We start from the raw sequence: 115,343 nt of genomic DNA, 5'->3' as shown, positions 1-115,343 counted from the left end.
TCTCTTTAGCTTCAAGATGAAACGAAAAAATAAATAATAAAGTTGCTGCTAAAGATCCTAGGCTCATAAAAATATTTGGCTGTTTGAAATCGAGAAGATGCTATCGATTTTATGGAGGTTTGACCAATGATAATAGCAATTATATTTATTATTGCTGGTTATTAATTTGAGAATTTTTATGTAAAAAATTGCTCAATAATTGGCTGCATAAAGCATAGGCAATTGTTAGAAGTGGCCGGATAATGTCTCAAGGGGAGATGTCATGAAAAAAACCGCCACTTTTTTGCTCTTATGCATGAGCGTATTTTTTGGTTGTCAGAAAAAATCAGACCTGGGCGTAGGTGAAATAACTCAGACGGTTAATGATCGGACCATGAGAATGCCTAGGATGATGCAAGAAGAATCAGAAGATCAAGATAGCGATCTGTCTGAAAGAGCAGGGCAAGAACAAGATTATCAAGATGACGCTGATGTATCCTGCGATCCTAATTCACAAGCTGAACAGTGTACCTTAATACCTTTGTATCCAGAAACCTGTTTGGGATGTGCTAATGGAGAGGGGCATCGCGCCGTTAATAAAACAGCTGCTAGAAGAATAATGAGCCCATTAAAAGATAAATGTATGGCTAAAATGCGTGGTTTTAAGGGCCCACAACAGGGAGGGGCCTCTGATGAAAGCTGTAAGTTTAACTCTGCTACATGTAGCTCCGAAGGTAGATGCGTTGGTGTTACTCTCAGCCAAGAAGAACTAAAGCGTCGTCATCCAGAAAGATTTCAAGGCCAAGGCGGCCAAGGTATGGGGAGTCAGCAAGGTCAAGGATTTATGGGCGGCCAAGGTATGGGACGTCAGCAAGGTCAAGGATTTATGGGCCAAGAATCTATGATGGGAAGAGGAATGCAAAGTCCTTTTTAAGCGCGATTTAAGCTTCTATTTTAGTCTTTGGCTTTGTTTAAGCTCATGTGAAAGCAAGGTCGAAGACTTATACGCTATTTATATAAAAGTTGCGCTGACAAAACTAATGCGCAAAAAAATGCTTTATAGCTTGGGTGTCTTCGAGCTTATTGAGGCGAACATCAAACTGCTCAACAATATGTCCGTTACGCATAAAGTAGACATAATCGAGTAAATTTCTGGCAAAGCTCATGTCATGGGTAGAGAGTGCTATGGTTACACCTTCTTGATTGAGTTTTTTAAGTATAGTTACTAACATTTTTGAGCTTTCGGGATCCAAAGCCGATGTTGGCTCATCCATCAGCAAAAGCCGTGAATCCATGCATAAAGCGCGCGCAATGCTTACTCGTTGTTTTTGTCCGCCAGAAAGTTCCCTGGGAAAGCGGGTGAAAAAATCACCAAGCCCTAAATTTTCTAACTTTTCTTTGGCAATTTGCAGAGCTTCATCTCGGTTACGCTTTAGAACGTGTACTTGAGGATGGACACAATTTTCGAGCACTGTCATGTGAGGGAAAAGGTCAAAACTTTGTGCCACAAATCCAATATGTGTAGCGCGATTTTTTGGGCTCATAGACTTGATGGCTTGATTTTTATAAGTCAAAACCCCGGCAAAGTTACCGTTCAGATTAGCAATACATTTGAGGAGCGTAGTTTTTCCCGAACCACTTTTACCTAAAAAGAGAGTGATGCGTTTTTCTTGAACGGTAAAGGAAACATTATCTAAAGCTTTTTCTTTTCTGTTGGCGTATTGAAGTGTCAAATTTTGAGCGTTGATTAAATTCATTTCGCTTTTCCTTCAAAAAATTTGGCTAAAAATGCCACAGCATAGGTCATAATCAAGTAAAACACCGCCGTTAATAAATAAATTTCCATGGGCTTAAGATTGTGGGCAACAATATCACGGCTATTTTTTACCAGTTCAGGAACTCCGATAACCATGAGAATACTGCTTTCTTTTATCAAAGTGGCAAATTCATTGGTAATGGCAGGAATAACGTTCTTAAAGGCTTGAGGCATGATAATGTAGCGAAATGTATTAAACTTTGAATAGCCTAAGATGTAGCTTGCATCCCATTGACCGCTATCAACAGCGTTGATTCCAGCACGGATTATCTCAGCAAGATATGCCGTAGAATTTAATCCAAGAGTGATGATACCAGCGCTGATGGGAGATAATTCAATACCCAAAGCATCGGGCAAGGCAAAATAAATTATTAAAAGTTGGACAAAGAGCGGAGTGCCACGAAAAATTGTTACATAGATGCGAAAGAATGGCGCCAAAAAAGGGGTTCTGAGTTTATTACAATCAAGGATACCGAATATAGAGCCAACAAAAGATCCAGAAAAAATACCAATAGCAGATACCCAAACAGTAATACTTGCTCCCTTTAAGAGAAGAGGGAAGGCTGATTTATAAAGCTCAATGAGGCCAAGGTCCATTATTGTTCACCCTTATTAATCCATTTTTGTTCAAGCATATTGATGGTGCCATTTTTTTTGAGTTTCAAAACTGCCTCACTGATGGACTCGATCAAATCAATCCTACTTTTGCTTATACCAATACCATTGCCTAAATCCCATTTATCTCTCGGTAAGGTCAATGTGACAACCTTTAGGTTTCCATGTTTTTCGATCAAACTTCTTGCATTGGTGCTATCCAAGGCGGCTGCTAGAGATTTTCCATATTTGATATCAAGAATTTGTTCAGGTGGGCCTGCTAAAGCCTTAACATTAAAGCCAGAGCCTTTTAGGAAATCTTCTAAAAAGTGTCCTGTTTGTACACTGATAGATAAGTTTCGATTCTGTGCCAAAGCTTTTAGGTCGTCAAAATTATTGATTTTGGCAGGTATATTTTCCCAAAATAAAAAAGAAATTTCAGTAAGAGCTTTTCCCTGATATGGCACCATAGCGATTTCTTTTTGGCGTGATTCGGTGATAGACATTCCAGCAAGAATTATGTCGATCTGTCCTTTTTTCAAAGCTAAAATAAGCGCATCAAAATCGAACTCTTTAAATTCAGCAACTTGCCCAAGTTCTTTCGCGAGTGCGCGGCCTATATCGATATCAAAACCTACAAGATCACCTTTTTCATTTCTGCTTTCAAAAGGCGGATAACCAGGATTAGTGCCGATTCTTAAGAATTTTTTTTCTTCGTTGTTGTCTTTAGAACATGATTTTGTGCATGCCGATGCGATAAGCAAAGGGAAAGCGAGTAAGACAAATACAAACACATTCTTCATGGCGATAGCCTCTGGTGAAAAGATTATAACTATGGTGCGGAGTATATATAGTTCAAGCTACACGCCTAATGGCGGTAATGAAACGCGTGTATCCGGTCTAAATGTCTCGGTGGGAAGAAAGACATCTTATTTTAAGCCCAAAAAAAATTAATACTCCGCCCTGTAGCAACTGAACACAGAGTTGTCAAGTTTGTATTTCATATGAAAATGAAAATTTTAGCGGCACACAAAGTTTCTAAATAATAGATAGAAATGTTGTTTATTTGATTTGTTATAGTGTAGTGGAATTTCGTGTATTATGAGAGTGATTTTTTTTGTTTTTTGTGGTCTGTTAGCAGGCGTTATTAATGGTGTTAATGGGAATTTATTTATACCTTTTAATGTAGCAATAGCTCAACTAAAAGCTGAGAGATTTGTTTTTCCCCATGACAGTAAGCAAATTTTTATCAATCATGTAAACGATGCGTGGACTTTTTTATTAGGAAAAATAAAAAAGAATGGTAGTGATTGGAATAGGCTTTTGAATGCAAACCTAGACCTAGACGATCTACAAGAAGATCGTCGGAAACTGGCAAAAAAGGATTATATCAATGGAGTTTTCTCCACCAAGGCTGGTACTTTAGTTTTCCTCTTGAAAAATTATCCAAACATGTTGGTAAAAATGGATAATCGGCCAGAGAATTCTTTGTTTAAAGGAGAAAGAAGTTATTTTGCTGCTTTTGATAGTATGCAAAATGTGCAGCGGGATTTTATGTTGCGCTACCTTTACTTGCCTATGGAGGTTGAAGCACAAAATTCCGATGGCAGCCTTAAAGCTCTTTTCTCAGAAAAAATTCCTTTCTTTTCATCATCGGAACTGGACAATCGTATACTTTTAAACCTGATGGTTGATCAAGCGGGTCAAGATGAGGCACTAAAAGTTGCATTGGGAAAATCTTATAAGCAAATGTTGCTTTATATTTGCAAAGCTAATTTTGACGATATCAACTATACCAATTTACCTTTTGCAGTAGATGGTCGCCTTGCGCCCTTTGATGGAGATTCGCAAACAGCAAAGACAGGTGTTTTAAACTTTTTACGGAAATTTTTTGGCTATAAAATTCTAAGTTCACAAGAGGTCAAAACTATTGTGAGCGAGCAATGTAGCGAACCAAATTCTCCATCAAATGCAGATATAGAGGATCTCTACAATAATCACGCTGATGAGGATACTTTTTTTGAGAATAATAAACAGTTTATTGCCAGCGTATCCGCATTTTTGCTTAAAAAGGAAAAAAACTTCTTTGACAGATTGAGAGCTTTTTCTGCTGTTATTAATGGAGACAACAATAAGTACGCCAAGATTATCGATGACATAGTAGAGGAAGAGAGAAAAAATAACTCAAGCAGTAATATGACAGCTTTTGGAAAAAGCTGCTCACATATTACTGATTTTACTTTTAAAACGGCACAGAGAATTAACCAAAAATATAGCAGGATAGCAATAAATATCGCTGAAAATATAGTAAGAGAAATTCTTAACACAATTCAAAATAATGGTTATCAATTTGTTTTTAGTATGCAGCCCATAGACTACAAGCTGGGAAGTTTAAGAGATTTAAGAAGTTTCATTTGTTATTAAAAGAAAAGAATTGCTGTTAATTTTAGCAAACAGCAATTCTTAAATACAGCTGAGACTAAGAGATGATGCGCAAAAATTTCTAATTCAAAAAAGACCAACGCATTTTTTGTTTAAAGAAATTCTCTAGATTGCCAAGATTCGATGATGAAACTGATTTTTTAGCGGCTTCATATAAATTTTGCGCTCTTGCTTGTCTATCAGTTTTGCTCGGAGTAGTTGGCTGTTGTTTTAGATTTTGAAATAAGCGAGCCAAAAAACTAACGCCTCCATATTCATCGCTGAGATATATCAATAAACCCGACATCAAATCATTGATACTTTGTCGGTTGCCCGTATTTTTTGTCCACGGAAGAATAAAGTATGACCAGGTATTATCAAAATTCCACTGAGAGTTATTGAGATAGGTGTTGAGGTCATTGATTCGATCGCGCCTAAATTCTTCGACTCCCTGGCCAGCATAATCAAGATCTAAGCCCAAAAATTCTGGTGCAATTACCGTCATCGCTCCGTTAAAACCAAGCGTCCAATATCCATATTCACTTGGGTTTTGCATTTGCCAATCTAAAATATTATCCAATTTTAGATCGTATAATGAACGGCCCAAGTCGTACAGATAAACTTGGGGCATGGTGGGACGATAGTCCTCAATAGGGTAGTGTTGCAAAAAATCCTGATTTTGTGAATGGGCTCCATTTTTACTAATATTGAGGGATGAGAAAACACACTTCATCAGATTTTAAATGGCGGCATTATCAAGGCGAAGCAATCCTTCTTTGCGTACGTTGGTACCTTCGTTACAGGGTCAGTTATCGTGACCTAGAAGAGATGATGAAAGAGCGTGGTCTAAATGCCGATCATACAACAATCTACCGATGGGTTCAGCACTATGCTCCAGAGATACAAAAGCGCGCCAGCTACTTTTTGAAATCACCAAATGATTCTTGGAAGCTTGATGAAACCTACGTCAAAGTAAAGGGAAAGTGGCTCTATCTCTATAGGGCTATCGATTCATGGGGACAGACTATTGATTTTTATCTTAGCAAAACCCGAAATCAAAAAGCTGCCAAGCTATTTTTAGGCAAGTTATCAAGGCTACGCAGGAGCGCTGAACCACGGACTTTAACTGTTGATCGCCACCCATCATATCCGGCTGCCTTATCTCAACTTCAAAGTGAAGGTAAGTATCTCAATGTGGAACTTAGGCAAAGCAAATATTTAAATAATATTATAGAGCAGGATCACAGGAGGATAAAATGGAAAACACGGCATAGCATGGGCTATTTCTCTTACAAGACAGCCTTCAACACAATTCGCGGAATTGAAACAATGCATATGCTATTCAAAGGTCAGCTCTACCACTTAATAGATAAAAGTTCACTATCAATTAAAAAGTTCATCAACAGACAATTTGGACTGAGTGACCCAATTCTTGAAATGTAAGTTAACCTATTGGAGGGGCCTCTTTGTACTCTGTCATTGTTTGCAACACTACCCAAAAAGTAGCTGGCGCGCTTTTGTATCTCTGGAGCATAGTGCTGAACCCATCGGTAGATTGTTGTATGATCGGCATTTAGACCACGCTCTTTCATCATCTCTTCTAGGTCACGATAACTGACCCTGTAACGGAGATACCAACGTACGCAAAGAAGGATTGCTTCGCCTTGATAATGCCGCCATTTAAAATCTGATGAAGTGTGTTTTCTCATCCCTCAATATTAGTAAAAATGGAGCCCATTCACAAAATCAGGATTTTTTGCAACACTACCAGTAATGTTGCTGCATGAGGGGCTCCTTTTTGGCTCTCAATTCCAAAATAGAGTCCCTTCTTATTTATCGCAAAAATCCCACATCTGTTTGAACCTGGTTACTACCGTTTAGAGGATAACTCTCACACCTACAGCACCGAAAGAAAAGCCTAGATAGTTCTGTGGCAAGAAATGGATCCTAGCACATAAATCTAATGCTACCCAATCGTTGAAGGCAATCAATGTGCCAATAGCTGGAACTATTGATGGAATAGGTGGAATTTCAACTCCCGTGGTAAATCCTATCCGTAAATCTATATAAGGAACAAAAACGCTCATAGCAGATAATGCCCCTGTCACGCTTATTCCGGGGGATATAAGAAAAGAAGTCTTACTGCTATCAGTTGATATTACCTTATCAAAAGTAAAACCGTAGTTATCTACTCCTTGTCGAACTAAGCCTAAATCGGCACCTAATGCAAAATGCTTATTGAACCAATATTCTGCACCGGCACGTATATTTATTTTTACCAAGGTAATCGAGTATTGTAAGCGAGTACCAACATTTAGAAGTGCAAAACTACCGGTTAAAGCAAATGCTTTTTCGTTTTTTAAGGCCGAAAAAGAAGATGATGCAAAAAAAGAAACAGCTATGAAAACTGCTAATAGTTTTTTCATAATTTTACCAGTTAATGCCTGACTTAATTTACATCAAAGAATAACACGCACACTCAAACCAAAAGCAAGTACCCTCCACGATTATGATCCTCTCTTTTGATCTGCAGCCTTTATACTGGGGTTTGAAGCCCAATGGAACGAAAAGTTGCGCTAAGGGATCTGTTGTTCGAGGTCATGTGTGTTTAGTGGCCGTAATACTATATTCGGTTGATATCTGGGTTAACTAACATCCCTTAAGTGACTTGGTTGTTCCATTACTCCCCAAACCCCCATACCTACATTGCTAAATTTGGACCAGTTTTAAAGTAGGAAACATTTTTGGCGACGATGGTTTTGGGGATTACCTGCACCATGTACTCCAAAGGGCATGTAATATTTTCGATAAACCACTGATTCCATTGCGCTTGATCCTCACCAAGATATTTTGACAGATGGCGTTGTAAGCGTTCTTTGTCCACTTTACCTAATCGGGTCTCTCCACGAATGCCAACGTGTTTTAAGACTCCTCTATCAAGGTCGAAGTCCACAACTCCAACTGCACAACGATGTCCCTTTTTAAGCTGTCTAATAAAACTGTCTTGTGCTGTGCCGACGATCCACAAACAACCTTCTTCCCATAAAAACCACACAGGGGAATCCCGGGGTTCACCATTTTCGACAGTCAATAAATGAGCCATAAGTGGCTTTTTGAGAACTTCTTCTGGCTCAAAATCTTTTTGTACAATCACATTCATATCAGTGGGTCTCTATGCTGCTCTTTTCATTGGCCTAGTCAAAGCTCTGCCCACATCTTTTACCCCAAAGCCTAAATAGACAAGGGCCCGTATCAAAAGATCAACAGACACCGAACTATCACCAGCTTCCATTTTGGCTACACGAGATTGGCTAGAATGCATCATTTTAGCCAATTCAGCCTGGGAGACACCGGCCTTGGCGCGATTTCTTATCAAAGCTTCGGTGAGAGCTACTTTTACTTCTAAATATGCAGCTTCTTCCTCATTAAGCTCAAGAAAATCTTTAGCATCACCGACAGCAAAGCCAGCTTGTTGAAGTTTCTTTTTTACTGAGGGCATCATTGCCTCTACGCAGCCTTTTTAAGCTCTACCTGCCATATATGCTTTTGGCTAAGCTGATCAACTATGTCTTGTAGGGCTAACCGAATGAATTGTTGCTCAGAATGCTTTAGAATCCTGGCAAACTCTTTTGCCCGAAGCGGACTAACGTGTTTTCTGCCTTTCTCTATGTCACAGACATGGGATTTAGAAATACCAAGCATTTGAGCAAATTCTTCCTGTGTCATCTCTTCACCAAGGCGAATCGAGTACAAAAGCGAGGATAGGGTTAGAGGGCCACCAGTAATCTCCTCCATAAATTTTCTTGCAGCTGACTTTTTATTGTCTTTAGTAGTCATGCTTGTTCACCTCTTCAACTTGAGCAAATTCAACTTCGCCCTTTTTGATAACGTATATCGCTCTATAGGCACGTGTTAGACGGATTGAGCGCTGGCCTTTGCGCTTACCCTTTAACGGCTCGTCATGATAACCTGGCGTTTTTCGCACCTCTTCTAAACCACGATGTTCCACATCATCGATCCAGTTGAAAAATAAGACTCGGACATGCATGGGCAACTTGCTGATGTCCTTTTTAGCTTTGCTAATATCAACCGAATATATCATCACCCTAATATACACCTGAGAGGTGTATTACGCAAGTATGATCCCTTTAGAGGCTGTAAAAAAGGTAGTGTTGCAAACAATGACAGAGTACAAAGAGGCCCCTCCAATAGGTTAACTTACATTTCAAGAATTGGGTCACTCAGTCCAAATTGTCTGTTGATGAACTTTTTAATTGATAGTGAACTTTTATCTATTAAGTGGTAGAGCTGACCTTTGAATAGCATATGCATTGTTTCAATTCCGCGAATTGTGTTGAAGGCTGTCTTGTAAGAGAAATAGCCCATGCTATGCCGTGTTTTCCATTTTATCCTCCTGTGATCCTGCTCTATAATATTATTTAAATATTTGCTTTGCCTAAGTTCCACATTGAGATACTTACCTTCACTTTGAAGTTGAGATAAGGCAGCCGGATATGATGGGTGGCGATCAACAGTTAAAGTCCGTGGTTCAGCGCTCCTGCGTAGCCTTGATAACTTGCCTAAAAATAGCTTGGCAGCTTTTTGATTTCGGGTTTTGCTAAGATAAAAATCAATAGTCTGTCCCCATGAATCGATAGCCCTATAGAGATAGAGCCACTTTCCCTTTACTTTGACGTAGGTTTCATCAAGCTTCCAAGAATCATTTGGTGATTTCAAAAAGTAGCTGGCGCGCTTTTGTATCTCTGGAGCATAGTGCTGAACCCATCGGTAGATTGTTGTATGATCGGCATTTAGACCACGCTCTTTCATCATCTCTTCTAGGTCACGATAACTGACCCTGTAACGAAGGTACCAACGTACGCAAAGAAGGATTGCTTCGCCTTGATAATGCCGCCATTTAAAATCTGATGAAGTGTGTTTTCTCATCCCTCAATATTAGTAAAAATGGAGCCCATTCACAAAATCAGGATTTTTTGCAACACTACCACTTTTTGAAATCACCAAATGATTCTTGGAAGCTTGATGAAACCTACGTCAAAGTAAAGGGAAAGTGGCTCTATCTCTATAGGGCTATCGATTCACGGGGACAGACTATTGATTTTTATCTTAGCAAAACCCGAAATCAAAAAGCTGCCAAGCTATTTTTAGGCAAGTTATCAAGGCTACGCAGAAGCGCTGAGCCACGGACTTTAACTGTTGATCGCCACCCATCATATCCGGCTGCCTTATCTCAACTTCAAAGTGAAGGTAAGTATCTCAATGTGGAACTTAGGCAAAGCAAATATTTAAATAATATTATAGAGCAGGATCACAGGAGGATAAAATGGAAAGCACGGCATAGCATGGGCTATTTCTCTTACAAGACAGCCTTCAATACAATTCGTGGAATTGAAACAATGCATATGCTATTCAAAGGTCAGCTCTACCACTTAATGGATAAAAGTTCACTATCAATTAAAAAGTTCATCAACAGACAATTTGGACTGAGTGACCCATTCTTGAAATGTAAGTTAACCTATTGGAGGGGCCTCTTTGTACTCTGTCATTGTTTGCAACACTACCGGTTTTCTGTTCCATTGCTACCAAACCCCCAATTTCAGGTTTTGTTTCCCATCAAGGCCACGATTCCAAAAAGCCCGGCCGTCCAAATTTTGCCCAATTGATGGCCAGGGTGTTTGACATAGACGTACTGTTTTGCCATCGATGTATTCGATTGTTTATGAAAACGATGGCATAAATCTTGTGGATGACATATCCCAGATTGAATTTGTAGATTAAGCCTTTTATACTTCAATCGTAGTGCTGTATAGGATAGGCTTAGCGAGCGATAGCCTTATTCAAATGCCGCCAATCAAGATATTTTTTGGCTTTGCACCTGGTTTTTGAGCAGGCCCAAGAACTCATAAAAGAAATTATGAAAACTCTTAAGATTAGTGAGGCTGTTTTGGCTCCAAATTCCTGGGTTTCGTTAGATGGGTGTTTTCAAAAAAAGCGGTTTATACTACTTATAAGCTCCCCACCAGGCCTGCATCCTTGGCAATGTCTAAAAATAAGTGTTGACCTAGCATAGCCCGGATGGGCCTGCATAAAAGTAATAACCCCTTGTATGAACGACTTAACAACAACCGATCATGCAAGAGGTTTTTTCATGACAAAGAGAAGTAACAAGAAATATCCAAAATCTCAACCCTCATCTGCTTTTAGGCTAACACCCATGAATCCATGTGTTGCTGGCATAGACATTGGCTCTAGGTCTGTATTTATTTGTATTGGTTTTGCCGACGGTCACCAAGAGATACGCGAATATCTGACTTTCACAGAAGATCTCAAAAATATGCTGAGGTGGATCCAACAAAATGGTATCCAGAGCGTAGCGATGGAGTCCACAGGTGTGTACTGGATCCCGGTTTATGATATTTTGGCCCAAGCTGGCATAGACGTCATGCTAGTAAATGCATACTACCTCAAAACGGTGCCAGGTAGAAAAACAGACGTGAAGGATTGCCAATGGATTCAACAGTTACACGCCTATGGGTTACTGCGAGGTTCGTTTCGCCCTGATGACGAAGGGGTGATATTCCGTGGGTATGTAAGACAGAGAAGCCGTTTATTTGAGTTGGCATCGCAGCAAGTACAATTGATGCATAAAGCTCTGGTGCAAATGAATCTTCAACTCAACCACGTGGTAACAGACATTACCGGTGTTACAGGGATGAGCATCATTCGGGCGATAGTCTCTGGCGGGTAGTGTTGCAAAAAATCCTGATTTTGTGAATGGGCTCCATTTTTACTAATATTGAGGGATGAGAAAACACACTTCATCAGATTTTAAATGGCGGCATTATCAAGGCGAAGCAATCCTTCTTTGCGTACGTTGGTACCTTCGTTACAGGGTCAGTTATCGTGACCTAGAAGAGATGATGAAAGAGCGTGGTCTAAATGCCGATCATACAACAATCTACCGATGGGTTCAGCACTATGCTCCAGAGATACAAAAGCGCGCCAGCTACTTTTTGAAATCACCAAATGATTCTTGGAAGCTTGATGAAACCTACGTCAAAGTAAAGGGAAAGTGGCTCTATCTCTATAGGGCTATCGATTCACGGGGACAGACTATTGATTTTTATCTTAGCAAAACCCGAAATCAAAAAGCTGCCAAGCTATTTTTAGGCAAGTTATCAATGCTACGCAGGAGCGCTGAGCCACGGACTTTAACTGTTGATCGCCACCCATCATATCCGGCTGCCTTATCTCAACTTCAAAGTGAAGGTAAGTATCTCAATGTGGAACTTAGGCAAAGCAAATATTTAAATAATATTATAGAGCAGGATCACAGGAGGATAAAATGGAAAACACGGCATAGCATGGGCTATTTCTCTTACAAGACAGCCTTCAACACAATTCGTGGAATTGAAACAATGCATATGCTATTCAAAGGTCAGCTCTACCACTTAATGGATAAAAGTTCACTATCAATTAAAAAGTTCATCAACAGACAATTTGGACTGAGTGACCCAATTCTTGAAATGTAAGTTAACCTATTGGAGGGGCATCTTTGTACTCTGTCATTGTTTGCAACACTACCTTTTCATCTTTAGGCGGATTTCGCTCTAGAATAAGAACAGCATTTATATCTAAAGATAATGCATATTTTTTATCTACACAGTTTGATCTTTTTAATGTAATTTGTTTTGCTTTAATATCTACTATCGTATTGCGGGCATCTCTTTTAACAAGCCTTTTATTATTAGCCCCGCCGGATTTTTTATTTCTTCTAGAAAGATGTATTTCTTTAGAAAACAATCTGCTTTCTTCTGCAAATTCCTCGCGTAAATGCTTGCCGTTTACAAGGGCGCGGTCATAGCAGCCCCTAACAATAAATCGATGTTCTTTGTTCGATAAATCAGCAAGCAAAGCATAACTATCTGTTTCACTATCGCATACGTGGATTGCATTTTTAGCGCTTTCGCTGAGTTTAGAAATGCTATCGATTGCGTCATTCCATCTTTGTTTTTCCGATGGCAGGCGACGAGACTGAGTCTGTGTAAGAATCCCTTTTTTTCTGAGTGCATAAGGACTGATTTTTTCACCGCGCTTAAAACAATGCAACCCCAATGTACCTAATGGTTCTCTATCTGACGCAGAAATAGCTAAACTGAAATGACCAAAGAAGCTTGCACTTTTACCTAGTGAGGTTGTTCCAAGGTCTCGTCTCTTTCCTGAAAATACAAACTCACTCGAATCATGCGCAATAATAATATCATTATTCTTATTGCACATACGCTTTAAAGTAGCTTGTTTGTGCGGTTCTAAAATGTCTTTTATTTCTATGTAAGGATTTTCCACAAACCGATAGAACCCCTCTAATTCTGCCGAACTCCTAAATGCCTCAGGAAAAGATTTCTCTGGACTTTCAATAACCGAGCTAACAATTGATAAAAGGCGCTTAGTTAAGCGCTTATCACCAAGATTTGATTCTATAAATTCTGTTCTTATATGATTCATTGAAAAACTTGATCACATCAAATTAAACTTGAAAATGCTTAAACGACTTTGTCAACAAAAAGATGTGATCAATCATGAGATGATGATTGATATGACGACCCACTTATGTCCCCATAGCAAAGTTGTAACTGTATGAGATGAGCGTGCAGCATCACGATGCTTTGCCTTGCCAAAAACATTTTTGCCGTTATGCAGGCATGTTGTGTCATCGACAACAAAAACGAGTGCTTGCCCATCTGCAACAAAAGTCTTTTGAATCAACTGTATAAGAACAAATGACAATGCCCAAAGCGAGATTCGATAGCGTGAAAATAGGTGATGCCAAGGACTGTTGTAGGGATCGAAGCCGAATACCCTTGATAAGTTCGTGACTGTAGTTTTTCCGATGGTGATAATTCTTGCCGCAAGAAGTTCAGTCAGCCGACTCAGGCTAGGAGAACTAACGCATTCGGCAAAATTGTTCATGAAGTCTTTTATAAAATGTGCTATTTGCATTTCTCGGCAGCTCTTGAGGGTAGATCAGGTTATTCCAATCTTCTGTTCTCTTGAAGCTGCCAATTCGTTTCAATTTCGGCCAAAGTCGAGCTAACACCTTCATAAATTTAATTTTTTTATATACTTAATCCGGTGTCAAGTGTTTTTAATTATATTAAACTAATTGTTAAGGAAAACGCGCCTATTATTCCCTGCATAAATGAAGTGGCTTTGAGGCGCTGGATGGTAAATCTTGAACTTTTCACTGTGAATCTCCTTCATTTATTTAAACGAGAAAATTCTACTTTTAAAGCATATTAATTTTTGGGTGGATTACCCTGTTTACAAGTATTAAAAAAGTATTATAGTGTTTTAATATAATTTATTTAATATAATGGAGTTTTTATGAGATTATTCTACAAACTAATTTATTGTTTATTTGTTTTCATGCTTAGCAGTACTGCGGCTCTTTCGATGGAAGATCAAAAAGTTGAGGTAGAGCTTAGCAATTTTTTGGCTAAAAAAGATAATTTTTCCAATGCAAATCCTAAGAATTTAGGAGATGAGCAAAAAAATGAAATCATCGACCATTTGTCATCGGTACAAAATGGCGATGGGCAAGAAATTCTCCAAAGCTTTCTGAACAAGTTGGAAACGAGCTATTACTTTAACGAACTGGTGAAAATTCTACGCGCACGCAAGGAAAGAGCCGAGGAAACTCCCGCGCTGGTATTTAACAACCTTGTCAATATCCTTTTGCGGCCAAAACAAATCTCTGAAGATGTATTTATTTCGTTTCTTGATGACGAAAGCGTTTTCCAAAGGGACGATAGTCAATTTGGTTATCATGGTTCGCGCGCCATCATGGATATTCTTCGATCAGGGCAACTCAAAGCTGAAACTGCGAGATGCAAAAGGTTTGGCATATTTTTCGGTCGATCCTGCAATGTTGCCCGAGACTATTTCACAGACCACTCGAGTAATATTCATAAGACATGGAACGGTGACATCGTAAGAGGTATCCTGGTCCTAAGAAAAGATGGTAAAGCTTGTTTCGAATATAGCAACGCCAGCTTCGGCTCCGTCGAAGAATACATTGTTAGACAAGATTCTTACGACCTTAAAAACCTCGAGGCGATTTTGTTTGCTTCGCAAATTGACGCTGAAAAATTCGCAAAGAGTCTGCAAGAAGCTCCTAACGAACTAGGTCGCTATCGTAATGTTCCGCTCTTTGTGCTCGACTACAAGCCTCTAGAAGAGCCTCAAATAAAAGATGACTTCATAAGCACAGTAAAAAGCAATTGGCTCACGCTCATGAGCGATGGAGTTTTTGCGGCGCATCTCGCCGAAAAATTTCCATCCACCTTCTTTCGTGATCAAAATGCCGCCAAAACGCTCCTGCAGGGATTTGCTCAACTGCCAGAAAAAAGCCGCTTTGCTCTCCTGTGCGCAGCAGCAAAATCTTTGAAGGGTAATGACGTCATCTACTCACTTTTTTCATTGGTAGAGTCGGAAGATCTTTTGCGCTTGCCAAATAAATGCATTGATTCAGCGTTTTGTACAGCGATTTTGGCAAAAAATCTCAATGGCATAAAGGCAGTTTTGGCTTCCATTGGAAATGATGAAGAACTTAAGAAGGAAGCCGCGAAAACAGTAGGAAACTACAATATCAAAAAACTTTTCCGTAACGCCGATGGCGCAAAGGAGAGTCTTGATGAATTGACAAAAGCTTTTTCGAGCTTTCCAAAAGCCATGCGTACAATTGCATATGGCTATCTCTATCTTGGAGAGAATGATTCGTTTGCTCAAGCGTTTGAAATTGCAATACCAGCATTTGAAAAGGAAAATGGAGCATGTGAAACGTTACTGGTTGAGGCTGCAAAAAGGAAAAATTTTGTTGTCATGGATATGGTGGCAAAGCGCTTTCCCGTATGGTTGCTGTTTGAATCTTCTGAGATCAATGAGACAGCGCTATATGTGCTCGCAGCTGATAGCAAACAATTCGATCGATTTAGCAACTACGTTGATTTACTTGACTCAGAGCTAGAAACAATAGAAGATGAATACGGCGATTTACCTGACTCAGCGCTAAAAATAATAAAAGATAAATACGGCGACGTAACCATCGCCCATGAAGCTGCAAAGCATAACAATACGCCACTCATCAAGATGATAGCGGAGCGCGCGCAAAGTCTGTTTTTTATGCAGGACCATGATAAGTCGACGCCATTGAACAAAGCCGCAAGTAATAGCTGCAGTCTTGAGGTTGTCAAACTGATTATGGAGCATGCGCCCAACAGCATTCAACTATGCAATCGTTGGCAAAGGACACCTGTTACCACTGCGGCTAACCATAATAACGCAGGCGCCTTGCGTGTGTTTTGTGAGCAGGCTCCAAAAACTGTTGAAAAAGAATGGGAGAAAATAATGAAGCAAATCAACATTCACAACTATGAAGAATGTCGCAAGGTGCTCCAAGAGTTTTTTCCCGAACGATTTTAGCTCGACTTTGGCCGAAATTGAAACGAATCGGCAGCTTCAAGAGAACAGAAGATTGGAATAGATCTACCCTCAACTCGACTTTGGCCGAAATTTGAATAATGCTTTTTTTATCATCTACGTCATGCGGCCTGGCAAAGCGCTTGAAGAATAAGATTGTCATTCTCATTGCTATTATTCAACATCCGCATGGTGCCTGGGCCGTTTTGAAATAGGTGATGCTTCCAAAGATAAAATCTTATGCTCAAGAGCATGTTTGAGAAGGTGGTATTTGCTTTCTTTGGCCACCACATAGTTCTGCAATCAGAAAGCTGCTCGTTGTTTTTGTGATAAAGAAGAACTATTAGGCTGTATGAACCAAAAATCAGTGGCACGAGAGTGAGTACTGAGTTCTTGCACCAAACTCGGGTTTTTTCTAGTTGCAAATGCTCTTTGCATTCTTGAAAAGTCACTTCGATAGCCCATCTACTTGTGTAGATTGACACGATCTGTTCTGGCGTGAGACTCATATTTGTGGAATAGAGATACTCATCTCGATGGGTGCCTGATTTATCTCGAACGTAGACCCAGCGTACTTTGACAAGTCCATTTCCCTGGCGAAACCAAAACCCAAAACCGCTTACCAGGTCTACAACTCTTGAGCCACCACCGTACCAAGAAACATTGGTTATGATTGGTTTACTTTCAAAAAACGACATCCTTGGGCTTCTTGAGTTTCAAAGCTTTTACACGTGGTCTACCAATTTGTCCTGGGCATTTTGCAGGATGAGCCTCATGACGATGACAAAAAATTTTCGATGGTCGATTTGGCCATGGTTCATGAATATGGTTCTCGCGACCAAAACATACCGTCCAGGTCATTCATAAGATCAACCTGTGACAGAAAGCATAAAGACCACATCAGGCTTTTGCGACAATTACAAGACAAAGTCGTTTTAGGCCGTTTAAGCAAGAAGCAAGCGCTCATCCAATTTGGTGAAGTGGTTAAAAGCGACATGGTGCAGAGCATCAATAATGGCATTGAGCCTGCATTAAAACCCGAAACCATCAAACGAAAGGGTAGCTCCAAGCCGCTTATCGATCATGGAATTTTAAAGGGAAAAATTACTCATGAAATAAGAGGTGGCACATGAAGCAATGGCCAGGCCTGCAAATAACTTTGGAGCATGTTTTTCGCTCAGCTGTGGGTATTCCTTTTGTGTGGGATGATGAGCCCCGCAAAATGATGCGAAAGCCATTTGGCATATTGTCCTTGGGTCAGTGTATTAGCGTAGGCAGAGATGCCGGTTATTACCGTTTTAGAGACGGTGGTGCCAATATTGATTTAGTTGGGCACCGCGAGCTCACCATCAATGTCCAGGTGTTTTCGCGGCATGCTCATGGGGAAAGTTCTGCACGATTTTTGATCGAAAAAGCTCGATTGAGTTTTGCTAATCCGGTTTATCGTGATGAGCTGCGCAGCGCTGGGCTGATATTTGTTGAAAACCATCCGGTGACATCTTTAAATTTTAGTTTTCAAAATCGAGCAGAGAATAGAGCTGCCTTTGATGTGGTGTTTCGTTTGATCATGCAGGAAAGTGCACCGATCAACACTGCCTATTTCGATTCGCTTGAATTAGAGAATCGCTTATGAGCATCGATAGCATCGTTAAAATTTCCATTGAAACGCAAAGTTTATCCATGGCCCAAAAGGGCTTTGGTGTGCCGCTGATACTAGGTTTTAAGGAAGCAGAGAAGGCAAGCGTGGAGATGTATCGTAATGCTGGCGAATTACCTGATGGCTCTCATGCATCATATAAAATGGCTAAGGCTGTTTTTTCTCAAAATCCTACGGTACCACTCTTAAAGATAGCTTTTGCCAAAAATGGTTTTTCTCTCAGTGAGGCTTTGAAATCCATATTGGATATAGAAAGTGATTTCTATGGTGTGTTACTGAGCCAGACACCAAGCGCAAAGGAATTGAAAGAAGCTGGTGCTTTGCTTGAATCAGGTCGCCTCATTCTAGGTTTTGATGTTGATGCCACCAGCAAGGATATTATCAAAAACCTTAAGAGCGACCGCATTTTTTGCATGCACAATCCAAGTTCAGAAGAATGTTTAAGTGCAGCCTGGATGGGAAAAATGTTGCCAGAAGCTCCAGGCTCATCCTCTTGGTCCTATCAGGATCTTAAACCTGTAGCGCCATATAGCCTCAGCGCGAGCATTGCTGACGAGCTCGATAAAGCACATATCAATCGTTACATCGGCATCAAAGGTGTTGGCGTGACCCTTGATGGAAAAATGCTCAGTGGCCGATTTATCGATATTACCCGCGGCATAGATTGGCTGCATGTACGCATCCAAGAGCGTTTATTTCGCTTACTCATGATCAATAAAAAAATTCCCTACACCTTAAAAGGCATTGATTTGGTGCGCTCTGAGATTTTGGCCCAGCTCAAGGAAGCAATTTATCAGGGTGTGTTAGCCGAAGACCCAGAGCCGATGGTGAGCGTGCCCACCATAGAAGAAGTAAGTGAACAAGTAAGAGGGGACCGCGTGTTGCCTAAAGTTCGCTTTAGTGGGCGATTAGCCGGTGCCATTCATAAGATTGAAATCCAGGGAACCGTTACCGTCTAGAGGAGCGCAAAAAATATGCACGCATTTGAGCAATACGATCCAGAAAATTACTCGGTGATATTTAATGGCATTCCCATCGAGGGCTTTGCTGAAGATGATTTTATCGACATTGAGTTCGATTCTGAAGGTTATCAAGACCAGATTGGCGCTGATGGCCATGTGGTGCGTTATAAAACCTGTGACCAGCGAGCAACCATCACCTTTACATTGATGTCCACGTCACCCAGCAACAAATTGCTCTCGGTCATGTACAACGCTGATATCAAATCCCCCAATGGCATAGGCGTGGGCCCTCTGCTTATTAGAAACACCCAAGGTGCCACTGTGTTTATGGGTACCCAAGCCTGGATCCAAAAGATGCCCAAAACAACGCTGGGCAAAAATATCGGTGACAAAGAGTGGGTGATACGGGTGGCTAAACTTGAAGCATTCATATCTCAATAGGAGCAACACCAACTATGATCAAAACCAAAGAGACCAGTATTGACGGCAAAAACTTTAAAGTGACACAGCTTGGCTATGCTGATGGTATCGAGTTATTGACCAGGATTTTAGCCTTAGCAGGATCCGCTTTTGAGAAAAATGAAGGTAAGGATTCTTTTTCGTTGGCACGATTGGCTGAGAGGCTCACTGCTAATGATTTAAAAATGGTCATCGAAAAGCTCGCTCACCGCACCGTGATCGAACGAGAGCCTGGCTCAGATAAATGGCCCAGGCTTGAGCCCGAAGCGGATTTGGCTGGAGATTATGCTTTGCTGTTTAAGTGGCTTAAATTTGCCTTGGAGGTAAATTATGGTGGTTTTTTTTACGCCGCGGGCGACTTGCTAAAAGGCGCTACCCTAAAAGATCCAGCTCAGGCCAATGCGGTATAAACCCACCGAACATCCCATGGGCTGTGTTTCGCATAGCCATGTCGAATTATTTTCACGTGTCGCCCATAGAAATTGAAGAGCGTTGGTCGGTAGATGATGTGGACTATGCCCATGAGGCACTGGACTACATGGATTATTTGGAATGGGTGCAGACACGCTCTGTTAAAAAATAAAATTAAGCAGCTTTTTTAGTGAACCGAATTTCAAGATGTTTTCCTAGAGCTAGTGCTATTTTTTCAAGAACATCTATCCTAGGCCAATAGTGCCCATTTTCCAGCCTAGCGATAGACGGTTGTTTGGTTCCTATGATTTCGGCTAGCTCTGTTTGGGTTAGGTTTTGTTGCTCTCGTAATTGTTTAACTCTTCGAGCGAGTTTTAGCTTCTCTTGTTCCATATCGAAGCTTTGAGCAAATTCATTGTCTTTGTATTTTTGCTTGATATGTTCATCAATGCTACTTCCCAAATAAGCATTTTTTGTTTTTTTAGGCATAATGACCTCCAATGACAAGCTTCATTCGCTTTTTTGCAACAGAAATTTCCTTTTTAGGCGCCTTTTGACCCTGCTTTTTGTATGCATGCAGCAAAACCATTGTCGGCCCATCAATAACGACGTAAAAAACTCTCTGTGCGTCGATTTTAATTTCCCAAAGTTTTCCTTCAATCTGCCTGCAGGTGACCAATGCTTTATCTAGACCATGTTCTTTAATATCTTTTATGGCTGCCAATACGTAAGCTGCCACTTCACTAGGAAGCTTATCAATATACTGTCTTACTGGCTCTTTGCCTGTTGCTTGTCTAAAATAAACCACATCCATAGCTAAATTACATAACATAAGTGTTATATAAATGCAAGTATTAATTTTTTAACAACCCCCAGATTTTAGGCATCCCATTTGCTCGTCTCGCATTAAAATAGGCGGATCGATTGGGGTCTTTAAAAATGGAAGTACGCAGCCTAGAAGCGGTGTTTGGATTTAAATTCGATGCTAAAAAATTAAAAGAAGCCATCAAATCCATCGATGGTTTTTCAGACAACGTAAATAGCACATTAAATGGCTTAGCTAAGAAGATGCCTCTAGAAGTGGGTGTAAAGCTTAATAAGCACAATCTTAACCACGCTCAAAATCAGATAGAGGATTTTTCATCTAAAGCCCAAAAGGCGCTCAGCGTGCTTGCGGGTTATTTCGCAGTTCAAGGCGTAACATCATTTTTTAGCAGCACGGTTGAAGGCATGGCCAATGTTGCTCGGATTTCGGGTTACCTGGGAATTTCTACCAACGCTTTAGAAGAGATGCGCTATGCAGCCCAAAAGAGTGGGGTAAGCATCGATACCTTGGACGATAGCCTTAAAGAATTGCAGATACGTGCAGTTGATGCCAAATCGGGCAGCGGTGAAGCTGCTGAAGCCTTTAAATATATCGGCATCTCTAGCACTGATGCTAGTGGTCGCATCCGAGAACCGTTAGAACTTTTGGGTGAAGTAGCTGATCGGTTAAAAACTCTTCCTACGCAAAGTGAGCGCATTTGGGTTCTCGATTCCATGCTCGGCGATCAGGGGGCTGAGATGCTCAAGATGTTGGAGAGAGGCTCTGATGGTTTAAAAGCTATGCGCCTTGAGGCTAAAGCGATGGGTATTGCTTTGGATAAGGATGCCGCAGCCCAGGCCAAAGATTTTAGTGAAACCATGGTGAAGCTAAAGTCAGGCCTTGAAGCATTCATCCGCCCTTTGGTGTTATCGCTGCTGCCCACTCTTAAAGGATTTGCCTATATTTCATCTTCAGTAGGAGAGGCCCTTTCAAAGTTTTTTTCCCATACAACGATTCTTCAAACAGCGCTCGCTTCTTTAGGGGTGGTTTTGGGTGTGATTGCCATCAAATCCGCAATCGCTTTTTTGCCTTTCTCTCTTATTGGCGGGGCGATCGCGGCTGTAATCCTGATAGTTGACGACCTTTGGAACGCCTTTAGCGGGGGCGAATCGGTTTTTTCAAATCTATATCAAAGGGCTTTAGATTTTTTCAAGCCCATTGAAAAATGGTTGTTAGCATTGCCTAAAAAAATGTGGGATGGATTGGTAAATGGCATAAGTTCTGCGTTTGATTGGCTTATCGATAAAATAAAGTCCATCGAAAACCTTGTTCCTGATTTCCTAAAAAAAGGTTTTTTCAATGCTACCGCAGAGGTGACTGGCAAGCCTAGCCAATCAAGCAATCAGCGTCATTTAGCGCCACAGATGGCACCTGCATCCAATTCTATCCAAAATCACAGTAATCAAAGTGTCAGTGTAGCGGTCAACGTGAAGACCGGTGCCAACGCTCATGAAATAGGAGGAGAGGTGGCCAAAGCCGTAAAAAGAGAAATGGAGAAAGAGCGTCAAAATGCATTCATGGGGGTAAATCGTTATGCCAGCTAAATATGTTGTCTTTTCTTTTTTGATAGTGGCCTCAAGTGCCTGTCAGCATCTGAGTGAATTTTTCAAACCACTCACACAAACTGTTTTCAAAGCCATTGTTCATGGTGCCATCAAGGGCACAGCTGTTCATTGCGAAAAATCTATCGAGGTGGTGAGCGATAGATGGCAGGTCATGTGCAAGATCGATGATGTGACCGATATTAAATATCGCACCATCAAGCTCAATGACGATGAAAGCAAGTTTGAGATATTGATCGATAAACAAAAAGGCGAAGAGCGAAAAACCATTGCTGCGCCAACTTTCTTTGTAAGCCGCAAACAACCTGCTGAATTGATTGCAGAAAGCCAAAAGTCCCGCCTGGAATTTCGTGTGGAGCGCATAAGGTGAGTGAAGTGCTAGAAAAGATATCGCTCTTTTATTGGGGCAAAAAGCAATCCATCGCTCACATAGAAATCGATGCTGTGATTAAAGAAAGCCATGAACTTAAGGCGAAAATAAGCGAGCATCCAACTGAGATCGGGGAGAGTTTTTGTGATCACGTGCAAAATTTGCCTTTAGAGCTGAGCATGAATGGAATTATCACTAACACTCCCAATAACTTTCTGCTTTTTCCCTTGGTTAAATCTTTGGATAATTTTATATCTGGTGAATCTAATAATTTTGCCTTCATAGCTTATCAGAAACTAGAGAATATATTTTTAAAACGTGAACCCATCAGCATTTCCACATCGCTTAAAGATTATGACAATATGGTTCTCGAATCTTTAAGCATTGAACGTGGGGCGGGAACGACAGAATCTCTTCATTTTCGTCTTTCAGCTAAGCAAATACGCCAGATTAATCAAAAACTGATAGATTTACCCGCGCCAAAAGTAGAAAGAGCTAAACCAAAACAAAGAATGGCTAAGCAAGAAACTAAGACCGCATCTGAACAATCACAAAAATCACTCGATGATTTGAAAAATAAAGTCAGCGACAAAAAATCATCTTTTCTCAAAACTCTCTTTGGTTTTACAAATTAATATGGTTGTTTTAGAAATTCCTCTTTCATCAACGGATCCTCATTTTGAGCAAAAGAACGAAATCTTTGGCCAGAGTTTTATTTTTGAATTTGAGTGGATCGAAAAAGAAAATACCTGGTTGCTGCATATTTTTGATGACACAAATTATCCTCTAGTTTTGGGATTAAAGCTTCAGCCACAATGGCCTCTTTATACATATGGAATGGGGATTAATCGCATTTTGCTCATGCTGATACCGACTAAACCGGGGGCAACTTTAAGTCGTCATAGCTTAAAGACAGATTTTTTACTGGTGGCCCGTGAAACTCTTTGACCGCGTAATAGAACTTAGTGTTGGTAATACCGATATATCAGGCCTTGATATCGTTTTCGAGATTGAAAAAGATTTAAATCCTGAACCAAATCCGTGTCATATTGAGATCTACAATCTCAGTGCCAAAAATCGACAAGTTCTATCAAAAGCAGGCAAAGCGCCAGTCATATTGAAGGCAGGTTATAAAGACAAAGTAGGCGTAATTTTTCATGGCGATATGACCAGCTTGAGACATGAAAAAGATGGACCAACGTGGAAAACTTTTCTAGCCACCGGTGACGGCGCCTTAGCTATACAGACGGCTCGCATTAATAAGAGCTTTACCAAAGGAACTCGGGTAAAAGACGTTATCAAGGAAATTGCAAAACAATTAAAGCTGCCCTGTGATAGCGCTTTAAAGCAGCTGGAAGGTATCGGTGAGACCCTTGCGAGAGGATTTTCCCTTAGCGGCTGTGCCATGGACGAGCTAATCCGCATGCTAGGGCAACACGGTCTTAGCGCTTCAATTCAAAACCAAGCCCTACAGATTATAAAGCATGAGGGTTTTCTTTTGGGCAAGGCTATCAGTTTGACCGCAAACTCTGGCTTAAAGGCAAGCCCAGGAATTGGCAGCGATAAAACTCTTTGTATCAGAGCTGTATTGATGCCTGAGCTTTTACCGGGAACTCAAGTTCATGTAGAATCGCAGACCTTCACCGGTTTTGCCACCATTCAAAAAGTGCGTTTTTCTGGTTCTAATTTTGGTGAAGAGTGGGAAACAGAAATTTTCGGAAAAACGAATTAAGTTTTCTTTTTCTCTAATTCAGAATCAGATTTGAAGAACACCATTAACGAAGCATCTTTTTCAGCCCGTTTCTTTTGTTTCTCTTCTTCTTTGGCTTTTTTGATCTTGTCGCGATGAGCTCGATATTTTTCCTTGCGAGCCTCTTTCATCTTTTCTTTGAGAGCTTGAAACTGTGGATCAGCATCCCGCTTGGCTTTGGCCTTCTGGTAAGCTTCTTTTCGTTTTTGGCGTAGCTCTTCTTTGGTTAACATGGCAACAAAATTATCTTGAATTTTCTTGGGTGCAACCCCCACTTTTTTAGCATCCCTCTTGGGTGCCGCGCTTTATAATGGCGTCCATGAATCAAATACCCACAACAGCACAGCTTATAAAGCAAGCTATAGAAAACCGATTATTGGATGTTCATACAGCTATTATCGGCCGCATTGAGCGTTATGATCATCAAAAGCAGCTCGCTGATATTCAGCCGGTGTTGAAAAACAAAGAACAAGCTTTACCATTGCTGCTTGATGTGCCGGTGCTTTTTCCACGGGCAGGTGGTTTTTTTATTTCTTTACCTATTCAAGCGGGGGATTTTGGGTAGTGTTGCAAACAATGACAGAGTACAAAGAGGCCCCTCCAATAGGTTAACTTACATTTCAAGAATTGGGTCACTCAGTCCAAATTGTCTGTTGATGAACTTTTTAATTGATAGTGAACTTTTATCTATTAAGTGGTAGAGCTGACCTTTGAATAGCATATGCATTGTTTCAATTCCGCGAATTGTGTTGAAGGCTGTCTTGTAAGAGAAATAGCCCATGCTATGCCGTGTTTTCCATTTTATCCTCCTGTGATCCTGCTCTATAATATTATTTAAATATTTGCTTTGCCTAAGTTCCACATTGAGATACTTACCTTCACTTTGAAGTTGAGATAAGGCAGCCGGATATGATGGGTGGCGATCAACAGTTAAAGTCCGTGGTTCAGCGCTCCTGCGTAGCCTTGATAACTTGCCTAAAAATAGCTTGGCAGCTTTTTGATTTCGGGTTTTGCTAAGATAAAAATCAATAGTCTGTCCCCATGAATCGATAGCCCTATAGAGATAGAGCCACTTTCCCTTTACTTTGACGTAGGTTTCATCAAGCTTCCAAGAATCATTTGGTGATTTCAAAAAGTAGCTGGCGCGCTTTTGTATCTCTGGAGCATAGTGCTGAACCCATCGGTAGATTGTTGTATGATCGGCATTTAGACCACGCTCTTTCATCATCTCTTCTAGGTCACGATAACTGACCCTGTAACGAAGGTACCAACGTACGCAAAGAAGGATTGCTTCGCCTTGATAATGCCGCCATTTAAAATCTGATGAAGTGTGTTTTCTCATCCCTCAATATTAGTAAAAATGGAGCCCATTCACAAAATCAGGATTTTTTGCAACACTACCAATTTTCTTTTGCAATTTTCAAACCAATCCTCTATTACACCCCAGAGGCTTATATTAAAACTAAATATGCTCTACAAGGACGGTTTACGTGAGTAAAAATTTGAAAACAAAAACCAATACTTTTAAGTATTTGTTGAGCGCGAGTCAAATCGAAACATTTTCCTCAATAGTATTGTAGAGTTTTTTAAAATCTACTTTGGCAATAGCATTCCAAGAAGTCCCGTTGTAGCTAGCACCGCTATAGCCTGAGCAAAGGTTGTCAGGGGTATCTATGATCCATTTGCGTGTTATGCCATCGCCACCAGTAAATTCTTCTCTTAGGTTAGTGGTTGGATCGTAGTCCATTATGTTACGTCCGAGATTGATATATTTTTGCAGTGTATTAATGGACTTAAATATTTTTTTAAAACTTAAAGACGATATATCGTTGTTATCTTGCCAAAAAATACAAGTTTCTGTGTTACAAAATGCGACCACTTTTTTTCGCGCCCAACAATGGCCGTTTCCGTCTTCAGTAAATATTGTTTGGTAAGTTCTTTGAACTACATAATTTTGTCCATTGGCAGCATGGTGTGAATAAAGGATATCATCCTGTAGTTCAGAAAAAAGCGAAAAACAAAAAAGAAGCGGAATGCAGAAAAAAAAGTATCTTTTTTTTGACATAATTTCTCCAGTATTATGATGTGATTATAGGAGGGTGTTGAGTTGGAAAATAATTTATTGCTTTTTATGGGGAAATTAGAAGGGCTAATCGTTGAGATATATTGCCTGATTTATTTCCTTTTCCAGCTGCTCGCGCTGTTGTGGAATTATTTGAAAAAACACCCAAAAAACCTATGTTATAACTCTCAAAAATTATTTATTGGCCAAAGCTCTAATGATGGAGTCGCTGGTAATAGCTCCTATCATTTTTCCTGATTTATCCTGAATGATCATCGGTCTTTTAGTACGCCCCATAGCACTGATGAGTTCTTTAATGCTTAAATATTCGTGACCTAAAATAATATCATTTTCACTAAAGGTGCCACACTGGAAAAGGGTCCAGGGAATAATTCGCCCCTCAATATCACCACAGATTGAGCGTCGAGGTCGTCCCTGATTATCCAGTAGACAACGAAATGTACCGCCATCATCAAGAAATACAGCACTATGATCGCTATTTGTTTGAAGTTCATTCATGTTGGTCATGATCGTGTGGGCGCGCAGAAGTTGGGTGTGATCTGCATGCTGTAAAAATTCTCGGACATATTTATTTTTGGGATGGGATAATAGTTCTTGTGGGCGATCCACTTGAATCATTTTCCCCTCATGCATAATGGCAATGCGTGAAGCAATTTTAAAAGCTTCGCTTAGATCATTGGTGACAAAAATAATAGTTTTTTTGAGATATTTTTTCATGTGCAACAGCTCTTGTTGCAACTGGCATTTTAACAGTGGCTCCAAACTAAAAAATGGTTCATCCATCAATAGTATAGGAGCGTTGGTTGCAAGGGCTCGAGCTAGATTGACCCGTTGTTGCATGCTGCTCGATAAATCTTTGGGGTAGTGGAGATAGTAATCACTCAAGCCAAGTAATTTGAGTGTTTCGTAAGCCCTTTGTTCTCGTTCAGATTTTTTAACACCAGCAATTTCCAAACCCAAACTGACATTTTCTAAAATGTTTTTCCACTGAAAAAGAGCCGATTTTTGTAACACCATAGAAATATATTGAGTTCGGATGAGGCGCAACAACTTGGGTTCAGCGCCAGCTATTGAAAAATGCTTTGGCTGTGGATTATGAACACAAATATTAACAGCGCCTCTGGTGAGAGAAATTAATCCGTTTATTGCTCGCAAAAGTGTTGATTTGCCCGCTTCAGACTCCCCCATGATGACAAAAATCTCACCTTGATCGACGAATAAATTTACACCCTGTAATGCGATGGTATTGGATGTTTGGTTTTTTATTTGTTTGCGATCAACACCTTGATCCATGAGGGCGAGGGCCTGAGGCGGTGATGGTCCAAATACAATATCAAGGTTAGCTATGGTAATGGTGTGCATGATAGGTCTCAATCCTTTCCGTTAAAGGATTTCGGCAGCATATAAACAATGTTACTTGTAAAAACTGAAGCATGCTTAAAGTGTGTATCTAAACAGAGCAATTTTTCATAAATAGAACTGATTTTGTGCGCAGAGGCTCATGTTTGGCCAATATACTACGCTCTTTTACCCCCCAAAAAAAATTACTCCAGGCAAAATTGCTTGATACTATCAATAAGGCTGTTATGAAGGGGCAAAAAGGAGTGTTGGATAATTTATTAAGCCCTGGTGGTGCTGGGTGGAATGCCCTAGAGGCAATAGATGATTAACCCCCACAGCGCCTAACATAAAAATGAACTATTTTGAAGACTGTTTGTTTAGCTCAATAGCTGGGCAACTCTTTGCTCATCGACGTAATGCTGCCTTACATCGCCTAATGCGTGAGGAAGAATAAATTTTAATCCTTGATGATCTCGTTTTTTATCGTGGGACATTGCCAAGATAAGCTCCCCTTTATCGATATTTTTAGGAAGCGCTGATGGCAAGTGATATTTTTCTAAGAGCGTGAGCAACTCTGGACGGAAGTCACTTTTTAGAAAACCTAAATTGTATGAAAGTTGAGTTGCTAAAACGAGTCCTATTGCTACTGCCTGGCCATGCTTTAGCCGATAGTCGGTGATTTTTTCAAGAGCATGGGCAAAGGTGTGACCTAAGTTTAAGCAAGCGCGAATATTTTGTTCGGTGGGATCGGCAAATACAATTTCAGTTTTAACGCGCACTGCTCTTTCAATAAGCAAGCTTGACTCTATTGGGGCAGCAGCCAAATCTTCAAATAGTTGAGCATCACCAATAATGGCGTGTTTAATTATTTCAGCCATACCGCATGAATATTCTTCGCTAGGCAAAGTCTTAAGGATAGTACTATCAATGATAACTGCATGAGGATTGTGAAAAGCACCCACCAGGTTTTTACCGAACTTGGTATCAATACCAGTTTTACCGCCTACTGATGAATCGACCATAGCTAATAATGTAGAGGGTATTTGAATGATGGGAATTCCTCGCATAAAAGTAGCCGCAGCAAAGCCTGCTACATCACCAACATTACCTCCACCCACGGCTAAAATTATTGTTGAGCGATTGCATTTTTGCTTGAACATTTGCTCATGAATATGGTGGATACTTGTAAAATTTTTATTTTCTTCACCGTCTCTAATAGTGATGATGGCGGCATCATCATTTTTATTTATCTGGTCGATAGAGCTTTTTAATGTGATGGCAAGATTATCGCTGCTAACAATAATTTTTTTGTAATTTCTAAAACCCAAAGCCATTATTATTTCGTTGATTTTTTCTATTGATTTTTCTCTGATAAAAATCGGGTAATTTCTCTGCGTGCTTTGAACTTTGATAGTTTTTAGGTGAGAAATTTTTTTTAACGAGTCGTATCGATCGATAATTTCTAAACAAGTCTGTTCCTTGTCTTCATGATTCACGTCAATCGTGTGAGAAAAGTTCATATACAGCGGGCGTCTGAATGTATAAAGATTTTTAAGGCGCAGGTTTTCTTCTTGAGAGTTGTGCATTCCTAAGGGCCGCTTGGTTGATTTTTTCAGCCTTTTTGAAATCAGCGCAAAAGATGCATCAAGAAAGAATAATTCGCCTAAAGCTTGTAAGATAGTAAGGCTTTCAAAAAAAGTTGGGGTGCCGCCGCCACACACGATAATAGAATTTTTTAAGTTGGCGAGTTTTTTAAGCATTTGAAGTTCTAAAGAACGAAAATAAAGCTCGCCTTTTCGGGCGAAAATTTCTTTGATGCTTTGCTGCTGTTCCTGCTCTATCAAGCTATCGAGATCATAGAGCGCTAAGCCAAGCTTTTGTGCCAACATAGCGCCAACGCGCGATTTGCCACAGGCCATAAAACCACAAAGTATTATGTTATTAGCTATCATAATTAAACCGCCAAGGATTTTTTTTCATAGTGAGCTCGCCAAGCTTGGCCTGATGCGTATGCTCAAAGGCTTTTAACATAGCTAAGCGATGATCACCGCCAATTTTGTCCATCAGGGCATTGAGTAAAACCACACTCATCACAGCTTCACCAATGACAGCTGCTCTTTGTACGGCGCAAAAATCACTGCGCTCATAAACAGTGAACGCAGATTGATTGCGGTTTAGATCAACACTTTTGCGTGGAGTAAGTGTGGTGCTGATAGGTTTCATGTAGGTGCGCACTACCAGAGGCATGCCATTGGTCATGCCACCTTCAAGCCCTCCGGCTCTGTTAGAAGTGCGCTTAATTTTTTGTTCATCAATACTAAACTCATCATGAACCTGAGTGCCCATGAGCTGAGCATTTTTAATGCCTTGGCCAATTTCAACAGCTTTCATAGCTGGAATACTCATCATGGCTGCTGCAATAATTCCGTCAAGTTTACGATCGTAGTGAACATAGGATCCTAAACCAGGAATCAAGCCCAAAGCTACAGTTTCAAAAATACCTCCGAGGGTATCTTTGTTTTTCATTACTTGATTTATATGAGTTTTAATTTCATCGATGCGGCCACGATCGCTAAAGGCAAATTCATTGGCGAGAGAGTTTTGATAGGCCAATAGATAATCTTCATCGTTAAGGAAATGATCAGTTGCAGCATTTATTGGGCCAACACTTGTGACATAGGCCATGACTTTAATACCGAAATGAGAAAGTATTTGTTTGCAAAGACTTCCAGCAGCTGTTCGTATGGCGGTTTCTCGTGCTGATGCGCGCTCTAAGGATAATCGTAAGTCATCGTGATGGTATTTCATGGCAGCAGCAAAATCAGCATGGCCAGGGCGAGGAGCCACCATCGGCTCAATGGCCTTATCTTGCCAGTTTTTATAATCGAGATTGATAATCTCTAATGCTACGGGAGCGCCTGTGGTTTTATTTTCAACAATACCAGCGCTTATATGGACTTCATCCTTTTCGATCTTCATGCGACCGCCACGGCCAAAACCTTGTTGTCTTCGCATTAAGTCTTCATTGATTAAATTTTTATCAATGACAAAGCCTGCAGGGAGTCCCTCAATAATGCACGTTAATTTAGGCCCATGACTTTCGCCCGCAGTGAGAAATCTAAGTGTAGCCACATTAACCTCTTTTTTTATGTTTAATTATTTAGTTAAATGAGCCAGTTAAAAGTATTTTAAGTAGCTTTGATTGAATAGTTAATATTTGTGTTTTAATTTGTTTTTCATGCTTTTCTTCGGGTAGTACCATGTCACGACTATGTCTGTATATGATAATTGCTTGGTTGTCATCTTGTGGTGGAAACAAGGGAAGGTATGAAGAGGAACTTGATCAACTTAGGTTAATGGTCAACAGCGTCAACGCACAGATGAGTACATTAGGCTTTCCTGTAAATACTGATACAGTTAGTTTAGCCGTTGAAAATGCCAGCGCTATGTCATCTTGGTTCAATGATATTAGAGATGAGTCCAGACAGGAAAATAAAAATTATGTAGCTAGTGCTCCTCCTAGGCGTGATGATAAAGATTCGAGATTAGCTTTTTATGATCCCAACACTAAAACCTTGGTCTTTCGAGATGATGTTCTAGACAAAATTTCAAATGCTTACTTGGCTCATGAACTGGCGCATATTTATCAGGATCAGCGGTGGGGTCTAAAAAATATTTGGCGCAGCTATCAGGATGCTCCATCCCCAGAACTATTTAACATTACTCAATATATGATTGAAGGTTATGCGGAACTTGTGAGAAAAGCCTATGAACAAAAATATAGCGATAATAGCAAAGAGGCCGCTCACTTAAGTTTTGGTTTAGAAAAATTATTTAGAAATGAATGTGTTGTGTGTAGGCAAGGGCAGTCAGCTCAAAATTTACCCTATACCTTGGGTCTAAAATTTTTACTACATCAGTACCAAGAAGGTGGTTGGCCCTTGGTAGAACACTTTTTAAAAACACTTCCAGCATCGACTGAGCAGATTTTACATCCAAGCAAGCTCAAGAAAGATAGCCCAAAGCAGGTTAGTTTTCCCTTGTGGAAAGAAAATGGCAGAAATGCAGAATTAATTTTAGATGCTCCCATGGGAGAAGCGTCTTTGCTGAGTAAACTTTTATCGTTGGGAGTACCGAATTTCAAAGCTTTTAGAAGTGCCAGCGGTTGGGATGGAGATCAAGCTCAAATTTATCTCACCAATAAAGGAGAGAAGGCAATGCTGTGGCGCATTGTGTTTGATAGAGAAATGGATGCCAAACAATTGGCTGATACACTTGAACATAATAAAGATGCAGGCCATGTTGAGCGCGTTGGTAGAGTTGTTGATTGGGTAAGCTCAAGTAGTCCAGGTTTAATCGCCAAACTAAAAATATTTTTAAGCAAACATCCTCAAGAGTTTGGCGAAAATTATCATGATAGCGCATCAACTGAAATGGTAGAACTCAAAGCCGTTGAAAGTGGAGTGCAATTTTTTAATTATCCAAATAGAGCGAGGATTGTCATTGGTCCTAAGAAACATTAGAAGAGAATTCGTTAAATATTTTTAAAAAGCCTCTAAAAATTTTCATCTGAAAATTCAAGGGAATTATGTCAACCATCAAAATATATCCACAAAAAAATATAACCGGCTCCACAAAAATACCCGGAGATAAATCCATTAGCCATCGAGCACTCATGTTTGCTGCGTTGGCAAAGGGTACAAGCGAAATAGAAAATTTATTAGAGGGACATGATTGTATGGCCACGCTGCAAGTTATGCGTGCTTTGGGCGTGCATATTGAGCTTAAGCAAGAAAGTTGGTTGGTGCATGCTCGTGGAGTTCAGGCTTTACTTGAACCTACATCGGTGCTTGATTGTAAAAATTCTGGAACGACTATTCGTTTGATGGCGGGCCTTTTATCAGCTATGCCCTTCATGTCTATATTAGACGGAACAGACCAGATAAAATCCCGCCCCATGGATAGAGTAATTGAGCCGCTTAGAGAAATGGGGGCTCAAATTTTTGGTCGAGCTCAAAATCGTCTTGCTCCATTAGCAATTGTTCCTGGACAATTAAAAGGTACTTGTTACGAACTCAAAGTAAAAAGTGCTCAAGTAAAAAGTGCATTGATACTTGCTGGACTTTTTGCATCTGGCGAAACAGTGATCAATGGAACACGATCTACCAGAGACCACAGTGAGAGACTGCTGTCTTTTATGGGCGCAGATATTCATGTGAATGATGACAGTCTTAGGATTGCTCCGCTAAAAAATGATTTGCACGCTTTTAAAATGAAAATTCCTGGAGATATTTCTTCTGCTGCATTCTTGTTAGCGGCAGGTGCTCTTCTTGCTGAGTCGGGGATAGTGCTCAAAGAGGTGGGAGTTAATCCTACTCGTACGGGGATTGTTGATGCGCTACGCATGATGGGTGCTTCAATCGATTTACGTTGTCCAAAAGAAAGTGCTCATGAGCCAATAGCTGATATTCATATTAAAAAAAGTAAACTTCATGGAACTCAATTTTTTGGGGAGCATGTGGTGCGCATGATTGATGAAATTCCTCTGCTTGCTTTGATTGCTACCCAGGCTCATGGCGCAACTATCATCAAAGATGCTCAAGAGCTTAAAGTGAAAGAATCAAATCGCATCACAAAAACTGTGGAACTTTTATCGTCCTTGGGAGCAGATATTAAGGAAAGCGATGATGGCATGAAAATTATTGGGCCAACTCCACTTAAGGGGGGAAAAGTTTCAAGTTTTGGTGATCATCGTTTAGCAATGATGATGAGCATTGCAGGGTTGATAGCCCAAGAGCCAGTGGTGATTAAACAGGCCCACGTGAGCGACGATAGTTTTCCCGGATTTTACGATTGCATAAGTAAACTTGGAGGAAAAGCTGAGGTCTTAGATGATTAAATCATTGGTGGGATTGATAGGTTGGCCGCTTTCTCACAGCCTGAGTCCGGCTATGCATAACGCAGCATTTAGATATTTAGGTCTTGAAAAATGGATGTATGTACCTTTGCCGGTGTCAAACTCAGACCAAATAAAAGAAGCATTGTATGGGCTAAGAGCGCTAGGATTTTTTGGGGCTAATGTCACTGTGCCTTACAAAGAAACAGTGCTGCCATACATGAATAGACTCAGTCCGAGCGCCAAAGCAATTGGAGCCCTAAATACCATCTCGATAGATTCTCAAGGCGATCTTGTAGGATACAACACCGATGGAGATGGTTTTATCTGTGATCTTCATGAGCAGGGTATTGATGTAAGTTCAATGAATGTTTTGTTATTGGGGGCGGGGGGGGCAGCTCGTGCAGTCGCTCATGCTTTGCTCGCCAATGGCTGTACACGATTAAGTATTGTCAATAGAACTTATTCACAGGCAGATTCTCTTGCTCAATTTTTAGTTTCTAAGTTTCCTCAATCTCATCTTGCGGCGGGAGAATTTACTAAGCTCACAATTGAAAGAATGCTTCCTGCAGATTTGGTGATTAATGCCACGAGTGTTGGACTTGATTCTCTGTCTGGAGCGATGCCGTGGGACAAAAGTATAAAATTTAGCAAAAATCAAATAGTTTACGACTTAATTTATAATCCATCGCAAACAGAATTTTTGAATAAAGCTCAAAGGGATGGAGCGCAGGTTATCAATGGATTAGGAATGCTTGTCCAGCAAGGAGCGTTGGCGTTTAAAATTTGGACAGGGCGCGATGCACCTTTGCAAATAATGAGAGATGCTGCTTTGGGGGCTTTATCGATAAAAAAATAAATTGACCGCACAACAAATTGTCCAAAGTGCCGATGACAATAATAAAACTCCATTATTAGTCGGAGGGCAAAAAGTGAATAAAATGTTGCGGGCTATTTTGTTGTTCTCAATTGGATTTTTTTGTTTTCAAGCCATGACACAGAGCTTCTTTGAAGACGAGTTTAAACGTATCAACCGCATTATTATCAATACCTTTTCTCCTAAAGTTGCTAAAAAAAATGCAGAAATTGAGCTGAAAGAAATTTATGAAGGCTATGGGGGAGCATTTAAGGTTGATTCAGTGCGTAAGCCCTTAGGAGAAAATCGTTACATTGTGACTCTCACTGGAGAAGGAGCAGAAAATGCTAATACTCTTGCTATTCGTGCTCTTTTTGCATGTCATGAAATGGGCCATATACTTGGTGGTGCTCCATTTCAATCAAAGAGACTTGCTGATTGGTCATCGGTTGAAGGGCAAGCTGATTATTGGGGAGCGAGTGAATGTATGTGGCTTTATATCAACAATGAGCAGTCTCGGGTTGTTATTCATTCATACGAAGAAGAGCAAATTAAAGCGTGCAAAGAACATTATGAATCAGAAAAAGATCAATTGGGGTGTTTACGAATTTTGTCAAGCATCGATGCCTTGGTTGCTCACTGGAATTTAAATCGTGAAGAAGATAAAAAGCTGAGTTTATTTGATACAGATCCAACTGTGGTAACGAAAACTTTGGAAAAACATCCGCCAAAAGCCTGCAGAATACAAACCATGGTTAATGGTGCTCTGGGAATGGAGCGTCCAACGTGCTGGTTTAAATCATAAAGCAAGCTTGGCGAACAGAAATTACTTGTTTATACAACGCTCCACCTTGAGCGTTTTTTTGTGAGAAATTTTTTTATGTATAGATTAAAAATATTATTTTTATCGCCCTTCGCTGTATTACTTATGGTTGCCTCTTTAAATGCGTCTAGTGAAGCAGAAGAGTTTTCACAAGTATATAAAAGCAGAGAAATAGAAAATATTAGCAAGTTAAAACAAGCAAGCGATAGGCGATACTGCACTATTGCCAAAGTTGTTCATAAAAGTTTCTTTGATTTTTATAGTATGGAAGTTGAGGGAGATTTTTCTTGTATAGAAGATTATGAAATCGTGAAAATAGAATTTAGGGCAAAAAAATCTCAACAGGAAATAAATAATAAGAGTTTAGAGTTACACCCAAGCATGAAAGATATTATCGCTCCTGAAAAAGATTTTATAATCGAGTTTGTTAACGATCTGATGGAGCAATTTGTTTCTCCTGAACAAAGGCTTAGGATTAAATCACGTGTTTCCTATGAAGACTCGAGCCACATAGGTGAGCTGTTAGGCCCCCTAGAGCCGGATTATCATCGTGTATACCTGGCCTGGCATTCTTGGTGTCCGTTTATGTAATGTTTGTAAAAAATAAGAGCTTAGTTCTCAAGCTCATAAACTATGAGCCTTGATGAGAAAGAATTTGTTTTAAAAGATCTTTTCTTTTATCGCCATAAATTCTTTCAAGGGTAGCATCCCGTCCACATGCCTTTCGATAATTTTGATAAGCGCTTGGATTGCTATTGCAATAGTTTTGATGATAATTTTCCGCGGCATAAAAATCTGACTGCACTTTGATTTGTGTAAGGATTTCTAAGTTTGGATAATTTTCTTTTAGCCAATGAGTAGATTTTTCAATTTTTTCTTTTTGAACGTCGTCTTGGTAAAAAATTACGCTTTGATATTGGCTGCCGGTGTCGCAAAATTGTTTATCTTTTACAGTGGGATCGATACTAAGCCAAAAAAATTTTAAGAGCGTATCAAAGCTTATAATCTGTTCGTTGTAATGAACTTCTATGGCTTCAACATGGCCTGTAGTTCCTGTGCAGACTTGTTTATAGCTGGGGTTTTTTATTTGACCTCCCATGTAGCCTGAAACAATTTTTAAAACGCCGGGGATTTTATGGAAATCAGCTTCTACGCACCAAAAACAACCGCCGGCAAAATAGGCGATATTTTCTTGGGTAGTGGAGAAAAGATTTAAGTAATCGCCATAGCCTTCTTTGGCCATATTTTTTTTGGGCACAAAGCGCAATGCCGCTGAATTGATGCAATAGCGTTTGCCACTTGGTTGAGGACCGTCATCGAATACATGGCCTAAGTGCGAGTTAGCATTCTTTGAACGCACTTCAGTTCGAATTCTTAGCAACTTATAATCGGGTTTTTCTATAATATTGCGAGAGTCCAAAGCTTGATAGAATGAGGGCCAACCAGTTTTAGAGTCATATTTATGTAGGGAACAAAAGAGAGCCTCACCCGAAACAATATCAACATAAATACCCTCTTCTTTGTGGTTCCAAAATTCATTGTTAAAAGGAGGTTCTGTGCCATCGCACTGGGTGACTTCATATTGTAAGGGAGTAAGTTTGTCTGATTTATCACTCATAATCGAAGCTCTTAAAAAAGGTTATGTGGCAAAAGAGGACAAGCCTTTCAAAAATATCAGTGTTTGCTAGAATTTTCGATGATGAATTTCAAATAGTATTTCATTGGGCAAAATAAGTGATGTGTCCCATTATAGTTATTTGCAACAGAGCCAACTTTGTGTTCTAAAAATTCGTATCAACATTAAAGAGTGCAATTTCAAAGAATAATAAGTTTTACTGCTAAGGACACATAAATCTTTGCTTGAGCTCCTGTTTAGCATCTACAACAGTTCTTGTTCTATTACCCTTAGGATTAAATTTAGAATCAATTTTAAGCTCAACAGCAATGGGAGCTCCTTTTAGGCGTTCATTCAACAGATGGCACACAGGTGCGTGGTAATTCTGCTTAAAAAATTCATCCTTGAGCAAGGAGAGATTTTCTAATATTTCCACGTAGGAAAAAAAAGGAAAAGTTGCAAACTGATTCATATCTGGAGAAGAGTAGTCTTGATTTGACTCCGCCATAAAGGATCCATAAAAATATATTTAAAACCCTTATGATCTTTCTTGATAAGCAAACTTGTAGCGTGAAAAATCATGCCAACAGAATTTAAAGCCAAAGAAATAGCTAAGTGCTGATCTTTTGAATTTGTTCCTAAGGAAAAATTATAGAGCTCTTCAATATTTTTATTAGCTTGAGGCCAACTAAAGCTATCGTTAATCAAAGTTGCCGCATCAAAAATCTCATCATTTGATAAGTTTTTATTTTAAAAATAAAAAACCCAGCGATAAAGCTGGGCTTTTTTGTTAATCAAAGTTCTTTAATTTTTAATTAGTTGTTTTGGTCTTCTTGCGCTTTGCATGCTTCTTCAAATTTTTTGCTCAGAGCAACAACTGCGAAAATCCAAATAACAATGAAGATTGAAAAGATAACAGTAAGATGAGGAACCACTGCGCTCAGCGGTCCAACTAAGGCAAAAAGAGCGATTTGGATATATCCACCACCGGATTTACCAAAACGATTAGCAACAACGTCTACCGCAGCTTTACCTCGCATCTTGGATTCGTCATCGAGAGGAATGTAAGCCATTTCTTTGGTTGGATCAAACAGAGCATATTTAATACTCTTGCTCAAAACATTTTGCGATAGACCAATCAGCACACCCAAAAAGAGCGGTGAAATACCAAAAGCAAGACCCAAAGGAGAAACAAGTTCAGGTGAAAGTACGCATAGGAAGAACAATACTCCTGTGGCTCCTAGCACAACTGGTGTGGCGAGTGCAGCGAAACGCCATCCTAATTTTCTCACTAAAATGGAGCCAACAAAAATAGCAATGATAGTAGCAATACCGGTAGAAGTAGAGAGATAGCCCATGAAAGCGGTGTATTCATTTCCAGTAGGAAATTGTTTTCCAACCTGTCCTTTCCATGTAACTTCCACAAAGTTGATAGTGATTCCGTAGCAAATCACTAAGAGTGCAATCAATCCAAGGTACTTAGAACGGATAAGGTGTTTAATACCGTCCATGACAGAAAGTTTAAGCTTGGTTTTCTTAGGCTTTTGTTTTCTTTCAAGAGCAACTTTTTCTAAGTACTCATCATTGAAAACATATTTATTTAAGTAGAAATAAATAGCCAAAACCAGGAAACCACAAAAAGTCATTACGGCTGTTAAGTAATTTATGGAGACGCCCCAAGGATCTACCCCTTCTGGTAGTCCCTTACGAACTTGTGAAAGCTGATTAACTACAACACCAGAGAGGGCCGTGAAAACATTTGCCAACAAGTAAAAGTGAGGATAAAAGCGTTTGGCATCGGTGACACGGATTACATCGTTAGCGAATTGCCAAAACATCAATGCAGAAACTGCGGCTCCCCATAACTCTGACATCGTATAAAACAAAGAAAAGGTCCATACTCTATAGACATCCACCAAGCCTCTTAGTCCGCTAGGAAGAAAAGCTTGAAGCTTGTCAGCGCTTTCTGTTGGATGAAGATAGGGGTGAAGAGGGTAGAGTACTGCGGCAAAGAAAACGAAGAATGCCAAAAAACCACCAATGATGGTGTAGAAAAGAGCTCGTTTATTGAGCAAGCTTGAGAGTTTTGCGTAGATAAAGAAGAAAACCAATGCCATTGGTAATACAACAGCACCTTTTAAGTATGGAATGATTTCCGAGGAGCCCGTGGCTGTAATCACCAAGCCATCTTTCATGTTTCGGGCTACGGTGTAGTTGAATAGAATCAAACCAACCATGCTTGCCATCGGCAACCAAATTTTATGTTCGTTCCCATAGATGGGCCAAAGTAAATCACGTGCCTTAGAGGCAAAGGATTTTGATTGTACTGTATCGTTCATGAATTAACCTGTTAATTTATATAATTCGATTTAGTTATCGCTGCTAAAATTTAGAGCCCGTCCTATATAGCATTACTACGGCAGGAAGGCTATGGGCAAATAATATAAACTTAGCGAAAAAAATATAAGAAAAGACTTTTATTTTATTAGGTTTAACTCCCGGAAAAAAAACGAAAATTTATCCTGAAAGAACATAATCCCTTGTTTGGGAAGTAAAAAAAGTTGTTTTAGGAATATCAGCGGTGCAAACCTTATTGATTAACTCAGCGAGATCATTCATTTCTTTCTTTTTCATGATCTTTTTACTAGAAAGAAAGGGCATAAAAATTAATTACTCGATAAAACGAGAGAAAATAAATAATTGAGGGAGCTTTATGGCGCCACGAAAAAAAACATCGACTACTGCTGCGAAAAAAACTACCACAACAGGCAAAAAGGGAGTGAAAAGAAAGCCTGTATCTACTTTGTTGAAATCATTGCCTGAAAGTGTTGAGCATATTCAGATCGTGCAACAGGTCGCAGGGGTGTTGGAAGAACTGCAAACCCGCGTGTGCGATGTTAAGGATGAAGCTAAAAAAGAACTCAACAAGCTTATGAAACTCTATGAAGGAAATTACAAAGGCTTGGAGAAAAAAGTACATCAAGTTACCACTGAGGCTAAAAAGCAAGCTCAGATGAGCATGATTCACCTCTTACAAAAATGGCATGAGCACAAAGAAAAGCTTCCACAACCTTTGACCAAAGAAATAGAAAAAATTATTGAGCAGATTGGGACCGCTGCGCAAAAAAGAGTAGTTCGAAAAAATGCTGCTACTAAGCCCGCTAAAAAGACAACAACTCCCCGAAAGACATCCGCAACAAAACGAACCACTTCTTCTGCTACAAGAAAAAAAACTGCCGCGGTGAAGAAAGTGAAGGCGTCGACTGTTAGAAAAACAAGTACTTCTTCTAATCTTACTCCGGGTAGTGAGTCGTAATTCTTTGAAATCCAACTGTAAAAAAAGAGCCTTCATGGATATCTAGTGAAGGCTCTTTTTGTAGGACTTTTTATGCGCGCATGGCAAATAAATAAAAATTTCGGACTTGATAACTTTCAGCTTGTTGAGCGGACTGATTTGAGGCTTGAACCCCATCAGGTTCGAATAAAGACTAAGGCATGTTCATTAAATTTTCGTGATTTAATGGTGATCAAGGGGGCGTATAATCCAAAGCAGCCATTGCCTCTGGTACCAGTTTCGGATGGAGCTGGTGAAATTGTTGAAGTTGGATCTTTAGTCAAGAATTTTAAGGTTGGTGATAAGGTTTGTGGAACATTTTCCCAAAATTGGGACTATGGCCGTGTTGGTGAATTCGCTCAAAAATTCACACTTGGAAGTCCAATCGATGGAATGCTGAGTGAGTCAGTAGTACTAAGCGAGCAAGGGATTGTTAAGTATCCTTCTTTTTTGAGCTTTCAAGAGGCGGCAACTTTGCCCTGTGCTGCGCTGACGGCTTTTAATGCTATGACTCAAGAGTCGGATTTTAAAGCAGGAGATACCATTCTTATTGAGGGCACTGGTGGGGTATCACTGTTCGCTTTGCAATTTGCTAAGAGACTGGCTATCAACAGCATTGTTATTTCTAGTTCCGATGAAAAACTTGAAAAGGTTCGAGAGCTTGGCGCTAGCCATACGATTAACTACCTCAAAGATAAGGATTGGGACAAACAAGTTCTTTCATTGACTAATGATCAGGGAGTGGATGGTGTTATCGAAGTAGGCGGTGCAAAAACAATCAATAAAGCGCTTGCATGCGTAAAACGAGGCGGCTTTATTGGGGTTATTGGAATTTTGAGTGGTACAAGTCTCGATTTTGATCTCATACCAATTTTAATGCGGCAAATCAGAGTGCATGGGATATTTGTGGGATCAAAATCGATGTTTGTGGCGATGAACAGGGTGATTGAGCATAGCAAACTTCATCCTGTGATCGATAAGGAGTTTAGCTTTTTAGAAGCACCTTTAGCCTTTCACTACATGGAATCGGGCGCCCATTTTGGCAAAATCGTCATCAATATGGAGTAAGTTCTAAGATTCTTTAAAAGAGGTTGTGGTTTTTTGTGGAGCCACTAATACTTTGCTAACAAACTTAAAAAAATTTTAATACTAACCCCAGAAATTAACTAGTCTTTTAATTTCTGAACGCCCGTAGCAAAGCGAGGACTAGGAAGAAATTAAGGGAACCAGTTAATTCCTGGAATTGGTATAAGTTTTATGGTGGCAAGCCGTCATAAATTCAAAGGAGATAGGCTGTGGAACAAACTTTATCTCACGATTTTAGAACCCATAAAGAATCTCTACTGCATTTGCTGCGCAATTTTTCTGTTGAGCATCGTGAAGTTACTTTAGCAAGCGGACAAACAAGTTCTTTTTACTTGGATTGCCGCCAAATTTATTTTCGGGGCGAAGCCCACTTTTTGATCGGTGAAATTTTTTGGCAAAAATTAATTGAGATTGAAAAAAAACATGAATGTTTCATGAGCGCGTGCGGTGGAATGGCTATGGGATGTATTCCTTTATCTTTGGCGTTATCCGCGGCAGCATTTAGGAGAGGGCGAGAATTGCCGGGATTTGCTGTTAGAAAGGAAGCTAAAGAACATGGCATGCAGTCGATTATTGAAGGAAGTAAATGTCTTAAGCCTCACTCTCAGGTAGTGATCGTTGAAGATGTGGTTACAACCGGAGGATCAGCTCTCAAGGCTATCGAACAATTGCGCACTATGGGTATGGTGGTGCATCACATGTTAGCCATAGTTGATCGGAATCAAGGTGGAAAAGAGCGTCTTGCCAAAGAGCATGTTGAACTTGAATCTATATTCAATCTCAATGATATTTTGGAGTAAAGTTGTGTGGGTTTTGATGAATGAGCGTTATCGCCGAGAGAAAGAGCAATTTAATTTGAAAGAAAGTTGTGAGGACTGTCGGCATTTTTTTAAAAATAATTCTGCGTGCGCCATGCTTTATCCTGTAGAATCTCATCGACAAGAAAGTTTTACGATGGCAAAAGACGGCGAGAGAATATATTTTTGCAAGATGTTTGAGGTAGAAGATGCTTAAAAAAATTGAATCGGAACATGCTCCTAAGGCTATAGGCCCATACTCTCAAGCTATTGTTGCTCAAGGCGCAAAGATGGTTTTTGTCTCAGGGCAAATTCCAATGGACCCTCAAAGTGGAAAAGTAGAAGCGCAGGGAATTGCTGAGCAGAGTAAAGTGGTTTTAAAAAATCTGCTCGCTATACTTAAAGAGGCGGGAGTTTGCCAAAACTATGTGGCCAAAACCACAGTTTATCTAAAAAGCATGGATGATTTTGTGCAGATGAATGAAGAATACGAAAAAGTATTTTGCGAGCACAAACCTGCAAGAGTATGTGTTGAGGTTGCCAGGCTTCCAAAAGATGTTTTGGTAGAGATCGATGCAATCGCGGTAATTTAGATTAAGCTTTGAAAAAATAAAATTTTAACTCACTCTCATGTCGGGTGAGTTTTTTTATGTGGCCCAAAAAGTGTTTTATGTGACTGCTCAATGATAGCGTGCTGTTTAACAACTTTGCTCTAGGAGGATTTTTATGTCGATATACCAATTAGTAGCGAGTAAAAAGTTACACAATTTTTTGTCTGTTTTGTTTACAGCGTGTCTTTCTAGAAGTTGAGCAAAAATTGTGTGAGTAATTGTTATTTATTTAAATAATAGCGCCGGTATTGACTGTTAGTAGCTAATCTTAGCTATGTTATTTGATAATTTTCTCCCTTGGCACCTGAGCGACAAAAAGTGATTAGTGAATAAAATTATCAAGCACTGACCCTGATTTTCATCTGGAACAGAGCTCTCCTAACAAAACTCATCGTCCCACTCTTCTAAATAAAAATTGCAGTTTTGTCCTACATAGATGCCTCGTTGGTCCATAAAAAAACCTGTCGCAATAAGGACACCAGCAGCGGAAAGCTTCATATGGAATTGCCGAGGGTTAATTATATTTCGATCGAATTCAAAAATGGCATCCTTTACTTTTTGTTGATCAAAAGTTTTAGCAATCACAAGCTCGTAATCTGAAGGAAGAGAGTAAATAAAAAATCTTCCATCTTGAAAATAAAAAACATGTTCTTTTCTGATGAAATCTACACTTACTCTTTCAACATTCATGTCCTTAAGAGCTCGCGAAAAATCCGCAAATGAAAATTCTTGATTCATCATTTTGTCGCAGAGTTCTTTTATCGATTGAAACATGCTTTTTCCCTGAGATATTAATTTTCAGAGGGCAAAACTAAATTTGGCAGGCAAAATTGGAAATACCCCTAGGAGTATGCTCATAAAATTATTCTGGCGCTACAGAATAATTGTCAGCCCTCATTGGAAGAAAAAATAATTAGTGTTCTTCTAAGTATGTATTTATATGTTGCCAACGCATTTGAGGGATATATCGAACCTTATTGGTTTGCCAGAACGGTGAAAAAGCCTAGCTTGCATAGTGCTAAAGTTAAGCATAAAGCTTAAAGAATAAGCTTTATTACTTTGTTCATTATCATAGGCAATTTGTCCGATACTTAGAGCATGAGCCATTTCTTGGTCGCTTAGAGAAATGGAATTTTTAACTACGCTCCCTGCTTGATCCCAAAATCCAAGACTATTTTCTCCCATGTAAGTGAAGGAAATATCATAGAATGTATCAGGTTCCATGCCTGGTTCAATGTGGTGCCACAGCTTAGTTATTTCAAGAATAGCCATGCTGCCATTTTCATGAACTCCTGAGCAGATTATTAGGGGTGTCTCATGACCGAAAAGAACGCTAGAGCTAAAAACAATGCTCAATACGAAACTTAAATTTACCAAATGCCTTTTCATATAATCCTCCTTCTTTGATTTTTAAATATTTAGGAGGTCTACAATTTGGTGTAGGAGTAGGGGAAAACTGGTCTCTAATTGAGCAACAAATCAAGTTTTCTCATCAATAATGAATCGCCGAAAGAAGTTTTTCTGAGCTCATCAAGAAATTCTTTAACACAGGCATACTTTTGATTTACGTGACGCCAAATAAAATATTCAGGATTTCTCGGCGATGGCGCAAACAAAATTTTTCCAAAATCAAAAAAGTCGCCATTTTTATTTGACATATTCATATCTCCACCCAGTATCCAGTGCAGGGTGACGATCGCTCTTTCTTCTTGGCTTTGGTATGGTTTACCAATCACTAAAGAATAAAAGGAAACACTTTGCATGGTGTTAGCTGGAAGTTTTATGAGAGCAGTGTAAGGCGAGAGCATACCATCATGAGTATGGACGTTAAAGGGGAGCATTTGATCGACTTTAACCTGATAGGAAACATCGAAATCTGACTCAAAAACGCCATAATCAAAATCGGCATAAAGACGATTGCCAACAAATTGTTGGGGAACATCAGGATCTGCCCAAGTATGGGCTTTGAGCAGAGTAATATTTGGAGTTCCATTATCGCTATTGTGGCCAATAAAGTCTCGAAGTTGCACTACCCAATGGATGTCGACTTTGTTTTTGCCCAATAAATTTCTTTCACTCAATTTCTGTTGTATTTTTTGCGGCAGTTGAGCTTCAAAATCAGGACCCAAATTGGCAGCGAGCCAAAAGTCCGCAATGCGACCGGAGTTATAATCTGCCAGCACGCTCGCCTTAGGATAATTGCCGTTATAAATATCAGAGAGCTCCTGATTAACGGTTACAGGGGCAAGAAAAGTTCTATCAGTATTGTTTACAAATTTTGAACGCAAAAATGTATTAATGCCTGAGGTCTTGGGTGCAGTTGGCGGTTTACTATCTATACCAAAAACTTTTTTATAATAGTCGGCGGCGGTTTTTTGTGACGTTAAAAATTCTACGCCATCGTAGTAGCTTGGCTCAAGCTCCACTCTAAAGTGTAAATAACCGACGCTCAGTCCGTGAGTATTTAAAAACAAACCTTTAAAGTTGCTAACCTCTTGGCCGTCAGCATCCTTTAGAGTGCCGCCATTAAACATTTTTTTTGCCATTAAACCTACGGTATACCAAAAACTTTGCAGCCTTTGCTCTTGTCCTTTCTCACCAATTTTTTGAGCATAGGCGTAGATATGGCCCAGAGCGTTATTAATGTGAGCCTTAGGATCACTGCTCAATGGACATGGTGCAATCATTATTTTTTTGCTGCTAGGATGTGCTGCATCTATCCCTTTAAAAGCGACCGTTCCATTATCGAGCTGCTTATGTTCGTAAAGCCTAACGTGCTCTAAGTTTGTACCCACCATGCTTATAAAGTGACCTTCATAAGGAGTATTATCGACGTCATCACTCATTTTAGGTTTACAATGTTTTAAGTAGGGATAAAAAGATTTGTTGCTTGCCTCATATGCTAAATCAGGAGCGACAGTAGCCACCAAATAAAAAGCTTCATGTTTGGTGTTTTTGTCTATAAGCGGAGCTTTTAATTGATAGCCTAAAGCGTCGCTTGGTAAATGAGCAATACTTTTGTTGATAAGGGAGCGAAAATCCCCATGAGTTTTGTCAGCCAATAAATCAATAAATTCCTGGCGGTTAACCACTCGGCTGCCATTTCTAAAGTGAAAAATAATCTTATTATTATCCCTTTTATATTCGGTTGAATATGAGCCAACTCTTACCGGGCTAATATCAATATTTTTAAAAGCTTTTTGCTGTGTAAGACCTTTTTTAGGTTCATGTAGATTTGAGCATGCACAACTTATGAATAAAATGAAAAATAATATAGTTTTTGATTTCATAATAAGCCTTTTATTTTTTGACTCGATTTATTGTAATTAATGGTAAAAATATTGCAATAACTTTTGTATTTTGCAGAGTTTCAAATTTTTGGGCTCAACTATCATTGAAAATCAATGAGATAGACAACAAGCTAAAAACTGTTTTATGAGGATCATAGCTGGTAAAACTATGTTGTTATCAATGTGATTCATACAAGACGAGTATCGAGAGCATATGTGGCGGGCATAAGTAAATTTTAAAACACACTCTGATAAATGAAAACAATGCTGAAATACGAAAAAGATAGAGGCAAAATTATTGCTTCATAGAAATTGAGCGATGGAGGAGTGCGCTCAACAAAAAGAAATTTTACAACAACAATAGTGAAAAGATATAAAATTCCTAACGATATTGGCACAGCAAATATTAATGGCTGCTCACTTAGAACTGTTGAAGCCAAGCTTTGTAAAAATACAAAAAATATTAAAACCGAATAATAAAAAAATTCCATGAGGTTAGTTAAGTAATGTATGAATCCCACTGGCCCACTGCCTTGTTCTTCATCAAAATTATTATTGTAAGTTTTTTTTGCGCGAGTTTTGCTAAGTAAGAAAAATACATAGCATAGAGCGCTCAAGCTAAAGAATAGATGAACGATGTGATTGGTAATAGTTTTCTCGTAGGAAAGGTAAAGAAAAATTATATTTGCACTTATTGTGACGGCTAATATGCCTCTGAGACGAAAATTTTTTACGGTGGCATTTAGTTTTATTGGGTTAGTTCCTAAAATACCGAATAAAAAATGATAAAAAGGCATGGCCATAACAGGAGCTAAGCCAAGCATTATGACAGCCAGGTTTTTTTGATGGGAAAAGCCTTTCTTTAGTAAGATTGCTGAAGCAGATAATAAAATTACAAAACTAAAGAGCGCGATGAAAAAACGTTTAATCGAAGTTATTTTATCGATAATATAGTTTCGTTTCTCAAGAGCAAGCAAAAGCAGAGGGTATAAACCAGCAGATTTGAAATAGCTTGTTTCTCGGTTATATCTTTGCAGTTGGCCAGCAAAAATATCCAATGTCGATATGCTTACGAAAGTAAAGAAAAGTATGCCGATGCTATTCATTTTTTTTCCATGAAAGGATGCCTACTCATAATATCAGCCGGAAAAATTAAAAAAAAGTTGTTGTAATCGCTTCCAATAATTTTTTTACTCTGTTCTGAAAAATTGTTTTATTGCGATAAAAAACTCATGTGAATTGAAAAACATGTTGTAAATCGGTGTGTTGGGTTGGTATTGTGTTAAGTTTTTATGGTGGTATATTCGCTTTATTAATTTAGATTAATGGTGAAAAATATGAGTAAAAAAATCTATAATATAATAATCCTGTTTGCCTTGTTAAATAGTGTTGTTGGTTGCCATATTTTCAAATCAAGCGAAAATAATAAATCAGATAACATCAAAGTAAATATTTTTGATAAACAAGATAAATCACCGCAAGTTGTGGCCACCTTAGGTCCAGCTTCAACATCTATGGAATCACTATCCAAGATGATTGATGCAGGTTTGAATATGGCGCGCATTAATGCAAGCCATGGTGATCATGAATTCCAAACGATTTTAATTAAAAACCTTCGTATTGCAGCCCAAAAAGCTGGACGACAAATAAAAATCTTGATGGATCTGCAAGGGCCAAAAATCCGTGTAGATAAGCTAAAAAATCCACTAGAGCTAAAATCAGGAGAAGAATGGTTGATCGGCGAAAGCCAGGCTGTAGCCAAAAACTCTACAAGTTCTCTGCGTTTTATTCCTACAATTTATAAAGATTTGGTAAAAGATGCTGCTGTTGGGGGAGATATCTTCTTTGACGATGGTTTTCTTCACGCTAAGGCTTTAGAAAAAGTTTCCATTGACGGCGATGAGTTCCTCAAAATTAAAGTAATAGTCGGTGGGCTATTAAAATCTAGTAAAGGTATTAATTTGCCAGGATCAAAAATTTCTGCTCCAAGTTTGACTGAAAAAGATCTAGAGGATCTGAAATTTGCTGTGGAACAACAAGTCGACGCTATTGGACTTAGTTTTGTTCGTACAAGGGACGACGTTAAAAAAACTAAAGACATCATTAAGGAACTTGGAGCACATACTCCGGTTGTAGCAAAAATAGAAACTCCAGAAGCTGTAGCAAACCTTTCTGATATTATTGCGGAGAGCGATGGGGTTATGGTAGCTAGAGGCGATTTGGCTGTGGAAATTGGTTTTGCTAAAGTTCCAACTGTCCAACGTTCTTTGATGGCAATAGCCAAAAAGCTTGGTAAAGAGGTCATCACTGCAACACAGATGCTTGAGTCTATGACAACTTCTACAAGACCCACGAGAGCAGAAGCAGATAATATTGCTCATGCTGTGTGGCAAGGAAGTAGAGCGGTGATGTTGAGTGGTGAAAGTGCGGTGGGAGCTCATCCTGATCGTGCGGTTGCTGTTATGAAAGAAATCGCTTGTGAGGCTCAATCGGCCTTGTAAGGGATATTTAAGCTCTGCTTAAAAGCGCGCTGAGGCCCACTTTGTTGAAGAAAGTGAGACCAAAGCGCGCTTTACTTTAGGGCGCTTAGCAAAAAAATCTAGCTTACATTAATCTTGATCAAACCACTGCATAACTATCACTTCGCATGTACCGTCATGAGCTTTGCGAATTTTTTTGAATCCAGCTTTTTCGTAGCAGCGAATTGCACGCTTATTTTTTGCGCTTGGATCAATAAGAATTTTTTTTGCATTAAATTCGGATAACAATTTTTTCACGAATGAATCGACAATTTTTGTCCCGATTCCTTTTCCTAAATTATTTTCATCTGCAATAAATAGATCCAAGCAATAGGTGCCTTCATCTTCGTGGCAAAAAACACCCTTGGGTTTGGGGCATGTAGTCCTATAAGCATAAAGATCGCAGCATTGCAAAAAACCAAAAGCTTTTTTATCCACCATAATAATAAATGGATAGTCATAACCGTTGCCATCAAGTTTTTTTTCCATGTATTCAGCAGGCTCATAGCCACCGATGAACCAGCTATCTCTTACGTGAGGGACTTGTTGCCACTTTTGCCAAAGCTCAAGGTGAGATTGGTTCATGGGTATAAATTCTATGTTCATTGTTCTGTCACCTAAGAGCTATTTTTTTTGGTGTTTCATTACAAGTAGTTGTTTCCACAGGAAAATATAATTTCAATCGCGATCATTACAAGAGATATAAAATCGTTTTCTGTCGGCTAAGAGCTACAGGGGGGAGTAATCAAAACAAGGATTAAAGTAGGTGTTTTTTAGTTCCTCTATTGCTGTATTTTTTGCATGTTTTAATGTGAATGTATTGGTTGGAAGGTATGTATGAAAAATAAAATTTATTTCTTTTTTTGTTTGATTTTTTCACATTGTTTGTTGGCAATAGATTATTTGGATATAGAAAGTTTTTCTATGGACAACCTGAGCCAAAGACTTATTGAAACAGTCATTGATGGTTCAATCAAGTTGAATCAATTTCCTGATAAGCATGAGACGGCATTAAAAAAGATTACAGATCTTGGAGCGATGCTTCATTACAAGCTCGCTCGTCCCTTTAATTTCTCTATTTGTGAATATGATGTTGATAATTACCTTCTAGCTGTAAGGTTTGGTTGGATACACAGAAAATTTGAAAATAGTATCGATAGGGAAGATAAAGAGATCGTACCGGGTAACGATGGCGAATCACAATTTGAAAAGGGGAAAAATTTCTGGTGGCAAAATTGGATGTCAGAACGTTTTGATATGGCAACAATGTATTTTTTAGCAGACAAAGATTTTAAATCCTTTGAACTTTTATTTCCAATGTACGCGGAAAATATAAGCAACCATGAAGAAGAAATCAGCAAACACAGAATAGAGCCAGTTCAAATACCTGATCTTAGAGTGTTCAGGCAGGATAATGAAATTTATGTTTCATTTTTCCCCATGAACTTTGGCAAAAGTCTTTATAAAGTAAAAGTTATTAATAATGACTACAATCCTCTTAAAAACATCGAATTTAGTGATCCGCTTAAGCATGAGAACTTCTACGAAAATTTTCAGACTGGTCTTTTGGTACCTAACTTATCTCCCATTAGGGTGAACAAAGATGATAGATCAGTATTTTACCTCAATTGGTTTGACCAAGAAAAAGGTATAAAGTTTTGCCTGTTCAATGAAATAAATCAGGATACGAGTGAGCATTACTTAGCCTTTAAAGATAAGAAATTTATTATTTCTGGTGAAGGAAGCACCTTGGAATCGAGTCCCAATATGGGAAAAAATCATGGTAAAATGCCTCTTTTTTCCTTTGGTACGCCTCATGTATCGCTTGGCAATAAACTCCTTGGAGTTGGGCACATTAAAATTCAAAATAATAGGGAAGAATTTACCTATGAGGAAAATTCTAATATTGATCGATTTAGAGCGCACCTCGATGATGTATTCAAAGACTTTAACTATGTAAGATGTGATGCTTTCTATCAATACAGTGGTGTTTCAAAGCGAAAAACGCAGCTGTACTTAATGTATTTTTATGTGATCGATACAGACGAGTTTGGCAAACCTAAGGCTATGACTGTGAGTGACGCTTTTCTACCGCTTCCAAGTGATCCTGGTGCGAAAGACTACATTTTTAGTTTGATTTTTCCCATGGGGGTTAGCAAATCTCTTGATGATGAAAATAAACTTTTAATTTCTGCAGGTTATGGAGATTACGAAAGTTTTTTGATGTCAATTCACCTCGATGATTTTATGAAACTTTGTAGGCATGATTTGCAACAACTGGATTTAAGCCAATATGAGTATAAAATATTGCCGTCTCATTAATGCTGAACGTAGAGTTCCTCAGCGAGCAGTTTTACTAAGGATCTTTACAGGAAAGCCACATGATAAGCGGTATTAACCACATCACGCTTTCTGTAGCTAATTTAGCAAGATCATTTAAATTTTATTGTGAAATTTTGGGCTTTAAGCCATTATGCAAATGGCCTCATGGCGCATATTTGTTGGCCGGTAAGGATTGGTTTTGTCTGAGTTTAAATAATCAAAAAATTGTACGACCGGCTGAAGATTATACCCACTATGCTTTGAGCGTGACTAAAGATGCTTTTGCAGCGCTGGAGCAGAGGGTGGGTTTTTTGTTGTATGTGGCACAATTTTTTCAGCAGGTACTTTGTTTAGTGGGGGAGAGATTTTTTTAGCGGACGCAGTTGAACTTTCGTTTGCTTTTTTTGGCGTTGTGGCAGGCTGAGCTTTGGCTTGAGTTTTTTGCGGCGCTCGAGTTGTGCTCGCAGCTTGCGGAGCTTGCTTTGGGGGTGGGGCGCATTCAACATTGGGCATAGCTTGTACTTTTACACCTGGGGCTGCCACAAAGTGAAAGGTTTTGTCTGCTATGTTTAGGTTGATTTGAAAATTGCTAAAGCGAAAACTATTGGTGCCATTGCTTAAATCAGTCACGATCGATTCAACAACCGTGCCAGTTTTTTGGTCTACTCCCAGCGAAACCGATTTGATGGGAGCATTTTTTTCCTTAGGAATAAGAGTAAGCCATTTGAGTTTTTGGTCATTTACAGCTCCTTGAAATTCTTTGATCTCAAATGAATTTTTTAAATTTCCCTGTCCCCAAAGAAATGAGATTGAAGCTGAAAGGGTGTCTTGTTCAAAGCAGTCATGAGTAAAGGCTTGTTTGTCGTTCACAAGATGATAGGTGAATTTTTTGCCTTCAATATAAAATTCTTTTTTTCGGCTTGCCGGTTCGTTGTAACGCCACAGCATATTGCGGGCTTTAAAAAAAACCTGCCCCTTAGAAGTTTCTGTGATTGGCAGATAGGGGCTTTTGTAATTTTGTTCAAAATCAAAACGTGCTGATTTGGTTTTATTATATTGCTTTTGAATTATATCAGCCAGCTGCATCAGCTGAGCTGTAGTGGGCCTGGAGTTTGGTGTGGGTTTTAAAGCTGAGGCTTGAGTGGCAGTGGGCTTTTTTTGAGGTATAACTTTTTCAACTTTGTTGACTGGCGTTTGAATCTTAGCGGGAACTGTGTTTCTTGTTTGAGGAGCTGGTTTTACTGAGTTCGATACTGATTGAGTTTTTTCTGAAGAATTATGCTTCGCCTCGTTGTTAGCTTGAGCGCTAAGACATTGGTAAGAAGAAAAAAGTATAAAAAATAGATAAATAAATTTCATGATAAATTATTTTCCTTCTTGTTCTTAAGCCATGTCTTAATGTCATTTATAGAGTAACAGTTCAAGACATCTTTGGGCTCTAAACCAGCTTTTCGAGCGATCAATACACCGTATTCAATATCTTTAATGCCATTTATTGAATGAGCATCAGGGTTGATTGCAGTCATCAACCCCATTTCTTTGGCCAGCATCAGATGTTCATATTTGAGATCCAGACGATGAGGATTGGCATTAAGCTCAAGAATGGTTCCGTATTCCTTGGCTGTTGAAAGCATAAGTTTCATATCAAAATTGCTCGGAGGACGATCGAGAATCAGGCGTCCTGTCGGATGACCAATCATGGTGGTGAGAGGATTTTTGATGGCGTTAAGCATGCGGGCGGTTATGGTTTCTCGATCTTGTCTAAGGCGATTGTGGATAGAAGCGATGACTACATCAAGTTGATTGAGCAAAGAGTCAGGGAAATCAAGTGAGCCGTCAGCTAAGATATCACATTCAGTGCCACTTAAGAGCCAACACTTTTTTCCTTGCTCATCTTGATTGAGCACTTCTATTTTTTTTAACTGTTCTTTTAAACGCTGAGGCTCTAAGCCATGAGCATAGGCGGCAGATTGACTGTGATCGTTGATGCTCAAATAAGAAAGTCCAAGTTCAATAGCCTGCGCGCGCATTTCTTCGAGCGTGTTGATTCCATCTGAAGCGGTGGTGTGATTGTGAAATGCTCCTAAGAGATCTTTCAATTCTATAAGTTTTGGTAGACTTTTGCCTTTTTTGGTAAAGACAGCAGTACCGTCTCGTCGTTCTCGTGTAATTGGATAAATGCCCAGCACATCAAAGACATCATTTTCTAAGGGTGTGGCGATGAGTTTTTTTTCTTGATAGAGCCCCGCTTGGGTAAATGAAAAATTTACGCTGTCTGCATAGTGAGCGATTTTTTTCCTGAAATTTTCATCACCGCTCAACCAAATTGTTTCAGCTCCAAAAGAAGCAGAATTTTGTGAAAGATAGATATGGCACGCAATGTCAAGAAAAACGAACTCACAGCGATCTTCAATAAAGTTAAGATAAATGTTTTGAGCTTTAAACATTTTTTTTACGGATTCACGATCGAGCTTGGTGAGCCATAGCATTTCTAAATGTTTTGAGCTTTCACACGCTCTTGAGCACTCGCCCACTGTTTCTATCTTGGAATGTGGATCAATTCCTAAAGCAATTTCTTTTAAAAGTTGCGCAGCATAGAGCAGTTGATCAAGACGAAAATGACCAAGTTTTTTTCGGGCTTCGACCAAAGCTTGGGCGATAGATTGCTGCATCTTTGGGCCCATACCTTTGATGTTTTGTAAGCGATTTTCCTTGATGGCATATTCAAGCTCGCCCAGGTTTTTAATATCAAGCTCGAGCCATAGCATACGTGCCCGCTTTGGTCCAAGCCCGCTAATACGAGTAAGATCGAGAACGCCACTGGGAACGAGGGCACGAAAATTTTCAAGCTCAGGTACGGGCTCATCATTTAAAACATGCTTGATGATCGCTAAGGTACCAGCTCCAATGCCGGAAAGTTTTGCAAGGGAGCCATCCTTCATCGCTACTTTTATATCACCTTCAAATTCTGCGATAATACGCACAGCCTTGATAAAAGCTCTGATCTTGAACGGGTTGAGCTCAAGGATTTCCGCTCGCAGAGCCATTTCTTCTAAAGTTTGTATCACTTTATTTTTTAAGATTTCTGACATTTCTGCTCCCTTTTTTGTCTCTTATGGGGCTCGTTCGCGCATGTAAATGCTTGTTCAATCCGTGTTTTTTACAACTAGTTTGACGTAGGAACACTGTGCGGCATCAAGTGCTCGAGGTTTTTTTATGGTGATTATTATTTCTTGTGTGTCTTTGATTTTATCAATAATTTTTTTTGCTATTAAGTGGGAAATATTTTCTAGCAATTGAGAATGATTCTCTTTGCAAAGTTCTTTGATGATTTTAATTATTAAAGATTTGCTTTGCTTTTTTATGAGCTTTTTTTGAGATTTTATATGTATGAAAATGTCAAAAAATAAATTTTGTGGCTTAATCCTTTCGTGGGAGTATACGCCGATAATGCTCGAGTGTTTAAAGTTGTAACGAAAATAATAATTTCTATAATTTTTGGGGCGATGATTTGAAATCTGTAAGGGAATGGTAGTTTGCATATACTCAACGTTATTGTAGTTCTCGATGTTAAATAGATTTTATAGGGTGGCGTTCATGCACAATGACATTGACTATATCATGCCGGACCATAAAGAAAAGTCTGGGGTGTGGTGGCGTTTGGCTCGACGTTTGGCTTTTTCATTTGATGCAGAGCATATGCACGAAATGGCCATTCATCTTTTAAAGGTGGTTTCTTTTTTTGTAAGCAAAGATCTGGACAAAAACTCATTGGCTCGTGCACCTGTTTTTAAAAAACAATTCATGGGGCTTAATTTCCCTAATCCTATCGGTTTATCTGCAGGTTTTGATGTGGACGCAGAGGCTCTGCCAGCGCTACAAAGTTTGGGTTTTGGTTTTATTGAGGTGGGAGGGATCACCAAAGATGCGCAACCCGGCAATCCCAAACCACGGATTTTTCGTCTGCCACATGATAAGGCCATTATTAACCGGCTTAATTTTTATAATAAGGGAGCGGTTCGGCTTAGAGAGAAGCTTTCTTCTTTGCGAGAAAAAAATAAAATTTTTATACCCATAGGCGTTAATTTAGGGAAATCAAATAATTCTTTAGTCGAAGAAATTCCGGCTGATTATTTAAATACCTTTAAATGCATCCATGACGTTGCAGATTATGTGACCATAAATGTTTCTTGTCCCAATAGTATTGGCTTGCAAAAATATCAAACTGCTCAAAGTTTGGGATGTTTGCTGGATACGGTATGTAATTTTAACGAAGGCTTGTCTAAAAAAGTTCCTCTCATGTTGAAGCTAGGGCCGGATCTTAGCAACGAAGAAGCAATGGCGTGTGCAGAGATAGCTCTTGATTACGGTTTGAGTGGATTAGTTATTACCAATACCACCATTAAGCGAGATGGTTTGACACATGCAAACGACTATGGGCCCGGAGGGCTTTCAGGGCAGCCGCTTTTTGAAAGAAGCACGCAATTGTTGCGATGTGTAGCCAAAGATTATCGACACAAATTAGTAATCATAGGTTCAGGTGGCATTATGGATGGTGCTAAGGCAATGGTTAAACTCAATGCAGGTGCCGATTTATTGCAGGTTTATACTGGCTTTGTTTATGGGGGACCGCTCTTTGTGGATCAGTTGTTAAAATATTTGGCCAAGTATTACTTTGAAAGGGAAGAGCATGGTTAAGTTGTGAGGAATTATAAAAACTAAAGTGGCGCGCTGAGCTTTAGATAATTTCAATTCTTATTCTGAAATAGATTTTAATTAAGCTCTAAGTGCTTGATAAAATCTAATCCTGTGACAAGTTTGGGGAGTTAGAAAATGGATATTTACGTTTTTATAAATGGCCAAATAATAGTTAACTAGAAAAGAATGTGAAAAGTGTGCAAGCTACTTTTGGGTAAAATGTCGATGGTTCGTGGGCAACAAATTGGTTCATATTTAAAAAATTTGGGGCAGCGTGTGTTTAAAAAATTTACGGGCAGATTTAATGTCGGTCTTGCGATTGATCTTGGAACCGCAAACACATTAGTGCATGTGCAAGGTGAAGGGGTTGTTCTTAATGAGCCGAGTGTGGTTGCTATCATCAAAGATGGTGGTCAAAACAAAATCCTTGCGGTTGGGCGCGATGCCAAAGAAATGTTGGGAAAAACTCCAGGAAATATTGTAGCTATTAGGCCAATGAGAGACGGAGTTATCGCTGATTTTGATGTTACCCAAGAGATGATCAAGCGCTTTATCATCAAAGCGACTAATCGAAATATACTATTTCGTTCGCGTTTGCTTATATCTGTTCCTGCTGAGATTACCTCGATCGAACAAAAAGCGGTTCGAGAAGCTGCCTTAGGTGCAGGAATGCGCGAAGTTCATCTCATAGAACAGCCAATGGCAGCTGCGGTTGGGGCGGGCCTTCCTGTGCGTGATGCACGTGGATCGATGATTATCGATATCGGTGGAGGAACAACTGATGTTGCGGTGATCTCTTTAAGTGGTCTGGTTGCATCTCAGACTTTACGTATTGCGGGCGATAAAATCGATGAATCGATCGTAAATTTTGTGCGCAAACGGCACAATATTTTGATCGGTGAGAGAACAGCTGAACTTATAAAAATGAAGATCGGATCCGCTTACTCTTTGGAAGAAGAATTACAAATTGACGTAAAGGGTCGTGATCTTATCACCGGCGTGCCTCGTTCTATAACAGTAACAAGCATTGAAATCCGCGAAGCTCTGCAAGATAATATCCGCCAATTTGTATCCACGGTAAAATTTGTGCTTGAGCATACTCCACCCGAACTTTCGGCCGATATCATCGAGAGGGGAATTATTGTTTGTGGCGGTGGTGCTCAGATCAAAGGCATCGATAAACTTTTGTCGGAAAAATGCGGCATACCTGTATACATTGCTAAAAATCCTCTTCATGCAGTGGTGGATGGAGTAGGAACCGTGTTGGATAATATTGAGGCGTACAGCGGAATTTTACTATAGATTTTAAGGGGCTTGGTTGTGCCAACAAGATGGATAGGGCTGTTATTTATTTTTTTGCTTGTTTCTTGTCGGCCAAAATTTTTAGAAATTACTAACGCTAGAAGCCTAGAAAATTATCTTGCTGTCATTGAACAATCAAATGCCAAAGTTCACCAAATAAAAGCTCAAGCTGATATTCGAGGAAACGGTCTTTTAGGACATTTTTTTCATGAACGGGCCGACATTGTTGCCCAAGCGCCGCACTATTTTTTATGGTCGCTGCGTTCTTTTTTTGAAAGTCCTGCCTCAATTATTGCGAGCAACGGAAAGTTCATCAGTGTCTATGATATCTCCAACAATGCACAGCCTTTTCACCGCATTCCTCTGAGTGAAAACAGTGTCGTAGAATTGATGGATTTTCCTTTTCAACCTAAAATTTTGCTCAATCTTTTGCTCAATAAAATTGATTTAAGGGGCGCTAAAAATCTCAAGTTATTGACCAATAAAAATATTTGGCTTGTAAAGGCAGATCTCGACGGTGATTGGCATGTTCATGCCTCTTTTAATGAGGATGAAAGATATTTTAGAGAAATAGCCTTTGAGCAAAAAAAGCATAAAATAAAATATCGCGTGCGCTATGGCGAAATGCATAGGGAACAAGGACTAAGCTTTCCTACCTCGCTTATGGTTGTAGCCAGTATGAATGGTCGATCGCTTAAATTTAATATGCGTTTTGAACAGCTAGAAATTAATGGTTTTGATATTTCGCCGGATACTTTTCTTTTGGGGCCTTAAAAACTTTTAGAGAGATGCGCGTATGAATAATAACCAGTCACTTCTAAAAATAAGCGATCTTGTGGTGGAATTTCATACCGAAGATGGCGTTGTTCGAGCTGTCGATGGAGTAAATCTTGTCATTGAACGTGGCAAAACACTGGGGCTAGTGGGAGAGTCAGGCTCGGGTAAGAGCGTTACTGCTCTTTCCATTATGCGATTGATTGCTCAACCGGTTGGAAAGATAAGCAAAGGAGAAATAGAGTTTGAAGAAAACAATTTGCTTGGGCTTTCTGAGCGAGCTTTAAGAAAGATACGTGGCAATCGTATTTCCATGATTTTTCAAGAACCTATGACTTCTCTCAATCCAGTTTTTACAGTGGGGGAACAAATCATGGAGGCCATTAGCTTGCATCAAGGTCTCGATAAAAAAGCTGCGTTAAAAAAGAGCATTGAAATGCTTCAACTGGTAGGCATACCAAGTCCTAAAGAGAGAGTTTTTAATTATCCTCACCAAATGTCAGGAGGAATGCGTCAGCGGGTGATGATCGCCATGGCTCTTTCCTGCAAGCCCGAGCTGCTGATCGCCGATGAACCGACGACCGCGCTCGATGTAACAATTCAAGCTCAAATCATGGAGCTTATGAAGAAGCTGCAAGAAGAATTTAAAATGGGTATTCTTTTAATTACCCATGACTTGGGAGTTGTTGCTGAAACATGCGATCGTGTAGCGGTTATGTATGCTGGACAAATTGTAGAAGAAGCTGAAGTTGGGGATATTTTTAAATCCCCAATGCATCCCTACACAGTCGGCTTATTGAGTTCTGTTCCAGGATATTCTCGAGGGGAAGAAAGCGTGGGACCTGATGGTAAGCCTCGTCTTAAGACAATCCCGGGAATGGTTCCTAACCTGCTAGAGCTTAAAAAAGGTTGTCGATTTTATGACCGATGCTACAAGCGTAAGGATGAGTGCATGAAACAAGACATAGCATTGGTAAAAACACAAAGAGGTCGCAGTTACCGCTGTTTATTTCCCGAACATGATCTGCAAACAAAACCGTTGCTCAGTCAGAATAAAAAAAGTTCAGCGAAAGAGGTGACCCATGGATAAAAGTGTGCCGCAAAAACCTCTTTTGCGCGTAAATAATCTCAAACAATATTTTGAGCAGCACCGAGGAATACTAAAGCGCACAAAGAGCGTAGTAAAAGCGGTGGATGGTGTTAGCTTTCATATAGATACTTCTGAGACCTTGGGGCTTGTGGGCGAATCGGGTTGTGGCAAATCAACGCTTGGTCGAAGTATTTTGCGTCTGCTTGAGCCAACTTCTGGCAGTGTTCACTTCGAAGATGAAGATGTGATAGCCGCTGATAAAGAACGCCTGAGGGCTCTTCGTCGTAAAATGCAGATCATATTTCAGGATCCTTTTGCTTCGCTCAACCCACGCATGACGGTGGGCAATATTATTCAAGAAGCGCTTCAAATTCATAATCTCGCTAAGACTAAAGAAGATAAGAAAGAGCGTGTCATGGAGCTTTTATCTTTGGTGGGATTACGTAAAGAATCGATGGGGCGTTATCCTCATGAATTTTCTGGAGGGCAGCGCCAAAGAATTGGTATTGCTCGTGCTTTAGCGGTGGATCCAAAATTTGTTGTCTGTGATGAGCCTATTTCCGCTTTGGATGTTTCTATTCAAGCGCAAATCATCAATTTATTGCAAGATCTGCAATATAATTTGGGTTTGACCTATCTTTTTATTGCTCATGATTTGCATGTTGTTCGCCATATCGCTTCACGCATAGCTGTCATGTATTTGGGAAATATTGTAGAAATAGGGGACGCAAAAATTGTCTATGATGAGCCCAAACATCCCTATACACAAGCTTTGTTGAGTGCAGTCCCCGTGCCTGATCCAGAAAGAAAATCTAAACGTATTTTATTGAATGGTGAAATTCCAAGTCCGCTCAATCCACCGAGTGGCTGCAAATTTCACACTCGTTGTCCCCATGTAATGCCCAAATGCAAGATAGAAGCCCCAAAGCTTATCACCATTGGGCAACGGCAGGAAGTTGCGTGTTTTTTGTATGAGTGAAAAAATCTGAGATTCTATTTGCCAAGTTTTTATATAAAATTAACTGGCAGTAATTAAGTTGACGTTAAATGATTAAAATTTGTTATGCAGGCTAGAATATTTTTGCAGAAAAAAATTTGATACAAATCTGTGATCCAATAGAGCAAAGATTAGAGGTGCAGTTGGATAATCCTGAAGCTGAGTAGGCCCAAACAAGATGCTTTAGAGCTAATGTGGTGGAGTGTTTTGATTGATATTTTTTGCAATATTAGGTATTATTTAAGTAGTGTGATGAATGCTTTTTTGCGTATAACAATTTTCTGTGATAGCTGATTTATGATGAACTTAATAATTTTATTTATAGTTTCTGTGCTGGTTTTTACGAACTGTGACAACTTAAAGGATCCGGCTCCTGATATTAAACCCGAAACCCCTGCAGAACTAGAGCATCCTATTTCTCGCAAAAAGCGTGAAATAAATGTTTATACCGTCTCAGATTATGAAAATGCCTTTGTTGATCCAAGAGTTGATGACAGGCTTAAAGAGGTTATCCCACAATTTTTAAAGAGTCATGTTCTGTGGAGGGTGCGTCACAACGGTAATTGTTGGATTACATCAGCCCTGATCTTTATGCTCCATGAGATAACGTCAAAAGGCCATGAATATTTTATTCAATCGCTCAATAGAATTAAAAAAAGTGCTCAGGATTTTGCTATTGAAGATAACCAACACGTCAAAAAATTTATTGAGTTATTAGAGAGCATCAATGACAATGATGACTTTAAAAATACTATAGAAATTCTAAATTACGCCGATTCGTATTTCATCCTTAATATGGGGCTGAGACAATTTATTGCAGAGGCAGTGAAAGATATTAAGCCTAAAAAAGCAGAAGAAATCCGAAACTATCTATCGTGGGGCGATGTTGCAGGCGATGCGGGAGAGCTCTTTCTCGTTTGGGATTTTAAGTACGCTGCCGTTTCACTGTTAGTAGGACCAGCCCGAAATATTAACGCGATTACTTATGCTAACAAGTCAAATGAAAGCTGGAATTATAATTTAAATGAAGATCAATTTCGTAAACTCGTAGCTTCGATCGCTAAGAATTATCCCTTAATCGCTTTTGTTCCTATGGTGAATTATGCCGATATCTTGGTGAGCAAAGAATTCTATCTAAATTTTCATAAGTGAATAAAATGAGCTGCTTATTTTTTGAGCTTGAGATGGTCGGATAAGTTTCTGTTTGGCCTGCACAATTGATGATTTTGCTTGGGAAAAATTCTCGCAGAATAAGCTCTTAAACCTGGCTATAAAAATACTAAAAAATATTTAAGGTGCACGTGAATTTTCTCAAATTCAGGCAAGCTTGTGTGCTTGGAAGGCAGATAACATCTATGAAGAGCTTATTTCTATTCACGTCGATCTTTCTATGTGTGGCATTACAAAGTGGACATTGGCAAGGGGCAGTCTATCAAAAAAATTCCAGGCCTCAACAGGAATGGTTTGAGCAGGTTGTGTCGGCTCTACAATTGAAGGGAAATGAGGAAATTTTAGATATCGGCTGTGGTGATGGGGCCATTAGCAATAAGATTGCTTACATGATTCCTCAAGGAAATATTATTGGCATTGATATTTCCAAAAGCATGATTGAGTGTGCACGGGAAAATTATCAAACAGAGCGAATAAGTTTTATGTTTTAGCTGAATGATTGTTTTGAAAATCAAGATGGCGTTGTTAAGCCGTGTTAGAAAAATATTTGCAATTCATTTTGAGCGCTGCCACTTGTCATCGGCACCATTCTCTTGTCATCCTCGCCATTCTCTTGTCATCCCCGCGCAGGCGGGGATCCAGCAAAAATAGCCAACTGTCTAGTTAAAATGAAAGTATAAATCATTCCATGTGAAGAGCTTCTTCGCTTGCTGTAAATTTATCGAGAAAAGTCATTACTAAATCTTTTTAAACATAGTTAAAAAACTCATTCATTGAATTGAGAAAGTAATCATGACCCTCTTTGGATCCCCGCCTGCGCGGGGATGACAGAGGATAGAGGTAATGACACATGATCGTGGACAAAATTATTTTTAAAACAGTCTCTTAAGGTGGCAGTTCATGAATCACTTTTAGTAAGGAAGAACAGACTGCCACTAGTGAGCCATTGTTAACATCAGAAAAAAATAAAGTTAATGGTCCATACCAAAGACGATGCTGTGCAAATCTGAATCGAGCCGTCCTCTAGTTTTTTGGGTGAGAAATATATTTAACCAGTATGTTGGTTCCCCAACGATTTCCCGCCATTTTTGGTCCGTGCAAAGATGGGATGTTATGTTGGAAATCAGTAAAGGCTTTTTATCGTTGATAATATTTACGGCAGGAGCGTCCTCAATAAAATTATGGGCAAATTGGGCTTTAGGTATTTGTTCTTCACACTCGCGTGCAAATTTTTCCATGATAGGACGGCCCGTAATATATTCTCTTTTTTTTGCGCGTTCCCTCAGTATTTCTTGATTTGAAACAGAGATATTAAATGTAACGATTCGGTAATTTCTACAAAGATCACTATAGTTTGCGACCAGATCTTTTTGTCGACCTGTTACAAACAAAACAAAATCCTTTTTCTCTTTTATTAGGCGATCTCTTTCAATAACAAATTTTTCCCATGCCTGATCATAGATTGTCTTTAAGATAGCCTCTTTTTCCTCTGCCGATTGAGGAAGACTGCCAAACCGGGCAATATAGTCAGCAATTTTTTTCTCCGCCCACTTATCGATGTCAAGAATTTCAAATGATGAGAGCCATGCAAAATTCGAAGACAGCTGAGTAAAAACTGTATTTTTTCCAACAGCAGGAGGACCTGTCATGATAATCACGATTGGTTTTCTGTGCGGATTATCAAATGGGCTGCGTGTTGATGCATAAATTTCTTCTCGTCGCTCATGAGAATCGTTAAAACTTGCTATTGAGCCAGCATCGTTGGCATTGTTTTGGTGAGCTATATTTTCATAGCTAAAGCTCAATCCTTGAACCAGGCGAGTCTGGTGATACAAAATTTCTTTGTCCTCTCGAATTTGACCTGTCTTATCAAAAAACTCTTTAGGATCGCTTTGGGCTCTGCTATTCATGTGCTGCCAGAATTTTTCTACCCAATCGGTTCCAAGGTTGCTGTTTGGCACAAAATTTATTTGTTCATCGTGGTTTTGTTCTGCTACATAGCGACTTAAAACGCTTACCCATGCCTTATTTCGCTCGCCGGGAGCAGTAAAAAATAAAGCGATATGCAATTTTTTGTGTGAATCTCTTTCAAGAGCAGCAAATGCTACAATTTTATTTTCGAAACCGAGAGAAGAGTCTTCTGCTCTGAGCTTGAATCCTACAAGGTCAATATTTGGATAGAGCTTAATGTGTTGCAAAAAATGAAGAACGGCATCTCGGTTATAGGAGGTTTTTGTTTCAGGAGAACCTACCATTTCTTGTAATACTTGAGTGTTCTCATCATCTTTAGTGAGAGGAATTATTTTACCAAGATTAGAATAATCAAAATTAGCCAAGAGTGTGAAGCAACACAAAAAGTTAAGCAACAAATAGAATAATTTCTGACGTAAAATCAATGTGTTATCCTTGCTGTTAAAGTTGTGAGTGGAAGTTAAATGCTTTGCAGGAAATGACAACAACGATAAGTTTTCGAAAGATCAGTCTCTTAGCCGAGAAAAGCAGCTCTAAGAAAAGGATAGCCAATTTTTCAAAGCATGAAGAAAAATAAAAAATAAAATCGATGCAATAGAAAACGCGAATAGAATAAATTTTAGTAAAATTTTTGTTTAATTATTAATCGCGCTCTTTTCATGGAGCCAGCGTCAACTAAAAAAAGTTTTCCCCAAAAATATGCAATGGCTTAAATCACATTTTTATCCAGCACAGAAAAATTTTGCTAATTCTAGACAGCTGTTCAGATTTTCGAGAAGACGCTGTAAGTGTAGAAGATATCCTTAAAATTTATTTGGTAGCTAAAATTCTCTACGAGAGACTTTTAAAAATTAGGTGGGTGAGAAAATGAACTTTGTTGATTGTCATGATTCTATTTTAGAGCAAAAGTCTAAAAAACTTACTCGTGAAGAGATTCTACTTCCATCGACTCAGGAATTTTTCAAACACATGCTTAGCTTTGCGGCAGGTGAACAAGCTGATCGGCAAGGAAGTATACTAGTTGGACTCGCTGCCCCTCAAATTGGTAAATTGTGGCGGGTTATCATAGTTGATGTAAAAGCTGATGGCAAAGGGCATACGGCTCAATTAAAGCTCTACATTAATCCTAAAATCACATATTTTTCAAAAGAGAGCGAAGAATGGTATGAAGGCTGCTATTCAACGGCAAAAATTAGAGGCGTTGTTGAGAGACCAAAAGAAATAGTTGTTGAAGCGCTTGATCATAACGGCAACGAGCTGACTGAAACACATCAAGGCTATGTCGCGCGAATTTTTCAACATGAAATAGACCACCTTGATGGTATTCGTTTTCCCCAGCGCATGGATAAAAATGAAAGTTTGCACTTAGTTGAGCCAGATGAAGTATTTCGCTATCGCAACTTAGAAGAATGGAAAGATTGGCACAGATGTTTTCCTCAACCCCAATGGAAAGAAAGAATGAAGTAATTTTTTAGTTATCACACATTTAGAAAAAATGGGGAGCCTGTAGTATGCCCCCCAAGTTCTGAGTTGTGCAGAGTTTTAGTGGTTAATGATTAATGAGCCGACATTCCATTTCCCGCGACTCATGAGTGCCTTCATAGAGTCCGGTTACACCATCATATTGCAGAGTGAAAATTCTTGGGACAGCATTTTCATCCATACAGCGATAGAGCACATCGGTATTATCTTCGCATTTTAGAATTTGGTGGATTGTACCATGATGATAAATTTTTGCTTGCATTTTTCCGCCAAATGGACTTGGCTCTACTCTTACAGATTTTGCACCATCATAGCTACGACAATATGCTCTTGGTTTTGACATAGAGGTTGCCAATCCACTTTGGGCGCATAGTGCTACTAAACTCATTATAGTAATCATCTTTTTCATAATTCGCTCCTTGCTGTCCTTTGTGGGCAGTTGGAAATTCCTTGATGATCATTATTTGAGGGAGCTTGATATTTTGGCCGAATTTATGGCAAGGAAAAAATCATTCGCTTAATACTTTAAAACAGTCTATTAGTTTGACTTTGGCCGAAATCTGAAATTTTTGAAGACTCCGATTTATTCAAATTTCAGCCAAAATTGATCTTAGGTATGGAAAAAAATCTAACTATTTTCTATTAAAATCACGAAATCATTATTGCAGATCATATTCCAAGATCATGGTGCCACCGCCACCTTTGGTTAAGAATAGTGTCTGCACGTTGATGAATTCAGATTTTTGAGCATCATTTATTTTAGGTAGTCCATAGCTTTCTTTTAAGCTTGCTTTCATGTCGTTGAGTGTTAAAAATGCTTTCAATTTGTATGCTACCGGTGAAACGAGAAACTTAAATTCTTGAAAATAGCGATACATATCCCTGCCAGAATGAACATAGATGTAATTGCCTCCGGCAGATTGGCTAATACCAAGGATGAACTCTTGGTTGAAATTTTCACCGAGACCTATGGCAGTAAGGCCAATACCTTCCGAAGCGTAATCACTTACTAATTTTAGGGCTGTTGAAAGCTCCGTGAAACCAGTGTTAAGCCCTGCATCGGATATCAAGATGACTCGGCTTTCTTTATCATTATTGCTATCAATGAAATTTTGTTGACTCAAAGATTCAAATCCCAGTCGCAATCCATCATAGAGGTTGGTGCTGCCTTTAGTTTCGAGAGTTTTTATTGTATTGATAATATCTTCTTTGCTTTCTTGAGAAGCAATCTTTGTTATTGGCAAAATAATTTCACTTTCGCTTTCAAAAACAATGATCGATAGATAGTCGCCTTCACGGAGATTTTCTACTGTTTCAATGGCCGCATCTTTAGCCCAATCGAGTCGCGATTTTTCGGTATTATCTGTTGCGCTCATGGAGCCGCTAATATCGATAACCAAGCTGAGATTCAAATCTTTTCTTTGAAAGTTTGCATCATTCACATTGGAATCCATACCGATCTGCACAAATAATTTCTTTTGTTGAGGATCAAGTTTATAAAAAGGTTCGATGCAGATGACAGCATTGCAATCTGAAAGTTGTGGGCTTAAATCAAAATCGCTCAAAAATCCTTTGATATCGATATTGTCTTTGTAAGGGACCATGCCATCTTCAATTGTTTTTTTAACAAAAGAAAAATCCATGGCACCACCAGAACTAACATTTATTGGTGCTCCCACGATTGCTCCGATGGATCCATCCAAATGAGAACGCTCAGGAAAGCCTATACCAGGATAATAGGAATAATTTTCCATATTGTCGGCGAGTTTTCTGAATAGATCCAGGCGCTCAAATAATTTTTCATCGTTTTTAAATATAAGATTTTGATTGAGCCTTTGTTCAAATGAAGAAATATCACTGAGCAGACTTGCTCGAGCCTGAGCCTTGATGGGTGAGCAAGGATCTTCGATAACTACAGGAATTACTGTTGTCGGCGGTACTATTGGTTGAGTCGGTAGATAAGGTATGGGCCTAGGTAGTGGTGGAGGAAGAGGAGTTAGATCTTGGCATGCACCATAAAACTCTTCGATGGATGTTTTCATGGATGTTGCCATATCAATCAGCAAAAGTGATTTATCGATCATATCTGTACTTGCGGCCTGTTCAAGATCAAGCGCCACAGTTTTTTGACCGTGAGTTATTTCATTATTGGTAGCATCTTCAAAACTATAGTTGAGTTCCACTGAAGCTGTTTGATTAGCAGAAATATTTGACCCAGCACACAGTGCCAGGAATGAAAGTTTTACCCATTTTTTTCTGAACATAAGTTTCCCCCTTGGATGTTTTTTGTTCTGCCTAGGATTTAGCCAAAATTATGTTTGATGAAAAATGATTTATTGTAATGAGTAAGCATTAGAGAAATTAATGATGGCAAATATAAACCTTAATCTTTTGCGAATTTTTCAAGCGGTCTATGAAGATCAAAACATGACTCAAGCTGCAAAAAAACTTTTTTTAACTCAAAGTGGCGTGAGTCAACATATAAAAAATCTAGAAGAAACTTTGAATTTAATTTTATTTGATAGAGTGGGGAAAAGTTTAATTCCCACAAGAAATGCACACTCACTCTACGAACAATGCAAAAATAGCCTGGATAGTTTGCAACTTACCATTGAGCAGCTCAGCGGTAGTACTCCATGTGGAGCAATTTCCATTAGTGCGCCACCTGAGTTTGCTAACAGTGTTTTGATTCCTGTTTTAGTTAAGCTTAAGAAAATTTATCCTGCGATTGTTATTCACCTTCATGTGGGCATGGCTTCTCAGATGACTAAAAAACTGTTGTCGGGAGAGCAGGATATAGCTTTCTTGGATGGTGTTATTTCTGATACTCGATTGGAAACAACTTTGGTCTATGATGAGCGCATTTTGTTGTGCTGTAAAAGATCTTTGTTAAAAAAATATCCTCTCAGTCCTAAAAAACATCTGCATAATGAACTGCCTCTTTTGGCCTATTTGCCGGGTGAGCCCATCTTTCAAAAATGGTATAGGCATCATTTTGGTCAAACTCCCACCAGGCTCAATATCTCTTCGTATTTAAGCAGCAGCCAGAACGTGGCGCGCATGATTTGCCATGGAATGGGGGCAGGGATCATTAGCGGCAATCATTTTTCTGAGTTAAAAAAATTAGGACACGATCTGGTGGAGATATCGATCAATAAACAAGCTTTAATAAATCCCATTTCAATGAATAGGATTAAATACAGAAGTTCAACTTTTATTGAGAATGCGGTGTTTAAATTTTTGTTGATGCACCTCAATGAGGCTTTGTAAAATATTTTTTGATAAAATTATTTTGGTTTTGCATAAATGTTTATTTTTAGAATTGTTTTTGAAACGCAGCTTTTAAAAAATTACAGCAGGTCGAAAGCGTGAATGAAAAAAATGCTCATCAAGATACTTTGTGTAAATGTGGAAAGAGTCGTCATCAATGCAAGCGAATTGTAGTCACTGGTGGCCCGGGTGCAGGCAAAACTGCTGTGTTGGAAATGCTGAGACGGACACTTTGTCCTCACGTGGTTATCCTGCCCGAGGCTGCAAGTATTATTTTTAAAGGAGGTTTCTGGCGAAGACCAAGTGTCGCTGGAAGAAGAGCATCACAGCGAGCAATATTTCATGTGCAGCATGAACTTGAACAGCTGGTTGAAGATGAAGGAAATACAGCAATTGCATTGTGTGATCGTGGCTCACTGGACGGCTTAGCCTATTGGCCAGGCAGTCATGCGACTTATTTTAAGCAGCTCAAGACCACCTATGAGTATGAATTATTTCGTTATGAAGCAATCATTCATTTAGAAACACCTTCAAAACTTAGTGGCTATGATCACAGCAATCCAGTGAGGGTAGAAGATGCCCATCAAGCTCATCTGATTGATAAAAAACTTAAATTAGTATGGAGCAAGCATCCTAATCGTTATTTTGTAAAAAGCACCGTTGATTTTATGGAAAAAGCGCGGCTGGCTATTAATTTGATTGAGCAAATTTTGCCTCATTGCTGCGGAAAAGATTTTGGGCATGCTAGTCAAGAATAATTCTAGGTCATGAGCCTCAAGTCAACTATCAGTGAACAAAAATCCCAGCAAAAATGGATTAAATTTTCAAGCAAAAATGTTCTTTCCCATAATATCTTTTTGGCCAACTGGGCGCCTTCTAGGTGATATATGCTTCCAAAGATTTTTTTAGTGAGCACCATAGTGTTTCACACTCTGGTTTTTTCAACAGCAGACTACCAGCGAATAGAAAGTGCTGATTCGTGCAAAGAAATCACTCTAAAATCTATAATGCAAAAAGTTGATCATCCAGATTCAGGATGGAGTGCTCAGAAAAAAAACGACATTGATTTTCAAATTGAAAACAAATTAGACACTATCAAGGCTGAGATAGCTGATTTATTGTTACCGTATCTCAGAGATAAAGCCTGCGCTTCTCTAAGCCAAAAATATCATGTTAAATCATCTCATGGTTATGATTATGAATTCTATAAATGGCAGGTTCCTTTAAAAAAGCTGGAAGAAGAAAAAGCAGCGATCGATTTAGAAACTCAATATATTATTTTTCAAGTGGCAGAAAAATTAGCTACGGAACTACAGCAGATTGCTGGGCAAAAAAATATTAATTTTAGCTTTGAGGCATCTCCCTATTTGGTAGAGCCCACAATTAAGGCGCCCTCTACCGGATGCTTCCTCACTATGGTGCAATCTGCATTGATCCCATTTTGTTGTGGAATGTTTTGCTTGCCAGAACTTATGTGCGAATATGGGAGCAAGGATTTTTTTGTGAGTGAAAATTCGGTGCTTTGCGTGCCTTGGTGTTTTAGGCCCAGACGCTTGCAAATGGATCATACTGGCTTAAGCATTGGTCATCTCGAGTTAAAAATAAACTATCAAGAATTAGGAAGCGTACAAAGATCCGAGATTGAGAAACAACTGCAAAGATGGAGCAAAAAATAATCATAGTTTCTTTTATTTTTTGCTATGTTTTCCTCGAGCGACTATTGAGAAATAGTTTCTTGGGGAATTTTTTTTTGTAGATATTACGATTATTATTGACCACGGTTTAGGGAATTCTGAAAAAATAGAATTGTTAAAAAAATTTATATTTCCCAAATTTTGTTTTAAAATTCAAGGGTGATTGTTTTTTTGGTTTGTATTGAATGAGTTGGGGTCTAATGGAAAATAAAAAAGTTATTTTGTTTCAACTTTTATTTTTTGTGTGTTCGTGTGGGCAAGACTTCAGCCCAAAAAACATAGTTAAAACAAATGAAACTATTCAGATAAGTGAAAAGGAAAAAGAGAAAAATTATTTTGCTCAGCTTTTTCCTAAAACTTTGCTTCCGGATATATCAGCAGTTTTTCAAAAGAATGAGATTAGTAATTCTTCTAAAGATTTGAGACAAATTTTTGAACAGAAAAGAGAAATTGGAGGAGGCAAAAGTGGTGCAAAGATTTTGTTGCTCGAAACAAAAGGAGATGTGCACTACTCTCTTATTTTAAAAACTTTACATCCTATCAAAAACGACAAAGATCTTTGGTCAAACATTGCTTTTAGGGAAATTTATTTTAGTAAAATGCTAAGCCAGCTAAGATCGAAAAAATTTTTACCAGCAGATATGAGCGCAGCTGATTTTTTTCCTGATTTCTTTGGTTTTGGTACAACAGATTCCTTAGATCCATTTTCGCCTGGGAGCAAAAGTACGGATAAAAAAATTCCATTTTACCTGATGGAAAAGCTTGAAGGCATGACATTGTATGACTTTGCTATCAATGCCAAAGAGGCGAAAGAGAAATTTGGTTATAATCTCAAAGAAATGGAGGTGAAAAAAATCTTTAGTATCATTTTACAAATGGCCGTTGCTTTGCAAAATGCCTATAAAGAAACTGGTTTTATCCATCTTGATGCTCATCCAGGCAATATTTTTCTTACAACCAAAAAAATGGATGGGATTATATTTTCAGGTTTTGGGCGGGAGATTTCGCTGGTCGGCCCCAAGGTGAAAATAATTGACTTTGATCAAAGCGAGACTCTGAATAAAGCTACACCACGCCCGCAATATAAGCTCAGACCAATACTCGGCAGGGGAAAGAAACTCTATGAAGCAGAAGGTGGGAGTAGCTTGAAGTTTTCGCTTATCAATCTTAAAGCTATAGCAACATCTGAAAATACTGATGTGCGTATGTTAAATGTGCTATTTCACACTTTTGATGACCGATTTAAAAATGCTTCTGGTAAGATCAATATCGATTACTTTGCATCCACGATAAGTGAATTTATTGAATTTTTATTTAAAATTGCTCCTGAGGTGGGCTTTAAAAATATGAGCTTAAGCTAGGATATCCTCATAAAATCAAAAGTCATTTAGCTTTAAGAAGTGTAAATAATGCTTATTTATTTGTTACTTGAAGTAGAGTCGTTAAGCAAAAATTAATCCATACCAATTGCAGCCTTTAAATTGGGAAGAATGGCATTGAAAGCCTGATGCATTTGTTGAATTATGATTTTTTTTGCCTGCTCCACGCAGTCCTTGTGGCATTCAACTACGATTTCATCATGCACCATGTTTACAATGCGGGCATTGAGAGAATTTTTATCAAAGCTTTTGGAAACTTTTATAAGCGCTAATTTAAATATTTCAGCACCAGTTCCTTGTATAGGAATGTTGCGTGCTAGCCGCAACATATGGCCTAAATTTTTTCTTATATCGTGATCAAAATAGCTTCTGCGTCCAAGAGCTGTTTGAACAAATCCATTATTTTTTGCTTGAGTTTCAAGAGAATCAAGAAAATTTTTAACTTGGCTAAAGTTTTTAAAATAGTTTTCCATCAGCTGTTGAGCTTCGTGCTGCGAAGTTTTTAGCTGTCGCGCTAATGTTGCTTCGCCCATGCCGTAAATAATGCCAAAGTTCAAAATTTTTGCTTTGCTGCGTAGGTGAGGATTCTTTTTCTCAGAAACTTCACATTTGAATATATTTTGAGCGACAACACTGTGAATATCACGATCTTCATTAAAAATGTGGCTCAGTTTTGGGTCTTTACTCAGTGCTGCGAGAATTCTTAGTTCAAATCCGCTGTAATCAAAATATTTAAGCTCGTAAGGTTGGGGAGATTCAACACATGCCTGAAAAGTTGTGTCATTGGGGAGTGCTTGGAGATTAGGATTAAGGCATGTGCTTCGTCCAGAAGAACTCGCTATGGCAACGAAGCTTGCGTGAATGCGGTTGTTGATGATTTTAGGCAAAAAATGCTCGCCATAAGTGCTTAGCATTTTTTCATGTTCGCGGTAGCGCATCAAAAGATGTGCTGCTTCGTGGTCAATATCTTTTAGTACTGAAGCAGATGTGCTGCTTAATTTCTTCCCAATAATTTTTTCAAGACGTTCTTTTACTCTATTTGTTTGATGAAGATCGATGGTTTCAGAACCGAACAATAAAAAGCCCTCTTGCTGGAAATAGGGGGCTAGCTTCTGTTTTATCTTTGCTTGTTCGTTTGCTATTTTTTCCAAGGCCTCAAGCCATTTTTCTTTTATAAAAGGAAAGCCTATTTTTTCCATTTGCACCAAAACGGGAATTAATTCGCACTCAAGTTTGAGCAAGGGAGCAATATCTCGCCGCTTAATTTCTAAAAGGGCTTTTTCGTAGACTTGGCTCAGCCAAGCGACGGCATCAAAGACGTTTTCCCATTGAGGCACCTTGAGTGTTGCGGTGTGGTCTTTGGAAATCAATTTTTTCATGGTGGATAGACAGATAAAATGCGATTTTTTGAGGAACTCAGGATGTTTGTTGAGAAAAGCTTTGCTATCGAGGCATAAGAGATATTTGGCCTGTTCTATGCATGTTTGCCAGTTAGCTATGGTTTTTTTGTTTTCCATGTCTATGAGCCAATAATCATGAGGATCGTCCGCTCTGGGCAGGAGCGCTGCGCATATGAACGTTTTTTTTAGAGTCATTTAATTTCCTCAATCGTTTAAAATGCAAAATCGTTCTAGGCTGATTTGGCATGGCAGCTTTGTGTGATGTGGCTTTTGAAATAGTAATTTTTTTAAGGAAGATCAACATGAGAGATTTTTTCTGAGAAGGGAATTATAAAAATCTATAAAATTTAGGGTGTTATCCGTATGAGCTTTAAATATTACGGCCTGACAAAGCTTGGGCGCCCATTGACCCTTCAAAGGAAAGCGGCTAGACCAGGCCTACTATAATTTCGTTTACATCATTTATTGAGCTTTATCCAAAGAGGAAGCTCTTTGAAAAAAAGAGCGGTAAAGCAAGGAGTATGTAATGGCACGTTATCGTGGCCCAAGGCTAAAAATTATTCGTCGACTTGGCACTCAACTTCCAGGTCTTATGCGCAGTGAAGGCGATTTACGTCGTCCTTATCCACCCGGGCAACATGGGCCAACTCGCAGAGCTAAGCTTTCTGATTACGCTGTTCGTTTGCGTGAAAAGCAAAAATTGCGTTTTCATTATGGCATCAGCGAAAAGCAATTTCGTCGCTATGTAAGCAAGGCTTCATCTGCCAAAGGGAATCCTGGAACCAACTTGCTGCAAGCTCTCGAAACTCGTTTGGATAACGCAGTTTTTAGAGCGGGTATGGCTCCAACCGTGCGTGCTGCTCGTCAGATGGCAGGTCATGGTCACTTTGTGGTAAATGGTAAGCGTGTTGATATTCCTTCATATCCGCTTCGTGTGGGTGATGTAATAAGCATTCACGAAAACAGCAAAATGCGTGAGCAGATCAAGAATAATCGCAAAGATCCAAATAATTTGTCGTTGCCAAGCTATATTGAGATTGATGATGCACAAACTGCAGCAAAAATTACCATGAAGCCTGCTCGTGAAGATATTCCGGTAGAGGTTCTTGAGCAGTTCGTTATCGAATACTACTCCGGAAGATAATCGTAGTTATTTTCATGGAGTTCAAAGGCTAATAAAAAACCTCGGTAACAACCGAGGTTTTTTGCATGAAATTTGTAAGCGAGCTTAAAATTATTTTCAAAACAGGTGCTTATCATTGTCTAAGCTGTGACAAAAATTAAAGTTCTCTAAACTCAGGATAGTTCTCAATAAAAAAATGCGTAACAAGAAAATTTGCTCTGGTAGATTGGCTCAGGCTGTAATATGACAAGCACGTAATTTAAGGGGTAGTTTAATGTTTTCATTTACTTCAATGTTTTCCCATGCAGGTCCAGTAGGACTGATGGTAATGGTGATTTTATTACTATTTTCTGTTTTTTCTTGGGCAATAATTTTGAGCAAGTGGCTTATGCTCAAGGGCATGCTGCAAAATAACAGCAAATTTATTGATCAATTTTGGCAGACCAAAGATTTAAATTTATTGCTCGGTCAAGGAAATACAGGATGTCCGAGTGCTCAAATATTTAAGGATGGCGTGCACGAATTTGAACGCCAACTTCAAAAAAACAAAGAAAAAAGTGAGGCATTTTTAGTGATAGAGCGCGCATTGGTCCGTTCGGGGCGCAGTGAACTCAAGAGAGCAGAAGCTCAACTTCCAGTGCTTGCTTCTATAGGATCCATATCACCATTTATCGGTTTGTTTGGTACTGTGGTTGGCATTATGTCTTCGTTCCATCAAATCGGCGAAGCTGGTAATGCTAATCTTTCTACCGTGGCCCCTGGAATTGCCGAAGCATTATTGGCTACGGCCCTGGGACTGTTTGCTGCTATTCCCGCAGTGATGGCCTATAATTTCTTTCAAACAAAATTAAAGTCGCTCAAAGGAGATTTAGAAAATTTCTCCCTTGATGTGCTTGCAGTGTTGCGATCGCAAAAATAGTCAGTATTCACAGAAGCTCAACTTGGCCTCTAAAGATTGGCTATAGGTTTTTCTCTTAGCAAGGTGGCGAGACATCGCCTTGCTACTTTGTGGGTATTACGATGTATATTTGGCACAGCTGCGTTGCAAGCTGCTTCAACTTCTGCCCTGTGCGATTCAGGGAGACGTTCAGCCAAAATCGCAAGTTGATAAAAGTTGAGTGCTTTGCTTTTAACTTTTTCTAATTTCCTGAGTACTTTAAGTTGTTCCTTAAGGATATAACGCAGCTTTTTCTTGGTTTCGGTATTTTGTGAACGCAGCAAAAGATAGTGTCCATAGGGAATTAAAAATTTTGAAAGATAATCGATGCGTTTATTCATTGCATGCAGCACCCTGACATCACCCAGATCTTTATCGCAAATCATCGACGCATAGCGATCACTGGTGTTGCGTAAAATTATATCGGCGATGCTGCTTGCACCAATGGCCATGCCGCTGCTCAATGTCATCCCTGCTTCATAATATTGAATGAGCGCCCCTCCTGGAATAATATTGGGAATTTCCAGCTGTATGCCTCTTAGACCAGCATAGGTAGCAATTTTTTTATTTTCTGCTCCCAAAATTTTTCCTATGATGGCATCCCCACTCAGGGTTACAACTGTGCTTAGTTGATTAGTGATAATTTGAGATATTCCAAAGCTAACAGGAGCAAATGCTCCACCAGTAGCTGTTAAAACAGTATTGAGGGCTAATTCTGAAAGAATGAGTCCTACCTTAGGTAGTTTTCTAGAAGCATAGAGTGGCAACATTTCATAAATAGAAAGGCCACATATATTATTGGTAATTTTTTTTACACGACCACCAATTGTGAGATCATCTTTGGCAAAATGGGCAAATTCTTTAACGGTGAGTGTCTTTGCTGATAGATTGCCGCTAAAACCTATGCCTTTTTCTTCGCATTTTTGATGTCTTATGCGAGTTTTTTCATCAGCGTTCAAAAGTTCTTCAGCAAACTTATAGGCGTGTTGAGCATGCCATTCTTCGAGTTCTTTTTGCTCGTGGGCCACAGGAGCCGAGCGTATTCGTGGGCCAACAAGTTCGGGGCTGCTTGGCTCAATTAACAGATTATCTATATTGGAGAAAATTTGGTTGTCAAAATGCATGTAATTATCGATAAAATTTTTAGCAATGATGCCGTAGCTTGGTAAATCTAAAGTGGACAAAAATTTTTCCTCAAGCCGTGGTTCTTTTACTGAAGAAGATCGAAATAGCTGTGCTTTAGATGTTTTTTCAAAGCTATCTGTGTGATTGGTGTTTCTATCAATTTTTATTTGAGAACGTGGCTCTAGGCTCTGATTAGTTTTTTTGTTTATTGAATTGTTGTAAACCTGTGTAATTTGCGACATATATTCCCCCTGTTGCGCTTAGAAGATATATATTCTTTGAATGCGATCTATGGTGAAGCTTTTTAAAGAGTTCAAAAAACAAGCTTTTACTATTGTCTCATTTGACGGTGAAAGTATATCTGCTAAAAAACAAAAAAGGCTTTGGTAAATATTTTCAAGGCAAACTCTAAGAGTTAATCGAGATTTTTTTGTATCGTGTTTTCTAATGCTAGTGTCTAATTTGGTGAGATAGAAGTGGCAGCACCCATAGGACATATTATTTCAGCGCTGGCGCTTCTCAATAGTGCTCCTGAGATTTCGAACCGCAACGAATTTATAGCTGGAACGAGTTTTCCAGATATACGCTATGTAAGCGATATTAGTCGCAAAGCGACTCATTATAGTGAAGATCATTCTTTGGCATATGTTTTAAGGACAGAGTCATCATTTGAGGCAGGAAGGCGATTCCATGTTTTTATAGACCATGAACGAGAAAAATTTATGCGAGCTCACGACGCATATCGTTTCATTAAAAATACTTCGCTCAAAACTCAATTGCTGAAAATGGTTGAAGACGAAATTTTATACCCCCAATTTAAAAATAAAATTAATTCAAAAGAGATTTTTTCAAAAATATATCTAGAAGAAATGGGCTATGGTCTTTCTTTGGCTTCAATAAATTCTTGGCATACGGTTTTAAAGAAGTATTTAGATGATAGTCATTGGTTTAATATCTCTAGATATTATTGTTCCTTAAAAGAATTTAAAAAAGTTTATGCCCGCTCCCATGAATTGTTTGGTAACTTCTGGTCAGGCATCAGAACAATTGGGTTTTTGCTTTATGCCTATGTGCAGATAGTGCGTTTGACGCATAATGAAGAACTAAGAGAAATAGTATTAAAATTTTATAATCAACAATTACCAAAACGTATAAAAGAAGAACTCGAGCACCGAAAGAGCGTTGTTTTAGAGCAAGTGCAAAGACCTGTCTTTTGGAAGCAAAAGTTATTTAATGCCTCATAGTCTATTAATCTAAGAAATTAACCGAACCTTTAAGCTTTTCTTAGTCCTCGCTTTGTCGTGGGCATTTTCAGTTAATTTCTTGGATTGGTTTTAGTGAATGAAAACATGGTTTCACAAAACATAAAAATAAAGGAATTTCCCTTATTAAGGAGCGATTTAATGAAAATCTTAATTCCGATAATATTTTTGTGTCACCAACTTTTTGCCACAGAGCACAATAAGTTTGAAAAGCTACAAGAATTCTTCTTTCCTGATGGAGTTGAAGAGAGAACAAATATTGTATTAAGAGGTGAGGGCGATTATTTTGACCATTATGATAAAAAAGAAAAATCTGCCAGAGGATCTGGCGATTGCCGTGTTGAATTAAGCGCTATTAGTGCAGACGACCTACAATTCAGCATTACGTTGGCCGACAGAAATATAGTTTTAAATAATTTTGGTTATGTAAATCAGGTGAGACAAAATAGTTTTTATATTGAGCGCGTTGATAAAATGCCTGATAGAGATATTTTACCTCTGCCCTGGGGCAATGATCACACACACAATATATGGATTGAAAAGAGCACAGAAAGTAAATTTATTTTAAAATATACTCTTGCGAAACGAGGAGATTTTTTGGTGACAATATTTCGTGCTTATCAATGCAATCTTTCTTTTCTAAACTCCTAAGACATAATATCCTCTCTCATTATTCCAAAGAGGGCAAAAATCGTTTATAAATTCTCTTTTGTAAGAAACACAATGCCACGTTCCTCATCACGAGATTTTTCAACAAATCCAAGTTTCAAATATAGCTTTAAGGCTTGGGTGTTAATTGTGCGTGTGGTGAGGGTGACAAAGCGTGCCCCCTGCTGCTTGAGTTGACCGAGCGCATGTTCCATGAGTTTTTGCCCCAAACCCTGGCCGCGGAAATGTTTGTCTACTGCAAGAAGCCAAACATAGCCGGCCGAAGTTGATTTTCGATAGAAAGAAACGAAACCAGCAGGCACACCATCTACTTCAATAACGTCGATATGAGCTTGTCCTTTTCTGGCCGGATCAAAGTTAGGAGCACGCCAAAGAAGAAATTTTTCCGTGGGAAAATTATTGTTTTCCGAAAGCATAAATTTATTGGCATTTATCAATGTGCTAAGCGGAACCAAATCGCTTTTTTGGTTGAAGGGGCGAATAATGAGCTTTTGGCCCTCGCTTTGATCATCCTTCCAAATAATGATTCCTACCACACTGATGAGGCCTAAAAGGAATAAGAGTATGATATGGTGCCGTTTTATTTTTGAAAGCATGATTATTCTCCAGTGATATCTAACAAATTCTGAGCGATATTTCAGGTAGCTTAAAAATTAAACTCTATCGCCATATAAGCCTGATTTAAGTAAGGAAAAGGGGCGCTGGGCCCCATAGAATTAAATACTGTTTTAAAAACAATCCTTAAGAAACATTACGAATAACTTTTCTGAAGTTAGTTCTTAGTTCATCCTTGCGTACTCGGATGGTTTTGGGGGTAATTTCTACCCATTCATCATCATCGATCCATTCGATTGCGGCATCGAGATCCAAAGGATAAATCCCAGAAAGTTTGGTGGATTCATCTTTTCCGGATGCTCGCATATTGGTAAGCTTTTTCTCGCGAGCAGGGTTGGCATTGATATCGTTAGTACGATTATTTTCGCCAAAAACCATGCCCTCGTAGACTTTTGCACCAGCACCAATAAACAGCTTTCCTCGATCTTGAAGATTAAAAAGACCATACTCGGTAGAAACTCCACTGCGATCTGCGACAAGAGCTCCGTTGGCGCGTGATAGGCGCTGGCCAAGAAAAGGAATGTAGCCTTTAAAAGAACTTGAGTAGATGGCTTCTCCCTTGGTGCGTGTCAGCAGAGTGGAGCGCAAAGCGATCAAACCACGGGCAGGTATAGAGAATTCCATGCGCACCCGGTTTGAACCCTCGAGTGTAGTCATAGACTCCATTCGACCGCCTCGCTCAGATAAAAGCTCTGTGACAGTCCCAACAAAATTATCGGGAACATCGATCACCATTTGATCTTCCGCTTCAAATTTTTCGCCATCTTTTTCGTGAGGAATAATCTCTGGACGTCCAACCATGAGCTCATAACCGCTGCGACGCAATTCTTCGAGCAAAATTACAATCTGTAGCTCACCGCGCCCTTTTAAAAGAAACATTTCAGGGTTCTGCGTAGGTTCAATGTCGAGCGCCACATTGGTGAGGCAGGCTTTTCTTAAAACTTCTTCTAGTTTACGGCTGGTGAGATATTCACCCTCTTGTCCAGCAAAAGGCGAAGTATTGACCGATACTTTGATGGCAACTGATGGAGGGTCAACATTGATTCGTGGAAGAGCCTCCAAAACTTCTTCTTGGCAGATGGTATCGCCAATCTTTGGGCTTGGAAAACCTGCGATCAGCGCAATTTCGCCTGCGCTTAAGCTTTCTACTTTCTTGGTTCCTAGACCAAAAAAAGTTTCGAGAGAGCTTATGGTAAAAGCATTGCGCTTATTTTGTTCATCAATCAAAATAACGCGCTGTCCTACTTTGACGGAGCCAGATTCGACACGTCCAATGGCTACTTGGCCAACGAATGATGAATAAGAGAGATTTGCCACAAGCATTCTGAATTGGCCGTCATTCTCCAATTTAGGAGGAGGAAATTCATCTACGATTAGATCTAATAAATCATGAAGATTCTCTTTAACGACGCCTTTATCCTTGCTCGCCCAACCTTCCTTGGCGCTGGCATAAACAGTTGTGTATTGGGTCTGCTCTTCGCTCACAGCCAGATCGTAAAATAATTCCATGACGTGCTCTTCAACTTCATCGATTCGAGCATCAGGACGATCGACCTTGTTGATTACCACTGCAACGTGTAGACCTTTTTCAAAAGCTTTTCTTAATACGAAACGAGTTTGCGGAAGAGGCCCTTCTGCAGCGTCAACCAGCAGAATAGCACCGTCAGCCATGAAGAGAGCCCGTTCTACTTCACCACCAAAATCGGCGTGACCGGGGGTATCGATAATATTAATTTGCGTATCGCGCCAGGTGAAATTGGCATTTTTAGCTGTAATGGTGATGCCTCGCTCTTTTTCAAGTTCACCAGAATCCATCACCCGATCATCCATGTGTTGGTGAGCCTGGAAGAGGCCTGCTTGTTTGAAAAGATTATCAATCATGGTTGTTTTGCCGTGATCGACGTGAGCAATTATAGCTACATTGCGAATATTTTTACTGCTTGTGGTCATGCGAATAAGTCCAAAAAACTAGAAAATCATGAATAATTCTACCTAGCATATGTGTGTTTTATGACAATATACTGGGCCAATAATCAATTTTTGTTGGCACACTTTTTGTTGGCAAAATGAATTGAACAATATTTTCAAGGGGTTGATATTCATAGAAAATTACCTGAAAAACGGAAAAACATTTATGGAGCATACTATGGCAGAAGACAGGGATTTACGAGCGGAATTTGCCGCTAAAGGTTATGCGCATTTGAAATCCTTGGTGGATCCAGTTTCTTGTGAAAAATTAATATTTCGTATGCGTGATTTGGTAGCACATAGGTGTGTGGGGGAGAAAAATAATTTTTTTCGCGCGGGAGAAGAGCAACAGTCGTGTGACGATTTTTTTCTTAATTCTGCCAAGAATATATCTTTTTTTTGGGATCCAAACGCACATAAAGCCAAAAAAAATGATAATCCATTTTTTTTATTGAACAAAGTAGGGCATGCTCTGCATCATAGGTGTCCGGTCTTTGGCAAGTTTTCCCATCAACAGCGCTTTTATCAGATTGTTCGAATGCTGGGCCAGCAATCACCACTTCTTGTGCAATCAATGTTTATTTTTAAGCAGTCTGGCTTTGGTGATGCTGTGCCTGCTCATCAGGATGCAACATTTCTCTACACTGAGCCAAACTCTGTTATAGGTTTGTGGTTTGCTTTAGAAGATGCCAACGAGGATAATGGCTGTTTATGGGTGCTGGAAGGTGGCCATGTGGGACCATTAAAAACACGTTTCATCAAAGGAGGAAAATCCACTTGCTTTAGCGCTGCTAAACGAGTGCATTGGCCTAAAAATAGTTTTAAACCAGTGCCGGCAAAAAAAGGAGACGTGATTGTTTTACACGGTATGCTGCCTCATTTTAGTGAGGAAAATAGATCGTCTAAAACTCGTTATGCTTACACGTTGCATTTTATTGATGGCAAGGCATATTTTCCCAAGTCCAACTGGTTGAAGTAACTTCAGCATTTTTGGCGCATGTGCTCGAGGAAAAAATCCTATGGCTACTAAATACGATCTTAGTGCTGCTGTGCTTTTAAGTGCACTTTTGATCTTTGGTCTGGTTTATTTTCTTTTCAACAAGAATGCCAAATCAGAGGTAATTATTTCTGATCGAATGAGCGAATTTATCGACGCCATCGATCAAAGCATGGTTGCAAAAAGTCATCAGCTTATAGTCTTTGATCTAGATGATACAGTTTTTCGCTCGAGCTCAATTTTGGGAACTCCAACGTGGTATTACCACACCATCAATATCCTAAGGCAAAATGGTGCACCAAGTCAGGATGCCTTTTATGTGGTTAATGATATTGATAAGGTCATTCAGGAAAATGTCAAAGTGATGGTGGTAGAGCAATCTACCATTACCGCAATCAAAAGATGGCAAAGTTTAGGAGCAACCATTGTTGGAGTAAGTTCACGACCATCATATTTCCAAGAAGTGACAGAAAAACATCTAAAGCAGATAGGCTTAGCTTTTAATGCGCCTGTTTTTCAGTGTGTTGAGCAGCAGTGGTCCTATGCGAGGAGCGTCTTTAAAGGCGGGGTAATTTATGCTGGAAAAAAAATTTCTAAAGACCAAGCATTTATTAAGTTTCATGACCTGGCTGTAGGCTGTGGTTTATCAGTTGAATTGATTGGGCAGGCCGATGATCAGCAGCGTTATATTTCAAAAGTATCTCAGTACGCGCAGGATTCACGCATTAATTATTTAGGAATAATTTATGGAGGTGCTTTGTCTCGTACGGAATTCAATGTTGTTGAAGCTGGACAAAAATTACTTGAATTAGAAACAAGACTCAAGCGTGTGATAGTGCCACAGGCATACCGTTCGGTCTTAATGGGGGCCCGCTGAATACTTTTGAAATGGTCTTTTAGTACTGACCAAGCATTTCACGTATTTCTCTTAAACTATCCTGATGAGCGTAGAGAGCATCTTTAAGCTCTGGTTCTAAGTCAGCATATTTTCTTCTGGTTGCTTCGAGACCTAAAAGAGCAAATCTTTCTAAAGTAGCTTTGGCATCTTTACTTTGTGTTGCATCAAGTTTTTTATTTTCCAAAAGTAATACAAAATCAGATTTTTCAATTCGTTGTTTAAGCTCATTGAGCTCTTGCGATAAATCTTGGGCACTCAATGAGGAAAGTTTTTTTATATAATCTATATCTTGAGGGGACATAGCAATGCTGTGTTTCGGAGTGTTAATTTTTTTAGACAAGTTTTTAAAAGTAAAATTTCCTTCATGTGAAGGGTGATTGACACTATTGTAATTTTTAGCTTGATTGAATAATTTTTCTTTGTTTTCACTATCAGTTTTTTGGGTCCTTTTTGTGGTGCCGCTTATGTCTGCTCCATTGAGGAGCAAATAAATACCGCCTATTATACCAACAGTAGATGTGAGCATTATAAAAACAGGAAATTTCAGCTTCATAATGTTGACCCCTTACCTTAGAGGTATCGGGCCATGAGAATTTTTGGTTGCTAAAAAATATTATATTAATCACAAAATTACTTAGAGACTGTTTGAAAATATATTTTCAAAACAGTCTCTAAGCTCCTAATTTCTGAACGCCCGCAGCAGAGAGAGGACTAGGAAGAAATTAAGGCCTTATTAATTTATTTGATAGGCATTACTTTCTTAAGCAGAGATGGAGTGATGTTGTGATGAAGCTCGCAGGGTATTTGAAGGTAGATGTGATTGCCTTTCCCTTTCGATTGGGCAAAATATTAAAGTTATTTTAATTTAGTAAAAAGGATCGAGCCTAAAATGCGTGATGCCAAAAATATTTTAGAAAATAGTAAAGAGCTTTTGGATAAGCTTCCCAATTTATCGGAATCCCAAATCAGTTCTTTAGTGGCATATCACAATCAAAAATACTTTCGTGATGCCGATCCAGAGATTAGTGACGAAGCTTTTGATAAGTTGGTTGAAACACTGCGATTTATTAATCCAGATTCACCTGAGCTAGAACATATTGAAGAGTCTTCAAGCTTTCGTGAAGAAATTGTTCATAAACAACCCATGCTGTCACTGGAAAAATGCTACGACGTGCAAACTTTTTTTAAGTGGGCAGAAAAAATAAATGGTGATTTTGTAGTGATGCCAAAAATTGATGGTGTAGCGTGCAGCATTATTTATTCTCCCAAAGGTAAATTAATTTCAGCAGCAACGCGTGGTGACGGAAAAATTGGCGAAAATATCACGCAAAATATCAAGATGATAAAAGATATTCCTCATCATCTGCACTCACATATGCTCAAAGATTTTGTTGATAAAACAACGGCTATTGAAATCCGTGGCGAGGTTTATTTGCCTTTGAGCAGATTTAATGACGAATACTCAACAATTTTCGCTAATCCTAGAAATCTTGCAGCCGGAGCGCTTAAACATAAAGAAAAAGAAAAATCTAAAGCCTATGGTCTAAGTTTTTTTCCTTACGATATTAGGGGAACAAAAGCTGCTACCGAAAAGCAAAAGTTTGAAATTCTCGCTGAGTGCAATTTTTCTATGATGCCGTGGCATATAGTAAAAAATAACGAAAAAACATCAGAAGTTTATTTTCAACTCGAAAAAGATCGAGCTACCTTTGACTATGAGATAGATGGTGTGGTCTATCGAGCTAATGAACAATCTGAACAGACTCGACTAGGGGAAACAGCTCATCATCCACGTTTTGCCATAGCGTTTAAGTTTCACGGTGAGTCGGCTCAAACAAAGCTTGAGAGAGTGGAATGGTCGGTATCGAGAAGTGGAATTATTACACCTGTGGCAATTGTTAAACCTATTTTTGTTTCTGGTGCAAATGTTTCCAGAGCATCATTGCATAACCTGCGAATCTTTAACGCACTTGAGTTGTGTGAAGAATCTTTGGTGGAGATCAATCGCCGTGGTGGTGTAATTCCCCATGTAGAAAGAGTTTTGATGAGAAGGGGAGCGCCTATAGAAATACCTAAACATTGCCCTTCTTGTCATCATGCAACCTATATTGAGGATGAATTTCTTTATTGCAGCAACAAAGAAAAATGTGTGGTTGCCACCGTTGCTCGTTTGGTGCACTTTGCCCACGTTATCGGTATTGAGGGAATGGGTGAAAAAATTGTTGCAAAATTGCATGCAGCCGGTTTTATCAAACATTATCAAGATATCTATCAGCTTAAAATAGAAAATATTTTACAGATCGAGGGCATGGGGCAATTGAGTGCCACTAAACTTATCGAAGAAATTAATTCAAAACGAGAAATTGAACTTCAAGCTTTTTTGCGAGCCCTGGGTATCGATGAAGTAGGTGCCAATATCGCTGAATTAATTGCTGCCAATTTTCATTCTTTATCTAAAGTTAGAGAGTTATCGATTGAAGACCTCACACCGATTTTTGGAATCGGTGAAAGAATTGCACAATCCGTGGTAGCTGGACTCGAAGACTATAGCGAAGAAATCGATGAAATTTTGCTTTATGTAAAAATAAAAGATTTTACAGAAGCTTTGGAAGTTGCAGATAAAAACAGTCCTATCTTTGGTAAGAGTTTTGTTTTCACCGGAAAAATGGCTCACATGGAAAGAAAATCGGCACAAGAGTTGGTAAAAAAAATGGGCGGTAGAGCGCCTGGTGCTATGAGTGATAAGGTAGATTTTTTGGTTATTGGCGATGATGGATCACCACTCTTAGGTCAAGGAAATAAAAGCACCAAACAAAAGACAGCCGAAAAACTTATTGCTCAAGGAAGTGCCATAAAAATAATTAGTGAAAGTGAGTTTTTAAAAATGGCTTCAGGATAAAAGCAAAGGCTTTGAATTTGCCTTCAAGCAACAATCTAAATTTTATGCAGAAATATTAGGAAGTCAACGTCAAGAAACTGTTTAAAAGTTGGCTTTCTTTTCGTGCTCTTAGTAGAGAACTTCAAGAAAAGAAAATAATTTTCATTTATTTAGGCCGTTGTGGTGGAAGCTCATATGCCAAAAATAATTTTCTTGTCAGTGCTGCTCTTGTTTAATTTTGCATGCTCGAAAGCAGATGATTATTACGAAAATAACCTTTTTGACAAGGAAATTTTTAATTCTCAATGGAAAAAGCAAGGAGTAAGTACTGAGCCTTGGTATTATCGCATGACAGTGATCGATGCTCCCATCAATACTCAGGCCTTAGGAATTGCTGAAGGGCATGTCTTCCACCCTGACGTTATTAAGTGGGAAATCACAAAAAATTTACTGATAGCGTGGCGCTCAAGTTCCAAAGTACAAGGATTGGATTTAGAGGATCAGCCGGGAGTTAAAGATAACTACCGAGGAGCTCCTTTGCTTGCATTTTTTATAAGTGCTCACTTTGATTATGATGGTGATTTAGTAGATCAAAGTCATCCTTGGCATCAACGCCGCTATATGCAGGTAGATTGGTCAAAAAATATTGTCAATCAATTGAAGCGAAAAGATAGGGATGAAGGAATAACTTCCTTAAAGATAGAAAGTAGCCTGAGTTATGTGGTCGATCAATCACAAGTAGCACATCCAAATAAAATTCGAATAGATAGAAACTATATAGATATAACTACTCGCCACCCAATCGAAGTATCTAAAAAATCTGCCTTGGGAATTTTTGGGAGCGCATTTAAAAAAGATACAGCGGCACCTGTAATCGATATCAGACACTCATTTTTAAAAAAATCCGATAGCGACTTTATACCGCTGCCCTTACCCAAAAGTGTCATCTATGCCAAGGGAAGCGAGCTTCAACGCATTGCTATCGATGATCGCATTGGCTTATTTAAGACAGGGATAAACGGGCGAGGTCTTTACGATCGTACGACGGGAATCTTGAATGAGAAGGCCATCAATAATGCTATTTTGTTCAATATATGGAAGAGAAGTTTGGGGAGCGATAACAAAACTATCGCAATGAAAGATAGAGAGATTCAACCGATAATCTACTACACCAACGTTTTGCATCCTGAAGAATTATTGCCTGCAAGTAATCGAGCCATAGGTGAGTGGAATGAAGCATTTAGAAAAGCTATATTTCATGCGCAAAAAAATAAATATCGTTCAATAACTGAAGTTCCCTCGGTTATGATACTCAAAGAAAACTCATGCAATTATAAGAGTATTCGAGAATTGTTATCAATATTTTCACATGATGAAATAAATGAAATCGAGAAAAGTGCAAAAATAACTCTTGGTCAATTAAAAGACTCATTTGAGCAAATAAAAACCATCAGCGATTTTGATCAAAGATATTTTCACGAAATAAATGCAAAAAGCTTACTCGAACGACTATGTACGTCATTGGAATTTCATACACGCAAAACTAAAAATCCGTTTGTCTATCAACGCCTTGGCGATCTTAGATTTAATCTCATTAATATTGTTGTCGACGGAAATATTACCCAATGGAGTGGCTATGGACCTATGTTTTCTGATCCTGATAGTGGAGAAATAATTTCAGCAACTGCTCATATTAATTTGAAATACATTGATAAAAGCACACAAAAATTAGTTAAAAAAATTTCACTTTTAAAGTCGACAAAGAATGGAACTAAAATATTAAATAGTCTTGTTAAAAATAAATTTGACGCAAAAGATGCGCAGCCATCAATCAGTGCAATTAATGAATTAAATAAACGTATCAGTTTGTTTAAAAATAATAATTTTTCATCCGTATTGAGTGGGTTTAATGGTGACAGATTAGCTCATTATTTAGAATTGAATGGCGATGAATTAAATTTATTTCAGTCAAGCTACAATAGAAATTTCGACGGTGAATTTAATGGCTTATCGAGCAAGACACAAAATAAAAATACGATGTTGATGGATCCCGTGGGCTTTATTGCTCCATTGGCCATGAGACTTACTCTAAACAGTGATGATTTATCAGAAGAGAAACAATTTAATTATATTCGCGAACAGATTTTTTCATCGGTATTGATGCATGAGATTGGTCATAATCTCGGACTCAAACACAATATGGCAGCATCATCAGATGCGCTCAATTATTCAAAGCATTTTTGGAATATCGAGTATTTACCAAAGAAAATCAAAGAAGCTCTCGCTATAAGTGATGATGATTCTATAAAAAAACAACTAAGAAAATGTCTCAGCAACTTAGAAGGACTAAGCTCATCGGCAAAAAATATTTTAGAAATTACAACTCAAGAATGCTTAGGGCAAAGAGAAAGTATGTACTCAAGCGTCATGGATTATCATGCATCGCCATTGGGTGCCGCTTATGGACTTGGGCATTATGACAATGCTGCAATTATGTGGGCTTACACTCAGCAGGTAGAGGTATTTCCTAAGGAAAATTTTAGTGTCGATCCAGAATTTATAAACATTAAAGATTATCTAAAATATGATGACTATCGTGAAATTCCAAAGAAGCTTTTTAAAGATCAAAATAAACTTCATGAAAGATCTTATGTAAAATTTGATTGGAATAATTTGCTTGCGAAAGATGAATTTCCCTCCCACGCTGTGCCCTATGCTTTCTGCGACGAATCAAGTGCAATAACAGATCCAAAATGCCTTTCTTTTGATGTGGGTCCAGATATGAAAACAGCTGCTCAATCGCTTAAAGAGAGCTTTTGGACTAATTTTATTTTTAATTATTTAGCTAAAGATGAATCTTTTGAAGGGCAAGCTTTAGCCGTTGAATCATTACAAAAAGATTTAGATACAATCGATCGCTTTTCCCATATGCTTAGATGGTTTCACTATTATGCCAATCATGATTCAAAATTTAGGGGAAGTTTCTTAGAGAGGGATTATCTTTCTGCTTTAGTTATTGGAATAAACCATCTATCTCACATTATTGCTTTGCCTGAACCTGGTGGCCACATTTCTGCTCCTCAATATTTTCTTGAATCGGATCATATTTCAACACATGCAGGCAATAGATTGGCAGCATCAAATATTTTAATTCCTTTCAACCAGCTTGATTATTGCGATGCAAAATCTATCAGTATGTTCAATCGCTTCGGTAATATCGAAGGGCGCAATGATTATCATTTTGTTGAGGTTCCATTAGGAGTAGGACGGCCATTTAAATCACAATCAATCAAAAATATCGATGATAAATATATTGTTTTTGCTGGTTCTTCGTTAATAAAAAAATATGCTCTCTACAAACTTGTTGAACCGCTGGGACAAGGAATTGTGGCTACTAATCTTGAAAATAAAGATTTAGCGATGCTTAGTTGGTACCAATTATTTCCGCAGGCTGTTAGCACTATTTATAATGCAATCATAAATAATAGTTTAAATGATATAGCTTTTATTTTAGATGGCGATAATAAAATCATTGTCAGAAATTTAGTAGATGAAGAAAATTTAAAATTAACTGATTACGGCAATGTCATAACCTTGATTCCATCAATGGATAAATCTATTGCTTCGTTTGCTTTGAATAATGCTGTTAATTTTATAACCAATGCTTCAGAAATGAACGATAATTTTGCTCAGTCTATTTCTGTCTATTGCCATGGCTGTCGAGATGAAATTCAAAATAACAATTTAAATAGCAGTTATGACATTTCTCAATTTACTCATCTTTCTGGCTACAGCTATCAGGCACTAAAATTCCATAAAGGAAAGTCTTTAGCGGCAAATTTGCTTGAAAAGGCTCGCTATCAAAAAGAATATTATGAAAAAATTTCTCGCTGCCTTGTTGATGAAAACTTCAGAAATAAGGAAGAGCTTTGTAAATGTGTAAAAACCAGACAGCGTATGGCCGATAATGAATGGCTGTGTTGTGATGAAGATAATCCTGATTGTCCAAGCCCGATCTTAGAAAATATCGGTGAGGAAAGTTGTTCAATCGCTAAGCTTGAACTTCGACAAAAGCAAATAAAAAATCAGCTTCAAGAAACAGTAAGTCTTATCCAACGCCTTCGACAACTCAATAAAAAAGCGAATTAATAAGAGGATATCTAAAGCAATGAAAGTCTTTTCGATTTTTTTTATGCTGATTTTATTAATACTGAGCGCTTGTAATAATGATAACAATTTAATGACTCAGAGATTTATCGATGCTTCAATGCTTGATGGAGAGTGGTATATGAAATCTACTTTAGTGGATAAACAAAGCCATAACTCCATAGCTTTTACGGGAATGGAGTGTGGAGTTGAAAGAGTTGTATTTGAGATTACCCAAGATAAATTGCTTGCTTTTAGAAGTTATCATCGAGAAAATATCGATTTACCTTATAATAAAAAACAATCATTAGTAGCTGCATTTCCCATCATAAGACAAAGCAAGAGTGCTTTATTATCTTATCTCCCATCGCCTAAGGAAAATTTTATAGAGGTCGACTGGTCAAAAAATTTGGCACCCCACACAGAGTGCAATGGGTGGTTGCAGTCTATTAGTCAAATAAATCTCGACGTAGATAGCAGCGATTCAGCAGAAATATTCCGTTTTAGGAAGGGAGTTGATTATATAGAAACGACTCTCAATGCATTAGTGATTCCGCAAGAGAAAGCGTGCAGCAGCGTGGGCGATCCATCTTGTGTGGCGGCGAGATATCGGGTGAAATTTTCTTTTAGAAAAGTTCCAAAAAGTGATTATGAAAAGCTCAATTATCCAGATTATGAATATTTGATTTACGGAACAAATGAAAAAGGGCACTGCTTAAAAGGCGATGAGGGATGCACAGACTTTAAACAGCTTTGGCTCTACTCAGATGCACAAAAAAATCAAGTTTTGTGTGATCCTTTAAAAAATAATATTTCGGAATGTTTTTCACCACGACTTAAAATGAATGCTCGTTTTGGTTTTTTTCGTACACCAGTTTATAAAATAAGTGAGAGAGATGGTCTCAGCAGTGCTCAAGAAAGGCAGCTAATTAATCGAAGAAATATGTGGTCAAAAAGCAAAGATGAGAATGGTAATTTAATTCCTCTTGCGCAAAGAATCCCTAGAAAAATTATTTATTATTTAAATCCAAGTTTCCCTGAAGAGTTATATCCTGCGGTGAAAAAAGTCGCTCTTGAGTGGAACAGAGCTTTTGCAAATGTTGTGGCTAAAGTTAGAGGCAAATGTCAAAAAGAATCGGTGATAGAGACAAAAAATATGTATCACTTAGATGAGTTTTTAAAATCTAAAGGGATAGGTTCGATCGAAGACAACAATGTGACTGCTGCATGCGCGCTTTTATATGAAAAAACCAAACACAGAATTCTTGATGAGATTTTTTTTAGTGGCCGTCCTGAAGAAGTAAGCGAAATCTTTGGGGATATTTTTGAAATTAGAATTAATGATTGCAACGTTGATAATGTTATTCGTTATCAAGAAGAAAATAATTTGCATAATATTCTCACGGACAAGGGTTTAAATATTTTAAACCAAGATACTGTTGAGCAGGCCTGCGCTATTCTTGAAAATGAATCACAAAAAAGGGGGCTTGATCCTTTTGTGTGGCAACAAATAGGAGACTTGCGTTTTAGTTTCATCAATGCAGTGGCCAAGCCTCAGGAAATTGGATTGTTGGGATATGGACCTTTGGCAGTTGATCCAAAAACGGGTGAGATCATCAGCGGAACCGCCAATATTTATCTCTCATCTATTGCTCAGTATGCCACCGACAGCGCTTTATTGATGGAGAAAATGCAGCGCCTAGAATTCGCGTCTCGCATGTCAAAAAAACTCAAGGGTCAGCCAAATCCTCACTCTCCAAATCTCAATGAAATTTTCGAAAGGGTGAAGGATTTTTGGGATAGTGATGTTTATACTTATTCATCATCTTTGAAAGAAAATCTTATTAAAATTTTGCCCCAAATTAATTTTGACCAAACATTGGATTTACAAGATTTACTACAAAGCGATCAGAAGGATGACATAGAGACATTAATTTCATTGATAACTCAAGATAAGAATCTTGTTATTGATGATAAAAAGAGAGCAGACATAGATCTGAAATATGATTTTTATAGTGAAAGGAATGCATGTTTTATTCAAAAAGCTCTTCATGTGCCCTTTGAGCAGTTACAAAAAGATCTATCTAAAATTTCGTTGAGAGAGAAAATTGAGTTTCTCAAGCAGCACATAACTCAAGGAGTGCTTTTGCATGAAATTGGCCATACTTTAGGATTGCGCCATAATTTCAAAGGAGCGCAAGATGCACTTAATTTCCCTCCTGACTTTTGGGGAGTAAAGAGCGAAAGTTTTCCTTCTCGAACAGAATTTGTAAAAAATGAACTTCGTTCCTCATCGATCATGGAGTACCATAAATATTTTAATAGCGATTTTTTCGGCTTAGGACTCTATGATTTTGCTGCATTAGCTTTTGGTTATGGTGAAAAAGTAGAGGTCTTTGATGAAAGTGAATACAAGTTTGTTCCTCATTCATTGATGAGTAAACTTGGACAAATGCGCTATCAGGATTTTCCCAAGCTGTTTTCAGGAAATAACGCTGAGTCAAAAATAAATAAGCATATTAACGAAGTATTGAATCAGTATAGGCAAGGTCAGAGCTCGGCATTCATGGATATTCAAAAATTGGGCCTAAAAGATAATGCTCAAAATATCTACAAAAGAAAATATATAGACTATGAACAGTTAAGAAGACACGTGTTTAATAAGTATTTCTCTGCAGTTAAAAATGATATTGCAGAAGTACCCTATGCATTTTGTACTGACAGCCAAGTCGGCTCAGATGATCTGTTTTGTAGTCCATTTTTGTATGGGGCATCGAGCGATGAAGTAGTGAGCGATGTCATTAATAATTACGAACGCTCATTGTTTATGAAAAAATTAAATCTTAATCATGTATCTCAGCAGCCTAGTGTTTACTTGAATAGAATCTATAAAAAAGTTTACCAACCATTTTTAAAAGCGTACCAAAAAATGTTTACATATCGAAATAGCGAAATGGCTATTTACCCAGTTATGCATGAACTTGCTCTAAGCACAAAGCAAGGGCTCGATCTTATATCACGTATTTTACAAAGCGTTGAGCCGGGAATTTATTGTCAGGATAAAAGAGGAGACTATATTCCTAAATCTCAAGCCAAAACATGTAATAAATATATTTCTATCACCGGTGAACAGGGGCAATTTTTTAAAAGCATTCTAAGTGAGGATATCAGTGGAGAAGTTGAAAGCTTAGGTTTTATATACGATAAAATTCTAGCACTTATGGCTTTGGTTGATGCGCAGCAATTGAAAAAAAACGATATGAACTTGAGCGAAGGGTATAGTGGTGCTGCGTTGTATTATGCATTTAAAGAGCAGATTATAAAAATTTTTAGTGATTTATATATTGATAATTGGCGTGATAATGCTCCCTTTGTTCATGAAGATGCCAGCGGTATGGTTAAAATTGAATATCAAGATTTGTTTTCCAGTAAAAAAAATAACCTTAAAAGGTCCGCCAAAATTAAGCCTGCAACTTCATCGATTTTGAAAGATTATGCCATTTTGTTATCTATGGCTGGTTTGAGCAGTCTCGAAGATTATCGGCTCGATTTTGGTGCTCGCTCTCGCATACGTGAATTAAATGCGCCAGCGCAGCCAAGAATAGATAGCGCCATTGAATCAATCGTGTTTAAAAATCCCCACAACGGGGTAAGTTATCAAGCCTTTGCTTCTGATCAAAAAAACATTTCTATTGGGTACAACTTACTTAAAAATGCAGCAGATTTCATAAGTGACGGCGGCAGTGCTCAAGTTCCAGGAGACTGGTATATTGCTCAAACTAAAATGAACCAGTTGTTTGAGAAATTAAACAAAAATAGCTTAGTGAATTTATCCGTTCCTGATGAAGAGAAACTGAAAGCTGAGTTAAAGGCCGCACAAGATGAATTTGAAGAGCAGGATAAAATTCTGCACGAAAAACTAAGAGTGATCAAACAAGTTCAAAAGTTAGGCGAAAAACTTGGGCTCGAGTAAGGCTTTTTGAATATCTACTCTTCATTTTCAAGATCGCTTTTATCGGCATGATTGCCCAATAATTCTTTTGAGACAGAAGAGTCGTACCGAGAGCTAGAGGTGGTGCTGATATAAGCCTGATAGCCGCAATAAATACATGAATAGGAATCGTCGTCTTGGTAGTTGCGGGCAAGCACGACGCCTAAACTGTGGCATTTGGGACACTGTCCCCTGTCACCAGCTTTTGGCAGCGGACCTCCTGCAATAGATCTTTCTTCTTCTGGGGGAGTCAACGCTGTTTTTTTACGAAAATATGCATTTTCATGTTTATTGATGTTTTCTTTAATTATTTCTCTTCTAGTAAGAGAGGAGTTATGGCTAAAACCAGGATTTTTTTCGTACGTGTTATCAGTGGCAGTTTTTCTTTTGCCAGCGCCAGTTTTTAATTGCATGCGAAATGGTTCGATAAGTCTGATAATATCGTGTTTTTTAAGTGTGGTTTTTTCTTTCCAATCTTGCACAATATTTTGAGCAAGAGCTTCTCGAGCTGTTATTGATTTATCAATATTATTTTCAGGCTTTGCTTGCACTCGGTAGGAATTAAGCAAACGATTGAGAGAAACTATTGCTTCTTCATTAAAATTTTGCGAAATTACTGCGCTTAGTGTCTGTAATAATCGTTCACGTGCTGTAGCCATTTCTAATGCCCCTTATTTACGTGAAATATCTAATCACCCTTTGGAATAGTAATTCTATATGAGTTGCTAAGCAAGAATCAGGTAGTTTTAATGTAGGGTCTGTAAAAACACGCTATCTGTGCTTGTTTATTGGCGACACCATGTGCAAAATAGAACCCATGAATTGGAAACGAACAATAAATATTTATTTTTTAGCTTTTATAATATTTGCTTCAAATATTTATGCATTTTCATTTAAAGAAGAATTAAAAAAATTTTTTTCTATTCATCTATCAGATGAAATTTTCGAAAAAATTAATAAAGATATTATTGGTTCACTGCATGCAAAAAATATGAAGTTTTATTTTCCCAATCGTGTGACTATGGATGATGTGGAAGTACTCGATGATAAAGGGAAAAGAGTTTTGTATGGTAAACATGCGGAACTTAAAATTTCATTACTATCTTTGATGACAAATAATATTGTTGTTACTGATGCATTTATTGAAGCACCATTTTTTAACTATACCATCAACAAGAGGGTTCATAATGTCGTCCGTATCTTTGAGGATCCTGATCCAAAAATAAAAACAAATGCACAGGACACAAGTTCAAGAATTCGTGTGACAATTAAACATGTTCGTGTGCAAAATGGCAGTTATGAAATGGAGCACGATGTGGGCTTAAAGATTTTTGCCCAAGGCATAAGTGCTGAAGGAAATTTCTGGGTGGAAAAAGGGCCTTTCGGAGTAAATATTTCCGAAGCTCGTATAGAGCGTGGTGGAATTCATGTGGCAGGAATGGATCTTCCTATAAGCCAACTTGTTTCGCGCGAGCTATTTATTTCCGATGAAAAAGTTTCAACAAAATATCTCAATGCATTGTATGAAAAGGCTTCATTAACAGCCAATGGAACTGTATTCATAGATAAGGATCACTATGAAATCAATGCTAAGCTTGATGCTCCCCAAAATACCTATCCTCAAGGTTTAAAAAGACTACCTTTCGTAACGCCATCTTTTACTGCCAACGTCATCATGAGTGGTCCGTTGGAAAAGCCTGAGTTTAAAGTAGATAGTCATTTGGGTAATACTCAAATCAATGGAGTAAAGATTGCTCGTGGCACAGCCAAGTGTGAGATAAATGAGCATCGGGTGAAGGTGGAGAACTCAGTTTTTAGTGTTGGTGAACGCGGAAAATTAAGTGCCCAGGGGGTAGTAGATATTGATAAAGATAATTTTTTCTTTAAATCGAAACAAGAAAATATAAACAGCAAAGATCTTATAAAATTTTTATCTCTAAAAATGGCTTCGAGTGGGGAAGTAGATGCCCAGACAACTATAGAGGGACAACTGGACTATAAGACCTCACCCATCAAAATTTTGAGCAGGGGAAACCTTAAAAATATACGCCTTGATAAAGCGCGGTTAGCTGGAGAAACTAATTTTTTTGTTTCTTTGATAACAGATGCATCAGGAAAAATATCTTTTAAAGAGCTTAATTTCAATGACAGCAAGGGTAGTAAGGTTCAAGCTAAAGGCGAGCTTGCGTCAACTATGAAAAATGGTTGGTTGTCTTATGAACTAAAATGGAGAGATCCTAAATTTTATGTAAATCAATGGTTGCCTGATGATATGCAAGGTGAGGACCTTTCTTCAAGTGGAAAAATTAACTGGCAAGAAAAAAATATTGATGGGCAGGCTAAAATTGAAGCAAAAAATATCGATTATAAAAAAATAAAAATTGATTCAATAAAATCCGAAATTAAAATTGCTAAAAATAATTTGTTTTTAGAAAATATTTCCGCACAACTTTATCAGGGAAAAGTTTTTGGCAGTGCGTCGATTCAAAACATATTCAAAGAAAGAATTGTAAAAAGTTCTTTGAAAATATCAAATATCGATAGCGCATTGGCTGTCTCGCGATTAACTGATCTTGATCTAAGCGGTTTGCTTAACATACAGCTCAATTTATCAGGTTCGCTTGAAAAAGTAGCAGCGCAATTTTTTCTTCAAGCACAAAAACTAAGTTTTTATGGGATAAATATTAGGACAATAAATCTCGAAGGAATATTTCAGGATAATAAGCTAGAAATCCCTGAGCTTTTTTCGCAGTTGGATGCAGGCACTATTGATGGAAAAAAAATAGTATTTGGCCTATCAGACAAAAAAATATCAGGTTCACTTGTTCTTTCAGATCTAGCTATAGCGCCATTGCTTAGTAGATACGCGAAGGTTGAAGGCATAGTGAGAGGAGCTATTAGCATCGGCGGAAGCTGGCTTTCTCCTCGTATTTTAGCTAAAATGCATGGCAAAAATATTGTTGTAGCCGATCAAAAATTGGGTTTTGGACCTTTGACCCTCAGCTTACAGAAAGAAAGACTTAACGATGGAATTGATGATGAGGACATGGTTTTATCCCTATCATCGATTTTGCAAAATAATAATGCTCAAACCACAATCAGAACAGCGGTCGCTCTTAATCGAAAAAGTATAAATTCTACTTTGAGTTTTAAAAATTTTGAGTTGGATAGCTCGGATATTTGGCCGAATAAATTTCAAATAGGAATTAAAGGAAAAGCTTCTGCAAAACTGACTGCTCATGGACAATTGTTGTCACCTAAGGTCGATGCTCAAATAGAAATTTTTGACTATGGCTTTTTTGATCCGAGAAAACGCAACGCTCAAATATTTATCAATAAAAAATATGGGATTGCAACCATAAATGCCAATCTTGATAATGAAAAGCTTCAAGTGGAACTTTGTGCACCATGGACGCAGAGTTCATTGAGTAAGGGGTGTGACTTTGAGTCAGGAATTTTGGCGCAGGCCAAGGGAAAGTTGAATCAGAAAGGGCTTTCTGTTGAATTGAGTGGGGCTGTCCGTCACGATCACCTAGAAAATATTATTCCAGTTTTAAATGATGAATTAGCTGTTGTAGGCGCCGAAGCAAGTATACAAGGAAGGCTGACTAAAAAGTTTAATCAGGATATGTTGTACGATTTTAAATTATACCTTGCGAGTTTGAATGCGGGATTACCAAATATTAATGGCATAAAATTGGTTAATCCCGTGAGTGTGAAATTAAAAAATAAAGAAATTAGCTTAAATAGCCAGGCTGAATTTTTATTTTCTCCTGGAAAAATGAAAATAAGCGGTTCTGCAAAAAATAATAATTTAGATATCAAAATAAATGGGGCCATCCCATTAGTGCTTTCCAAATTTATTGTGCCCATTGTTCAAAGAGGAGAAGGCTTAGCGTTAGGAGATTTGAATATATCTGGTTCGTTTGACTCACCAATACTCGAGGGTATGTGTGAACCAGAGCAAGGGGCAATGCTTTCATTTAAAAAATGGATTGAGTTCGTTGAATTTAAGAGAGGGAAGGTAAGCTTTAGAAAAAATTCTCCTCATTCTTTTAGTACGAGTTTTGAAAAATTTAAAATAGGAGTTGGAGACGGTAGGCTTGACCTCGATGGAGAAATTAAAAAACAATATAAAATACACGGTATGGAAGAGCTTACAACCTTTGATGTGAAAATTGAGGGAAGCAATATTATTTTAAGGGATAAAAATAATTTTATTGAGACTGATTTTAATTTAGACACGGTAAAACTACAAGATAAAGCTTCTGTACTCTCTGGAAAGATTACTCTTATCGATGGATCAGCTCATAAGCAATTTGATTTACGAAACTTTGTTATTCAGGCTTCTGAGGGCCCAAATAAAGATTTGCAAAATATTTTTGGTGCCATAGATTTAAATCTAAATCTAGAAATTGCTGTAAGACAATTTAGAGCATCAATGAGAATGCTTAACATCGATATTGAAACACTTTTAACTGGGCAATTAAAAGTCAATGGACCAATAAGCCACTCAAAATTTACAGGTGGACTTTCTGTAAGCGAAGGGGCTGTAAATTTTCCTGCTGCAACATTTGATTTGGGTGAAAGCAGAATAGAGCTCGATGAACTGACTCAACGTTCGTTTGATCCAAAAATAATAATTTCTTCAATGCAAGAGTTTGAAAAGGATTCTTATCCTGAACTTTCGCAAGACACCACTATCGAACTTGCTTTAAAAGGCAATCTCGATCGTCTTGATTTGGAGTTAAAACCCATTAATGGTGATCTGCATCTTAACCAGTCAAAAATATTTTTGATGTTAATGATGCCTCGAGGTATAGGAGGAGAAAACAATGATACGTTTCCGCAGAATGCCAAGAATGCCGTGGTGGCATTTTCGGGAGAAGTATTTTTAAGACCTCTCACCAATGAGTTACAAAATCTTTTAGAGGGAGGGACACAGACAAAAATTCGATTTGGTTCGGTGCTCGAACCGGGAGGCCTCACTTTAAGACTCAATTGGGAGCTTGGTTCGCGGATTGAAATTCAGGGTGTCTATATGTTTTTGAGCGAAGACATTCTTGCTGCAGGGGAAGATAAATTATCTTTGTTTGGAAATTATCCATTTAGGGATTTAAAATTAAAATTGTTGTTGCTTGATCATGGAGCTTTAGGACCCCTTTATTTAGAAAGTTCCTTTGGAGCAAGTCGTTATGTTGACGGTACATTGGAACCAAGAGCAAAACTACGCCTAAGCTATCGGATATTTTCCCAATGATGATGCGTTTTATTACTATATTTTTGCTGCTTGCTTTTTTGTGCGCTAATGCTTTTGCTCAAAGCATCGAAAAGATTTCTCTTGGCACCACTAAGCATGTTTCCAAAAAATTAATTGATAGCCTTGAAAAATATCTTGAGCGATATCGAGGACTAAATGCCGACGAAACAACTGCTCTTTCTGCTAGCGAATTTATTGCAGGGCTTAAGTTTGTTTCTTATGTGGACTGCCAATTAAAAGGCCATAAAAAAAGCCATTTACATTGTTACGTTAAAGCCAAATATTCCATAAGAGATATAGTAATCAACAATCTTCCCTTGGGGTTACTGGAAAACGAATTGAAGCGAAAGTTGCCCGTACAAATTGGGCAGCTTGTTACTTCAAGCTCTGAATCAAACTCCGAGATGCTGAAAATAACTAAATCGAGAGTCGAGACTTTTTTGCGTAAAAACGGTTATTACTGGGCAAAAGTCACGACTTCTTTGCAAAAGATACCAAATGACTTGGCGGTGCTTATTAAAATTGGGATCGATGGAGGAGTTTTTGCGCGTGTTAATGAAGTGTATCTTGAGGGAAACAGTCCCGTAAGCTCTCGAAGTGTCAGGAAAACTTTTCAACGCATGTGTCTTGCCTTCAATCGTTTATTTCAAGTTTTTTCCTATGGAACATTGAGCTGCTATTCTCGAGAACTCGAGCGGGCAGCTCTTAACAAGCTTCAGGATCGTTTAGCGAAACTAGGGTATATTCAAGCGCAGGTAAGTTTATCTCACCGCTGGCTTGATCCAAGCGCTCCTCTTACTCCGAAACACTGCAGAAATTCTAAACTTCATAGTGATGAGCCTTTTTGTGTTGATTTGCATGTTCGTATTGAAAAAGGTCCAAAGGTTCGTAGCGTTATAACTATACGCGAAGGGGATATGGTGAGCCGATCTGCATTTGCTCGCTTTTTTGGATCATTTTTTGCTGTCGAGCAGTTGTCCAGGGCTGTTCGCGCATTGGATGAACCTCTACCCTTCGATCAGGTGATTATTAAAGAAGAATTAGAAAAAAGAATTAGTTTCGTTGAAAGTAAAAATATTACCGAAGATGAAGTAGCAGAGTCAGCTCAACTTATGAAAGAGTATCTCGTAAGTAAGGGCTATACAAATGCTGAAGTAGTCGCTTCATATCACGTGCAAAACCCCAAAAATATTATTGTTTATTTTGATATTTATCCTGGCAGTTCATATTATGTAAAATCATTTCGAATCATGCCTGAAAAATTTGTAAAATACATAGAAAAAAATGAGCTGAGTGATCTTATGGAAACAAGAGGGTTCTTGAAACCCGGCAGACTTTCATACAATAAAATCAATAAAGCGCTGGAAGATGTCAAAAGAAAATTATCTGAAAAAGGTTTTCGCAACGTTCAGGCCAAGATAGAGATGGTATCCTTAGATGATGGTGGGGTCGAGGTTGTATTTAATATTGCTACAGGTAAAAGGGAATTTATTAGTGAAATAAAAGTTATTAATGGTGAAGAAGAATTAGATAAAGAAATTTTGCCATTTTTGCGCAATTGCAATAGTGCCAAGAAAAAAATAAATCCAAACAATTTGTGTCAAGGAAGCGCGCTCGATCGAGATGGCATTTTAAGTGACGAAAAAAAAATAGCGAATTTTTATATCAACAATGATTTCTTATATGCAAAAGTGTTTAGTTCCTTGAGTGAATCTGAGCAGGGGTATGAGCTAAAATTTTATATTTACGATAGTCGATGGGGAAAAAAATCAAAATTAAAAATGCATCGTCAAGATATTAAAAACATAATTATATCTGGAAATAACTCAATCAGTACAGAGGTGATTAAAAGACTTTTTCCTAAAGCAAAAAATAATAATGCTCGTTACGATTCCATTTCTCTAAAAAAAGGCATGTCGCTATTGCGCGAATCCAATCGTTTTTCAAACATTGATGCAAAGATAAAGGTTGGGCAAGAAAATAGTGAAGATGCCTACTTTGCTGTGCATGTGACACAAAAACCATCTTTAACTCTTGATGCGGCTCTATCGTTTAGCACTGATCAACTTTTATCGCTTGAGTTGGAGCTGGAAGAAAATAATTTGTTTTATTCGATGCTGAAATTAAATACCAATTTAGGTCTGGGTTTATTTTGGGGCAGACAAACTTTCTTAAGCAATAAATTTATTTGGCCTTTTATGTTTGGAAGTCCATTTCGCTTTAGTTTGCAAGCACCTGTTATTGTATATGACGATAAAACTTCGCGTCCCAAACCATCTAGGCGCTTGCAGAATAAAGTGATTACCTCGCTTGAATGGCGAGCAACTCCATTTTTGATGCCCTATACGCGATATTCTTTAACTCACATCATGAAACAGGAATTTCCCAATAATTTAGTGCCGAGATTAAGTGCGCAGGAAAGGTTTTTATCTATCGATGGATTAACACACGTATTGAAGGCTCCTGGAAAAATTCGCGGGATGCTTAAAACAGGGCTTTCATTTATAAAACTTGATAATGCCACTGATCCTCATAGCGGAATTGATGTGAATAGTTTTTTTGAAATCAGTGGAGGTCCTTTTATTGGGGATCCATTTTTTACCAATTTAGGAATACAGAATAAATTTTACGTTCCCTTAAAATCTACAACGCTAGCTTTTCAATTCTCTTTAATGCGCGCCTTTGTAAGGCCAAATACTAAAAATTGGGACGAGTTAACCGAGGTGTCGGCGATGGATAATCTGGGGGGAGATCGCAGGGTTAGAGGTTATAAAGAGGCAGCCATCAGCCCCGTTCATAGCTGGCTTCCATCTGATAATTTTGGAGGCTATTTTCTCAACACTGCTAATATCGAATGGCGCTTTCCACTTACAAATCCAGAAATTTTAGGAAGTTTTTCGGGCGCTTTATTTGTCGATCAAGGAATGGTTTTATCTTGTCGAGGGCTCAGTTGTTCTCAAGATTATTCTTTTTCTCAATTAATAACTAAAATGGGTTTTGGATTATCTGTAGGGGCAGGGTTGCGTTACAATTTGCCGGTAGGCCCTATTTCCCTCGATTATGCGTATTCTCCATTGCATAATGAATCGCGCGTACATGTGCAGTTTGGTTATGCTTTTTAGGGCTGGCTTAGCTTTTTTAGCTTAGCGCACAAAAGGAAAGAATCCTAAGGCTATAAGTATCAAAGCAGAAATCATGAGAGAAAGCGGAGGATGCTGCTCAATTTTATAATTTTCAGTTCTGAGAGCTTGTTTAGAAAAAAGAAACACAAATATTCTCATTATACAAGCAGCGCCAAAAGCAATAGAAATAAAAATAATTGCACTAAATAAAATGTTATCTTGCATGGGAGATATGACAGATAATTTTACGAAATATCCCATAGTCCCGGGGAGACCAGCTATGCAGGCGAGTGCAATCAATAAATAAAGAGCTGGAATTTTATTTTTACGTCCAATGCCTGAAATATCTTCCCAAGTCTGCCAATACTGCTCAATAGCTTTTATGTAAATCAAAGAGCCAAACAAGACAAAGAGAGATAAAGTTAAGAAGGAAAAAGCAGTTATCACAAAAAATAATTGAGGAAGTAATTCAGAGGATCCAAAAATTAGAGATAGGTAAAAAACGGGTCCTATGCTCGTTGCTATATAGCAGATGGTTCGTTTTATTTTGCTCTGATCAAGGGCACGCAACCACGATAAAAGAAGTCCGACAGCTAAAATTAATCCGATCATGTTAAGAAATTTTTCATTGAGCATGTTTGAACGCTGAACAATGGCGTATGCATCTTTTAGATGAGAACCACCCTGTATAATAGCGCCGCTGAGAAAAAGAAAAGCTGTGCTTAAATTACTGCCATCAGCACAGTCGATGTGGGCAAAAGAAAAGGGTGGTATCCCTGCCAGGCAAAGAGCTGAAAAGAAAAATAGGCTCAGGCCAAATATCCCCATGCTTGTATTGCCAGTTTTAGCGATGGTCAATGTCGAGATATCCGTAATGTGTGATGAATAGGTAAAGGCATAGAGGGAAAAACATAACATTAAGAATACCAAAATGGCATTGAAGCTAATTTTGAGCCCTATCTCAGCTTTTTTTCCTCCCGGTGTAGTTTTAATAGCTAAAGTGGCGATAATAATTAACCAGCCTGTGCTCGCTATGAGTTTCAAAATTAAGTAATCAGTTGAAATATTTATTATGGATATAGTGAGCGCTGATATAATCAGAAAAAAAATATCCATCTGATTATTAGTTATTGTTTTTTGAGTGAAGTAAATAGCAATCAAAGAGTTGATTAGAATGAATATTATAGATATTTCATCCAAATATGTTTGTGGGTTTTTGCTGAGTAATGGCTGTGATAATAAGTCAGCGATTGCGATGGTTAAAGAGAGTAAAATCGAAATAATTGAAAATGTTATAATGTGAGTCTTTTCGTCGATTTGAGTGCGGTTTTGTTTGCTTCCTATTGTTTCTAAAATTAACACAATAAATGAGGAAGCCATCATGATTGCTATGATGATGTTAATATTTGTTTGATTCATTTTAACCTCAATAACTCTTTACTTTATCATTTCAATTGTTGGGAGACATAGTTCGTTGCTATAGGAACTATCAAAGAAATTATTGCCACTATGAATGGCGATAAAAAAAATGTTTTTTTAACGAGCACAACTTTATTGCCTGTCATCACTGGTACACCCGTTTTTGTTTTAATGAGTAAACCGTAAGCAAAGAGTGAAAGGGCTATTACCCATGAAATAATAATGGCGTGCCATAGTTGGCTCCAAGAATCAGTAGCCTTCAAAGTGTGTTGATAAATAGCGCGAAGTGCTGGCCACGTAACAACACCTATACCGAAGCCAGGCAGTCCGAGCAGCAAACATAAAGATAAAAACCATGATGCGCTAACACTTGAATTTTGAGTTCTGAATAAATTGTACTGTTCTGTCAGTGAGGCCTTTTTACTGATATACATAAAAATGATAATAGAAAGTAAAAATACAACTGCTGATATATGCCAAGATTCATTTTTTTTTGTGATAAATATTATTGATGCCGATAGAGACGAGTAGAGAGTAAGAAAGTAGTATGGAATGATACCTATCTTTTTTTCATAGATAACATTAAATGATAAATAAAGTGCTCCTAATGAAGAGAAAATACTAATGATTAAAGATAGTATGCTTGGGTCAATGTTGATCTCATTACGAGTAATAAAAAGTATGAAAAAACCGGCAACATGAAGAAATGCCAAAATAAAAGGTCCCTCCGAGGCCTCTAAATTTAAAAAGAGTGTTTTCATAAAAGGTGCAAAAATTGGAAGTGTGATTCTGGATAATCCAGGGAGTAGTATGGCTATTTGCATTAAATTAAACACCGTACTGGAGCCAGTGGTTGAGGATTTTAATTGCAGGAGTATTAGAGCAAGCGCATCACATGTAAAAATGACGATGCCAGTCTGAAAAATAGCTGCTCCACGGTGTTTTTTGGAACTATGGCCGATTATGAAAAATATAATAAAACTGGCTGCAGATATGATAGGTAAAGCAACTCTTATGTCTTTTTGAGCTAATGATATAAAAAGTATAAAAGTTAGTAAAAATGGAGCAGATTGGTGAATATTTGTTTTTGTGTTATTGAATTCATATAAAAACATGTCCGCCAAGAGAGCGATAGCTATTGCGCAAAATAAAAAAATATTTTCTTTGTTAATTGAAGTAATAAAACTTATATTTATTTGATTTAAATTGGTGGATAGTATGTATTGGTTTTGGGTTTTGTTACTTATGAATAAGTAGATTAACCGAAGAGTAAATAAAAATACAATGGAAGAAAAAAATTTTGACATAGCGCGCTTTGAGCCTATATCAGATGCAGGAGTTAAGGTAATAAAAATAGCCGCCAAGAGAGGAGTGGAGAGTACCAAAGCTATAATATAGTTGTCGATAATGATCATCATGACTCCCAGATATAGTAATAAGTAATTACCAAGAAGATAGCGAATAAAACAGACCTTCGAATGCTTCCATTATGAAAGAATCTAAGAGGTATTTGAAATAAGCTAATAATAAGCTGTGGTATTTTTAATAAAAGAAAATTTCCATAGAGAGGACCTAAAAAATTAGATGAAGCACGAGCGATGAACTTAAAAAGTTTAAAAATTGTATTTTGAATTGAGTATGAATGAGTAGTTTTACTGTTTTCAATAGGTTGATGAAATAGGTGATTAAACTGTATTGGTAGAAGTAGCAGTATGAACAGTTGTACTGATTTTGCAAAAAATTCCAGGCTCATTGCCTGCATTAGTGCGGCAATACTAAAAAGTGAAAAAGTTATATTATGCTCCCTATAATTAGCTTTTTCCTTGAACAGAATAAGCAATGCATAAGCTATAAAAATGCAGAAAATAACTGTGAGAAAGATTGGATTTTTTAGTGGAGCTACAGAAAAAATTTCTCTTAATACAACAAGTGCAGCTAGACAATTATAAGCCATGTATGTCAGAGCATTAATTTTTTGTGCAGAAAATTTGTCTGAGAAGTCATGTTTTGAAAAAGGAATCATAAAAATTTTTACAATATATATAAAAAATAAATATAATGCCCAATTAGTTTTTTTTATTTCTAGGTTGTGATGATTAAATAAATTTAATACATCGACTGAATCTATCATTAAAATCATTGCCATCGAAAAAAAATCACAGAGAATAATCCAATAAAACGTTTTTATAAAGTTGGTTTTTAAAAAAAATCTGCTATTAGAATTTATTATCGTGAATAGTATTAAAATATTTCCAGCGCCTATTAATGATAATTTTATAACTAAGTTTGATGGTGCATGAAGCAAAATGACGAATAGTGATGCCGTAAAAATTGTTTGGAAAATGCTTGATGCTTGAGTGTAGCTGGTAATTAGTATTGTGATGCCTAGTGTCACTATTGTGGCCAAAATTATGCTGGAATTAAATGTGTCAATATGTATGATAAAATCTATAGGTAAATATTTTATTTTGTAGGTATGTAGTAGTATTGAATTATTAATTAAACATAGTTTTGTTAAGTAGGAAGAGAAGACTAATGGCGGTAAAATTATTATTAATATTATGGCTCTAAAAAAAGTGATGTTTTTTAAGGTGATTTTAAAGTTTGTTAGCAGTAAACAAAAACAAAATGCAAGAAAAATCCATGTGAAAAAATTTGTAAGCATGGTTTTATCCGCGCATTTCTGTCAATTCATTAATTTGTAGTGTCGAACGACGCCTTATTAATAATATGGCTATTGAATAAATAAAAATAATAAAAATAAAAGTGAAAAATAAAATAAAATAAATGGTTTCATCTCCCTTAGTAAGAGTGTTTTGATAAAGTCCTGTTAGTGAAGTAATCCCAATGCAGATTTGAAGTATAGAGGAAATTATATTGAGTAAGTTCCTGCGCACAAATACTCCCACTAATCCACAGGCTATGCAAAATATAAGAATATTTTCAATGGTCATTTATGTCCCCTTTGTTATTCTTGGTTTCGGATATTTAACACTATTAATGCTGAAATAAGCATGATGAATATGATGAATATTGCGCATAAAATAGCCATGATGTCGTATTTAAAGTAGGAGTATTTAATCGTAGTTGATGATAAGTCGTTATTGATTATTTTTGGAAGCTTTAGTTGGAAAAATATAAGCATTGATATTCCTGTTATGATGCTTAATTTTGGTGGTGAATTTTGTGATATTTGAGTTGATTTTTCAATATAAAGGTTGCAAGAAATAATTATAAGACAAAAAAATAAAAGTAAGGTGAGCGGGTGAGCATTGAGAATATGTATTTTATTAGTGAGAGCTAAGTAAAAAGCAATTAAAATGGTTTCGAGTGTCAGAAATAAAGCATTGTAGGAAGGGCTAGAAAACACAATTGTGAGCAAAGCCAATGAGCCAATAAGAAATAAAAAGACTTGCTGTAAAAGCGAATAGGTTTCCATATCTGCCTCGATTGGTCTACTACTTCAAATAATAAGCTATTTTATCCATCGTCTTCGGCTTAGATTAAAATTTTATTAATGAAAAGTCATAAAAGTAACAGCTTGTGCTACTTAACGTCGCTTGGCTGTTGAGCAAGCAAGCTTTTTTATGCCCTATAAAAGGCTTTCATCAAATAAGTCTTTTACAGAATGATATTTGTTTGCTAGCCATGCTGATGTCTATGTGAGAGGCCTTTATGAGTTTGAATGAAAATGAGTTGCTCAAAGTAGCGCGTCTAGCTCGCTTATCTTTAACCAAAGACGAGATTGAGCTTTTTGGCAAAGAGTTAGGGCGCATCGTTGAATTTGTAGCACAGCTGAGTGAAATCGATTGTGAAGGTGTTGAGCCCATGTCTCATACGACTGATCAAACTTTATTTTTGAGAGAGGATGAAGTTGGCTCAACTCTAGGGGTTAAATGTGTATCCTCTTCAGCCGGCTACGCTGATGGCTTGATTAAAGTTCCAAAGATTATCGATTAAACTATTTTTGAGGCAACAATGGCTCCTACAGAACTATTAACAAAAAATATCGACGAGTTGAGTAAAGAACTTCAAAATTTGTCTATAACGAGTGAAGAATTAACTCGGGCTTGTCTCAATCAAATAGAGCGGGGTGATAAGAAGTTAGGGGCGATGCTATGGCTCGAGCCTGAAATTTCACTCAAACAGGCCCGAGAGTCTGATGGGCGACTTAAAAATAAAAAAGCACTTGGCATGCTCGATGGTATACCTGTTGCGCTCAAAGATATGATGATGAGCCAAGATTTTTATACTACTGCAGCTAGCCGTATTCTTGAGGGCTATCAGGCTCCATATGATGCAACGGTGGTTAAAAAATTAAGAGCCGCCGGTGCGGTGATTGTTGGGAAAACCAATCAAGACGAATTTGCTATGGGTTCATCAAATGAAAGCTCAGCTTACAAATTATGTCGTAATCCTTGGAATCTAGAGCATACTCCTGGGGGGTCTTCTGGTGGGAGTGCTGTGGCGGTAAATGCCGGAATGTGTCTTGCAAGTCTTGGTACAGATACAGGAGGATCGATTCGTCAGCCAGCTGCATATTGTGGGACGGTTGGGGTCAAACCCAGTTACGGACGGGTTTCACGTTTTGGGATTGTTGCTTTTGCAAGCTCACTGGATCAGGTTGGTCCTTTTGCCAACTCGGTAAAAGATAGCGCCATCGTTTTGTCGAATATCGCTGGTTTTGATGAAAACGACTCAACTTCCATCAACGCATCGGTGCCAGATTATTACTCACAGCTGAAGCTTGATGTGCGTGGCAAAAAAATAGGTATTGCAAAGGAATATTTTGGTGAAGGCATTCAGCCCTGCGTAAGAAAAGCTGTAGAAAAAACCATTGAGATACTAAAAGAAAATGGTGCAACCATTGTTGATGTATCTCTACCTCATACAAAATATGCAGTGGCAACCTATTATATTATTGCTACCGCCGAGGCTTCTTCGAATTTATCTCGTTATGACGGTATTCGTTTTGGACCGCGAAAGGGTGAAGAACAAGGCCTGATGTCCCTTTATGAAACTACCAGAGGAGAATTATTTGGTACTGAAGTAAAGCGTCGCATCATGCTTGGCACCTATGTGTTGAGTGCGGGGTACTATGATGCCTATTATCGTAGAGCTCAGCAGGTGCGTCGATTATTTGCCCAAGATTTTGAGCGAGCTTTTGAAAAAGTGGATATTCTATTGTCTCCTACAACACCGACAACAGCTTTTAAAATTGGCGAAAAAGTTTCTGATCCATTGTCAATGTATTTAAACGATATTTATACCATTAGTGCTAATCTTGCTGGTTTATGCGGAATATCTGTTCCTGTTGGTTTGGATAATGCAGGGCTTCCTATTGGAGCGCAGCTGTTAGCAAAGCCTTTTGATGAACAGTCTTTATTTGATGCGGCAGCAGTGATAGAAAAGTCTGTTAATTTTGCGGCTCACCGCACACTGGCATAAGGAGACATGTTATGAGCGCGCTCGAGTCTTGTCTATTTTGTGGAATATATGAAAAAAAAATCCCAGCTAAGATTATTGCGCAAAATGATAGAGTGCTTGCCTTTCACGATATTAATCCGGTAGCAGAGTTTCATGCTCTGGTGATTCCCAAACTTCATATTGCTAATCTCAATGAGCTCTCTGCCGACAATGCCTCAGTGCTCGCTGACATGATGTTGATGGCAAAGGAGATTGCTTTTCAATTTGGAATGAATACTAATGGGTATCGGGTGGTTTTGAATACTGAAAAAGGTGCAGGGCAAACAGTGTTTCACTTGCACGCTCATGTTCTTGGGGGAAGAAATTTTTCCTGGCCTCCAGGCTAAACTCGCTTTAAGCCCATGTTAAGCTAAAGAGACAAAGGCTATTAGCATGGGAGTATAGAGTGGATAAAGAACTTATCAGAGATTATGAGTTAGATATAATTGTGAAAGCATGGCGTGATGAAAATTTTCGACAGCAGCTTTTAAAAGATCCTAAGAACGCCATCGAACGCGAGTTTGATATTAAAGTTCCCCATGACATGAATATTTCTGTCCATGAAGAAAACGAGCAATCGCTGCATTTGATTGTTCCATCCGTGCCTCCCCACTTTATAACTGGTGATTTATCCGATGATGAGCTAAAAGATGTTATTGGCGGAGTAATGGCGACGGGGCATCTAGCAGCTCTTCCCAAGGCTGAAGACAGAAAAAAAATACGAGAATTAAAGAAAGAGATAGAGCAGCTGAAAAATGAGCTTGTAGCTTTGAAAAAATAATGATGAGGGCGGGTATATACTCATCAAATTTGGAAAAGAATCGCAGATAGTGGCGATACGTCAATATATTTCTTGTAAAGTCTCACTTTTTTGCCATTGCCTAAGTTAGGAGCTTGAGCACAAAAATATGAGACTTTGCTTTTTAGCAGTAACGAAGCTCAAAGTAAAAGTTGCATGTGAAATATTTTTCATACTTTTTCTAAGTGCGTATCTAAAAAGTCATTCTAGCAGTAAAAACTCATAATAAATTGCATGATTGAACTTGGTGTTGTGAACAGCGAACGGCAACGAGCAGTGCTTGTTGAAGAGAGGCTTTTGGTTTTAGTAAAACGTCGAGCTGAAAAAGGTGAGAGGCTATTCTTATCTGATCGGCGCATGAAAGCCTACAAAAGCCATGCTCGGTGTAGCAGTCAGCATGAGATTTAAAAGCGATCTTCTCTAGATTTTCACAATATTTTTCATCATTAGACTCGTTTTTGTTGAGAGCTTGATAGTCAGCAAGTTTTTCTTGAAGACACAAGGTTGTGTTTTCAATCCAGGCTTGAAGTTGATGGGACCAGTCATTTTTTGAAGTTTGAAAAAGACTGCAATATTTGTATCCATAGGAGATGAGATAATTGCTGTGCTGAGAGCAAGGTCTCAGAGCTTCTAGATGTTGATAATATTCGCAGCTTGAGTCGCTTGGTTGAGGAGTATCAGCAAGTAGTGCGCCGCAAAAAATAATCACAAGCATAATAAAATTTTTCATGAATTAACTCTTGGCTGAAAAATCTCAATAAAAACTAATCGCATAAAAAATATATTGCCTTAAGAAGCAGATTTAAAATTGTGGATGTGCTCTTAGGCTTCAACTGTTAAAGCTTTTGACATAAGTACTTTGTGTCATGGAAGAGATCATCCATAGTGAGGTTTGCTCATGAATCAATCAAAAAATTTTAATTTGACTCGCTCTGTGTTAATCGAAGAAGCCATTAAACGTGGTGAGGGAGTGTTATCCGATAGTGGAGCATTGATTGTTCATACGGGAAAATACACAGGTCGTTCTCCAAGCGATAAGTTTAGCGTTTATGATGAACACACAAAAGATCTCATCTGGTATAACGAAGGCAACAAAAAAATGAGCCCTCAACATGCTGAAAATTTGTTTCAAAAAGTTTCGCAGTATCTTGATAAAAACGGGTGTTATAAGTTGGATTGCAGGGCTGGGGCGAGTCAAAACCATGCTTTAAATATTAGGGTAAAAACACAACGAGCGTGGCATAATCTCTTTGCTCAAAATATGTTTTTAGAGTCAAACAAAAATTTTAAAGTAGATTTTGAAATTTTTCATGCTCCAGGATTTAAGGCCGATCCAATAATGGATCACACTAATTCTGAATGTGCCATAGTACTAGATTTTTCTAAGCGTCGAATTGTTATCTGTGGTACCGAGTATGCCGGTGAAATTAAGAAAAGTGTTTTTACTGCCATGAACTTTTTGTTGCCTAATAGCGGAGTATTGGGAATGCATTGCTCAGCCAATATGGATGATAGTGGCAATGTCGCTATTTTTTTTGGGCTGAGTGGTACAGGGAAAACAACTCTTTCAGCTGATAGCAGCCGGCTTTTGATCGGAGACGACGAACATGGATGGGATGATGAAGGAGTTTTTAATTTTGAAGGTGGCTGTTACGCTAAGGTGATTCGTTTGTCTTCTAGCGATGAGCCGGAAATTTATCAGGCGAGCAATAAATTTGGTTCTGTTTTAGAGAATGTAATTTTTGATCCAAGCAGCAGAAAAGTTGATTTCAATGACGCTCGGTTGACTGAAAATTCTCGCTCTAGCTACGATATTTCTTATATTCCCAACGCCTGTCTGAGTGGTGTTGGAGGACATCCAAAGCATATTATTATGCTTACCTGCGATGCTTTTGGTGTTTTGCCTCCTATAGCAAAACTCAATGCTCAGGCAGCAGCGTATCATTTTATAAACGGCTATACTGCAAAAGTTGCCGGAACAGAGAGGGGAATTACCGAGCCAGTGGCAGTTTTTTCACCGTGTTTTGGATCTCCCTTCATGGCTCACAAACCTCAAGTTTATGCCAAATTACTAGAAGAAAAAATTGCTCATCACAAAGTTGAATGTTGGTTAGTCAATACTGGGTGGAGCGGCGGTCCTTATGGAGTTGGGGAGCGAATGAAAATTTCGTGGACTCGTCGGCTGTTGCATGCAGCGCTTGATGGTAAGCTAAAAAATGCACATTATCGTTTGGATCCGATTTTTAATCTTGAGGTGCCGGTGGATGTTGAGGGAGTGCCTCAAGAAATTCTTGATCCTAAATCAGTCTGGGAAGATCAGATGGCTTATGAGGCGCAAGCTTATAAATTAGCGCAACTTTTTAATGATAACTTTGAACCCTATTCAAGTTTGCTTCATGAGAATCTAAGAAAGGCAGGACCGATTCTTAAAAAAACTTAGGATTGAAAATATGCCAGCTATCGACCCAATTGTTAAAAATGTATCTCCCGAGTTAATGAGTGCTTTAGAAAAGGCATTGCGTGCAACTTTGATACCAGAGCTTTCTTCTGACGCCTGGACACTCAATATTGTGCGTGAAGTAAGTTGGGATAAGCGCTTAAAGGTATGTATTGTTTTACCCACTTTTGGGCTCAAATCAGAAAAAAATATTGCCTTGGCCGTCAAAAAGGCTTTGATACAGCATGTTGAAGATCCTGAAAAAATTGATTTATTTGTTTATTCAGATGTAAAACCTGCGGCTGTTCAAAGCATTAAAAAAGAAGAAATTGCAGATGTTCGCAATGTTATTTTGGTTGCTTCAGGAAAAGGTGGCGTAGGAAAAAGCACAGTAGCAAGCAATTTGGCCGTCACTATGGCTCAGTTAGGTTGTAGGGTCGGTTTGTTGGATGCAGATGTGTATGGGCCCTCAGTGCCTGTAATGTTTGATTTAGAGGAAGAAGGCCAGGTTAAAGCCTTTAAAGAGCCAAACAGTGATGCAACTTTTATGGTGCCTCCCATCAAATATGATGTGGCGCTTATGAGCCTAGGGTTTTTAGTCGATACTGATGCGCCGATGATTTGGCGAGGTCCAATGATTGCTTCAGCTTCTATGCAAATGTTTCATAATGTTTATTGGGGGCAACTTGATTATTTGATCGTGGATTTACCTCCTGGAACTGGCGATATCCAATTGACCATTGCGCAAAAGATAAATGTGGCTGGCGCCGTTATTGTATCGACTCCTCAAGATGTAGCCTTAAAAGATGTTATTCGCGCAAAAAATATGTTTGACAAAGTCAATATTCCCATCTTAGGGCTTATCGAAAATATGAGCTATTTTGTTTGCGATAGCTGTGACAAACATCATCAAATTTTTTCCCAAGGTGGAGCGATAAAGCAGGCTCAGGATTTAGGTATCAAAGTTTTAGGCGAATTACCTCTGACGCCTGCTCTAAGGACAGCGGCAGATAAAGGGGAGCCTTTGGCTTTTAAGGATAAAACCTCACCGATATCAGAACAGCTAAGAGAAGTAGCCCATGAAATTTGTGCCTCGGTAGCACTGATGGGGATGAGAGAAAAGTTGCCAGATAATAGTGCTCAGAATAATCCTCAGAAAGCTAATCAAGCTGAAGAAAAAAAACGTCGTTTACCTGTGCTGTAATTAGTTCTATTTTTTTAGCACGCCAAAACATTTCATCGCTCGCTATTAGTTGCTGGGCGCAAGAAAACGTGATGCCTTATAAAGGCATTTTGTCCCACGTTTTTTTGCACCAACAACATTATGAAATTTGTGCCATACCGGCTAAATGAGGGTGAAATGTCGAGAGTAGACGGCCAACTAAAGAAAATATTTGAAGATAGTGGAAATATTCCTAATACTAAAGGGAAAGAGCTTTCAAAAAATGAAACAATAAAATTAATTTCGTGTGCAGAAGATATTAACAACAATCCTTCAAAATCGTGCTTTACTTCATCTTCAAGTAGCCGAGGAACTCGGCAGCTTGCTCATTTATTTAAACGCCACCAAAATGAGTTTTCGCAAGAAAGTAAGCAAGTATTAAAAAATTACATTCAACATGGCCAGATACCAAGTAACAATCAATCCTTCCATAACAGTACAGTGACCCATGGTGTATCTCCAAGCTTGATTCACCATAGTCACAGCACGGGGGCGGTTGTAATGCCGACAACTCCAACACGCCCGAACCATAGTTCAGGGCCGGTTGTAATGCCGACAACTCCAGCAGGCTCGAATCATAGTTCAGGCTCGGTTGCAATGCCGACTGCTCCAGTAGGCTCGAATCATAGTTCAGGCTCAGTTGTAATGCCAACAACTCCAGCACGCCCAAATCATAGTTCAGGGCCGGTTGTAACGCCAACAACTCCAGCAGGCTCGAATTATAATTCAGGCTCAGTTGTAATGCCAACAACTCCAGCAGGCTCGAATCATAGTTCAGGATCGGTTGCAATGCCAACAACACCTGCGCGTCCTGAAGTTGGAGAGACTCCAACTCCAGCAACATCCAATGCTGATGTAGCACCTCTTGGTATTCCTGTACCAGGAAGTGTTTCGAACAATGGAGTTGAAGGAACCCATGGAACTGTAATTCTTGACTGGAAGGCGAGCAAAGCCGTAGAGCATTTTCACTGGTTTCCTTTACAAGAAACTCAACCAAACGGTGGTGATGCAACCAATAATCTCTACGCTCCAAAAGGTGCCTGCGCTAAATACGATATGTACACAGGCACAAGCAAGGCTCGAGAATATGAGTATGAGCATAACCGCAAGCCATTGAGTGCGGGAGCAGAATTCGGTTGGTGGGGACACTGTGATAAAGCTTCTACCGCTTCATGTGTGCTGCAAGCACCAAAACATGATGTCATTATGTTGAACGATAGGGGTGAAAAAATTCGTTTTACCAAAAATGATATTCAAGGCCTTTTAGTGAAAGTTGTTTCTAATCTTGCAGAAAAGGTAGATTTCAGAGGCCATCGTTATAATGGACCAAGAGATAATCCTAACGACCCATCACCACAAGAATTTATGAGCGTGATGAAGGAGTGGGGGCAGGATCAATTACCTTTTGTGCTGGATATAGATCCTGGAGTCCAAGTATGGAATTTCCCTTATGATCAAGTGAAAATTCAAGAATCAACTCAAGCACCAGCAGGGTTTAACGCTGCTAACATGCCAAATGATGGTTCGGTCAAGTACTACCATATTGATATGAAGGGTACTGGCTTTCCACAAAAGGCACGAGTTTACGATTGCTTTGTACGTTATGGAGCAGGCGGCGAAGTTGTTGAAAGCGATTGGATTAAGACTCCGCAATCACACAAAAAACCAGATTTTATGTGGCGGCCACATCCTGTTGGTGACTTGCGTGATAGAAGCTTGTGGGTGAATCACGGTAAAGTGAGCAACCCAGAGATCGATCCTCAGGTTGTATACGATATTTACATGAAATCCCTAGCTTAGTTATTTTAGCTTTGCTTGGAAATTGATTTATTAGAAGATAGTGGCGGCAAAACAATTTGTTGCCATTATCTGTAATTTTTTGGCGACCTTCCTTCAGCCCAAAACCAGATAATTTTTAAGTACTAAGACAAATAAAATGATCCTCTAGGCATTTTAAAAACAGCTAAGACTTTTAGTTTTTAATACTGGCCAAAAAATCTTTGCGTACGTGATCGTCTTCTTCAAAAATACCTTTAAATTCAGTTGTGCACGTCACTCCATGCTGTTTTTTTACGCCGCGCATCATCATGCAAAAGTGATTGGCTTCAATAGCTACTGCCACACCTTTTGGTTGCAAAAGATCGTAAAGAGCTTGTGCTATCTCATGATTAAGGTGTTCTTGCACTTGTAGGCGTTTAGCGTACATATCAATAATTCTGCCAACTTTGCTTAGGCCAATTATTTTCTTATTGGGAAAATAGGCCACATGAACGTGGCCAAAAAAAGGCAGTAAGTGATGTTCGCATAGAGAATAAAATTCTATGTTTTTCTGTAAAACCATGCCCTTAGATTGACAGTCAAAGATTGCATTGTCTGCTATTTGATCGATAGATTGCCGGTAACCACTGGTAAGTTCGGCTAAGGATTTAGCCACTCTCTCGGGAGTTTCTCTTAGGCCTGGGCGTTCGATATTTTCACCCAACGTGCTTAAAATACTTGATACGGATTTTTCGATAGTTTCATGCATACATTAGCTCAATCATTTTGGTGTCATCCTTCATAGCATGCTTTGAACTTTAGGAAAGGCACTATGGCACAATAAGCTGCTTTGGATAAAACCACCTGTTATTAAGGGCGAAAATTTTTTTATAGACTCAACTAAGTGGGAGTGAATTTCATGGTGTGCGGTGCAGTTTAGGCCTCTAACTGAAGCGTAGAGTTCCCTGCTTAATAGATCGTAGTCAACAGTGGACTCTAAGTCATCATTTTGAGCAGCTCGGTAAAAATCACCTTCTACCTCAAAATTTACCAACAGAAGTGCTTTTTGCCTAGATTTGTGCGGGCAGGCTTGTAGTTTCAATTTA

At 38.5% G+C, this 115,343-nt stretch carries 112 protein-coding genes and 1 pseudogene (2 of these 113 running past the window's edge); 62 read left to right on the top strand and 51 right to left on the bottom strand.

Features of this window, described 5'->3' with window-relative positions:
- Positions 1-67, bottom strand: partial view of a hypothetical protein gene (locus H6731_04475; protein ID USN51670.1) — the 5' portion only. Its footprint begins 992 nt before the window's first position; the window shows 67 of its 1,059 coding nt (coding positions 1-67); its start codon is at positions 65-67; the stop codon falls past the left edge of the window.
- 195 nt (positions 68-262) lie between these two features.
- Between H6731_04475 and H6731_04470 the strand changes: the two genes are divergently transcribed.
- On the top strand, positions 263-913 hold the full coding sequence (locus tag H6731_04470) for a hypothetical protein (protein ID USN51669.1): 651 nt from the start codon (positions 263-265) through the stop codon (positions 911-913).
- A gap of 103 nt (positions 914-1,016) precedes the next feature.
- On the opposite strand, the gene H6731_04465 is transcribed toward H6731_04470, so the two are convergent.
- Genes H6731_04465 through H6731_04455 form a run of 3 tightly spaced genes read right to left on the bottom strand, consistent with a single transcriptional unit; the run spans position 1,017 to position 3,192 of the window.
- The gene (locus H6731_04465) at positions 1,017-1,736 is read right to left on the bottom strand and encodes an amino acid ABC transporter ATP-binding protein (GenBank protein USN51668.1); all 720 of its coding nucleotides are present in this window, start codon (positions 1,734-1,736) and stop codon (positions 1,017-1,019) included.
- On the bottom strand, positions 1,733-2,392 hold the full coding sequence (locus H6731_04460) for an amino acid ABC transporter permease (protein ID USN51667.1): 660 nt from the start codon (positions 2,390-2,392) through the stop codon (positions 1,733-1,735). Before H6731_04460 ends, H6731_04465 begins: the two co-directional genes overlap by 4 nt.
- Positions 2,392-3,192, bottom strand: a complete 801-nt coding sequence (locus H6731_04455) for a transporter substrate-binding domain-containing protein (protein USN51666.1) — start codon at positions 3,190-3,192, stop codon at positions 2,392-2,394. Before H6731_04455 ends, H6731_04460 begins: the two co-directional genes overlap by 1 nt.
- Before the next feature lie 298 nt (positions 3,193-3,490).
- Here H6731_04455 and H6731_04450 point away from each other — a divergent pair, with 298 nt between their 5' ends.
- Positions 3,491-4,813, top strand: a complete 1,323-nt coding sequence (locus tag H6731_04450) for a hypothetical protein (GenBank protein ID USN51665.1) — start codon at positions 3,491-3,493, stop codon at positions 4,811-4,813.
- A gap of 79 nt (positions 4,814-4,892) precedes the next feature.
- Here the strand turns inward: H6731_04450 and H6731_04445 are convergent, their stop codons facing one another.
- Complete coding sequence (locus H6731_04445) at positions 4,893-5,543, bottom strand: hypothetical protein (protein ID USN51664.1); 651 nt, start codon at positions 5,541-5,543, stop codon at positions 4,893-4,895.
- Between H6731_04445 and H6731_04440 the strand changes: the two genes are divergently transcribed.
- The gene (locus tag H6731_04440; GenBank protein USN51663.1) at positions 5,525-6,253 is read left to right on the top strand and encodes an IS6 family transposase; all 729 of its coding nucleotides are present in this window, start codon (positions 5,525-5,527) and stop codon (positions 6,251-6,253) included. The two genes, H6731_04445 and H6731_04440, sit on opposite strands and share 19 nt — an antisense overlap.
- 68 nt (positions 6,254-6,321) lie before the next feature.
- Here the strand turns inward: H6731_04440 and H6731_04435 are convergent.
- The 7 genes and pseudogenes from H6731_04435 to H6731_04405 all read right to left on the bottom strand — a co-directional run bounded on the left by H6731_04435 (position 6,322) and on the right by H6731_04405 (position 9,757).
- Positions 6,322-6,519 (bottom strand): annotated as a pseudogene (locus H6731_04435) (IS6 family transposase).
- A 168-nt stretch (positions 6,520-6,687) separates the two neighbouring features.
- A complete protein-coding gene (locus H6731_04430) occupies positions 6,688-7,236 on the bottom strand; it encodes a hypothetical protein (protein ID USN51662.1) in 549 nt (182 codons plus the stop codon).
- A 275-nt stretch (positions 7,237-7,511) separates the two neighbouring features.
- Complete coding sequence (locus H6731_04425; GenBank protein USN51661.1) at positions 7,512-7,970, bottom strand: pyridoxamine 5'-phosphate oxidase family protein; 459 nt, start codon at positions 7,968-7,970, stop codon at positions 7,512-7,514.
- Positions 7,971-7,982: 12 nt separating this feature from the next.
- Positions 7,983-8,309, bottom strand: coding sequence for an XRE family transcriptional regulator (locus H6731_04420; GenBank protein ID USN51938.1), 327 nt, complete (start codon positions 8,307-8,309; stop codon positions 7,983-7,985).
- An 8-nt stretch (positions 8,310-8,317) separates the two neighbouring features.
- Complete coding sequence (locus tag H6731_04415) at positions 8,318-8,647, bottom strand: helix-turn-helix transcriptional regulator (protein USN51660.1); 330 nt, start codon at positions 8,645-8,647, stop codon at positions 8,318-8,320.
- Positions 8,637-8,912 carry a hypothetical protein gene (locus H6731_04410; GenBank protein USN51937.1) on the bottom strand — a complete coding sequence of 92 codons (276 nt, stop codon included), beginning with the start codon at positions 8,910-8,912 and terminating at the stop codon, positions 8,637-8,639. The genes H6731_04415 and H6731_04410 overlap by 11 nt, the downstream gene beginning before the upstream one ends.
- 116 nt (positions 8,913-9,028) lie before the next feature.
- On the bottom strand, positions 9,029-9,757 hold the full coding sequence (locus H6731_04405) for an IS6 family transposase (GenBank protein ID USN51659.1): 729 nt from the start codon (positions 9,755-9,757) through the stop codon (positions 9,029-9,031).
- On the opposite strand from H6731_04405, the gene H6731_04400 reads away from it, so the two are divergent.
- The 3 genes from H6731_04400 to H6731_04390 all read left to right on the top strand — a co-directional run bounded on the left by H6731_04400 (position 9,739) and on the right by H6731_04390 (position 12,363).
- The gene (locus H6731_04400) at positions 9,739-10,494 is read left to right on the top strand and encodes an IS6 family transposase (protein USN51658.1); all 756 of its coding nucleotides are present in this window, start codon (positions 9,739-9,741) and stop codon (positions 10,492-10,494) included. The genes H6731_04405 and H6731_04400 overlap by 19 nt on opposite strands.
- 485 nt (positions 10,495-10,979) lie before the next feature.
- Entirely contained in the window at positions 10,980-11,579 is a 600-nt protein-coding gene (locus H6731_04395) for a transposase (GenBank protein ID USN51657.1), read from the top strand.
- Between the two features lie 55 nt (positions 11,580-11,634).
- Positions 11,635-12,363: an IS6 family transposase gene (locus H6731_04390; GenBank protein USN51656.1), complete on the top strand. Its 729-nt coding sequence runs from the start codon at positions 11,635-11,637 to the stop codon at positions 12,361-12,363.
- Position 12,364: 1 nt separating this feature from the next.
- On the opposite strand, the gene H6731_04385 is transcribed toward H6731_04390, so the two are convergent.
- Positions 12,365-13,336 (bottom strand): transposase, encoded by a 972-nt coding sequence (locus tag H6731_04385; GenBank protein USN51655.1) that lies wholly within the window; start codon positions 13,334-13,336, stop codon positions 12,365-12,367.
- A 72-nt stretch (positions 13,337-13,408) separates the two neighbouring features.
- On the bottom strand, positions 13,409-13,801 hold the full coding sequence (locus tag H6731_04380) for a transposase (protein USN51654.1): 393 nt from the start codon (positions 13,799-13,801) through the stop codon (positions 13,409-13,411).
- A gap of 414 nt (positions 13,802-14,215) precedes the next feature.
- On the opposite strand from H6731_04380, the gene H6731_04375 reads away from it, so the two are divergent.
- Positions 14,216-16,312 (top strand): ankyrin repeat domain-containing protein, encoded by a 2,097-nt coding sequence (locus H6731_04375; GenBank protein USN51653.1) that lies wholly within the window; start codon positions 14,216-14,218, stop codon positions 16,310-16,312.
- Between the two features lie 119 nt (positions 16,313-16,431).
- Here the strand turns inward: H6731_04375 and H6731_04370 are convergent, their stop codons facing one another.
- Positions 16,432-17,007: a transposase gene (locus tag H6731_04370; GenBank protein USN51652.1), complete on the bottom strand. Its 576-nt coding sequence runs from the start codon at positions 17,005-17,007 to the stop codon at positions 16,432-16,434.
- Positions 17,008-17,040: 33 nt separating this feature from the next.
- Here H6731_04370 and H6731_04365 point away from each other — a divergent pair, with 33 nt between their 5' ends.
- The 5 genes from H6731_04365 to H6731_04345 are packed head-to-tail and all read left to right on the top strand — an operon-like array spanning position 17,041 to position 19,797.
- Positions 17,041-17,442, top strand: a complete 402-nt coding sequence (locus H6731_04365; protein USN51651.1) for a hypothetical protein — start codon at positions 17,041-17,043, stop codon at positions 17,440-17,442.
- Entirely contained in the window at positions 17,439-17,942 is a 504-nt protein-coding gene (locus H6731_04360) for a hypothetical protein (protein ID USN51650.1), read from the top strand. The genes H6731_04365 and H6731_04360 overlap by 4 nt, the downstream gene beginning before the upstream one ends.
- Positions 17,939-18,925 (top strand): DUF3383 family protein, encoded by a 987-nt coding sequence (locus tag H6731_04355; protein USN51649.1) that lies wholly within the window; start codon positions 17,939-17,941, stop codon positions 18,923-18,925. Before H6731_04360 ends, H6731_04355 begins: the two co-directional genes overlap by 4 nt.
- A 15-nt stretch (positions 18,926-18,940) precedes the next feature.
- Positions 18,941-19,369 (top strand): DUF3277 family protein, encoded by a 429-nt coding sequence (locus H6731_04350; protein ID USN51648.1) that lies wholly within the window; start codon positions 18,941-18,943, stop codon positions 19,367-19,369.
- Between the two features lie 14 nt (positions 19,370-19,383).
- Positions 19,384-19,797 (top strand): hypothetical protein, encoded by a 414-nt coding sequence (locus H6731_04345; GenBank protein ID USN51647.1) that lies wholly within the window; start codon positions 19,384-19,386, stop codon positions 19,795-19,797.
- A gap of 175 nt (positions 19,798-19,972) precedes the next feature.
- On the opposite strand, the gene H6731_04340 is transcribed toward H6731_04345, so the two are convergent.
- Entirely contained in the window at positions 19,973-20,287 is a 315-nt protein-coding gene (locus tag H6731_04340) for a helix-turn-helix domain-containing protein (GenBank protein USN51646.1), read from the bottom strand.
- The gene (locus H6731_04335) at positions 20,280-20,612 is read right to left on the bottom strand and encodes a type II toxin-antitoxin system RelE/ParE family toxin (protein ID USN51645.1); all 333 of its coding nucleotides are present in this window, start codon (positions 20,610-20,612) and stop codon (positions 20,280-20,282) included. Before H6731_04335 ends, H6731_04340 begins: the two co-directional genes overlap by 8 nt.
- Positions 20,613-20,737: 125 nt before the next feature.
- Between H6731_04335 and H6731_04330 the strand changes: the two genes are divergently transcribed.
- Genes H6731_04330 through H6731_04310 form a run of 5 tightly spaced genes read left to right on the top strand, consistent with a single transcriptional unit; the run spans position 20,738 to position 24,327 of the window.
- Positions 20,738-22,207 (top strand): phage tail tape measure protein, encoded by a 1,470-nt coding sequence (locus H6731_04330; protein ID USN51644.1) that lies wholly within the window; start codon positions 20,738-20,740, stop codon positions 22,205-22,207.
- Positions 22,197-22,595, top strand: a complete 399-nt coding sequence (locus H6731_04325) for a hypothetical protein (GenBank protein USN51643.1) — start codon at positions 22,197-22,199, stop codon at positions 22,593-22,595. The genes H6731_04330 and H6731_04325 overlap by 11 nt, the downstream gene beginning before the upstream one ends.
- Positions 22,592-23,230, top strand: a complete 639-nt coding sequence (locus tag H6731_04320) for a hypothetical protein (GenBank protein USN51642.1) — start codon at positions 22,592-22,594, stop codon at positions 23,228-23,230. The genes H6731_04325 and H6731_04320 overlap by 4 nt, the downstream gene beginning before the upstream one ends.
- Position 23,231: 1 nt before the next feature.
- Entirely contained in the window at positions 23,232-23,543 is a 312-nt protein-coding gene (locus H6731_04315) for a hypothetical protein (GenBank protein USN51641.1), read from the top strand.
- Entirely contained in the window at positions 23,530-24,327 is a 798-nt protein-coding gene (locus tag H6731_04310) for a hypothetical protein (GenBank protein USN51640.1), read from the top strand. The genes H6731_04315 and H6731_04310 overlap by 14 nt, the downstream gene beginning before the upstream one ends.
- On the opposite strand, the gene H6731_04305 is transcribed toward H6731_04310, so the two are convergent.
- Positions 24,324-24,620: a hypothetical protein gene (locus H6731_04305; protein ID USN51639.1), complete on the bottom strand. Its 297-nt coding sequence runs from the start codon at positions 24,618-24,620 to the stop codon at positions 24,324-24,326. The two genes, H6731_04310 and H6731_04305, sit on opposite strands and share 4 nt — an antisense overlap.
- 44 nt (positions 24,621-24,664) lie before the next feature.
- Here H6731_04305 and H6731_04300 point away from each other — a divergent pair, with 44 nt between their 5' ends.
- On the top strand, positions 24,665-24,910 hold the full coding sequence (locus tag H6731_04300; protein ID USN51638.1) for a hypothetical protein: 246 nt from the start codon (positions 24,665-24,667) through the stop codon (positions 24,908-24,910).
- Positions 24,911-24,958: 48 nt separating this feature from the next.
- Here the strand turns inward: H6731_04300 and H6731_04295 are convergent, their stop codons facing one another.
- From H6731_04295 to H6731_04285, 3 genes are all read right to left on the bottom strand, one after another.
- Positions 24,959-25,687, bottom strand: coding sequence for an IS6 family transposase (locus tag H6731_04295; protein ID USN51637.1), 729 nt, complete (start codon positions 25,685-25,687; stop codon positions 24,959-24,961).
- A gap of 204 nt (positions 25,688-25,891) precedes the next feature.
- The gene (locus tag H6731_04290) at positions 25,892-26,410 is read right to left on the bottom strand and encodes a hypothetical protein (protein ID USN51636.1); all 519 of its coding nucleotides are present in this window, start codon (positions 26,408-26,410) and stop codon (positions 25,892-25,894) included.
- A gap of 192 nt (positions 26,411-26,602) precedes the next feature.
- Positions 26,603-27,790 (bottom strand): ATP-binding cassette domain-containing protein, encoded by a 1,188-nt coding sequence (locus H6731_04285; GenBank protein ID USN51635.1) that lies wholly within the window; start codon positions 27,788-27,790, stop codon positions 26,603-26,605.
- Between the two features lie 143 nt (positions 27,791-27,933).
- Here H6731_04285 and H6731_04280 point away from each other — a divergent pair, with 143 nt between their 5' ends.
- Positions 27,934-28,098: a hypothetical protein gene (locus H6731_04280; protein ID USN51634.1), complete on the top strand. Its 165-nt coding sequence runs from the start codon at positions 27,934-27,936 to the stop codon at positions 28,096-28,098.
- 48 nt (positions 28,099-28,146) lie between these two features.
- Here H6731_04280 and aroB read toward each other — a convergent pair whose 3' ends face one another.
- Both aroB and aroC read right to left on the bottom strand, forming a co-directional pair.
- Positions 28,147-29,721: a 3-dehydroquinate synthase gene (gene aroB, locus H6731_04275; protein ID USN51633.1), complete on the bottom strand. Its 1,575-nt coding sequence runs from the start codon at positions 29,719-29,721 to the stop codon at positions 28,147-28,149.
- Positions 29,711-30,901: a chorismate synthase gene (aroC, locus tag H6731_04270; protein ID USN51632.1), complete on the bottom strand. Its 1,191-nt coding sequence runs from the start codon at positions 30,899-30,901 to the stop codon at positions 29,711-29,713. Before aroC ends, aroB begins: the two co-directional genes overlap by 11 nt.
- Before the next feature lie 128 nt (positions 30,902-31,029).
- Between aroC and H6731_04265 the strand changes: the two genes are divergently transcribed.
- The 5 genes from H6731_04265 (at position 31,030) to H6731_04245 (ending at position 35,935) form a co-directional block, all read left to right on the top strand.
- Positions 31,030-32,292 carry a hypothetical protein gene (locus H6731_04265; GenBank protein ID USN51631.1) on the top strand — a complete coding sequence of 421 codons (1,263 nt, stop codon included), beginning with the start codon at positions 31,030-31,032 and terminating at the stop codon, positions 32,290-32,292.
- Positions 32,293-32,357: 65 nt separating this feature from the next.
- A complete protein-coding gene (aroA, locus tag H6731_04260; GenBank protein USN51630.1) occupies positions 32,358-33,668 on the top strand; it encodes a 3-phosphoshikimate 1-carboxyvinyltransferase in 1,311 nt (436 codons plus the stop codon).
- Positions 33,661-34,524, top strand: a complete 864-nt coding sequence (locus H6731_04255) for a shikimate dehydrogenase (protein ID USN51629.1) — start codon at positions 33,661-33,663, stop codon at positions 34,522-34,524. Before aroA ends, H6731_04255 begins: the two co-directional genes overlap by 8 nt.
- A gap of 73 nt (positions 34,525-34,597) precedes the next feature.
- On the top strand, positions 34,598-35,326 hold the full coding sequence (locus H6731_04250; protein ID USN51628.1) for a hypothetical protein: 729 nt from the start codon (positions 34,598-34,600) through the stop codon (positions 35,324-35,326).
- A 75-nt stretch (positions 35,327-35,401) separates the two neighbouring features.
- Positions 35,402-35,935, top strand: coding sequence for a hypothetical protein (locus tag H6731_04245; GenBank protein ID USN51627.1), 534 nt, complete (start codon positions 35,402-35,404; stop codon positions 35,933-35,935).
- Between the two features lie 40 nt (positions 35,936-35,975).
- Here H6731_04245 and msrB read toward each other — a convergent pair whose 3' ends face one another.
- The 3 genes from msrB to H6731_04230 form a co-directional block, all read right to left on the bottom strand.
- Positions 35,976-36,962 (bottom strand): peptide-methionine (R)-S-oxide reductase MsrB, encoded by a 987-nt coding sequence (gene msrB, locus H6731_04240; protein USN51626.1) that lies wholly within the window; start codon positions 36,960-36,962, stop codon positions 35,976-35,978.
- 220 nt (positions 36,963-37,182) lie between these two features.
- Positions 37,183-37,467, bottom strand: coding sequence for a hypothetical protein (locus H6731_04235; protein ID USN51625.1), 285 nt, complete (start codon positions 37,465-37,467; stop codon positions 37,183-37,185).
- A gap of 307 nt (positions 37,468-37,774) precedes the next feature.
- Positions 37,775-39,298 carry an NTP/NDP exchange transporter gene (locus H6731_04230; protein ID USN51624.1) on the bottom strand — a complete coding sequence of 508 codons (1,524 nt, stop codon included), beginning with the start codon at positions 39,296-39,298 and terminating at the stop codon, positions 37,775-37,777.
- A gap of 374 nt (positions 39,299-39,672) precedes the next feature.
- Here H6731_04230 and H6731_04225 point away from each other — a divergent pair, with 374 nt between their 5' ends.
- The 5 genes from H6731_04225 (at position 39,673) to H6731_04205 (ending at position 42,769) form a co-directional block, all read left to right on the top strand.
- On the top strand, positions 39,673-40,275 hold the full coding sequence (locus tag H6731_04225) for a hypothetical protein (GenBank protein USN51623.1): 603 nt from the start codon (positions 39,673-39,675) through the stop codon (positions 40,273-40,275).
- Between the two features lie 72 nt (positions 40,276-40,347).
- Complete coding sequence (locus H6731_04220) at positions 40,348-41,361, top strand: NAD(P)-dependent alcohol dehydrogenase (GenBank protein USN51936.1); 1,014 nt, start codon at positions 40,348-40,350, stop codon at positions 41,359-41,361.
- A gap of 227 nt (positions 41,362-41,588) precedes the next feature.
- Positions 41,589-42,179, top strand: a complete 591-nt coding sequence (pyrE, locus tag H6731_04215; GenBank protein ID USN51622.1) for an orotate phosphoribosyltransferase — start codon at positions 41,589-41,591, stop codon at positions 42,177-42,179.
- Between the two features lie 4 nt (positions 42,180-42,183).
- Positions 42,184-42,393: a hypothetical protein gene (locus H6731_04210; protein ID USN51621.1), complete on the top strand. Its 210-nt coding sequence runs from the start codon at positions 42,184-42,186 to the stop codon at positions 42,391-42,393.
- A complete protein-coding gene (locus H6731_04205; protein USN51620.1) occupies positions 42,386-42,769 on the top strand; it encodes a hypothetical protein in 384 nt (127 codons plus the stop codon). The genes H6731_04210 and H6731_04205 overlap by 8 nt, the downstream gene beginning before the upstream one ends.
- 396 nt (positions 42,770-43,165) lie before the next feature.
- Here H6731_04205 and H6731_04200 read toward each other — a convergent pair whose 3' ends face one another.
- The 4 genes from H6731_04200 to H6731_04185 all read right to left on the bottom strand — a co-directional run bounded on the left by H6731_04200 (position 43,166) and on the right by H6731_04185 (position 47,183).
- Complete coding sequence (locus H6731_04200) at positions 43,166-43,561, bottom strand: DUF1398 family protein (GenBank protein USN51619.1); 396 nt, start codon at positions 43,559-43,561, stop codon at positions 43,166-43,168.
- A gap of 162 nt (positions 43,562-43,723) precedes the next feature.
- Positions 43,724-44,176, bottom strand: coding sequence for a hypothetical protein (locus H6731_04195; protein USN51618.1), 453 nt, complete (start codon positions 44,174-44,176; stop codon positions 43,724-43,726).
- A gap of 74 nt (positions 44,177-44,250) precedes the next feature.
- A complete protein-coding gene (locus tag H6731_04190; protein ID USN51617.1) occupies positions 44,251-46,077 on the bottom strand; it encodes a hypothetical protein in 1,827 nt (608 codons plus the stop codon).
- Positions 46,078-46,313: 236 nt separating this feature from the next.
- A complete protein-coding gene (locus tag H6731_04185; protein ID USN51616.1) occupies positions 46,314-47,183 on the bottom strand; it encodes a hypothetical protein in 870 nt (289 codons plus the stop codon).
- Positions 47,184-47,414: 231 nt separating this feature from the next.
- Here H6731_04185 and pyk point away from each other — a divergent pair, with 231 nt between their 5' ends.
- Positions 47,415-48,578: a pyruvate kinase gene (pyk, locus tag H6731_04180; GenBank protein ID USN51615.1), complete on the top strand. Its 1,164-nt coding sequence runs from the start codon at positions 47,415-47,417 to the stop codon at positions 48,576-48,578.
- A 108-nt stretch (positions 48,579-48,686) separates the two neighbouring features.
- Here pyk and H6731_04175 read toward each other — a convergent pair whose 3' ends face one another.
- Positions 48,687-49,202 (bottom strand): GNAT family N-acetyltransferase, encoded by a 516-nt coding sequence (locus tag H6731_04175; GenBank protein ID USN51614.1) that lies wholly within the window; start codon positions 49,200-49,202, stop codon positions 48,687-48,689.
- Between the two features lie 231 nt (positions 49,203-49,433).
- On the opposite strand from H6731_04175, the gene H6731_04170 reads away from it, so the two are divergent.
- Both H6731_04170 and H6731_04165 read left to right on the top strand, forming a co-directional pair.
- Entirely contained in the window at positions 49,434-50,918 is a 1,485-nt protein-coding gene (locus tag H6731_04170) for a hypothetical protein (GenBank protein USN51613.1), read from the top strand.
- Positions 50,919-50,977: 59 nt separating this feature from the next.
- Entirely contained in the window at positions 50,978-51,292 is a 315-nt protein-coding gene (locus H6731_04165) for a VOC family protein (protein USN51612.1), read from the top strand.
- On the opposite strand, the gene H6731_04160 is transcribed toward H6731_04165, so the two are convergent.
- The 3 genes from H6731_04160 to H6731_04150 are packed head-to-tail and all read right to left on the bottom strand — an operon-like array spanning position 51,189 to position 54,460.
- The gene (locus H6731_04160) at positions 51,189-52,277 is read right to left on the bottom strand and encodes an outer membrane lipoprotein carrier protein LolA (protein USN51611.1); all 1,089 of its coding nucleotides are present in this window, start codon (positions 52,275-52,277) and stop codon (positions 51,189-51,191) included. The genes H6731_04165 and H6731_04160 overlap by 104 nt on opposite strands.
- Positions 52,274-54,010: a hypothetical protein gene (locus tag H6731_04155; protein USN51610.1), complete on the bottom strand. Its 1,737-nt coding sequence runs from the start codon at positions 54,008-54,010 to the stop codon at positions 52,274-52,276. Before H6731_04155 ends, H6731_04160 begins: the two co-directional genes overlap by 4 nt.
- A 54-nt stretch (positions 54,011-54,064) precedes the next feature.
- Positions 54,065-54,460, bottom strand: a complete 396-nt coding sequence (locus H6731_04150) for a dihydroneopterin aldolase (protein USN51609.1) — start codon at positions 54,458-54,460, stop codon at positions 54,065-54,067.
- A 55-nt stretch (positions 54,461-54,515) separates the two neighbouring features.
- Between H6731_04150 and H6731_04145 the strand changes: the two genes are divergently transcribed.
- From H6731_04145 to H6731_04115, 7 genes are all read left to right on the top strand, one after another.
- Complete coding sequence (locus H6731_04145) at positions 54,516-55,616, top strand: quinone-dependent dihydroorotate dehydrogenase (GenBank protein ID USN51608.1); 1,101 nt, start codon at positions 54,516-54,518, stop codon at positions 55,614-55,616.
- Positions 55,617-55,841: 225 nt separating this feature from the next.
- Positions 55,842-56,918 carry a rod shape-determining protein gene (locus H6731_04140; protein ID USN51935.1) on the top strand — a complete coding sequence of 359 codons (1,077 nt, stop codon included), beginning with the start codon at positions 55,842-55,844 and terminating at the stop codon, positions 56,916-56,918.
- 18 nt (positions 56,919-56,936) lie between these two features.
- A complete protein-coding gene (locus H6731_04135) occupies positions 56,937-57,692 on the top strand; it encodes a DUF4292 domain-containing protein (GenBank protein USN51607.1) in 756 nt (251 codons plus the stop codon).
- A 22-nt stretch (positions 57,693-57,714) separates the two neighbouring features.
- Positions 57,715-58,782 carry an ABC transporter ATP-binding protein gene (locus H6731_04130; GenBank protein USN51606.1) on the top strand — a complete coding sequence of 356 codons (1,068 nt, stop codon included), beginning with the start codon at positions 57,715-57,717 and terminating at the stop codon, positions 58,780-58,782.
- Positions 58,775-59,761 (top strand): dipeptide ABC transporter ATP-binding protein, encoded by a 987-nt coding sequence (locus H6731_04125; GenBank protein ID USN51605.1) that lies wholly within the window; start codon positions 58,775-58,777, stop codon positions 59,759-59,761. Before H6731_04130 ends, H6731_04125 begins: the two co-directional genes overlap by 8 nt.
- 315 nt (positions 59,762-60,076) lie before the next feature.
- Positions 60,077-60,931 carry a hypothetical protein gene (locus H6731_04120; protein ID USN51604.1) on the top strand — a complete coding sequence of 285 codons (855 nt, stop codon included), beginning with the start codon at positions 60,077-60,079 and terminating at the stop codon, positions 60,929-60,931.
- Between the two features lie 203 nt (positions 60,932-61,134).
- Positions 61,135-61,440, top strand: coding sequence for a methyltransferase domain-containing protein (locus H6731_04115; protein ID USN51603.1), 306 nt, complete (start codon positions 61,135-61,137; stop codon positions 61,438-61,440).
- A 480-nt stretch (positions 61,441-61,920) separates the two neighbouring features.
- Here the strand turns inward: H6731_04115 and H6731_04110 are convergent, their stop codons facing one another.
- Entirely contained in the window at positions 61,921-63,345 is a 1,425-nt protein-coding gene (locus H6731_04110) for a hypothetical protein (protein USN51602.1), read from the bottom strand.
- A 442-nt stretch (positions 63,346-63,787) separates the two neighbouring features.
- On the opposite strand from H6731_04110, the gene H6731_04105 reads away from it, so the two are divergent.
- Positions 63,788-64,387: a peptide deformylase gene (locus H6731_04105; GenBank protein ID USN51601.1), complete on the top strand. Its 600-nt coding sequence runs from the start codon at positions 63,788-63,790 to the stop codon at positions 64,385-64,387.
- Positions 64,388-64,469: 82 nt separating this feature from the next.
- On the opposite strand, the gene H6731_04100 is transcribed toward H6731_04105, so the two are convergent.
- Positions 64,470-64,811 carry a hypothetical protein gene (locus H6731_04100; protein ID USN51600.1) on the bottom strand — a complete coding sequence of 114 codons (342 nt, stop codon included), beginning with the start codon at positions 64,809-64,811 and terminating at the stop codon, positions 64,470-64,472.
- 250 nt (positions 64,812-65,061) lie between these two features.
- Positions 65,062-66,666 carry a VWA domain-containing protein gene (locus tag H6731_04095; protein ID USN51599.1) on the bottom strand — a complete coding sequence of 535 codons (1,605 nt, stop codon included), beginning with the start codon at positions 66,664-66,666 and terminating at the stop codon, positions 65,062-65,064.
- Between the two features lie 100 nt (positions 66,667-66,766).
- Here H6731_04095 and H6731_04090 point away from each other — a divergent pair, with 100 nt between their 5' ends.
- The 4 genes from H6731_04090 (at position 66,767) to H6731_04075 (ending at position 70,727) form a co-directional block, all read left to right on the top strand.
- Positions 66,767-67,672, top strand: coding sequence for a LysR family transcriptional regulator (locus H6731_04090; protein ID USN51598.1), 906 nt, complete (start codon positions 66,767-66,769; stop codon positions 67,670-67,672).
- A gap of 167 nt (positions 67,673-67,839) precedes the next feature.
- Positions 67,840-68,430, top strand: a complete 591-nt coding sequence (locus H6731_04085) for an ATP-binding protein (protein USN51934.1) — start codon at positions 67,840-67,842, stop codon at positions 68,428-68,430.
- Positions 68,431-68,559: 129 nt separating this feature from the next.
- A complete protein-coding gene (locus H6731_04080) occupies positions 68,560-69,348 on the top strand; it encodes a hypothetical protein (GenBank protein USN51597.1) in 789 nt (262 codons plus the stop codon).
- Between the two features lie 218 nt (positions 69,349-69,566).
- On the top strand, positions 69,567-70,727 hold the full coding sequence (locus H6731_04075) for a hypothetical protein (protein ID USN51596.1): 1,161 nt from the start codon (positions 69,567-69,569) through the stop codon (positions 70,725-70,727).
- Between the two features lie 92 nt (positions 70,728-70,819).
- Here the strand turns inward: H6731_04075 and H6731_04070 are convergent, their stop codons facing one another.
- Positions 70,820-72,340 carry a hypothetical protein gene (locus H6731_04070; protein ID USN51595.1) on the bottom strand — a complete coding sequence of 507 codons (1,521 nt, stop codon included), beginning with the start codon at positions 72,338-72,340 and terminating at the stop codon, positions 70,820-70,822.
- Between the two features lie 331 nt (positions 72,341-72,671).
- Between H6731_04070 and rpsD the strand changes: the two genes are divergently transcribed.
- Positions 72,672-73,289 (top strand): 30S ribosomal protein S4, encoded by a 618-nt coding sequence (gene rpsD / locus H6731_04065; protein USN51594.1) that lies wholly within the window; start codon positions 72,672-72,674, stop codon positions 73,287-73,289.
- Positions 73,290-73,542: 253 nt separating this feature from the next.
- The gene (tolQ, locus tag H6731_04060; protein ID USN51593.1) at positions 73,543-74,187 is read left to right on the top strand and encodes a protein TolQ; all 645 of its coding nucleotides are present in this window, start codon (positions 73,543-73,545) and stop codon (positions 74,185-74,187) included.
- A gap of 29 nt (positions 74,188-74,216) precedes the next feature.
- Here tolQ and H6731_04055 read toward each other — a convergent pair whose 3' ends face one another.
- Positions 74,217-75,572, bottom strand: a complete 1,356-nt coding sequence (locus H6731_04055) for a hypothetical protein (GenBank protein USN51592.1) — start codon at positions 75,570-75,572, stop codon at positions 74,217-74,219.
- 234 nt (positions 75,573-75,806) lie between these two features.
- Between H6731_04055 and H6731_04050 the strand changes: the two genes are divergently transcribed.
- Positions 75,807-76,574 carry a hypothetical protein gene (locus H6731_04050; GenBank protein USN51591.1) on the top strand — a complete coding sequence of 256 codons (768 nt, stop codon included), beginning with the start codon at positions 75,807-75,809 and terminating at the stop codon, positions 76,572-76,574.
- 159 nt (positions 76,575-76,733) lie between these two features.
- Complete coding sequence (locus H6731_04045) at positions 76,734-77,243, top strand: hypothetical protein (protein ID USN51590.1); 510 nt, start codon at positions 76,734-76,736, stop codon at positions 77,241-77,243.
- 44 nt (positions 77,244-77,287) lie between these two features.
- Here H6731_04045 and H6731_04040 read toward each other — a convergent pair whose 3' ends face one another.
- A complete protein-coding gene (locus H6731_04040) occupies positions 77,288-77,857 on the bottom strand; it encodes a GNAT family N-acetyltransferase (protein USN51589.1) in 570 nt (189 codons plus the stop codon).
- A gap of 145 nt (positions 77,858-78,002) precedes the next feature.
- Positions 78,003-79,826, bottom strand: coding sequence for a translational GTPase TypA (typA, locus tag H6731_04035; GenBank protein ID USN51588.1), 1,824 nt, complete (start codon positions 79,824-79,826; stop codon positions 78,003-78,005).
- Positions 79,827-80,022: 196 nt separating this feature from the next.
- Between typA and H6731_04030 the strand changes: the two genes are divergently transcribed.
- Together H6731_04030 and H6731_04025 are read left to right on the top strand one after the other, a co-directional pair.
- On the top strand, positions 80,023-80,823 hold the full coding sequence (locus H6731_04030) for a phytanoyl-CoA dioxygenase family protein (protein ID USN51587.1): 801 nt from the start codon (positions 80,023-80,025) through the stop codon (positions 80,821-80,823).
- A 40-nt stretch (positions 80,824-80,863) separates the two neighbouring features.
- Positions 80,864-81,718 carry a DUF2608 domain-containing protein gene (locus H6731_04025; protein USN51586.1) on the top strand — a complete coding sequence of 285 codons (855 nt, stop codon included), beginning with the start codon at positions 80,864-80,866 and terminating at the stop codon, positions 81,716-81,718.
- Positions 81,719-81,737: 19 nt separating this feature from the next.
- Here the strand turns inward: H6731_04025 and H6731_04020 are convergent, their stop codons facing one another.
- A complete protein-coding gene (locus tag H6731_04020) occupies positions 81,738-82,292 on the bottom strand; it encodes a hypothetical protein (protein USN51585.1) in 555 nt (184 codons plus the stop codon).
- A gap of 336 nt (positions 82,293-82,628) precedes the next feature.
- On the opposite strand from H6731_04020, the gene ligA reads away from it, so the two are divergent.
- From ligA to H6731_04005, 3 genes are all read left to right on the top strand, one after another.
- On the top strand, positions 82,629-84,638 hold the full coding sequence (gene ligA / locus H6731_04015; GenBank protein USN51584.1) for an NAD-dependent DNA ligase LigA: 2,010 nt from the start codon (positions 82,629-82,631) through the stop codon (positions 84,636-84,638).
- A gap of 174 nt (positions 84,639-84,812) precedes the next feature.
- On the top strand, positions 84,813-88,766 hold the full coding sequence (locus H6731_04010; GenBank protein USN51583.1) for a zinc-dependent metalloprotease: 3,954 nt from the start codon (positions 84,813-84,815) through the stop codon (positions 88,764-88,766).
- 19 nt (positions 88,767-88,785) lie between these two features.
- Entirely contained in the window at positions 88,786-92,736 is a 3,951-nt protein-coding gene (locus H6731_04005) for a zinc-dependent metalloprotease (GenBank protein USN51582.1), read from the top strand.
- 14 nt (positions 92,737-92,750) lie between these two features.
- On the opposite strand, the gene H6731_04000 is transcribed toward H6731_04005, so the two are convergent.
- Positions 92,751-93,413 (bottom strand): hypothetical protein, encoded by a 663-nt coding sequence (locus H6731_04000; GenBank protein USN51581.1) that lies wholly within the window; start codon positions 93,411-93,413, stop codon positions 92,751-92,753.
- A gap of 140 nt (positions 93,414-93,553) precedes the next feature.
- On the opposite strand from H6731_04000, the gene H6731_03995 reads away from it, so the two are divergent.
- Positions 93,554-98,014 (top strand): hypothetical protein, encoded by a 4,461-nt coding sequence (locus H6731_03995; protein USN51580.1) that lies wholly within the window; start codon positions 93,554-93,556, stop codon positions 98,012-98,014.
- Complete coding sequence (locus H6731_03990; GenBank protein USN51579.1) at positions 98,011-101,136, top strand: BamA/TamA family outer membrane protein; 3,126 nt, start codon at positions 98,011-98,013, stop codon at positions 101,134-101,136. The genes H6731_03995 and H6731_03990 overlap by 4 nt, the downstream gene beginning before the upstream one ends.
- A 21-nt stretch (positions 101,137-101,157) precedes the next feature.
- On the opposite strand, the gene H6731_03985 is transcribed toward H6731_03990, so the two are convergent.
- The 5 genes from H6731_03985 to H6731_03965 form a co-directional block, all read right to left on the bottom strand.
- Positions 101,158-102,555 (bottom strand): hypothetical protein, encoded by a 1,398-nt coding sequence (locus H6731_03985; protein ID USN51578.1) that lies wholly within the window; start codon positions 102,553-102,555, stop codon positions 101,158-101,160.
- Positions 102,556-102,581: 26 nt separating this feature from the next.
- Positions 102,582-103,973 carry a hypothetical protein gene (locus H6731_03980; protein USN51577.1) on the bottom strand — a complete coding sequence of 464 codons (1,392 nt, stop codon included), beginning with the start codon at positions 103,971-103,973 and terminating at the stop codon, positions 102,582-102,584.
- Positions 103,970-104,950, bottom strand: a complete 981-nt coding sequence (locus H6731_03975; GenBank protein ID USN51576.1) for a hypothetical protein — start codon at positions 104,948-104,950, stop codon at positions 103,970-103,972. Before H6731_03975 ends, H6731_03980 begins: the two co-directional genes overlap by 4 nt.
- Positions 104,951-105,224: 274 nt before the next feature.
- Positions 105,225-105,509 (bottom strand): hypothetical protein, encoded by a 285-nt coding sequence (locus H6731_03970; GenBank protein ID USN51575.1) that lies wholly within the window; start codon positions 105,507-105,509, stop codon positions 105,225-105,227.
- Positions 105,510-105,523: 14 nt separating this feature from the next.
- Positions 105,524-105,994, bottom strand: coding sequence for a hypothetical protein (locus H6731_03965; GenBank protein ID USN51574.1), 471 nt, complete (start codon positions 105,992-105,994; stop codon positions 105,524-105,526).
- Between the two features lie 236 nt (positions 105,995-106,230).
- Between H6731_03965 and gatC the strand changes: the two genes are divergently transcribed.
- From gatC to H6731_03945, 4 genes are read left to right on the top strand one after another with little or no spacing between them, the layout of a single operon-like run.
- Positions 106,231-106,515: an Asp-tRNA(Asn)/Glu-tRNA(Gln) amidotransferase subunit GatC gene (gatC, locus tag H6731_03960; GenBank protein USN51573.1), complete on the top strand. Its 285-nt coding sequence runs from the start codon at positions 106,231-106,233 to the stop codon at positions 106,513-106,515.
- Positions 106,516-106,533: 18 nt separating this feature from the next.
- Positions 106,534-108,003, top strand: a complete 1,470-nt coding sequence (gatA, locus tag H6731_03955) for an Asp-tRNA(Asn)/Glu-tRNA(Gln) amidotransferase subunit GatA (protein USN51572.1) — start codon at positions 106,534-106,536, stop codon at positions 108,001-108,003.
- An 11-nt stretch (positions 108,004-108,014) separates the two neighbouring features.
- Positions 108,015-108,368, top strand: a complete 354-nt coding sequence (locus H6731_03950) for a histidine triad nucleotide-binding protein (GenBank protein USN51571.1) — start codon at positions 108,015-108,017, stop codon at positions 108,366-108,368.
- Between the two features lie 59 nt (positions 108,369-108,427).
- Complete coding sequence (locus tag H6731_03945; GenBank protein USN51570.1) at positions 108,428-108,802, top strand: NHLP leader peptide family natural product precursor; 375 nt, start codon at positions 108,428-108,430, stop codon at positions 108,800-108,802.
- A 238-nt stretch (positions 108,803-109,040) separates the two neighbouring features.
- Here H6731_03945 and H6731_03940 read toward each other — a convergent pair whose 3' ends face one another.
- Complete coding sequence (locus tag H6731_03940; GenBank protein USN51569.1) at positions 109,041-109,550, bottom strand: hypothetical protein; 510 nt, start codon at positions 109,548-109,550, stop codon at positions 109,041-109,043.
- Positions 109,551-109,718: 168 nt separating this feature from the next.
- On the opposite strand from H6731_03940, the gene pckA reads away from it, so the two are divergent.
- The 3 genes from pckA to H6731_03925 all read left to right on the top strand — a co-directional run bounded on the left by pckA (position 109,719) and on the right by H6731_03925 (position 114,279).
- Entirely contained in the window at positions 109,719-111,260 is a 1,542-nt protein-coding gene (gene pckA / locus H6731_03935) for a phosphoenolpyruvate carboxykinase (ATP) (protein USN51568.1), read from the top strand.
- Positions 111,261-111,270: 10 nt separating this feature from the next.
- A complete protein-coding gene (locus H6731_03930; protein USN51567.1) occupies positions 111,271-112,461 on the top strand; it encodes an Mrp/NBP35 family ATP-binding protein in 1,191 nt (396 codons plus the stop codon).
- Between the two features lie 156 nt (positions 112,462-112,617).
- Positions 112,618-114,279, top strand: coding sequence for a hypothetical protein (locus H6731_03925; GenBank protein USN51566.1), 1,662 nt, complete (start codon positions 112,618-112,620; stop codon positions 114,277-114,279).
- Between the two features lie 172 nt (positions 114,280-114,451).
- Here H6731_03925 and folE read toward each other — a convergent pair whose 3' ends face one another.
- Positions 114,452-115,006: a GTP cyclohydrolase I FolE gene (gene folE / locus H6731_03920; protein USN51565.1), complete on the bottom strand. Its 555-nt coding sequence runs from the start codon at positions 115,004-115,006 to the stop codon at positions 114,452-114,454.
- Positions 115,007-115,036: 30 nt separating this feature from the next.
- Positions 115,037-115,343, bottom strand: the 3' portion of a protein-coding gene (locus H6731_03915) for a hypothetical protein (protein USN51564.1). Its footprint extends 38 nt past the window's final position; the window shows 307 of its 345 coding nt (coding positions 39-345); its start codon lies off the right edge, out of view; its stop codon occupies positions 115,037-115,039.

Source organism: Myxococcales bacterium (genome assembly GCA_023898405.1).
Taxonomy (GTDB): domain Bacteria; phylum Myxococcota; class UBA727; order UBA727; family JABDBI01.
Note: the sequence above shows the minus strand (reverse complement) of the source record. Positions and strands in the feature narration are given on the sequence as shown.

Coding starts and splice junctions, on each gene's coding strand:
- H6731_04470 (USN51669.1), top strand. CDS start 263: ATGAAAAAAACCGCCACTTTTTTGCTCTTATGCATGAGCGTATTTTTT.
- H6731_04465 (USN51668.1), bottom strand. CDS start 1,736: ATGAATTTAATCAACGCTCAAAATTTGACACTTCAATACGCCAACAGA.
- H6731_04460 (USN51667.1), bottom strand. CDS start 2,392: ATGGACCTTGGCCTCATTGAGCTTTATAAATCAGCCTTCCCTCTTCTC.
- H6731_04455 (USN51666.1), bottom strand. CDS start 3,192: ATGAAGAATGTGTTTGTATTTGTCTTACTCGCTTTCCCTTTGCTTATC.
- H6731_04450 (USN51665.1), top strand. CDS start 3,491: ATGAGAGTGATTTTTTTTGTTTTTTGTGGTCTGTTAGCAGGCGTTATT.
- H6731_04440 (USN51663.1), top strand. CDS start 5,525: ATGAGAAAACACACTTCATCAGATTTTAAATGGCGGCATTATCAAGGC.
- H6731_04445 (USN51664.1), bottom strand. CDS start 5,543: ATGAAGTGTGTTTTCTCATCCCTCAATATTAGTAAAAATGGAGCCCAT.
- H6731_04430 (USN51662.1), bottom strand. CDS start 7,236: ATGAAAAAACTATTAGCAGTTTTCATAGCTGTTTCTTTTTTTGCATCA.
- H6731_04425 (USN51661.1), bottom strand. CDS start 7,970: ATGAATGTGATTGTACAAAAAGATTTTGAGCCAGAAGAAGTTCTCAAA.
- H6731_04420 (USN51938.1), bottom strand. CDS start 8,309: ATGCCCTCAGTAAAAAAGAAACTTCAACAAGCTGGCTTTGCTGTCGGT.
- H6731_04415 (USN51660.1), bottom strand. CDS start 8,647: ATGACTACTAAAGACAATAAAAAGTCAGCTGCAAGAAAATTTATGGAG.
- H6731_04410 (USN51937.1), bottom strand. CDS start 8,912: ATGATATATTCGGTTGATATTAGCAAAGCTAAAAAGGACATCAGCAAG.
- H6731_04400 (USN51658.1), top strand. CDS start 9,739: ATGAAGTGTGTTTTCTCATCCCTCAATATTAGTAAAAATGGAGCCCAT.
- H6731_04405 (USN51659.1), bottom strand. CDS start 9,757: ATGAGAAAACACACTTCATCAGATTTTAAATGGCGGCATTATCAAGGC.
- H6731_04395 (USN51657.1), top strand. CDS start 10,980: ATGACAAAGAGAAGTAACAAGAAATATCCAAAATCTCAACCCTCATCT.
- H6731_04390 (USN51656.1), top strand. CDS start 11,635: ATGAGAAAACACACTTCATCAGATTTTAAATGGCGGCATTATCAAGGC.
- H6731_04385 (USN51655.1), bottom strand. CDS start 13,336: ATGAATCATATAAGAACAGAATTTATAGAATCAAATCTTGGTGATAAG.
- H6731_04380 (USN51654.1), bottom strand. CDS start 13,801: ATGAACAATTTTGCCGAATGCGTTAGTTCTCCTAGCCTGAGTCGGCTG.
- H6731_04375 (USN51653.1), top strand. CDS start 14,216: ATGAGATTATTCTACAAACTAATTTATTGTTTATTTGTTTTCATGCTT.
- H6731_04370 (USN51652.1), bottom strand. CDS start 17,007: ATGTCGTTTTTTGAAAGTAAACCAATCATAACCAATGTTTCTTGGTAC.
- H6731_04360 (USN51650.1), top strand. CDS start 17,439: ATGAAGCAATGGCCAGGCCTGCAAATAACTTTGGAGCATGTTTTTCGC.
- H6731_04355 (USN51649.1), top strand. CDS start 17,939: ATGAGCATCGATAGCATCGTTAAAATTTCCATTGAAACGCAAAGTTTA.
- H6731_04350 (USN51648.1), top strand. CDS start 18,941: ATGCACGCATTTGAGCAATACGATCCAGAAAATTACTCGGTGATATTT.
- H6731_04345 (USN51647.1), top strand. CDS start 19,384: ATGATCAAAACCAAAGAGACCAGTATTGACGGCAAAAACTTTAAAGTG.
- H6731_04340 (USN51646.1), bottom strand. CDS start 20,287: ATGCCTAAAAAAACAAAAAATGCTTATTTGGGAAGTAGCATTGATGAA.
- H6731_04335 (USN51645.1), bottom strand. CDS start 20,612: ATGGATGTGGTTTATTTTAGACAAGCAACAGGCAAAGAGCCAGTAAGA.
- H6731_04330 (USN51644.1), top strand. CDS start 20,738: ATGGAAGTACGCAGCCTAGAAGCGGTGTTTGGATTTAAATTCGATGCT.
- H6731_04325 (USN51643.1), top strand. CDS start 22,197: ATGCCAGCTAAATATGTTGTCTTTTCTTTTTTGATAGTGGCCTCAAGT.
- H6731_04315 (USN51641.1), top strand. CDS start 23,232: ATGGTTGTTTTAGAAATTCCTCTTTCATCAACGGATCCTCATTTTGAG.
- H6731_04300 (USN51638.1), top strand. CDS start 24,665: ATGAATCAAATACCCACAACAGCACAGCTTATAAAGCAAGCTATAGAA.
- H6731_04295 (USN51637.1), bottom strand. CDS start 25,687: ATGAGAAAACACACTTCATCAGATTTTAAATGGCGGCATTATCAAGGC.
- H6731_04290 (USN51636.1), bottom strand. CDS start 26,410: ATGTCAAAAAAAAGATACTTTTTTTTCTGCATTCCGCTTCTTTTTTGT.
- H6731_04285 (USN51635.1), bottom strand. CDS start 27,790: ATGCACACCATTACCATAGCTAACCTTGATATTGTATTTGGACCATCA.
- aroB (USN51633.1), bottom strand. CDS start 29,721: ATGATAGCTAATAACATAATACTTTGTGGTTTTATGGCCTGTGGCAAA.
- H6731_04265 (USN51631.1), top strand. CDS start 31,030: ATGTCACGACTATGTCTGTATATGATAATTGCTTGGTTGTCATCTTGT.
- aroA (USN51630.1), top strand. CDS start 32,358: ATGTCAACCATCAAAATATATCCACAAAAAAATATAACCGGCTCCACA.
- H6731_04255 (USN51629.1), top strand. CDS start 33,661: ATGATTAAATCATTGGTGGGATTGATAGGTTGGCCGCTTTCTCACAGC.
- H6731_04245 (USN51627.1), top strand. CDS start 35,402: ATGTATAGATTAAAAATATTATTTTTATCGCCCTTCGCTGTATTACTT.
- msrB (USN51626.1), bottom strand. CDS start 36,962: ATGAGTGATAAATCAGACAAACTTACTCCCTTACAATATGAAGTCACC.
- H6731_04235 (USN51625.1), bottom strand. CDS start 37,467: ATGGCGGAGTCAAATCAAGACTACTCTTCTCCAGATATGAATCAGTTT.
- H6731_04230 (USN51624.1), bottom strand. CDS start 39,298: ATGAACGATACAGTACAATCAAAATCCTTTGCCTCTAAGGCACGTGAT.
- H6731_04225 (USN51623.1), top strand. CDS start 39,673: ATGGCGCCACGAAAAAAAACATCGACTACTGCTGCGAAAAAAACTACC.
- H6731_04220 (USN51936.1), top strand. CDS start 40,348: ATGCGCGCATGGCAAATAAATAAAAATTTCGGACTTGATAACTTTCAG.
- H6731_04205 (USN51620.1), top strand. CDS start 42,386: ATGCTTAAAAAAATTGAATCGGAACATGCTCCTAAGGCTATAGGCCCA.
- H6731_04200 (USN51619.1), bottom strand. CDS start 43,561: ATGTTTCAATCGATAAAAGAACTCTGCGACAAAATGATGAATCAAGAA.
- H6731_04195 (USN51618.1), bottom strand. CDS start 44,176: ATGAAAAGGCATTTGGTAAATTTAAGTTTCGTATTGAGCATTGTTTTT.
- H6731_04190 (USN51617.1), bottom strand. CDS start 46,077: ATGAAATCAAAAACTATATTATTTTTCATTTTATTCATAAGTTGTGCA.
- H6731_04185 (USN51616.1), bottom strand. CDS start 47,183: ATGAATAGCATCGGCATACTTTTCTTTACTTTCGTAAGCATATCGACA.
- pyk (USN51615.1), top strand. CDS start 47,415: ATGAGTAAAAAAATCTATAATATAATAATCCTGTTTGCCTTGTTAAAT.
- H6731_04175 (USN51614.1), bottom strand. CDS start 49,202: ATGAACATAGAATTTATACCCATGAACCAATCTCACCTTGAGCTTTGG.
- H6731_04170 (USN51613.1), top strand. CDS start 49,434: ATGAAAAATAAAATTTATTTCTTTTTTTGTTTGATTTTTTCACATTGT.
- H6731_04165 (USN51612.1), top strand. CDS start 50,978: ATGATAAGCGGTATTAACCACATCACGCTTTCTGTAGCTAATTTAGCA.
- H6731_04160 (USN51611.1), bottom strand. CDS start 52,277: ATGAAATTTATTTATCTATTTTTTATACTTTTTTCTTCTTACCAATGT.
- H6731_04155 (USN51610.1), bottom strand. CDS start 54,010: ATGTCAGAAATCTTAAAAAATAAAGTGATACAAACTTTAGAAGAAATG.
- H6731_04150 (USN51609.1), bottom strand. CDS start 54,460: ATGCAAACTACCATTCCCTTACAGATTTCAAATCATCGCCCCAAAAAT.
- H6731_04145 (USN51608.1), top strand. CDS start 54,516: ATGCACAATGACATTGACTATATCATGCCGGACCATAAAGAAAAGTCT.
- H6731_04140 (USN51935.1), top strand. CDS start 55,842: ATGGTTCGTGGGCAACAAATTGGTTCATATTTAAAAAATTTGGGGCAG.
- H6731_04130 (USN51606.1), top strand. CDS start 57,715: ATGAATAATAACCAGTCACTTCTAAAAATAAGCGATCTTGTGGTGGAA.
- H6731_04125 (USN51605.1), top strand. CDS start 58,775: ATGGATAAAAGTGTGCCGCAAAAACCTCTTTTGCGCGTAAATAATCTC.
- H6731_04120 (USN51604.1), top strand. CDS start 60,077: ATGATGAACTTAATAATTTTATTTATAGTTTCTGTGCTGGTTTTTACG.
- H6731_04115 (USN51603.1), top strand. CDS start 61,135: ATGAAGAGCTTATTTCTATTCACGTCGATCTTTCTATGTGTGGCATTA.
- H6731_04105 (USN51601.1), top strand. CDS start 63,788: ATGAACTTTGTTGATTGTCATGATTCTATTTTAGAGCAAAAGTCTAAA.
- H6731_04100 (USN51600.1), bottom strand. CDS start 64,811: ATGAAAAAGATGATTACTATAATGAGTTTAGTAGCACTATGCGCCCAA.
- H6731_04095 (USN51599.1), bottom strand. CDS start 66,666: ATGTTCAGAAAAAAATGGGTAAAACTTTCATTCCTGGCACTGTGTGCT.
- H6731_04090 (USN51598.1), top strand. CDS start 66,767: ATGATGGCAAATATAAACCTTAATCTTTTGCGAATTTTTCAAGCGGTC.
- H6731_04080 (USN51597.1), top strand. CDS start 68,560: ATGCTTCCAAAGATTTTTTTAGTGAGCACCATAGTGTTTCACACTCTG.
- H6731_04075 (USN51596.1), top strand. CDS start 69,567: ATGGAAAATAAAAAAGTTATTTTGTTTCAACTTTTATTTTTTGTGTGT.
- H6731_04070 (USN51595.1), bottom strand. CDS start 72,340: ATGACTCTAAAAAAAACGTTCATATGCGCAGCGCTCCTGCCCAGAGCG.
- rpsD (USN51594.1), top strand. CDS start 72,672: ATGGCACGTTATCGTGGCCCAAGGCTAAAAATTATTCGTCGACTTGGC.
- tolQ (USN51593.1), top strand. CDS start 73,543: ATGTTTTCATTTACTTCAATGTTTTCCCATGCAGGTCCAGTAGGACTG.
- H6731_04055 (USN51592.1), bottom strand. CDS start 75,572: ATGTCGCAAATTACACAGGTTTACAACAATTCAATAAACAAAAAAACT.
- H6731_04045 (USN51590.1), top strand. CDS start 76,734: ATGAAAATCTTAATTCCGATAATATTTTTGTGTCACCAACTTTTTGCC.
- H6731_04040 (USN51589.1), bottom strand. CDS start 77,857: ATGCTTTCAAAAATAAAACGGCACCATATCATACTCTTATTCCTTTTA.
- typA (USN51588.1), bottom strand. CDS start 79,826: ATGACCACAAGCAGTAAAAATATTCGCAATGTAGCTATAATTGCTCAC.
- H6731_04030 (USN51587.1), top strand. CDS start 80,023: ATGGCAGAAGACAGGGATTTACGAGCGGAATTTGCCGCTAAAGGTTAT.
- H6731_04025 (USN51586.1), top strand. CDS start 80,864: ATGGCTACTAAATACGATCTTAGTGCTGCTGTGCTTTTAAGTGCACTT.
- H6731_04020 (USN51585.1), bottom strand. CDS start 82,292: ATGAAGCTGAAATTTCCTGTTTTTATAATGCTCACATCTACTGTTGGT.
- ligA (USN51584.1), top strand. CDS start 82,629: ATGCGTGATGCCAAAAATATTTTAGAAAATAGTAAAGAGCTTTTGGAT.
- H6731_04010 (USN51583.1), top strand. CDS start 84,813: ATGCCAAAAATAATTTTCTTGTCAGTGCTGCTCTTGTTTAATTTTGCA.
- H6731_04005 (USN51582.1), top strand. CDS start 88,786: ATGAAAGTCTTTTCGATTTTTTTTATGCTGATTTTATTAATACTGAGC.
- H6731_04000 (USN51581.1), bottom strand. CDS start 93,413: ATGGCTACAGCACGTGAACGATTATTACAGACACTAAGCGCAGTAATT.
- H6731_03995 (USN51580.1), top strand. CDS start 93,554: ATGTGCAAAATAGAACCCATGAATTGGAAACGAACAATAAATATTTAT.
- H6731_03990 (USN51579.1), top strand. CDS start 98,011: ATGATGATGCGTTTTATTACTATATTTTTGCTGCTTGCTTTTTTGTGC.
- H6731_03985 (USN51578.1), bottom strand. CDS start 102,555: ATGAATCAAACAAATATTAACATCATCATAGCAATCATGATGGCTTCC.
- H6731_03980 (USN51577.1), bottom strand. CDS start 103,973: ATGATGATCATTATCGACAACTATATTATAGCTTTGGTACTCTCCACT.
- H6731_03970 (USN51575.1), bottom strand. CDS start 105,509: ATGACCATTGAAAATATTCTTATATTTTGCATAGCCTGTGGATTAGTG.
- H6731_03965 (USN51574.1), bottom strand. CDS start 105,994: ATGGAAACCTATTCGCTTTTACAGCAAGTCTTTTTATTTCTTATTGGC.
- gatC (USN51573.1), top strand. CDS start 106,231: ATGAGTTTGAATGAAAATGAGTTGCTCAAAGTAGCGCGTCTAGCTCGC.
- gatA (USN51572.1), top strand. CDS start 106,534: ATGGCTCCTACAGAACTATTAACAAAAAATATCGACGAGTTGAGTAAA.
- H6731_03950 (USN51571.1), top strand. CDS start 108,015: ATGAGCGCGCTCGAGTCTTGTCTATTTTGTGGAATATATGAAAAAAAA.
- H6731_03940 (USN51569.1), bottom strand. CDS start 109,550: ATGAAAAATTTTATTATGCTTGTGATTATTTTTTGCGGCGCACTACTT.
- pckA (USN51568.1), top strand. CDS start 109,719: ATGAATCAATCAAAAAATTTTAATTTGACTCGCTCTGTGTTAATCGAA.
- H6731_03930 (USN51567.1), top strand. CDS start 111,271: ATGCCAGCTATCGACCCAATTGTTAAAAATGTATCTCCCGAGTTAATG.
- H6731_03925 (USN51566.1), top strand. CDS start 112,618: ATGTCGAGAGTAGACGGCCAACTAAAGAAAATATTTGAAGATAGTGGA.
- folE (USN51565.1), bottom strand. CDS start 115,006: ATGCATGAAACTATCGAAAAATCCGTATCAAGTATTTTAAGCACGTTG.